This window comes from Sphingobium sp. S6 (genome assembly GCF_905120495.1).
Classification (GTDB): Bacteria; Pseudomonadota; Alphaproteobacteria; order Sphingomonadales; family Sphingomonadaceae; genus Sphingobium; species Sphingobium agri.
The window spans coordinates 397,074-508,777 of sequence record NZ_CAJHOG010000003.1 but is presented as its reverse complement, the minus strand read 5'-3'; the positions used below and the strand labels follow the sequence as shown (position 1 = coordinate 508,777).

General features: G+C 63.3%; 109 protein-coding genes and 3 tRNA genes (1 of these 112 only partly in view). 63 read left to right on the top strand and 49 right to left on the bottom strand.

From position 1 onward, the window contains the following. From SPHS8_RS13155 to rpmI, 8 genes are all read right to left on the bottom strand, one after another. Positions 1-538 carry the 5' portion of a glutathione S-transferase gene (locus tag SPHS8_RS13155; RefSeq protein WP_201515882.1) on the bottom strand. Its footprint begins 80 nt before the window's first position, so only the first 538 of its 618 coding nucleotides appear in the window; it begins with the start codon at positions 536-538; its stop codon lies beyond the left edge, outside the window. A gap of 18 nt (positions 539-556) precedes the next feature. Next, complete coding sequence (locus tag SPHS8_RS13150; RefSeq protein ID WP_201515881.1) at positions 557-2,122, bottom strand: peptide chain release factor 3; 1,566 nt, start codon at positions 2,120-2,122, stop codon at positions 557-559. Positions 2,123-2,197: 75 nt separating this feature from the next. Beyond that, on the bottom strand, positions 2,198-3,079 hold the full coding sequence (locus tag SPHS8_RS13145; RefSeq protein WP_201515880.1) for an aldose 1-epimerase family protein: 882 nt from the start codon (positions 3,077-3,079) through the stop codon (positions 2,198-2,200). A 54-nt stretch (positions 3,080-3,133) separates the two neighbouring features. Continuing rightward, positions 3,134-5,548, bottom strand: a complete 2,415-nt coding sequence (gene pheT / locus SPHS8_RS13140; RefSeq protein ID WP_201515879.1) for a phenylalanine--tRNA ligase subunit beta — start codon at positions 5,546-5,548, stop codon at positions 3,134-3,136. After that, positions 5,545-6,636, bottom strand: coding sequence for a phenylalanine--tRNA ligase subunit alpha (gene pheS / locus SPHS8_RS13135; RefSeq protein ID WP_201515878.1), 1,092 nt, complete (start codon positions 6,634-6,636; stop codon positions 5,545-5,547). The genes pheT and pheS overlap by 4 nt, the downstream gene beginning before the upstream one ends. Before the next feature lie 70 nt (positions 6,637-6,706). Then, a complete protein-coding gene (locus SPHS8_RS13130; RefSeq protein ID WP_201515877.1) occupies positions 6,707-7,327 on the bottom strand; it encodes a LysE family translocator in 621 nt (206 codons plus the stop codon). A 160-nt stretch (positions 7,328-7,487) separates the two neighbouring features. Next, a complete protein-coding gene (rplT, locus tag SPHS8_RS13125; RefSeq protein ID WP_022682430.1) occupies positions 7,488-7,850 on the bottom strand; it encodes a 50S ribosomal protein L20 in 363 nt (120 codons plus the stop codon). A 13-nt stretch (positions 7,851-7,863) separates the two neighbouring features. After that, complete coding sequence (gene rpmI / locus SPHS8_RS13120) at positions 7,864-8,067, bottom strand: 50S ribosomal protein L35 (protein ID WP_007689506.1); 204 nt, start codon at positions 8,065-8,067, stop codon at positions 7,864-7,866. A 158-nt stretch (positions 8,068-8,225) separates the two neighbouring features. Between rpmI and SPHS8_RS13115 the strand changes: the two genes are divergently transcribed. Both SPHS8_RS13115 and SPHS8_RS13110 read left to right on the top strand, forming a co-directional pair. After that, positions 8,226-10,406, top strand: a complete 2,181-nt coding sequence (locus tag SPHS8_RS13115) for an AsmA family protein (RefSeq protein ID WP_201515876.1) — start codon at positions 8,226-8,228, stop codon at positions 10,404-10,406. 39 nt (positions 10,407-10,445) lie between these two features. Next, positions 10,446-10,976, top strand: a complete 531-nt coding sequence (locus tag SPHS8_RS13110; protein WP_201515875.1) for an O-acetyl-ADP-ribose deacetylase — start codon at positions 10,446-10,448, stop codon at positions 10,974-10,976. Between the two features lie 3 nt (positions 10,977-10,979). On the opposite strand, the gene hisN is transcribed toward SPHS8_RS13110, so the two are convergent. Next, positions 10,980-11,765, bottom strand: a complete 786-nt coding sequence (gene hisN, locus SPHS8_RS13105) for a histidinol-phosphatase (protein ID WP_201515874.1) — start codon at positions 11,763-11,765, stop codon at positions 10,980-10,982. 77 nt (positions 11,766-11,842) lie between these two features. Here hisN and SPHS8_RS13100 point away from each other — a divergent pair, with 77 nt between their 5' ends. Beyond that, positions 11,843-12,271, top strand: a complete 429-nt coding sequence (locus SPHS8_RS13100; RefSeq protein ID WP_097092573.1) for a VOC family protein — start codon at positions 11,843-11,845, stop codon at positions 12,269-12,271. A 43-nt stretch (positions 12,272-12,314) separates the two neighbouring features. After that, complete coding sequence (locus tag SPHS8_RS13095) at positions 12,315-12,560, top strand: hypothetical protein (protein ID WP_443018568.1); 246 nt, start codon at positions 12,315-12,317, stop codon at positions 12,558-12,560. A gap of 25 nt (positions 12,561-12,585) precedes the next feature. Here the strand turns inward: SPHS8_RS13095 and SPHS8_RS13090 are convergent, their stop codons facing one another. After that, positions 12,586-13,521 (bottom strand): ribose-phosphate pyrophosphokinase, encoded by a 936-nt coding sequence (locus SPHS8_RS13090; protein WP_066525693.1) that lies wholly within the window; start codon positions 13,519-13,521, stop codon positions 12,586-12,588. A gap of 117 nt (positions 13,522-13,638) precedes the next feature. Between SPHS8_RS13090 and SPHS8_RS13085 the strand changes: the two genes are divergently transcribed. Next, a complete protein-coding gene (locus tag SPHS8_RS13085; RefSeq protein ID WP_201515873.1) occupies positions 13,639-15,294 on the top strand; it encodes an NAD+ synthase in 1,656 nt (551 codons plus the stop codon). Positions 15,295-15,298: 4 nt separating this feature from the next. Beyond that, the gene (gene gltX, locus SPHS8_RS13080) at positions 15,299-16,624 is read left to right on the top strand and encodes a glutamate--tRNA ligase (protein ID WP_201515872.1); all 1,326 of its coding nucleotides are present in this window, start codon (positions 15,299-15,301) and stop codon (positions 16,622-16,624) included. Positions 16,625-16,786: 162 nt separating this feature from the next. On the opposite strand, the gene SPHS8_RS13075 is transcribed toward gltX, so the two are convergent. The 4 genes from SPHS8_RS13075 to hemC all read right to left on the bottom strand — a co-directional run bounded on the left by SPHS8_RS13075 (position 16,787) and on the right by hemC (position 20,154). Beyond that, positions 16,787-17,536: an esterase/lipase family protein gene (locus tag SPHS8_RS13075; protein WP_201515871.1), complete on the bottom strand. Its 750-nt coding sequence runs from the start codon at positions 17,534-17,536 to the stop codon at positions 16,787-16,789. Positions 17,537-17,652: 116 nt separating this feature from the next. Beyond that, positions 17,653-18,522: a hypothetical protein gene (locus tag SPHS8_RS13070; RefSeq protein WP_443018569.1), complete on the bottom strand. Its 870-nt coding sequence runs from the start codon at positions 18,520-18,522 to the stop codon at positions 17,653-17,655. A gap of 28 nt (positions 18,523-18,550) precedes the next feature. Then, entirely contained in the window at positions 18,551-19,219 is a 669-nt protein-coding gene (locus SPHS8_RS13065) for a uroporphyrinogen-III synthase (protein ID WP_201515869.1), read from the bottom strand. Beyond that, positions 19,216-20,154, bottom strand: a complete 939-nt coding sequence (gene hemC, locus SPHS8_RS13060) for a hydroxymethylbilane synthase (RefSeq protein ID WP_201515868.1) — start codon at positions 20,152-20,154, stop codon at positions 19,216-19,218. Before hemC ends, SPHS8_RS13065 begins: the two co-directional genes overlap by 4 nt. Positions 20,155-20,198: 44 nt before the next feature. Between hemC and tsaD the strand changes: the two genes are divergently transcribed. Genes tsaD through SPHS8_RS13045 form a run of 3 tightly spaced genes read left to right on the top strand, consistent with a single transcriptional unit; the run spans position 20,199 to position 23,780 of the window. Beyond that, a complete protein-coding gene (gene tsaD, locus SPHS8_RS13055) occupies positions 20,199-21,233 on the top strand; it encodes a tRNA (adenosine(37)-N6)-threonylcarbamoyltransferase complex transferase subunit TsaD (protein WP_201515867.1) in 1,035 nt (344 codons plus the stop codon). Further along, positions 21,230-22,201 (top strand): NAD(P)H-dependent glycerol-3-phosphate dehydrogenase, encoded by a 972-nt coding sequence (locus tag SPHS8_RS13050; RefSeq protein WP_201515866.1) that lies wholly within the window; start codon positions 21,230-21,232, stop codon positions 22,199-22,201. The genes tsaD and SPHS8_RS13050 overlap by 4 nt, the downstream gene beginning before the upstream one ends. A gap of 49 nt (positions 22,202-22,250) precedes the next feature. Beyond that, entirely contained in the window at positions 22,251-23,780 is a 1,530-nt protein-coding gene (locus SPHS8_RS13045) for a lipopolysaccharide biosynthesis protein (protein WP_201515865.1), read from the top strand. A gap of 69 nt (positions 23,781-23,849) precedes the next feature. Here SPHS8_RS13045 and SPHS8_RS13040 read toward each other — a convergent pair whose 3' ends face one another. Beyond that, positions 23,850-24,854, bottom strand: a complete 1,005-nt coding sequence (locus SPHS8_RS13040) for an adenosine kinase (RefSeq protein ID WP_201515864.1) — start codon at positions 24,852-24,854, stop codon at positions 23,850-23,852. 109 nt (positions 24,855-24,963) lie between these two features. Here SPHS8_RS13040 and SPHS8_RS13035 point away from each other — a divergent pair, with 109 nt between their 5' ends. Then, positions 24,964-25,632, top strand: coding sequence for an EI24 domain-containing protein (locus SPHS8_RS13035; RefSeq protein WP_201515941.1), 669 nt, complete (start codon positions 24,964-24,966; stop codon positions 25,630-25,632). After that, the gene (locus SPHS8_RS13030; protein ID WP_201515863.1) at positions 25,629-25,997 is read left to right on the top strand and encodes a hypothetical protein; all 369 of its coding nucleotides are present in this window, start codon (positions 25,629-25,631) and stop codon (positions 25,995-25,997) included. Before SPHS8_RS13035 ends, SPHS8_RS13030 begins: the two co-directional genes overlap by 4 nt. Before the next feature lies 1 nt (position 25,998). Here the strand turns inward: SPHS8_RS13030 and queG are convergent, their stop codons facing one another. Then, positions 25,999-27,048 carry a tRNA epoxyqueuosine(34) reductase QueG gene (gene queG / locus SPHS8_RS13025; RefSeq protein ID WP_201515862.1) on the bottom strand — a complete coding sequence of 350 codons (1,050 nt, stop codon included), beginning with the start codon at positions 27,046-27,048 and terminating at the stop codon, positions 25,999-26,001. Between the two features lie 22 nt (positions 27,049-27,070). Between queG and SPHS8_RS13020 the strand changes: the two genes are divergently transcribed. The 3 genes from SPHS8_RS13020 to msrB are packed head-to-tail and all read left to right on the top strand — an operon-like array spanning position 27,071 to position 29,709. After that, positions 27,071-28,033, top strand: a complete 963-nt coding sequence (locus SPHS8_RS13020; protein ID WP_201515861.1) for an ABC transporter ATP-binding protein — start codon at positions 27,071-27,073, stop codon at positions 28,031-28,033. Beyond that, positions 28,030-29,226, top strand: a complete 1,197-nt coding sequence (locus SPHS8_RS13015; RefSeq protein ID WP_201515860.1) for an ABC transporter permease — start codon at positions 28,030-28,032, stop codon at positions 29,224-29,226. Before SPHS8_RS13020 ends, SPHS8_RS13015 begins: the two co-directional genes overlap by 4 nt. Positions 29,227-29,235: 9 nt before the next feature. Next, positions 29,236-29,709 carry a peptide-methionine (R)-S-oxide reductase gene (msrB, locus tag SPHS8_RS13010; RefSeq protein ID WP_443018570.1) on the top strand — a complete coding sequence of 158 codons (474 nt, stop codon included), beginning with the start codon at positions 29,236-29,238 and terminating at the stop codon, positions 29,707-29,709. On the opposite strand, the gene SPHS8_RS13005 is transcribed toward msrB, so the two are convergent. The 10 genes from SPHS8_RS13005 to htpX all read right to left on the bottom strand — a co-directional run bounded on the left by SPHS8_RS13005 (position 29,690) and on the right by htpX (position 41,213). Further along, positions 29,690-31,534 carry a hypothetical protein gene (locus tag SPHS8_RS13005; protein ID WP_236575135.1) on the bottom strand — a complete coding sequence of 615 codons (1,845 nt, stop codon included), beginning with the start codon at positions 31,532-31,534 and terminating at the stop codon, positions 29,690-29,692. The two genes, msrB and SPHS8_RS13005, sit on opposite strands and share 20 nt — an antisense overlap. Continuing rightward, on the bottom strand, positions 31,497-31,901 hold the full coding sequence (locus SPHS8_RS13000; protein WP_236575134.1) for a GtrA family protein: 405 nt from the start codon (positions 31,899-31,901) through the stop codon (positions 31,497-31,499). Before SPHS8_RS13000 ends, SPHS8_RS13005 begins: the two co-directional genes overlap by 38 nt. Positions 31,902-31,920: 19 nt before the next feature. Further along, positions 31,921-33,447: an NAD(P)/FAD-dependent oxidoreductase gene (locus SPHS8_RS12995; RefSeq protein ID WP_201515857.1), complete on the bottom strand. Its 1,527-nt coding sequence runs from the start codon at positions 33,445-33,447 to the stop codon at positions 31,921-31,923. A gap of 122 nt (positions 33,448-33,569) precedes the next feature. Next, positions 33,570-33,899: a UrcA family protein gene (locus tag SPHS8_RS12990; RefSeq protein WP_201515856.1), complete on the bottom strand. Its 330-nt coding sequence runs from the start codon at positions 33,897-33,899 to the stop codon at positions 33,570-33,572. 173 nt (positions 33,900-34,072) lie between these two features. Continuing rightward, on the bottom strand, positions 34,073-35,662 hold the full coding sequence (gene purH / locus SPHS8_RS12985; protein WP_201515855.1) for a bifunctional phosphoribosylaminoimidazolecarboxamide formyltransferase/IMP cyclohydrolase: 1,590 nt from the start codon (positions 35,660-35,662) through the stop codon (positions 34,073-34,075). 95 nt (positions 35,663-35,757) lie between these two features. Beyond that, the gene (locus tag SPHS8_RS12980; protein WP_201515854.1) at positions 35,758-37,527 is read right to left on the bottom strand and encodes a heparinase II/III family protein; all 1,770 of its coding nucleotides are present in this window, start codon (positions 37,525-37,527) and stop codon (positions 35,758-35,760) included. After that, positions 37,524-38,186: a ribulose-phosphate 3-epimerase gene (gene rpe / locus SPHS8_RS12975; protein WP_097092555.1), complete on the bottom strand. Its 663-nt coding sequence runs from the start codon at positions 38,184-38,186 to the stop codon at positions 37,524-37,526. Before rpe ends, SPHS8_RS12980 begins: the two co-directional genes overlap by 4 nt. 91 nt (positions 38,187-38,277) lie before the next feature. Next, the gene (locus tag SPHS8_RS12970; RefSeq protein WP_201515853.1) at positions 38,278-38,763 is read right to left on the bottom strand and encodes a diguanylate cyclase; all 486 of its coding nucleotides are present in this window, start codon (positions 38,761-38,763) and stop codon (positions 38,278-38,280) included. A gap of 32 nt (positions 38,764-38,795) precedes the next feature. Next, positions 38,796-40,082, bottom strand: a complete 1,287-nt coding sequence (locus SPHS8_RS12965) for an RsmB/NOP family class I SAM-dependent RNA methyltransferase (RefSeq protein ID WP_201515852.1) — start codon at positions 40,080-40,082, stop codon at positions 38,796-38,798. A 156-nt stretch (positions 40,083-40,238) separates the two neighbouring features. After that, complete coding sequence (gene htpX / locus SPHS8_RS12960; protein ID WP_443020031.1) at positions 40,239-41,213, bottom strand: zinc metalloprotease HtpX; 975 nt, start codon at positions 41,211-41,213, stop codon at positions 40,239-40,241. 47 nt (positions 41,214-41,260) lie between these two features. Here htpX and SPHS8_RS12955 point away from each other — a divergent pair, with 47 nt between their 5' ends. The 3 genes from SPHS8_RS12955 to SPHS8_RS12945 all read left to right on the top strand — a co-directional run bounded on the left by SPHS8_RS12955 (position 41,261) and on the right by SPHS8_RS12945 (position 43,044). Beyond that, positions 41,261-41,434: a DUF1674 domain-containing protein gene (locus tag SPHS8_RS12955; protein ID WP_097093834.1), complete on the top strand. Its 174-nt coding sequence runs from the start codon at positions 41,261-41,263 to the stop codon at positions 41,432-41,434. Positions 41,435-41,629: 195 nt separating this feature from the next. Next, complete coding sequence (locus SPHS8_RS12950; RefSeq protein ID WP_097093833.1) at positions 41,630-42,058, top strand: hypothetical protein; 429 nt, start codon at positions 41,630-41,632, stop codon at positions 42,056-42,058. Positions 42,059-42,144: 86 nt separating this feature from the next. After that, positions 42,145-43,044 (top strand): UTP--glucose-1-phosphate uridylyltransferase, encoded by a 900-nt coding sequence (locus SPHS8_RS12945; protein ID WP_201515850.1) that lies wholly within the window; start codon positions 42,145-42,147, stop codon positions 43,042-43,044. 267 nt (positions 43,045-43,311) lie between these two features. Here the strand turns inward: SPHS8_RS12945 and ssb are convergent, their stop codons facing one another. The 4 genes from ssb to SPHS8_RS12925 form a co-directional block, all read right to left on the bottom strand. Further along, positions 43,312-43,878 carry a single-stranded DNA-binding protein gene (ssb, locus tag SPHS8_RS12940; protein ID WP_201515849.1) on the bottom strand — a complete coding sequence of 189 codons (567 nt, stop codon included), beginning with the start codon at positions 43,876-43,878 and terminating at the stop codon, positions 43,312-43,314. A gap of 25 nt (positions 43,879-43,903) precedes the next feature. Further along, complete coding sequence (gene feoB / locus SPHS8_RS12935) at positions 43,904-45,760, bottom strand: ferrous iron transporter B (protein ID WP_097092551.1); 1,857 nt, start codon at positions 45,758-45,760, stop codon at positions 43,904-43,906. Further along, positions 45,757-46,011, bottom strand: coding sequence for a FeoA family protein (locus tag SPHS8_RS12930; RefSeq protein ID WP_201515939.1), 255 nt, complete (start codon positions 46,009-46,011; stop codon positions 45,757-45,759). The genes feoB and SPHS8_RS12930 overlap by 4 nt, the downstream gene beginning before the upstream one ends. Positions 46,012-46,098: 87 nt before the next feature. Next, positions 46,099-46,764 (bottom strand): COQ9 family protein, encoded by a 666-nt coding sequence (locus SPHS8_RS12925; RefSeq protein ID WP_201515848.1) that lies wholly within the window; start codon positions 46,762-46,764, stop codon positions 46,099-46,101. A gap of 141 nt (positions 46,765-46,905) precedes the next feature. On the opposite strand from SPHS8_RS12925, the gene SPHS8_RS12920 reads away from it, so the two are divergent. The 6 genes from SPHS8_RS12920 to ribH all read left to right on the top strand — a co-directional run bounded on the left by SPHS8_RS12920 (position 46,906) and on the right by ribH (position 51,544). Next, positions 46,906-47,598, top strand: a complete 693-nt coding sequence (locus SPHS8_RS12920) for an energy transducer TonB (RefSeq protein WP_201515847.1) — start codon at positions 46,906-46,908, stop codon at positions 47,596-47,598. Positions 47,599-47,663: 65 nt separating this feature from the next. Continuing rightward, positions 47,664-48,119: a hypothetical protein gene (locus tag SPHS8_RS12915; protein ID WP_201515938.1), complete on the top strand. Its 456-nt coding sequence runs from the start codon at positions 47,664-47,666 to the stop codon at positions 48,117-48,119. An 8-nt stretch (positions 48,120-48,127) separates the two neighbouring features. Continuing rightward, the gene (gene ribD, locus SPHS8_RS12910; protein ID WP_328805331.1) at positions 48,128-49,108 is read left to right on the top strand and encodes a bifunctional diaminohydroxyphosphoribosylaminopyrimidine deaminase/5-amino-6-(5-phosphoribosylamino)uracil reductase RibD; all 981 of its coding nucleotides are present in this window, start codon (positions 48,128-48,130) and stop codon (positions 49,106-49,108) included. A gap of 32 nt (positions 49,109-49,140) precedes the next feature. After that, positions 49,141-49,752: a riboflavin synthase gene (locus SPHS8_RS12905; protein ID WP_201515846.1), complete on the top strand. Its 612-nt coding sequence runs from the start codon at positions 49,141-49,143 to the stop codon at positions 49,750-49,752. Positions 49,753-49,823: 71 nt separating this feature from the next. Further along, complete coding sequence (gene ribB, locus SPHS8_RS12900; RefSeq protein ID WP_201515845.1) at positions 49,824-51,107, top strand: 3,4-dihydroxy-2-butanone-4-phosphate synthase; 1,284 nt, start codon at positions 49,824-49,826, stop codon at positions 51,105-51,107. A gap of 14 nt (positions 51,108-51,121) precedes the next feature. Next, positions 51,122-51,544, top strand: a complete 423-nt coding sequence (gene ribH / locus SPHS8_RS12895; RefSeq protein WP_097092547.1) for a 6,7-dimethyl-8-ribityllumazine synthase — start codon at positions 51,122-51,124, stop codon at positions 51,542-51,544. Between the two features lie 68 nt (positions 51,545-51,612). Here the strand turns inward: ribH and SPHS8_RS12890 are convergent, their stop codons facing one another. The 4 genes from SPHS8_RS12890 to SPHS8_RS12875 form a co-directional block, all read right to left on the bottom strand. Further along, positions 51,613-52,695: an alkene reductase gene (locus SPHS8_RS12890; RefSeq protein WP_201515844.1), complete on the bottom strand. Its 1,083-nt coding sequence runs from the start codon at positions 52,693-52,695 to the stop codon at positions 51,613-51,615. Between the two features lie 98 nt (positions 52,696-52,793). Then, on the bottom strand, positions 52,794-54,059 hold the full coding sequence (locus SPHS8_RS12885) for a DUF445 domain-containing protein (RefSeq protein WP_236575133.1): 1,266 nt from the start codon (positions 54,057-54,059) through the stop codon (positions 52,794-52,796). A gap of 71 nt (positions 54,060-54,130) precedes the next feature. Further along, the gene (locus SPHS8_RS12880) at positions 54,131-57,292 is read right to left on the bottom strand and encodes an efflux RND transporter permease subunit (RefSeq protein WP_097092545.1); all 3,162 of its coding nucleotides are present in this window, start codon (positions 57,290-57,292) and stop codon (positions 54,131-54,133) included. A 24-nt stretch (positions 57,293-57,316) separates the two neighbouring features. After that, positions 57,317-58,486 carry an efflux RND transporter periplasmic adaptor subunit gene (locus tag SPHS8_RS12875; protein WP_201515843.1) on the bottom strand — a complete coding sequence of 390 codons (1,170 nt, stop codon included), beginning with the start codon at positions 58,484-58,486 and terminating at the stop codon, positions 57,317-57,319. Positions 58,487-58,661: 175 nt separating this feature from the next. On the opposite strand from SPHS8_RS12875, the gene SPHS8_RS12870 reads away from it, so the two are divergent. Beyond that, on the top strand, positions 58,662-58,910 hold the full coding sequence (locus SPHS8_RS12870; protein WP_097092543.1) for a GlsB/YeaQ/YmgE family stress response membrane protein: 249 nt from the start codon (positions 58,662-58,664) through the stop codon (positions 58,908-58,910). 68 nt (positions 58,911-58,978) lie between these two features. Here the strand turns inward: SPHS8_RS12870 and SPHS8_RS12865 are convergent, their stop codons facing one another. From SPHS8_RS12865 to SPHS8_RS12855, 3 genes are all read right to left on the bottom strand, one after another. Further along, entirely contained in the window at positions 58,979-59,233 is a 255-nt protein-coding gene (locus tag SPHS8_RS12865) for a GlsB/YeaQ/YmgE family stress response membrane protein (RefSeq protein WP_022682486.1), read from the bottom strand. Between the two features lie 201 nt (positions 59,234-59,434). After that, the gene (gene sciP / locus SPHS8_RS12860; protein ID WP_097092542.1) at positions 59,435-59,734 is read right to left on the bottom strand and encodes a CtrA inhibitor SciP; all 300 of its coding nucleotides are present in this window, start codon (positions 59,732-59,734) and stop codon (positions 59,435-59,437) included. 107 nt (positions 59,735-59,841) lie between these two features. Continuing rightward, positions 59,842-60,138 carry a hypothetical protein gene (locus tag SPHS8_RS12855; protein WP_097092541.1) on the bottom strand — a complete coding sequence of 99 codons (297 nt, stop codon included), beginning with the start codon at positions 60,136-60,138 and terminating at the stop codon, positions 59,842-59,844. 124 nt (positions 60,139-60,262) lie between these two features. Here SPHS8_RS12855 and mnmA point away from each other — a divergent pair, with 124 nt between their 5' ends. The 17 genes from mnmA (at position 60,263) to SPHS8_RS12770 (ending at position 76,244) form a co-directional block, all read left to right on the top strand. Beyond that, entirely contained in the window at positions 60,263-61,369 is a 1,107-nt protein-coding gene (gene mnmA / locus SPHS8_RS12850) for a tRNA 2-thiouridine(34) synthase MnmA (RefSeq protein ID WP_201515842.1), read from the top strand. A gap of 41 nt (positions 61,370-61,410) precedes the next feature. Continuing rightward, complete coding sequence (gene hisG / locus SPHS8_RS12845; protein ID WP_097092539.1) at positions 61,411-62,073, top strand: ATP phosphoribosyltransferase; 663 nt, start codon at positions 61,411-61,413, stop codon at positions 62,071-62,073. Beyond that, the gene (hisD, locus tag SPHS8_RS12840) at positions 62,063-63,352 is read left to right on the top strand and encodes a histidinol dehydrogenase (protein WP_201515841.1); all 1,290 of its coding nucleotides are present in this window, start codon (positions 62,063-62,065) and stop codon (positions 63,350-63,352) included. The genes hisG and hisD overlap by 11 nt, the downstream gene beginning before the upstream one ends. 84 nt (positions 63,353-63,436) lie before the next feature. After that, positions 63,437-63,883 (top strand): transcription antitermination factor NusB, encoded by a 447-nt coding sequence (gene nusB, locus SPHS8_RS12835; RefSeq protein WP_097092537.1) that lies wholly within the window; start codon positions 63,437-63,439, stop codon positions 63,881-63,883. 44 nt (positions 63,884-63,927) lie between these two features. Then, on the top strand, positions 63,928-64,842 hold the full coding sequence (thiL, locus tag SPHS8_RS12830; protein ID WP_201515840.1) for a thiamine-phosphate kinase: 915 nt from the start codon (positions 63,928-63,930) through the stop codon (positions 64,840-64,842). Positions 64,843-65,093: 251 nt separating this feature from the next. Continuing rightward, positions 65,094-67,217, top strand: a complete 2,124-nt coding sequence (locus tag SPHS8_RS12825) for a sodium-translocating pyrophosphatase (RefSeq protein ID WP_201515839.1) — start codon at positions 65,094-65,096, stop codon at positions 67,215-67,217. Positions 67,218-67,411: 194 nt separating this feature from the next. Further along, positions 67,412-68,092 (top strand): DUF2490 domain-containing protein, encoded by a 681-nt coding sequence (locus SPHS8_RS12820; protein ID WP_201515838.1) that lies wholly within the window; start codon positions 67,412-67,414, stop codon positions 68,090-68,092. A gap of 106 nt (positions 68,093-68,198) precedes the next feature. Continuing rightward, positions 68,199-69,323, top strand: coding sequence for an 8-amino-7-oxononanoate synthase (locus tag SPHS8_RS12815; RefSeq protein WP_201515837.1), 1,125 nt, complete (start codon positions 68,199-68,201; stop codon positions 69,321-69,323). Continuing rightward, positions 69,320-69,934 (top strand): dethiobiotin synthase, encoded by a 615-nt coding sequence (gene bioD, locus SPHS8_RS12810; RefSeq protein ID WP_201515836.1) that lies wholly within the window; start codon positions 69,320-69,322, stop codon positions 69,932-69,934. Before SPHS8_RS12815 ends, bioD begins: the two co-directional genes overlap by 4 nt. 102 nt (positions 69,935-70,036) lie before the next feature. Next, positions 70,037-72,058: a M13 family metallopeptidase gene (locus tag SPHS8_RS12805; RefSeq protein WP_201515835.1), complete on the top strand. Its 2,022-nt coding sequence runs from the start codon at positions 70,037-70,039 to the stop codon at positions 72,056-72,058. 207 nt (positions 72,059-72,265) lie between these two features. Beyond that, on the top strand, positions 72,266-72,661 hold the full coding sequence (locus SPHS8_RS12800; protein WP_443020030.1) for a DUF4168 domain-containing protein: 396 nt from the start codon (positions 72,266-72,268) through the stop codon (positions 72,659-72,661). Positions 72,662-72,727: 66 nt separating this feature from the next. Continuing rightward, on the top strand, positions 72,728-74,017 hold the full coding sequence (locus SPHS8_RS12795; RefSeq protein ID WP_201515834.1) for an adenosylmethionine--8-amino-7-oxononanoate transaminase: 1,290 nt from the start codon (positions 72,728-72,730) through the stop codon (positions 74,015-74,017). A 59-nt stretch (positions 74,018-74,076) separates the two neighbouring features. After that, complete coding sequence (infA, locus tag SPHS8_RS12790; RefSeq protein ID WP_003049127.1) at positions 74,077-74,295, top strand: translation initiation factor IF-1; 219 nt, start codon at positions 74,077-74,079, stop codon at positions 74,293-74,295. A gap of 12 nt (positions 74,296-74,307) precedes the next feature. After that, positions 74,308-74,880 (top strand): Maf family protein, encoded by a 573-nt coding sequence (locus SPHS8_RS12785; RefSeq protein ID WP_201515833.1) that lies wholly within the window; start codon positions 74,308-74,310, stop codon positions 74,878-74,880. Between the two features lie 63 nt (positions 74,881-74,943). Then, on the top strand, positions 74,944-75,933 hold the full coding sequence (locus SPHS8_RS12780; RefSeq protein ID WP_201515832.1) for a ribonuclease: 990 nt from the start codon (positions 74,944-74,946) through the stop codon (positions 75,931-75,933). Then, a complete protein-coding gene (locus SPHS8_RS12775; protein ID WP_097092527.1) occupies positions 75,923-76,117 on the top strand; it encodes a DNA gyrase inhibitor YacG in 195 nt (64 codons plus the stop codon). The genes SPHS8_RS12780 and SPHS8_RS12775 overlap by 11 nt, the downstream gene beginning before the upstream one ends. A gap of 51 nt (positions 76,118-76,168) precedes the next feature. Continuing rightward, a tRNA-Phe gene (locus SPHS8_RS12770) sits at positions 76,169-76,244 on the top strand. A gap of 332 nt (positions 76,245-76,576) precedes the next feature. Here SPHS8_RS12770 and SPHS8_RS12765 read toward each other — a convergent pair. Continuing rightward, on the bottom strand, positions 76,577-77,203 hold the full coding sequence (locus SPHS8_RS12765; RefSeq protein WP_097092512.1) for a TetR/AcrR family transcriptional regulator: 627 nt from the start codon (positions 77,201-77,203) through the stop codon (positions 76,577-76,579). Positions 77,204-77,325: 122 nt separating this feature from the next. On the opposite strand from SPHS8_RS12765, the gene SPHS8_RS12760 reads away from it, so the two are divergent. From SPHS8_RS12760 to SPHS8_RS12740, 5 genes are all read left to right on the top strand, one after another. Then, positions 77,326-79,308: a flavin-containing monooxygenase gene (locus SPHS8_RS12760; protein WP_201515831.1), complete on the top strand. Its 1,983-nt coding sequence runs from the start codon at positions 77,326-77,328 to the stop codon at positions 79,306-79,308. A gap of 84 nt (positions 79,309-79,392) precedes the next feature. After that, entirely contained in the window at positions 79,393-80,451 is a 1,059-nt protein-coding gene (locus SPHS8_RS12755) for a hypothetical protein (protein WP_201515830.1), read from the top strand. A 225-nt stretch (positions 80,452-80,676) separates the two neighbouring features. Further along, positions 80,677-82,248, top strand: a complete 1,572-nt coding sequence (locus tag SPHS8_RS12750; RefSeq protein WP_201515829.1) for a hypothetical protein — start codon at positions 80,677-80,679, stop codon at positions 82,246-82,248. Positions 82,249-82,569: 321 nt separating this feature from the next. Beyond that, positions 82,570-83,196, top strand: coding sequence for a glutathione S-transferase family protein (locus SPHS8_RS12745; protein ID WP_201515828.1), 627 nt, complete (start codon positions 82,570-82,572; stop codon positions 83,194-83,196). An 86-nt stretch (positions 83,197-83,282) separates the two neighbouring features. Next, on the top strand, positions 83,283-83,666 hold the full coding sequence (locus SPHS8_RS12740; protein WP_201515827.1) for a hypothetical protein: 384 nt from the start codon (positions 83,283-83,285) through the stop codon (positions 83,664-83,666). A gap of 58 nt (positions 83,667-83,724) precedes the next feature. On the opposite strand, the gene SPHS8_RS12735 is transcribed toward SPHS8_RS12740, so the two are convergent. Continuing rightward, on the bottom strand, positions 83,725-84,180 hold the full coding sequence (locus SPHS8_RS12735) for a YaiI/YqxD family protein (protein ID WP_201515934.1): 456 nt from the start codon (positions 84,178-84,180) through the stop codon (positions 83,725-83,727). 161 nt (positions 84,181-84,341) lie between these two features. On the opposite strand from SPHS8_RS12735, the gene SPHS8_RS12730 reads away from it, so the two are divergent. Then, positions 84,342-85,661: an Hsp70 family protein gene (locus tag SPHS8_RS12730; protein ID WP_201515826.1), complete on the top strand. Its 1,320-nt coding sequence runs from the start codon at positions 84,342-84,344 to the stop codon at positions 85,659-85,661. Positions 85,662-85,709: 48 nt separating this feature from the next. Then, the gene (locus tag SPHS8_RS12725) at positions 85,710-85,991 is read left to right on the top strand and encodes a hypothetical protein (protein WP_201515825.1); all 282 of its coding nucleotides are present in this window, start codon (positions 85,710-85,712) and stop codon (positions 85,989-85,991) included. A gap of 90 nt (positions 85,992-86,081) precedes the next feature. On the opposite strand, the gene SPHS8_RS12720 is transcribed toward SPHS8_RS12725, so the two are convergent. Next, a tRNA-Gly gene (locus tag SPHS8_RS12720) sits at positions 86,082-86,156 on the bottom strand. Between the two features lie 249 nt (positions 86,157-86,405). On the opposite strand from SPHS8_RS12720, the gene paoA reads away from it, so the two are divergent. From paoA to SPHS8_RS12695, 5 genes are all read left to right on the top strand, one after another. Next, entirely contained in the window at positions 86,406-87,041 is a 636-nt protein-coding gene (gene paoA, locus SPHS8_RS12715) for an aldehyde dehydrogenase iron-sulfur subunit PaoA (protein WP_097092922.1), read from the top strand. Continuing rightward, entirely contained in the window at positions 87,038-87,988 is a 951-nt protein-coding gene (locus SPHS8_RS12710; protein WP_201515824.1) for an FAD binding domain-containing protein, read from the top strand. Before paoA ends, SPHS8_RS12710 begins: the two co-directional genes overlap by 4 nt. After that, positions 87,985-90,201 (top strand): aldehyde oxidoreductase molybdenum-binding subunit PaoC, encoded by a 2,217-nt coding sequence (gene paoC, locus SPHS8_RS12705; RefSeq protein WP_201515823.1) that lies wholly within the window; start codon positions 87,985-87,987, stop codon positions 90,199-90,201. Before SPHS8_RS12710 ends, paoC begins: the two co-directional genes overlap by 4 nt. A 56-nt stretch (positions 90,202-90,257) precedes the next feature. Next, positions 90,258-92,270, top strand: coding sequence for a TonB-dependent receptor plug domain-containing protein (locus SPHS8_RS12700; RefSeq protein WP_201515822.1), 2,013 nt, complete (start codon positions 90,258-90,260; stop codon positions 92,268-92,270). An 81-nt stretch (positions 92,271-92,351) separates the two neighbouring features. Continuing rightward, positions 92,352-93,113, top strand: coding sequence for a Crp/Fnr family transcriptional regulator (locus SPHS8_RS12695; protein ID WP_236575132.1), 762 nt, complete (start codon positions 92,352-92,354; stop codon positions 93,111-93,113). Between the two features lie 47 nt (positions 93,114-93,160). Here the strand turns inward: SPHS8_RS12695 and SPHS8_RS12690 are convergent, their stop codons facing one another. Both SPHS8_RS12690 and SPHS8_RS12685 read right to left on the bottom strand, forming a co-directional pair. Beyond that, on the bottom strand, positions 93,161-94,141 hold the full coding sequence (locus tag SPHS8_RS12690; protein ID WP_201515821.1) for a GGDEF domain-containing protein: 981 nt from the start codon (positions 94,139-94,141) through the stop codon (positions 93,161-93,163). A 112-nt stretch (positions 94,142-94,253) separates the two neighbouring features. Continuing rightward, positions 94,254-94,328, bottom strand: a tRNA-Thr gene (locus SPHS8_RS12685). An 86-nt stretch (positions 94,329-94,414) separates the two neighbouring features. On the opposite strand from SPHS8_RS12685, the gene SPHS8_RS12680 reads away from it, so the two are divergent. After that, positions 94,415-94,588 (top strand): hypothetical protein, encoded by a 174-nt coding sequence (locus SPHS8_RS12680; RefSeq protein ID WP_201515820.1) that lies wholly within the window; start codon positions 94,415-94,417, stop codon positions 94,586-94,588. Positions 94,589-94,596: 8 nt separating this feature from the next. On the opposite strand, the gene SPHS8_RS12675 is transcribed toward SPHS8_RS12680, so the two are convergent. After that, a complete protein-coding gene (locus tag SPHS8_RS12675) occupies positions 94,597-96,378 on the bottom strand; it encodes an aminopeptidase P family protein (protein WP_201515819.1) in 1,782 nt (593 codons plus the stop codon). A 106-nt stretch (positions 96,379-96,484) separates the two neighbouring features. Here SPHS8_RS12675 and SPHS8_RS12670 point away from each other — a divergent pair, with 106 nt between their 5' ends. The 3 genes from SPHS8_RS12670 to SPHS8_RS12660 all read left to right on the top strand — a co-directional run bounded on the left by SPHS8_RS12670 (position 96,485) and on the right by SPHS8_RS12660 (position 99,729). Beyond that, a complete protein-coding gene (locus SPHS8_RS12670; RefSeq protein ID WP_201515818.1) occupies positions 96,485-98,545 on the top strand; it encodes a S9 family peptidase in 2,061 nt (686 codons plus the stop codon). A 78-nt stretch (positions 98,546-98,623) separates the two neighbouring features. Beyond that, the gene (locus SPHS8_RS12665) at positions 98,624-99,022 is read left to right on the top strand and encodes an acyl-CoA thioesterase (protein ID WP_201515817.1); all 399 of its coding nucleotides are present in this window, start codon (positions 98,624-98,626) and stop codon (positions 99,020-99,022) included. A gap of 89 nt (positions 99,023-99,111) precedes the next feature. Next, entirely contained in the window at positions 99,112-99,729 is a 618-nt protein-coding gene (locus SPHS8_RS12660) for a hypothetical protein (protein ID WP_201515816.1), read from the top strand. A 52-nt stretch (positions 99,730-99,781) separates the two neighbouring features. On the opposite strand, the gene SPHS8_RS12655 is transcribed toward SPHS8_RS12660, so the two are convergent. From SPHS8_RS12655 to SPHS8_RS12630, 6 genes are all read right to left on the bottom strand, one after another. After that, positions 99,782-100,060 carry a hypothetical protein gene (locus SPHS8_RS12655; protein WP_097092497.1) on the bottom strand — a complete coding sequence of 93 codons (279 nt, stop codon included), beginning with the start codon at positions 100,058-100,060 and terminating at the stop codon, positions 99,782-99,784. Positions 100,061-100,071: 11 nt separating this feature from the next. Further along, entirely contained in the window at positions 100,072-101,931 is a 1,860-nt protein-coding gene (locus tag SPHS8_RS12650) for an ABCB family ABC transporter ATP-binding protein/permease (RefSeq protein ID WP_201515933.1), read from the bottom strand. Positions 101,932-102,072: 141 nt separating this feature from the next. After that, complete coding sequence (gene dapD, locus SPHS8_RS12645) at positions 102,073-102,924, bottom strand: 2,3,4,5-tetrahydropyridine-2,6-dicarboxylate N-succinyltransferase (RefSeq protein ID WP_201515815.1); 852 nt, start codon at positions 102,922-102,924, stop codon at positions 102,073-102,075. After that, on the bottom strand, positions 102,921-103,592 hold the full coding sequence (locus SPHS8_RS12640) for a pyrimidine 5'-nucleotidase (protein ID WP_201515814.1): 672 nt from the start codon (positions 103,590-103,592) through the stop codon (positions 102,921-102,923). The genes dapD and SPHS8_RS12640 overlap by 4 nt, the downstream gene beginning before the upstream one ends. A 212-nt stretch (positions 103,593-103,804) precedes the next feature. Next, positions 103,805-104,680 (bottom strand): LOG family protein, encoded by an 876-nt coding sequence (locus SPHS8_RS12635; protein WP_201515813.1) that lies wholly within the window; start codon positions 104,678-104,680, stop codon positions 103,805-103,807. Positions 104,681-104,699: 19 nt separating this feature from the next. After that, entirely contained in the window at positions 104,700-105,407 is a 708-nt protein-coding gene (locus tag SPHS8_RS12630) for an extensin family protein (RefSeq protein WP_097092919.1), read from the bottom strand. Between the two features lie 175 nt (positions 105,408-105,582). On the opposite strand from SPHS8_RS12630, the gene SPHS8_RS12625 reads away from it, so the two are divergent. From SPHS8_RS12625 to SPHS8_RS12600, 6 genes are all read left to right on the top strand, one after another. Beyond that, positions 105,583-106,743 (top strand): phosphoserine transaminase, encoded by a 1,161-nt coding sequence (locus SPHS8_RS12625; protein ID WP_201515812.1) that lies wholly within the window; start codon positions 105,583-105,585, stop codon positions 106,741-106,743. Positions 106,744-106,861: 118 nt separating this feature from the next. Further along, a complete protein-coding gene (gene serA / locus SPHS8_RS12620; RefSeq protein WP_201515811.1) occupies positions 106,862-108,442 on the top strand; it encodes a phosphoglycerate dehydrogenase in 1,581 nt (526 codons plus the stop codon). A gap of 52 nt (positions 108,443-108,494) precedes the next feature. Then, entirely contained in the window at positions 108,495-108,881 is a 387-nt protein-coding gene (locus tag SPHS8_RS12615; RefSeq protein WP_201515810.1) for an endonuclease domain-containing protein, read from the top strand. Then, on the top strand, positions 108,878-110,005 hold the full coding sequence (locus SPHS8_RS12610) for an ATP phosphoribosyltransferase regulatory subunit (protein WP_201515809.1): 1,128 nt from the start codon (positions 108,878-108,880) through the stop codon (positions 110,003-110,005). Before SPHS8_RS12615 ends, SPHS8_RS12610 begins: the two co-directional genes overlap by 4 nt. A gap of 131 nt (positions 110,006-110,136) precedes the next feature. Further along, on the top strand, positions 110,137-111,426 hold the full coding sequence (locus tag SPHS8_RS12605) for an adenylosuccinate synthase (protein WP_201515808.1): 1,290 nt from the start codon (positions 110,137-110,139) through the stop codon (positions 111,424-111,426). Between the two features lie 5 nt (positions 111,427-111,431). Further along, positions 111,432-111,614, top strand: a complete 183-nt coding sequence (locus tag SPHS8_RS12600) for a hypothetical protein (RefSeq protein WP_021245469.1) — start codon at positions 111,432-111,434, stop codon at positions 111,612-111,614. The last annotated feature ends 90 nt before the right edge of the window (positions 111,615-111,704 follow it).

Sequence of the window (111,704 nt, the reverse complement as noted above, 5' to 3'; positions counted from 1 at the left end):
GCAGGTCCAGCCAGTTTCTCACCAGCGGAATGGGCTGCGCAGCAAACCATTGCGGCTCCACGGCGGCGAACTGCCGCACAAAGGGAAAGATGGCGATATCCGCCAGCCTCCGCCGCTCACCGGTAAGGTAATTGCTCCGCTCCAGCCGCGCCTCAAGCCCAGCCAATATTTCCATGGCCGCGCACCGATGTTCCAGCGGATCGGACCTGTAGCGGCTCACATATTTGTATCGGTCGAGATGATGCTTGAACGCCCCGTCATTGCGCGCGATCAGGGCTGCGTCATCCCCTTCCAGCCAGCCTTCGGGATCATGCCGCGACAGCGCCCAGCGCATGATGTCCAGACTCTCGTCGATCACGCCGCCACACGGCAGGACCAGCACCGGCACCGTGCCTTTAGGCGAGGCTGCGACCAGTTCCGCCGGTTTGTCGCGCAACGCCACCTCGCGCAGCACCACCTCCTGCCCGCTGGCGATCAGCGCCATCCGCGCCCGCATCGCATAGGGGCATCGCCGGAAGCTGTAGAGGATGGCGGTCATTCGGCTTCCGCCAATGCCTCAACGCTCCTTGGTCGCGCTGAACTTCACCTTGGGATGCCGCTCCTGCTGGTAGCCGATGTCCCACGCGCTCTTGGCCATGAACACCAGATTGCCGTCCCGGTCCTTCGCCATATTGGCCCCGTTGAACGACACCAAATCCTTGATCGCCGCATCGTCACCGGAAATCCAGCGCGCCGTGTCGAAAGGCGAAGCTTCCAGCCCGGCCGCCACCTTATACTCCGCCTCCAGCCGCGAAATCAGCACGTCCAGCTGCAACTGCCCGACCACGCCCACGATCCAGTTCGACCCGATCTCAGGATAGAAAACCTGGATGACGCCTTCTTCCGACAGGTCGTCCAGCGCCTTGCGCAACTGCTTCGTCTTGGTCGGGTCCTTGAGCGCCACGCGCCGCAGGATTTCCGGCGCGAAGTTGGGCAGGCCGGTAAAGCGCACGCCTGCCTTCTCCGACAGCGTATCGCCCACCCGCAAAGTCCCATGGTTGGGAATGCCGATGATGTCGCCGGGAAAAGCCTCGTCCGCAATCTCGCGGTCCTGCGCGAAAAAGAGGATCGGCGAATGCACCGCGATCGGCTTGCCGCTGCCAGATGGCGTCAGCTTCATCCCCCGCCGGAACTTGCCCGAACAGAGCCGCATGAAGGCGATCCGGTCCCGGTGCTGCGGGTCCATATTGGCCTGCACCTTGAAGATGAAACCGGTCACTTCGCTATTTTCCGGCTCGACCGGCGCGGGCTCAGCGGGCTGCGCACGCGGCGGCGGCGCATGGGCGGCAAGCGCATCGATCAGCTCGGTCACGCCGAACAGCTTGAGCGCCGACCCGAAATAAACCGGCGTCAAATCACCATGGCGATAGGCGGCCAGATCGAAATCGGCGTAGCCGCCGACCGCCAGCTCTGCTTCCTCGCGTAGCTTCTCCAGCCCTTGCGCGGAAATATGCTCCGCCAGAGCATCGTCATCGATGCCTTCGACAAACACTTCCTTGCCCTCGAACTCCTTGGAAGGGCCGCTAGGCTGACGAAGCCGGTTCTTGGCGAAATCGTAAATCCCCTCGAACTCGCCGCCCATGCCGACCGGCCAGCTCATCGGGCACACATCCAGCGCCAGCGCGTCGGCCACCTCGTCCAGCAGCGCGAACGTATCACGACCCTCGCGGTCCACCTTGTTGACGAAGGTGATGATCGGCACGTTGCGCAGACGGCAGACCTCGAACAGCTTGCGCGTCTGCGGCTCGATGCCCTTGGCCGCATCGATCACCATGACGGCGGAATCGACGGCGGTCAGCGTGCGATAGGTGTCTTCCGAGAAATCCTCGTGCCCTGGCGTGTCGAGCAGGTTGAACGTGATGCCGTCGCGTTCAAACGTCATGACCGAACTGGTCACGGAAATGCCGCGCTGCTGCTCGATCTTCATCCAGTCAGACCGCGCGCGCCGGTTCGCTCCTCGCGCCTTGACCTCACCGGCAAGATGAATCGCTCCGCCTTCCAGCAGCAGCTTTTCGGTCAGCGTGGTCTTACCCGCGTCAGGGTGAGAAATGATCGCAAAGGTGCGGCGCGATGGGATGGTCATGGCGCGCCATATAGCGATTCGACAAGGAATCGCCAGCGGCGCCTCAAGCGATGGAGCGCTCCGACGTGTCGGCGCCTAATCCACCAACGTCACGTCCATGCGAAATCGCCTTTCGTCGCCCGGCACCAACCGCATGATTCCCTGCTTGGCCCAAACATCGCCTTCAAAGCCGACCACATCCGCCATCCCCGCCCACGGCTCCACGCATAGATAATGCGCGCCTGGCTTCTGCCACAGGCCCAGCCATGGGGTGTCCGGGAATTCGATCTTCAGGCGCCTTTGCCCGGGCACGCCCCACAGCAAGCTGCCACTTTCCAGCTTATCCCAAATCAGGGCGTCGCCCTCGAACATTGCGGCGGTAGGAGACAGTATGTTGCCCACTACCGGCGACGGCACGCTTTCCTCGGCTATCAAGCCGGGCTCAGCTCCCACCTTGCGGATGGGCGCAGGCTCCGCTTTCTCAAATTCCACGATATGCGCTTCTGCTGGCCCGCCATAGGGTAACGGCCAGGCAAAGGCCGGATGGTAACCAAAGGAAAAGGGCATGTCGGCCTCCCCCCGGTTCATCACCGCCGCCGTCATCATCAACCTACTGCCGGCAACGGCAAATTGCATGTCCAACCGGAACTGAAACGGATAGATAGCCCGCGTGCCTTCGTCCGGCTCCAGTCGGAAGGTGACGCTTTCGGGCAAATGCTCCACCTGTGTGAAGACCATGCGCCGGGCAAAGCCATGTTGTGGCATGGGATAGTCTCGCCCGTGAAGCCGATAGCTGTCGCCTCGCGACCGCCCGACGAAGGGAAAGAGCAAAGGGGCATGTCCCGTCCACCAGCGCGGATCGGCATCGGTCATCAATTCCCGGCCCTGCGTATCCGTGAGCGACCAAAGCTCAGCGCCGAGGGGATTTATGGCGGCTGTCAGACCATCTGAAACGATCGTCACAAGCTGGTCCGACATGTTTACGCCCTCCGCCAAACAGAGTCTCATTTCCGAACCAAGCGAGCCGTGGGGCTACCCACGCAATACTCCGCCCAGCTTCTCCGCAGCCTTCACCACAGCCGCGCTGATCGCGTCCAGTTCTTCCTGTGAAAAGCTCTTCTCACCAGGCTGCAACGTCACTTCGATGGCCAGACTCTTGCGCCCGTCGTCGACGCCCGGCCCGACGAACACATCGAATAATCGTGCATCGACGATCGCTTTTTTGTCCGCGCCCTTGACGGCGCGCACCAGCGCATCCGCTTCGACCGCTTCATCCACGACAAAGGCAAAGTCTCGCTTTACCGCCTGCAGCGCTGGCGGCGCGTACGGGGAACGCATGAAGCCGCTCTTCCGCTTGGGCGGGACATTGTCCAGGAATATCTCCCCGGCCACTACGATGCCGCTCATACCAAATTGCTTGGCGATCGAAGGATGAACCACTCCAAATTCAGCGAGAATGACCTTCGGCCCCAGCCGCAACGTGCCCGACTGCCCTGGATGATAGGCTGCTGAAGCCTCTCCAAAGCTTTGCAGGTTCGCCACCGGCGCACCAGCTGCCGCCAATAGGGCAATGACTTCGGCTTTCGCGTCCAAGGCAGAGAAAGCCTGTGCCTTCCCTGACTGCCAGCTGCGCGCAGTCTTTTCGCCCGCCAACAGGAAGCCAGCCGTCGCGCGCTCCTTGCCGGCGAAGTAGCGCCGCCCAAGCTCAAACAACCGAACCGAAGCTGCGGCTCTGTCTATGTTGCGGCGTGCTGCCGACAGCAAGCCGGGCAGCAGCGAAGGCCGCATCACTTTCAGGTCTTCGGAAATCGGATTGGCAAGCATCCAGTCGCCACCGCCCACGGAAGCGGCTTCCTTTTCTGAAATGAAGGACCAGTTGATCGCTTCTGCCAGCCCGCGCGCCGCGGCCGTCCGGCGCACCCGCCGTTCGACCAATTGCTCTGCTGTCGCAGTCGGTTTGGCTACGCCAGGCATGCGGGGCAGGGGCGTGGATGCTACCTGATCGAGCCCCACGATCCGCACAACTTCCTCAACCAGATCCGGCCAGCCATCCACATCCCGGCGCCAGCTTGGAACGCTCACGTCCCAATAGGCCGGTGTGGTCACTGGAACGCCGTCCTCATAATCGTAGGTAGCGTCATGCATGTCGACGCTAAAGCCCAAGCTTTCCAATATGCACTTCTGCTCGTCGTCGCCGACATAGACGCCAGCCAGCGTCAGGCATCGTGTGGGTTCATAGCGGATAACCTTGTCGGCGATCGGAGGTTGGCCGGCCCGTGTCGCTTCACTTGCCGTTCCGCCGCAAAGCTTGACGACGAGGTCAGTGGCGATCGACAGCCCGTCATCCAGGAAGGCCGGGTCCACGCCGCGCTCAAACCGTCCGCGCGCATCGCTGGTCAGGCCCAGCTTCTGCCCGGTGACCGCAATCCGCTCCGGCGTGAAATAGGCGCATTCGATCAGCACGTCTGTAGTGGCGTCGGTCGCGCCCGAATGCTCGCCGCCCATGATGCCGCCGATGTCGTGCACCGCTTCATTGTCGGCGATGACGGTCATCGTCTCGTCAACCGTGTAGGTCTTGCCGTTGAGCGCCAGCACCTCTTCGCCCGACTTGCCCTTTCGCGCCGTCAGCGGACCCTTCAGCGTCGCCATGTCATAGACATGCAGCGGACGGCCAAGGTCGATCATCAGATAATTGGTGATATCGACCAGCGTGCTGATCGGCTTCTGCCCAATGGCTTTCAGCCGTCGCGCCATCCATTCGGGCGACTGGCCGTTGGTGACGCCCTGCACCGTGCGCGCGAAGAAGGCCGGGCAGCCATCTTCATCCTCGACCCGGACGTCCGGTCCCGGACGCACGCCCTCCACCGTCGGCACGATGATCGGGTTGAGCGTGCCCAAGCCCGCTGCCGCCAGATCGCGCGCAATCCCCCGCACGCCCATGCAGTCCTGGCGATTAGGTGTTATACTCACATCAATCACCGGGTCATCGAGCCCCGCCCACCGGGCATAGACCTCTCCAACCGGAGAATCCGCGTTTAATTCGATGATTCCTTCATGGTCTTCGCCCAGTTCCAGCTCCCGGAACGAACACATCATACCGTTGGACTCGACCCCGCGAATGGCGGTCTTCTTCAAAACCATGCCGTTCACCGGCACCACCGCGCCCTCGGTTCCGAACACGCCGACAAGGCCCGCTCGCGCATTGGGCGCGCCGCACACGACCTGCAAGGGGCCATCGCCCGCATCCACGGTCAGCACCTGCAACTTGTCCGCCTGCGGATGCGGCTCCGCCGTCAGCACCCTGGCGATGCGAAAGGGCGCGAGCTTGTCCGCCGGGTTCTCCACGCCTTCGACCTCCAGGCCGATGTTGGTCAGCCCTTTCAGGATCGTTGGAAGGTCGGCATCGGTGGCGAGATGCGTCTTGAGCCAGCTCAGCGTGAACTTCATGCGCCCACTCCTCCGCTCAGCGTCGGCACGTCCAGCGCCGAAAAGCCATAATGTTTCAGCCAGCGCAGATCGCCGTCGAAGAAAGCGCGCAAGTCGTTCATCCCATATTTCAGCATGGCAAGTCGGTCGACGCCCGTACCGAACGCAAAGCCCTGCCACTCGTCCGGATCCAGCCCGCAAGCCTCGATCACGCGGCGGTTTACCATGCCGCTGCCCAGCACTTCCAGCCAGCCGCCGCCGGGCGCATCGCCGTCGCCGCCGATCACCCGCTGGCCGTTGGTCAGCGTGTAGCCCACGTCCACTTCGACCGAAGGCTCGGTGAAGGGGAAGTAGCTTGGCCGCAGCCGCAGAACGATGTCGTCCCGCTCGAAAAACGCCTTGAGGAAGGTCTCCAGCGTCCACTTGAGGTGCCCAAGGGTAATGCCCTTGTCGATCACCAGTCCTTCGATCTGGTGGAACATCGGCGTATGAGTCGCGTCGCTGTCCGACCGATAGACCCGGCCCGGCGCGATGATGCGGATCGGCGGCTCGCCGTTCATCATCGTGCGGATTTGCACCGGCGAAGTATGGGTGCGCAGCAGCATCTTCTTGCCCGATTCAGCGTCGGGGAAATAGAAGGTGTCATGCATCGCCCGCGCCGGATGCGTCTCGGGAATGTTGAGAGCGGTGAAATTATGCCAGTCGTCCTCGATCTCCGGCCCTGTCGCCACCGAGAAGCCCAGGTCCGCGAAAATCTCCGCCAGTTCGTCCATCACCTGGCTCACCGGATGCACCGATCCCTGCGGCCCGATGTCGGCGGGCAAGGTCATGTCGATCTTCTCGGCCGCAAGCTTCGCGTCGAGCGCCGCCTGCTCCAGCGCCGCCTTCCTGTTGGCAAGCGCTGCCGTCACGTTTTCGCGCAGGTCCTGAATCGGCGGCCCTTTCTCCAGCCGCTCCTCGGGGCTCATCGGCCCCAATGTCTTGAGCAGTCCCGTCACCACCCCATTCTTGCCCATGGCGCCGACGCGCAGCGCTTCCAGCGCATCGAGCGTATCGGCGGCGGCGATGTCGGCGATCAGGCCGGCTTTCAGATTGGAAATCTCACTCATGATTCTTCGTCATTCCCGCGAAGGCGAAAGTTGTGCGGGCCTTAGCCGGGCGCGAGCGCCAAGAAAAGGGTCAGGCCCGCGCGCCCAGCAGCGCCCCGCCAAATCCAATGAAGAGCAGGCCCGTTCCTCGATTGAACAGCCGCTGCCGGTTGGCCGGCTCCAGCCAGCGCTTCAGCTTCGTGCCGCCGAGCGCATAGACGCTGTACCAGAAGCTTTCGATCACCACGAAACTTGCCACCAGTATCGCCAGCTGCACCGCGAAGGGGCGGGTGGTGTCGATGAACTGCGGAAACAGCGCGGCGGCAAAGATGATGAGCTTGGGGTTGGACAGGCCCGTCAGCAACGCCGTGCCATAGAGCTTGCTGGCGCGCTGAGCCTGCCGCGCGTCAGCATCGCCGCCGCCAGTTGCCGGAGCGCGCCATGCCTTGATCCCCAGCCAGATCAAATAGGCCACGCCCGCATAGCGCAGCACATCGAACAGGCGCGGCGACGCCTTCAGCAGCGCGCCCAGACCCAGCGCGGAGGCGATGAGGCACGGCAGCACCGCGCTCATCAGCCCCGCCATGGTGACCATCGCCTTGCGCGGACCATGGGCGATGCTCTGCGTCATCACATGCAGCATGTTCGGCCCCGGCGTGGCCGAGATCAGGAAAACCGCCGTGACATAGAGCCACCAGACATGTAGGGACATGGGATCAGCCTCCTTTGCTCACCCTCGTTTGGGCTGAGCCTTTCAAAGCCGCGCGCCCTTCTACAGGCTCAGGGCGAACGGAGATTGGACTGAAAAACAAAAAGGGCGCCGGAAGCTTCTGCCCCGGCGCCCCTTGGACGATCTTTCGACCGTTCTATGCTCAGGCCGCGGGCAGCGCAGCCTTCGCCTGGGCGATGATGGCGCTGAACGCCTCGCCTTCGTGCATGGCGATATCGGCCAGGACCTTGCGGTCCAGATCGACGCCGGCCAGCTTCAGGCCGTGCATGAACTGAGAATAGGTCAGCCCTTCAGCGCGGACGCCAGCGTTGATGCGCTGGATCCACAAGCCACGGAAGGTACGCTTCTTGACCTTGCGGTCGCGATAAGCGTACTGGCCGGCCTTTTCGACAGCCTGGCGGGCGATGCGGATCGTATTCTTGCGACGGCCATAATAGCCCTTCGCCTGATCCAGAATCCTCTTATGTTTCGCCTTGGTGGTCGTACCACGTTTTACGCGTGCCATGTGCCTCTACTCCTTACTTCAGGCCGTAGGGCGCCCAGAGGCGCACGTGAGCCACGTCGGCGTCGGACATGACCGACGTGCCGCGGTTCTGGCGGATATATTTTGCGTTGTGGCTGATCAGGCGGTGACGCTTGCCAGCGACGCCGTGCTTGACCTTGCCGGAAGCGGTGAACTTGAAGCGCTTCTTCACACCGCTCTTGGTCTTGAGCTTGGGCATTTTCGTCTCCTTCTTCAGCGCGACGATTACGGACAGCCACGGCAGCCCTAGTTAGCCGGGCGGTCCTTCCAAATATCGCGAAGGGGCGCGCATAGTCGGAAGCACCTTCAAAGGCAAGGTGATTCGGACCCAAAGACGGGGATGGGCGTTCTTGCGCCATGGCCGATGCCGATCCCTTGCGGCCGGACACTCCGGCAAAAGAGGCTCCTGCGCCCGGCGGCGCGGCAGGAGGCATAGGCCATTATTGGTCCACCACACGCCAGAAATGGCGCAAGGTTCCGCTGCCCCTTCGCATCATCGCCTACATCATCGGCCTGATATTTCTGCTGTGGCTGATCCTGTTCATCACCAAGGGCCGGTTCCTCAAACATCCGTTCGAACGCTTCCTCACCAGCCGCCTGGAACGTCCGGTCAACGTTGCTGGCGACTTCCAACTTTATTTCGCGCCTATCACCATCAAGTTCCGCGCCGAGGGGATGTCGATCGCCAACACGCCTTGGGCGAGCCGCCCGCATTTCTTCTATTCCGATCTTATCGATACGCGGATCGCACCGCTCAGCCTGATCTTCGGCGACAAATATCGCGTGCGTTGGCTTGAGCTTCGCAACGCCGCCGCTGACCTTGAATGGTCGCGGGATGGCAAGAGCAATACATGGACCTTCGGTGATCCGAACAAGAAGGGAGAGCCGCTCGACCTGCCCCTCATCCGCCGAGCGCTGCTCGCGGGGACGACCTTGCGGTATCGCGACCCCCGGATGCAGTTGTCGACCGACATACGCTTCGAAACCGTGAAGGCGCAGGATACGCGCTTTGCAAGCGACATTCGCTTCTCCGGCGACGGCACGATGCGAAGCCGCCCCTTCACGCTGCGCGGAGGGCTGCTTTCACCCAACCAGACGATAACGGGCGGCAAGAACAGCCTCGCGCTCTACGCGCAGTCGGGGCCGACGATATTGGAGGTCAGCGGCACCTTGCCGGGTGCGACCGAGATTGAAGGAGCGGACCTGCGGCTGGTGACGCGCGGTCCCAATCTTGCGCTGCTGTTCGATTTCCTCGGCGTCGCCATTCCCGAAACCCGCACCTACCGCTTCACCTCCGCCCTTACGAAGCAGGACGGAGAATGGCGCTTCACTCATCTTAAGGGCCGGTTCGGAGACAGCGACCTTTCCGGCCGCATGACCGTTTCGCTGCCCAACGATCGCCTGCGCCTGAATGCGGACCTAGCTACCCGCACGCTCGACATAGTCGATGTAGGACCCTTCATCGGCTACAATCCCCAGAAGCTGGAAGCGCAGGGCGCAAGTGGCGCGATCGAGAATGTCGGCGGCAGACCCCGCATCCTCCCGGATGCGCCGCTCCGGGTAGAGGCGCTGCGCAATTTCGACGCCAATGTCCGCTATGACGTGCGTCAGGTCCGGGCGCCCAACGTGCCGATCTCCAATATCGGCCTTACGCTCGCGCTGGAGCGCAGCCTGCTGACGCTGTCGCCGCTCACCTTCGACATGTCCGGCGGGCATGTCAGTTCGGACATAGAGATAAATGCGCGGGGGAAGCCGGTGCGCACCCGCTATGATGTCCGCCTCTCGCCCACGCCCATGGGCAAGCTGCTTGGCCGCTGGGGGGTCGAGGAATCGGGCACCACCGGGATCATCAAGGCACGGGCGCAGATGACCGGCCTTGGCGATACGGTGCATGACTCGCTCAGCACCGCGAATGGCAGGATTGCCGTCATCCTGCCTGCGGGCACCATGTGGGCGCGCAATGTGCAGCTTGCCGAACTCGATGTGGGCACCTTCATCACGAAGATGTTCGAAAAGAAGCTGAAGGAGCCTGTCCAGATCAACTGCGGGCTCATCGCCTTCACCGTCCGCAACGGCATCGCTGCGGCTGATCCGATCATCATCGATACCAAGAAGAATGTCATGCTGGGGCGGGGCGGCTTCTCCTTCCGTAACGAGAGCCTTGATCTTGTTTTCCGCGCCGATGGCAAGAAGTTCAGCCTGTTTTCGGGCCAGTCGCCGGTCGGCATCAACGGCTATTTCGCAAAGCCCGGCATCGACGTCATCAGTCCTGAACTGGTGGCGCGCGGCGGCGCGGCGGCAGCGCTCGGAATCGCGGCGAGCCCGCTCGCCGCCGTGTTGGCCTTTGTCGATGTAGGTGACGCCAAGAGCGCGGCTTGCGGCCCCGTTCTGGCGGGCGCGACGGCCGCTGCTCAGCGCACTAAGGACGGCAAGCCACGAGATGATGTGGGCCGAGGCACCACGTCCAAGGAAGAGTCCGGCAAGGCCAATGCCAGGCAGGAAAAGAAGCAGAAGAAGAAGTTTCTCGGGATATTCTAGGGCAATGCGGCGAATGCGACCTACAGCGAGGGCTGCGTCATGATCTCCGGCACGTGCCGCTGGGATATCCAGACTGGCGACATCACCCGTTGTGCGACGGATGCGATCGTCAACGCCGCCAACAGCTCTCTACTTGGTGGAGGCGGGGTGGATGGCGCGATCCATCGGGCGGCAGGACCCGAACTGCTCGCAGAATGCCGCATGCTCGGCGGCTGTCCGGTAGGGGAGGCACGGATCACCCGCGGCTACAATCTGCCCGCTGCGCATGTCATCCATACTGTCGGCCCGGTGTGGCGGGGCGGGGGTGCAAGCGAAGGGGAGTTGCTCGCGAGCTGCTACAAATCATCGCTCGGACTGGCGCGCGAAAACAGCCTCCGCAGCATCGCTTTCCCCGCCATTTCCACAGGCATTTATGGCTATCCGAAAGATGAGGCGTCCAAGGTCGCGGCCCGGACGGTGCGGGAAGAACTGGCTGCCTTTCCCTTGGCCTTCGACCTCATCCTCTTCATCTGCTTCGATGATGAAAGCAGGCGCATCTATGCTGAAGCGGTAGCCGGGCTCACAGCCTGAGCGTCAATGAGCGTGATGCCCCTCCGCCAGCGCTTCCAGCACATCATCCAGCCTCGCCGCATCACCCAAGGCGATCACGCGTCCGTCGCTTTCAGCCGTGATGGGGTCGCCCGCCCAATTACACATGCGCCCGCCCGCGCCCTCCACGACAGGCACCAGCGCGGCGATGTCGTGCAGCTTCAACCCGGCCTCCACGACGATATCGACATGCCCCGAGGCGATCAGGCCGTAATTATAGCAGTCCCCACCCCACACCGTATCGCGGCACTGCCCCGCCAGCCGTGAGAAATGCTCGCCGGTGCAGCCGGGGAAATATTGCGGGCCGGTGCTGGCCAGGATGGCCTCTTCCAATGAGCGGCAGCGGCGGGTGGTGACGGCCGCGCCGTTGAAGGTCGTCGGCTGGCCCATCATGCCTGCCCAACGTTCCTTCGCGATCGGCTGGTCGATGATGCCGATGGTTGGCCAGCCTGCCTGGGTCAGCGCGATCAGCGTGCCGAATATCGGCCGTCCCGCGATAAAGCTGCGCGTGCCGTCGATCGGGTCGAGGATCCAGACGCGCTCGGCATCTTCGCGGGTTGCGCCATATTCCTCGCCGATAATGCCATCCTGCGGGCGCTCCTTTTCCAATATGGCCCGGATCGCCGCTTCGGCCGCCCGGTCGGCCTCTGTCACCGGCGACTTGTCCGACTTGAACTCCGTGTCGTATCGCGCGCGGAAGAAAGGCCGGATCGCCGCTGCGGCAGCGTCGGCCAGGCGGTGGGCAAGGGTCAGGTCGTCGCGGGTTGTCATCGCTCCCGCCTAGCCGGAAAGCGCCCGTTGCGCTAGGCTTAGCCAGCCCGCTTGACGATCGATGAAGGAGGGAAAAGATGCCCGGTTCCCCAGTGATCCCCGGCCTGCGCTATGCCGATGCCCCGGCGGCCATAAGCTTCCTGCAAGACGCCTTCGGCTTTGAACTGCACGCCTGTCATGAGGATGAGACCGATCCGCACATCATCCATCATGCGCAGCTAGTCCTGGGCGATGGCATGGTGATGCTCGGCAGCGCACGCGATGGTGAGGCGGAGTCGCTCTACAGCTGGACCACGCCGCGCGATCTGGGCGGCGTCACGACCTGCATCTATGTCGTGGTCGCGGACGCCGATGTGCACTGTCTTCATGCCCGCAATCAGGGCGCGGTGGTGGTGAACGAGCCGCATGACAATCAGGGCTATCCCGGTCGCGGCTATGAAGCGCTCGATCCGGAAGGCAATCTGTGGAGCTTCGGCACCTATGATCCTTGGAGGTCCGCCGTTTAAGCTTCGGCAACCCGCGCCGTTTATGCGTTCGTATCGGAAGGGAATGGCTGTGGCGCTGATCGGCTGGATGTTGAGTTTCGCTGCCTTGCTGGGCGCGCTAGCCTTACGGCAGGACGCGCCCATTGGGGGATCGGCCGCCCTGTCCAACATGCTCCTGCTGCTGGCGCTGCTTGCCTGCCCGATGCTTTGGCAGGGCGCGCCACTGGGCATTTCCCGCGCGCAGAGGGTCGTCGGCGGCCTGATCCTGCTATTCTGCCTGCCCATATTGTTGCTGCCGGGCGCTTCATAGAAGTCGCGCGGCGCAACTTCGCCGGTCAGTCGAACAGACTGGAGACCGAGCTTTCATCCGCGATCCGCTTGATCGCTTCGCCCAACAGCGGCGCGATCGGCAGGTGGCGAATGCTCTTGGCATTGCACACAGCGTCCGTGCCTTGGATCGAATCGGTGATCACCAGCTCCTTGAGCTCGGAAGCCTCGACGCGGGCAACCGCGCCGCCCGACAGCACGCCATGGCTGACATAGGCAACCACATCTTCCGCGCCCGCAGCCTTCAGCGCTCCGGCTGCGTTGCAAAGCGTCCCAGCCGAATCGACTATATCGTCGATCAGGACGCAGAAGCGGCCCTTCACGTCGCCGATGATGTTCATCACTTCCGATTCGCCCGCGCGCTCACGCCGCTTATCGACGATGGCCAGCGGCGCGTTGTCCAGCCGCTTGGCAAGCGCACGGGCACGTACCACGCCGCCCACGTCCGGCGACACGACCATCAGGTTCCGGTCGCCAAAACGCGCCTGGATGTCAGCCGACATGACCGGCGCGCCGAACAGGTTGTCGGTCGGAATGTCGAAAAAGCCCTGGATCTGTCCCGCATGCAGATCGACCGAAAGCACGCGGTTCGCGCCCGCCGTGGTGATGAGGTTCGCCACCAGCTTGGCTGAGATCGGGGTGCGCGGCCCGGGTTTCCGGTCCTGCCGGGCATAGCCGAAATAAGGGACGACCGCCGTGATTCGCTTGGCCGACGCGCGCTTCAGCGCATCGATCATGATTAGCAATTCCATCAGATTGTCGTTGGTCGGATAGGCCGTCGACTGAATGACGAACACATCCTCGCCCCGGACATTCTCGTGAATTTCCACGAAAACTTCCTCATCCGCGAAGCGGCGGACGCTCGCATCGGTCAGGGGGATCTCGATATAATCCGCAATGGCGGCCGCAAGCGGCTTGTTGGAATTGCCGGTCATGAGTTTCATGGCCAAACCCCTGTGACGATTGGATGACGATGCGCGAAACGCGGCCCCTTTAGCGGCGCTTGCCTTCAGTGGAAAGGCGCTTTTGCGCAGGCGGGCAAAATGGACTAGGGCGCGGCCATGACCGACAAACTCGTGATCGCCCTTGCCCAGATGACACAGAGCGTGGGCGACCTGAAGGCCAATGCGGACGCGATGCTCGAATGGCGGGCCCGCGCGGCCGGCGCCGACCTCATCGTCTTTCCCGAACTTCAGCTGATCGGCTACCCGCCCGAAGACCTGGTGCTGAAGCCCGCGTTGGTCGACCGCGCGAACCATGAGCTGGATCGCCTGGCGCAGGCGACGGCGGACGGCGGCCCAGCGATGCTGGTCGGCACGGTGGTCGCGTCGCAGGGCGTGTTGTTCAACGTCGTCGCCCTGCTGGAAGACGGCGCGGTCACCGCCATCCGGCAAAAGCGCGAGCTGCCCAATTATGGCACCTTCGATGAAAAGCGCCTCTTCGCGCCCGGCCCGCTGCCCGCGCCCATCGATTTCCGCGGCGTGAAGATCGGCGTGCCGATTTGCGAGGATATCTGGTTCCCCTTCGTCACTGCCCACCTGCGGGCGGAAGGAGCGGAAATCCTCATCAGCCCCAATGGTAGCCCGTTCGAAGTCGACAAGGACGATCGCCGCATCAACGCTGTCGCTGGCACGCGGGTGCGGGAAACCAGCCTGCCGCTCGTCTATCTCAATCGCGTGGGCGGCCAGGATGAACTGGTGTTCGATGGCGCGTCCTTCGTCATGGGCGCCGACCGCAGCATCGCTCACCAACTGCCCGATTGGGAAGAAGCGCTCGTCCTCACCCATTGGGAAAAGTGGGAAGGCCAGTGGGTCTGCATCCCCGGCGATCGGCATGAACTCGATAGCCGCCCGGCCGACATCTATAATGCGATGGTGCTCGGCCTGCGCGACTATGTGAACCGCAACGGCTTTCCCGGCGTCGTCCTGGGCCTGTCAGGCGGCATCGATTCGGCGTTATCGGCTGCCGTGGCGGTGGACGCCCTGGGACCCGATCGCGTCTGGAGCGTCATGCTGCCGTCGCGCTTCACCAGCCAGGACAGCCTGGACGATGCCGTCGAATGCGCTCGCCTGCTCGGCATCCGCTACGATACGATCCCGATCCAACCGGCCGTCGCAGCCTTCGATTCGATGTTGGCAGATTCGTTCGAAGGGCGGCAGCGCGACCTTACTGAAGAAAATCTCCAGTCCCGCATCCGTGGCGTCACGCTCATGGGCCTGTCCAACAAGTTCGGCCACATGCTGCTGACCACAGGCAACAAGAGCGAGATGTCGGTCGGTTACGCCACCATCTATGGCGACATGGCGGGCGGCTATTCGGTGTTGAAGGATGCCTACAAAACCACCGTCTTCGACCTCAGCCGCTGGCGGAACGAGAATGTCTCCTCGCTCGGCCTCGGGCCCTCTGGTCCGGTCATGCCGGAGCGCGTGATCACCAAGCCGCCAAGCGCGGAACTGCGCGAGGACCAGAAGGATGAGGACAGCCTGCCGCCCTATGAAGTGCTGGACCCGATCCTCTATGGCCTGGTCGAAGAGGAACTGTCCGTCGAACAGCTTGTTGCACGCGGCTTCGACAAGGATGTCGTCGCCCGGATCGAACGCCTCCTCTATGTCGCGGAATATAAGCGCCGCCAGTCGCCCCCGGGCGTAAAGCTCGGCATTCGCAATTTCGGGCGTGATCGCCGCTATCCGATCACCAACGCTTTCCGGACGCTTTAAGCTCATGACCGTCATCACCCGCTTCGCTCCCTCGCCTACCGGCAACCTTCATGTCGGCAATATCCGCGCCGCGCTGCACAACTGGCTTTGGGCGCGCAAAAGCGGCGGCAAGTTCCTTCTGCGCCTCGACGATACCGACCTTGAGCGGTCGCGCGCCGAATATGCCGACGCGATCAAGGCGGACCTGTCCTGGCTCGGCCTCCATTGGGACGCGGAAGAAAAGCAATCGGATCGCTTCGCCCTCTACGAAAGCCGCTTCGAGCAGTTGAAGGCGTCGGGCCATGTCTATCCGGCCTATGAAACGAGCCAGGAACTGGAACTGCGGCGCAAGGTGCTGCTCGGCCGCGGCCTTCCCCCGGTCTATGACCGCGCCGCCCTGTCGCTGACCAGCGATCAGATCGCCGCCCATGAAGCCGAAGGCCGCAAGCCCCATTGGCGCTTCAGGCTTGATCATGATCAGCCGATCCTCTGGACCGACCTCATCCGTGGCGAGCAGCGCTTCGACCCCAAGCTGCTGTCCGACCCCGTGATCCGCCGCGCCGATGGCAGTTGGCTCTACATGCTCCCGTCCGTGATCGACGATGTCGACATGGGCATAACCCATGTGCTGCGCGGTGAAGACCATGTGTCCAACACGGCGACGCAAATCCAGATGTTCACCGCTCTGGGCGCGCAACTCCCATCCTTCGCGCACGAGGCTCTGCTGACCGGCAGCGAAGGCAAGCTTTCCAAGCGGCTGGGCTCCCTCGGCGTTGCGCATTTCCGCGAAATCGGACTGGAACCAATGGCTGTCCTGTCCCTGCTCGCCCGCCTTGGCACTTCCATGCCGATCGAGCCCTTCGCCAATGTCGATCCGTTGATCGAAAGCTTCGACTTCGCGCATTTCGGCCGGGCGCCCGCGCGTTTCGATGAAGCGGAACTGGCCACGCTCAACCAGAAGATCGTCCATCTTCTACCCTATGATGCCGTGTCCGCCCGCCTGCCTGCCGGGATGGATGAAGCCGGATGGAGCGCCATCCGGCCCAATCTGGAGAATATGTCGCAAGCCGCCGATTGGTGGCGCATCGTGACTGGCCCTGTCGAAGCGCCTGCGCCTGATGAGGATGATCGCGCCTTCCTCGCCACCGCGCGCGAAATCCTGCTCGGCCTGGATTTCGGGCCTGACATCTGGCCCGCGCTCACTGGCGCGCTCAAGGAACGGACCGGTCGAAAGGGCAAGATGCTGTTCCTGCCGCTCCGCCGTGCGCTCACAGGCCTCGATCATGGCCCCGACATGGCGCAGCTCCTGCCGCTGATGGCTAAGGAGGAAGCGCTTCGGCGCTTAGGCTGACCCTGGAAAGTTGTGCTTAGATCGGCACCACCTCTCACACCGTTCGCCCTGAGCCCGTCGAAGGGCTCTAATTTTCTCAAGGAGGAGAGGGCTTCGACAAGCTCAATCTGAACGGATCAAGTGGTTCAGATTGAACATGTTTCCAAAACACAGCTGGCCAGATCAGTTGCCCAACGCCTCCAGCGCCTTGCCCACGGCCAATATGCCTTCCGGCGCAACGGCAAAGCCCATATGGGTGCAGTCCACCTCGATGGCTCTGTCGCGCTCATGGGCACGGCCCTTCGCGCATTCCGGCAGGATGACGCCATCCCGCCGCGACCATAGCGCGATGGTCGGAACCGGTGGCTTCACGTCCCGGCTGCAGGCAAAGGGCAGGCGATCGACCGGATGGCCTGCCACCACCTGATAGAGCCGCCATGCATGATTGGCGCGTGGATCGCCGGAAAAGGGCGATCCGAGGGTAATCACCCCGGCAACCTTCTCCTGTGCACATTTCGCATATTCCCGCGCAAACAGGCCGCCGAGGCTCCACCCCACCAGGGTTACGGGCGCGCCGCTCCGGCTGCGGATGGCGTCCACCCTCCGGCCGATCTGCTCCAGCGTGTCAGGACGCGGGCCAAGATTGCGCCCCATGCCCCAGCCATGGGCATGGAATCCTGCCGCCTCCAATATGGTGCGCATCGGCTCCATCCTCTGTTCGGACGCTAGCAGGCCGGGAATCAGCAGGACATGCCGCCCGTCACCCTTTATCGCGCGCGACAAGGCGGCCTTCTGCGCCCGCGTGCGGGCGAGATCGAAGGGCATGGATGCGTTGGCGATCAGATGCTGCCAGGACGGCCGACCAATCTGCCGCGCGGGCTGCGCCTCGCGCCCCTTCCACAAACCACTGATCGATCGAACATAAGGCGGCACGAGAAAATAGTCTCCATGGCCCGAAGGGCGAAAGATGACATTCTCATGACAAATGCCCAGCGCGTCCAATGGTTTCGTGCAGCCGGGGCAACGGCTCGCCGATTATGACAGTGGGTTCAGGGGGCGAGGGGAGAGGTTTGCGCGACTGGTCCGCCGTCGACGCCGCGCAACTGCCGGGGTTCCAGGATCGCTGCCGTCTCGATCAGGTCGAGCGCGCGCCGGGCCTCGATATAGCGGCGGGCGAACTGCATCCACCGGTCGGCGGCGGCTCTACCCGGCATGGCTTCGACTTCCGTCAACGCCGCGCTCACCCGCCCTGCGTCGATATAGCGCAGCGCACGCTCCATCGCGGCCTCGGGGCGGGGAGAGGGCGTGGATGACCGCCTGATGGTCAACAAAGCACGCGCCTCATGCTCGACCGAATCCCACCAGCTGCTCTGCGGCCCCGGGGTCGTCAGCTGATCCGACACGGTGGCAAGGCCAGCCCGCAGGTCGGCGAGCGTCACCGGCTCGCGCGCAGCATTGATGATGGTCGCCACCGCGCGGGGCTGGGCCTGGCCGAAGCGCAGCCTCAACTGCCCCTCGACATAGCCGAGCGGCGTCCCGCTATCGAGCGCGCGCCGCGCGGCAAAAGCGACCAGCAGCCCCTCGGCGCGGGCTGCGTTGCCTGAGGCTGCCTGAGCCTCGACCGTAATGCGGTTGAGCCGCTCTTCCAATTGTACGACCCGCCCGTCCAGCATTTGCCCGGCATCGGCCGACAGCGGACGCAGCGCGACGCCGGATCTTGGATAAGGATCAGCGGCTACGGCAGGGCGGGAGGGCGATCCAGCCCAGCGCCCCTGGAAATAGAACATCGCCGCTATCGCGATCGCCACGCCGATCACGAAAGCGAGGACCACGGCGAGGAAAGTCGTCCAGGAACCCCGCGTGCGCGCAGGAACCGGCGGGATCGCTGTCGCGCTCGCTGCGCCGCCTTCTTCGCTCATCGAGGACCTCTCTTCCATCTTGGCGGGATCATTCGCACAATCGCGCCGCGAGGGCCAGCATCCTCTCATCATCGGGCAATTCAGGCGCCTGACCGCTCGACCAGCCCAGCCCGCAAGCGGTAAGCGCCGCTGGACTGATGGCGATCACATGCAGGCTGGCGCGCCGCTCCGGCCCGATCAGTTCCGCGAGCCTACTCCCGGCGCGAGGCGAATGAACCAGCAGTATGGCGCCGGGCTCCAAATGGGGATCGATCTCTGCGTCCGGCCGCCCTCCGATCGTGTAAACCGCCACCCGATCGATCGTCAGCGGCCCGGAATCGATCCGGGCAAGGGTCGTTCCGCCAAGGTGCAGGACGTGGGCGTGCCCGTCAGCCGCGATGCGCGCGGCAATCGCGCTGCCATCCCGGTCGCCCTCCGTAACATGCTCGAATCCCTGTTCTTCCATGGCGCGGGCCGTGGCGTGCCCGACCGCATAGGCGGGCAGCCGTCTGTATCGGGAAAGCAGCGGCCCGCCGAGCCGCGCTGCCTGCGCGCTGGTCATGAGCAGCGCGTCGAACCGCTCGGCTGGCGGTGCGTCCCAGCTGATCGGCCGCGCTTCGAACAGGGGGCACAGGCGGGGGATAAGGCCGAACTTCATCGCCCGCGCAGCCGTCTCCCTCGCCCCCGGCTCCGGCCGCAGGATGATGACGGGCTTCACGCTTCGAACAGCGCGCGCAGTTCTGCGCTTGCTCGCTCCAGCAGCGATCGTCCCAGCGCTTCGGCGGCGGCGCTGTCGCCTCGGCTGATGATCCTCACATCCTCGACCCGCTCGCGGCCATCGGGACTCAATATCTCCGCTGCAAGACGAATGCCGCCATCCTCCAAACGGCCCAAGGCTGCGATCGGCGAATGGCATGTGCCGCCAAGACCCTTGAGAACCGCGCGCTCCGCCGTCACGCAATCGAACGTATCGACGTCGTTTATCCCGGCGAGCAAGGCTCGCATCTCCGCATTGCCGCTCAGCGTCTCGATCCCCACCGCCCCCTGCGATGGCGCTGGCAACATGACGTCAAGCGGAATGCATGCTCCAACGTCCGGCTGCCCCAGCCGGTCGAGCCCGGCCGCTGCAAGCAGGGTCGCGTGCACCTCTCCGGCAGCAAGCTTCGCCAGCCGCGTGGCGACATTGCCCCTGAACAGCACGACCTGCGCGTCCGGGCGCAGCCGCTTCACCTGCGCCGCCCGCCGTGGGGAACTCGACCCCACCACCGGATTGTCCGGCAAGGCCTCGAAACTCTCCGCCCCGACCAGCCGATCCCGCACATCCGCCCGCGGCAGCATCGCCGCGATCGTGATTTCCGCAGGCCGTATAGTCTCCACATCCTTCATGGAATGAACGGCGAAATCGATTTGCCCTTCGATCAGCGCGCGGTCCAGTTCCTTGGTCCACAGCGCCTTTCCGCCGATTTCGGCTAGCGCTCTGTCCTGAATCCGGTCGCCGCTTGTCTGCACGACGACAGTCGCGATCACGTCCGCATCCCACCCATGTCGCGCGCGCAGCGCCTCGGCCGTCATGCGTGCCTGCGCCAGCGCCAATGGCGAACCTCGCGTACCAAGGCGCAGCGGACGATCAGGCGTGTAGGATGGCGATGTCATATGCCGCTTGCTCTAATATCCGTGGGCATTAGATGGAAGCGGCAATGACGATCATCCTTGGCCTGGAATCAAGCTGCGACGAAACTGCGGCAGCGCTGGTGACGGCCGAGGGCAAAATCCTCGCGCACCGGCTGGCGACGCAGGAAGAGGCGCATCGCCCCTATGGCGGCGTGGTGCCGGAAATCGCCGCCCGCGCGCATGTCGAGGCGCTTGCTCCCTTGATCGAAGCCGCGCTCGCTGACGCCGGACTGACGCTGGAGCAGGTGGACGTGATCGCCGCCACGGCGGGACCGGGTTTGATCGGCGGCGTGATGGTCGGATTGGTGACGGGCAAGGCGCTCGCCCATGCGGTGAACAAGCCGCTGGTCGCCGTCAATCATCTGGAGGGCCACGCCCTGTCGCCCCGCCTCGCTGATCCGGCGCTGCAATTCCCATATCTGCTGCTGCTGGTATCTGGCGGGCATTGCCAACTGCTCCATGTTCGCGGACCAGGAGAATATTCCAGGCTGGCGACGACGATCGATGACGCCAGCGGAGAGGCCTTCGACAAGACTGCGAAACTGCTTGGCCTCGGCTATCCGGGTGGACCGGCGGTCGAACGCGCGGCATCCAGCGGCAACCCGCAAGCCGTACCTCTTCCGCGCCCCCTGGTCGGAACGGCCGAGCCGCATTTCTCCTTCGCTGGCCTGAAGAGCGCCGTAATGCGCGCGGCTCAATCGGGCCAATATGCAACCGAGGACATCGCAGCGAGCTTTCAGCAGGCGGTAATAGATTGCCTAGTCGATCGGACGGAAAAGCAGCTCGCTACGCTTAAAGGGATAACCGCCCTCGTCGTCGCGGGAGGGGTCGCTGCCAACCAGTCGATCCGCGCAGCGCTCCAAGCGCTCGCCGCTCGGCATGATCTTCCCTTTGTCGCGCCGCCGCTCTGGCTTTGCACGGACAATGCGGCGATGATCGCCTGGGCGGGGGCGGAGCGCCATGCAGCGGGGCTAGTCGATGATCTTACCGTTCCAGCCCGGCCGCGCTGGCCGCTGGATCCGGATGCGGAGAAAGCGCGCGGGGCAGGAGTGAAGGCATGAAGGCGGGCGTTATCGGAGCGGGCGCTTGGGGCACGGCGCTGGCGCAGACCCTTGCTTCCCAGGGGGAGCATGTTCGCTTGTGGGCGCTTGAGCCGGACGTGGTCAGCGCGGTCAATGAAGACCATCTCAATCCGCTTTATCTGCCGAACATTCCTCTCAGCCCGACCGTGGACGCCACCGGTGATATGGCGGATATGGCGGATCGCGACCTGCTGCTCATCGTCTGCCCAGCTCAGCACCTGCGTACCATCGTAACCGGACTGCCTGCCGGTCTTCCGCTCGTCCTCTGCTCCAAGGGTATCGAAGCGGGCAGCGGCCTGCTGATGTCGGAGGTCGCCAGGCAGGCCCAGCCTCGCTCGCCGATCGGCGTCTTGTCCGGCCCGACCTTCGCGCATGAAGTCGCGCGGGGACTGCCTACCGCCATCACCCTCGCGTGCGAAGATGCAGAACTGGCCGATCGCATTGCGGCGCGTGTCGCGCGCCCCGCCTTCCGCCCCTATGTGTCGGACGACGTCGTAGGCGCGGAAATCGGCGGAGCTGTCAAGAATGTGCTCGCCATCGCGTGCGGCGTCGCGGAAGGCGCTGGCCTTGGGCTCAACGCCCGCGCCTCGCTGATCAGCCGTGGGTTTGCCGAAATGACCCGGTTCGGGCTTGCTCGGGGGGCGCGGGTTGAAACTCTTTCGGGCTTGTCGGGCCTGGGCGACCTGGTTCTCACCTGCTCGTCGACTAATTCGCGCAATTTCTCCCTGGGGAAGGGGCTGGGCGAAGGGAAGCCGGCAGGGGAGCTTCTTGCCAATCGCCGCACAGTCGCCGAAGGCGCTTTCACCGCGCCGGTGCTGCGCGAAGCGGCCCGTGCGGCATCCGTCGAAATGCCGGTGGTGGAAGCTGTCTGTGCCCTGCTCGAAGATGTGGCCCCCTTGGGCGCAGTCATCGACGCGCTCCTCGCCCGTCCGTTGCGGCCGGAATAAATCCGTCGCTCTCCGATCATTTATTGTTTACCATCCGGCACCAGAAAATATGACGCGACAGGGGGACCCTCTTTCTTTGCCGGCTGAGCAAAATCCCTCCGCGCAACAGGATGATATCGCGGCGCTTGCCAAAGGCGGCCGGACAAATGTGCTCGGCTTTCTCCTGCGGCTGGCTGCGCGCCTTCCCTTTCTGTTCATCGCAGGCCGCTGGTACGGTGCGGATGCGCTTGGCCGCTTCGCCTATGCCGTGCTGGTCGTCGAATTCGTCGCCCAGCTTGCAACGCTTGGGCTGAAGCGCGGCCTGGCTGGCGCATTGGCGCAGACCGAGCGCCCGCATAGCCATGTGGTGACCGACGCGATGCTCGTCACGCTGATTGCCGCCGCGATCGGCAGCGGCATATTGGTCGCATTTCCCCAAGCCATGTTCCCCAACAGCGGCATCAATGGCCTGGACCGTCTGCTGGCACTCATCGTCATCGCGGTCGCCGGATCGGATGTCGCGCTGGCCGCTTGTGCCTATCGGTTCGATATTGGGGCGACGGTTCGGGCCAGGTCCATCATAGAACCCTGGGCGATCAGCATCGGTGCCTTCGCTTTCGCCTTCTACTCGACGCGCGACGGCCTGATCCTGTCCTACGTCGTCTCCATGGTCGCCGCGCTGGTCGCGTCCATCATCCCCATGACCCGCCACTATGGCATTCCCTTCGGCTGGCGTCCGGACTTCGGCAGGTTGTGGAGGCTGGCGCGGCGCAACCTGCCGCTCGCTGCTGCCGATGGCGTGGAGTGGGGGTCGCGCCGCCTTGACCTTGCGATCCTGGGCCTGTTCGTCAGCCCAGCCATCGTCGGCGTCTATTATGTCGCGCAGCAGGTCGCATCCTTGCCGCAAAAGCTGAAGACCAGCTTCGATCCCATCCTGGGGCCCGTCATCACGCGGAATCTTGCCGAAGGCAATCTGACCGCCATTGCGCGGCAGGTCAGCCAGGTAGGCTTCTGGATCATTGCGGCGCAGGCGGGCATTGCCCTCGCGCTTGGTATTCCGGGCGAGGCCGTGATGGGCCTGGTCGGCCCGCATTTCGTCGGCGGCACCGGGGCGCTCGCCTTTCTCCTGCTCGCCGAAGTCGTCGCGGCGACCGCGGTGGTCAGCGAGTCCGCGCTCGTCTACATCGCTCGCCATCGCAATCTGATGATTTCGTTGGTCATGATCGGATTGCAGGCTGCGCTCAGTTTCGGCCTGATAGCCTTGGCGCGGCGCTTTGAACTCCCGGTCATGGCGATAGCAGCTGCACCCGCCTTGGCGCTGACCATCGCGCTCGGGGTGGGGGCGCTCGTAAAAGCGCGCTTGCTATCGCACCTTTTGAAGGCGCGGGTGAATGCATGGCGCTGGCCGCTGCTCAGCGCGTGCGGCGTCGCCTGCATCGTCGGCGCCGCTTTCGTCGCCTTGCCACCGGCGCTGGAATGGGTGGAGCTTGTCTTTGGCGTGGCGACGATCCTGGTCGTCTACAGCCTGGTCATATGGCGGTGGGGCTTCGGCCCGGACGATCGTGCCCTGTTCCGGCGGCAGAAAGCCGTTCAAGCCTAGCCAAGGCTGGGCCGTCATTGTCTCTGCAATCAGGAACGGCCGCACGCGCTCAGTGTCGGTCCGGCCTTCTTACCTTGCAAGTGCCGCCCGGATCAGTTTCAGGTCCTGCTCCGGCCGCGCGCCCCAATGGGAAATGACCTCGGCCGCGGCAGCAGCGCCCAACTCCAGGCAATGATGCACGTCCAACCCCTCGACATGCCCGGCCAGGAAGCCCGCAGCGAACAGGTCGCCCGCGCCCGTCGTATCGATGATCTGTGCAACGGGCGCTGCCGGAACTTCATAACGGACACCGTCTACGACAGCGACTGCGCCATTTTCGCTCCGGGTGGAAACCAGCACTGGAACCCGGCCAGAGACAGCGGCGACCGCCTTGTCGAAATCGTCAATCTGCGCCAGCGACTGGATTTCGCTTTCGTTGGAAAACAGGATGTCGACCAAGCCCTGATCGATAAGCTGCACGAAATCATCCCGATGCCGTTCGATGACGAAGCCGTCCGACAGCGTGAAGGCGACCTTGCGTCCGGCGTCCTTGGCGGCATCGATGGCGGCGCGCATGGCAGCCCGCGGCTGCTCGGGGTCCCACAGATAGCCTTCCAGATAGAGGATCGATGCGGATCGGATCAGATCAAGGTCAAGGGCGGATTCCGGCAGGAACTGTGACGCACCGAGGAAAGTGTTCATCGTGCGCTGCGCGTCTGGCGTGACCAGGATCAGGCAGCGAGCCGTGGGCACGTCCCCCTTCACCGCTGGCGTGTCGTAGCGAATGCCGAGCGCTCGCACATCATGGGTGAAAACCGCGCCCAGCTGGTCGTCGCAGACCTGCCCGATAAAGGCGCAGCGCTTGCCAAGGGCTGCAAGCCCGGCAAGCGTGTTCGCGGCCGATCCCCCGCTGATTTCCTTAGCCGCCCCCATATTGGCGTAAAGCGTTTCGGCAGTCGCCGCATCGATCAACTGCATGCCGCCCTTCGCCAGCGCATGTTCGGCCAGGAATGCGTCGTCGCTAGGAGCAAGCACGTCGACGATGGCATTGCCGATCGCGACAACATCTAGCGAGGGAGCAGCAGCAGTGGTCACGCGAAATCCTTATCAGAAGGCTGTGAAATCGCGCCGTGTCTATCCGGCCCGGCTGCCGCGCGCAATGTTGCAGATTGACCGGACAGGCGCGGCGGGGAATAGCGTCATCATGGTGATCGCCGCTGCCTTTCGCGCCTTCCCCGCGATCTTTCATCCAGCAGCCTTGCGCCTCCTTGCAAAGACGCTGGCCTTGACGCTGATCATTTTCGCCGTGGCCGCTCTGGCGCTCTGGGCGCTGATACATGCCGCGCGGCAATATCTCGGATGGGGCGGGGGCGGCTTTGCCGAAGCTGCGGCAACCGCATTGGTCGTCATTGCCCTTGCCTGGTTGCTCTTCCGGACGATCGCCATGGCGATCATGAACCTGTTCGCCGATGATATCGTCATTGCGGTGGAGCAGGACAGCTATCCCGCCGCCGCAGCTTCGGCTCGTCCCTTGGGCTTTGCGCGCAGCGTCCGGCTGGCTCTTCGCTCGGCCGGGCGGTCGGCGGGCTGGAACCTGCTCGCGCTCCCTCTTTATCTGATCCTTCTGATAACCGGTATCGGGACGATCCTGCTTTTCCTCATACTCAATGCCTATCTCTTGGGTCGCGACCTCAGCGAGATGGTGGAGCAGCGGCATGCCGGGCTTGTCACAATGTCTGGCGGCAGCCGATGGCTTCTAGGCCTCGTTTCGGCGCTTCTGTTCCTCATCCCCTTCATCAACCTGCTTGCACCGGTTTGGAGCGCGGCTATGGCGGTACACATGCTGCACGGTGTCCGGAGCAAGTCTTCATGAAAGCCCCTCATCCTGTCTTCTGCGCCTTGCTGGCCCTGTCTCTGTCGGCCTGTGGTGGCTCTATCGTGCCGCCTTCACCGGCTGGACGGTCACCTTCGGGTCCGCCCGCCAGCGCCTTCATGAAATCAGGTCCGCTCATGGGCATGGACGCGCGCCACCTCGTCCAGCAATTCGGCACGCCCCGTCTGGACATCAGGGAAAGCAGCATGCGCAAACTTCAGTTCGCGAATGGCCGCTGCGTGCTTGACGCCTATCTCTACATCCCTGCTCGCGGCAAGGAGCCGGTCGTCACCCATGTCGATGCACGGACGCCGGCTGGGGCCGATATGGATGCTGGCGCCTGTGCTTCAGCTCTCCACCGTTAGGTCACAGCGCCGATAACCGCTCCACGGCCCAGGCGGCCGCTTCCGCCACGACGGGATCGTCGTCGGTCAGCAAAGGACGCAAAGGTGTCAACAGCTTCGGATCACCACTATTTCCTGCTGCTATCGCGGCGTTGCGCACCATCCGGTTGCGTCCGATTCGCTTGATGGGCGATCCCGAGAAGACTTCCCTGAACCCCGCATCGTCCAACGCCAGCAGGTCGCCAAGTTCAGGCGCGGCCAGTTCTGCCCGGCCGATGAACGCCCGATTGGCGGCGGCCGCGTCGGCGAACTTGTTCCACGGGCATACTGCCAGACAATCGTCGCAGCCATAGATGCGATTGCCGATCTTGTCGCGAAACTCCCGTGGGATTGGCCCCTTGTGCTCGATGGTGAGGTAAGAGATGCAGCGGCGCGCGTCGACGACATAGGGCGCAGGAAACGCATCGGTAGGGCAGGCCGACTGGCAAGCGGTACAACTGCCGCAATGGTCCGTTTCCGGCAGGTCGGGCTCCAAGGCAATCTCGCTGTAGATCGCGCCCAGGAACAGCCAGCTGCCATGGTCGCGGCTGACAAGATTGCTGTGCTTTCCCTGCCAACCCAGCCCCGCCGCCGCCGCGAGCGGCTTTTCCATCACCGGCGCGGTATCGACGAAGACCTTCAGCGCGCTTGCCTGCTCTTCGACCAGCCAGCGGGCAAGGCTCTTCAGCCCCTTCTTCACCACATCATGATAGTCGCGCCCCTGCGCATAGACCGAAATCCGTCCACGGTCGCCCTCATCGGCCAGCGCCAGCGGATCGCGCGCGGGGGCATAGCTCATCCCCAGCATGATGACGCTGCGCACGTCGGGCCACAGCGCTTGCGGCGAGCTTCGCTGCTCGGCGCGCTCCTCCATCCACAGCATCTCGCCATGGCACCCATCGTCCAGCCATTGCCGCAGCCGCCGTCCCGCCTCGGGTGCAGCGTCCGCGCGCGCGATGGCGCATGCGGCAAAGCCCAGCCGCCGCGCCTGCGCCTTCAGGCGCTGTTCCAAGGATTCGGTTTGCGTTGGCATGCTGTGCGACTATCAGGAGGGAATGATCCGTAACAATCCGGCTCCTTCTTCGGCCTATGCCGTCGAAGGCCATGCTCTTGTCAAGACTTTCGGCAAATTCCGGGCAGTCGATGGCATCGACATCGCCGTTCCAGCCGGGTCGATCTATGGCATCCTGGGGCCGAACGGGGCGGGCAAGACGACCTTGCTGCGCACCCTGCTCGGCATCATCGATCCTGATGAAGGCCATCGTAGATTGCTGGGCGACGACGTCCCGCTGCGCCAGGCACGCGCTATTGGCTATTTGCCCGAGGAGCGCGGCCTTTACCCGTCCATGAAGGCAGCGGAGGCGATCGCCTTCATGGGTGCCTTGCGCGGGCTGCCGATCAAGGTTGGGCGGGAACGCGCCCGGGCGATGCTCACCGAGCATGGCATGGGCACGTCTGTCGACAAGCCGATCCGCCAATTGTCGAAAGGCATGGCCCAAACCGTTCAGCTTTTCGGGACGATTGTTCATGAGCCCAAGCTGATCGTTCTGGACGAACCATTTTCCGGCCTGGACGCGATCAACCAGGGCAAGCTGGAAACGCTGATCCGTGATCAGGCACGGCGCGGCGTCACCATCCTCTTCTCCACCCATGTCATCGCGCATGCCGAACGGCTTTGCGAACGCATCGCGATCGTGGCTGGTGGGCAGATCCGGTTCGAGGGATCGGTGAGCGAGGCGCGCGACAAGCTTCGTCCGCAAGTCCGCCTGCGAACGCGCGCGAGCGATGGCAGTTGGCGCCGCGCACTCCCGGCCGAGACATTGGCGGCCGATGGCGCCTGGCATTTCGATCTGCCGGACGAGGGGATCGAACCGCTGCTGCGCGCCCTGCTCGACGGACAGGCAGGCATTGAGAGCCTTTCGATCGAGCGGCCGGGACTGCATGACGCATTCGTTTCCATTGCGGGCGCAGCCGCGGCCCGGCAGATGCAGGATGCGGAAGAGGAGCTGGCTGGATGAGCCAGATCCTGCGCGCCGCCCTGGTGATTGCCCGCCGCGATTTTTCCGCCGTGATCTTTTCCAAAACCTTCATCCTTTTCCTGCTCGGTCCCCTATTCCCGGTGGTGATCGGCATGGCGTTCGGTGGGCTGGGTGAAAAGATCACGACGGAAAGCCTGCGTCCGACCGTCGGCCTGGCCATGGCGGCCGATGACGCCGCGCGGATGGAACATGCGCACGACATGCTGGCCGTGCGCGTTGGGGCGGCCAACATCCCCCGCCTGCAACGCGCTCCCCCAAGTGACCCTCGCTCTTTGCTCACGCGGCCGGACACGCGCTTCATCGCCATTGTTTCAGGTACGATCGACAAACCCGTGCTGACAGGAAAGGCCGGCGACCTGGCCATGCTGGAGGGTGATATAAACCTGCTTGCCAGCGCCGCCGTCGCCGGCGAGCAATTGCCTCATGTGCGGGTCGAAAAGCAGCTGGTGACGGCGAGCGCTGGCGCGGAAGCGCAGTCCCGCCTGCTGACCGGCCGTGCTGCCCAAGTGCTCATTTTCCTGCTGACCATGTTGCTGGCCGGCATGGTCCTGTCGAATCTTGTCGAGGAAAAGACCAACAAGGTGATCGAGATCCTGGCCGCCGCCGTTCCGATCGACTCTGTGTTCCTCGGCAAGCTCATCGCGATGCTTGGGATGAGCTTCGTCGGCATCGCTTTCTGGGGAGCAGGTGTCGTGTTCGGCGTCAGGATCTTTGCAGGCCCGGATATCGCGCCGCCCACTCCCGCAGTTGGATGGCCTATTTTCCTGTTGCTTGGCGGTATCTACTTCACCATGGCCTATGCGCTTCTTGGCTCCCTGTTCCTGGGGATTGGCGCGCAGGCCGCCACAGTGCGCGAAGTGCAGACTCTCAACATGCCGGTCACCATGGCGCAGATGGGCGTGTTCTTCTTCGCCACCTATGCCGTCGATCATATGGGATCAGCGCCTGAAATCGCCGCGATCCTCTTTCCCTTTTCCTCACCCTTCGCGATGATCGCGCGGGCGGCGCAGGATGCAGCCCTTTGGCCCCATGTCGTTGCGATCATCTGGCAGGCGATCTGGGTGGCTGCTATCATTCGGCTGGGCGTCTGGTTGTTCCGGCGGCATGTCCTGAAATCGGGGCAGGGTAGCAGCAGGAAATTGTTCAGGCGCCGCTCAGCCCCGGCAAGTTAGGACAGAATGATGGATCGCCGTCACCTTCTCAAGAGTAGCTTGGGCGGAGCCGCCGCACTTACCGTCTGGGCTCTTGGAGCAGGCGAGGCTGCCGCTTATCCCTTCTCGCTGACGGACGCGCAGTGGCGCAAACGCTTGAGCCCCCTAGCGTACAATGTGCTGCGCAAACATGCGACCGAGCATCCCTTCACCAGCCCGCTCAACAAGGAACATCGTCCTGGCATCTTCAAATGCGCGGGCTGCGGACAGGGGTTGTTTGATGCGAAGACGAAGTTTGACAGCGGCACCGGCTGGCCAAGCTTCTGGGCGCCGCTGCCACGCGCCGTGGGCACGTCGCGGGATTTCTCGCTGGTATATCCCCGTATCGAAGTCCATTGCGCGCGGTGCGGCGGCCATCTCGGCCATGTGTTCGATGACGGGCCGCGACCTACCGGCAAGCGCTATTGCATGAACGGCGTTGCCCTCAGCTTTTCGGCGGCATGATCCTGTAGACCCGCAGGGCTGCGGTGCTTTGAACCTTTACCGGCTTCAGCCATGCGGGAGTCGCGCCCTTGTCCAGCACAGACGCCAGACTGCCGGGATGTTCGTCGGCATAATGCCTGAATTCATTAAGGCCTCCGCATGTCACCAGATAGTCCGGCCCCTTGCCACTATTCAGCGCGCTCAGAATGTCCCTGGCTCTTGATGGCGGAGCGGTGAAGGCTTCGACGACTGCGGTGATCCCGGCCGCATTGCGGTGGTGGGCCGTGCCGATGACATTATGATGGGTCCTGATCAGAATGTCGGGGCCCATATCCAGCGGGGCGAACAGCGTTGATCGGGGCAGTTGCCGCAATGGTGCCAGGGCGTCGGCGCTGCGGCATTCTCCGGCGGGCGTAGCCGCTTTTTCTGCCTTGTCGTCCGCGCTCGCCGTCACCGCGATCCAGAGCGCGCACAAGGCCGCTGGCGTGAGCAGGGCGACCGCGGAAGAGGCAAACACCCTCGGCAGGGTTGCGGATTGCTGTTGCGCGCGGCGGAAGAGCCGCAACATGAGCCAGGCAAGACCCGGCAAGGCCAGAACATGGGCCACGGACATAGCCCGCATCACCAGCATGGCGATCAGCGTCGATCCGGTCAGAAGCAGCACCACGGCCAGCCACCGGTCGCGGGCCTTCGCCGACTGGCTGGCACGCACGGCCAGAAGCGAACCAGTCAGCCCTGCCAGCGGCGGCAGCAGGATAAGGCCCATCATCGAGCGGCCCTGTTCCCAAATCGGACGGCCTTCCATGACGTGCAGATACCAAAGCTTATAGGCGATCGGCCCAAGGGCCTGGAACGGATCTCCCGTCAGGCAGGGGCGACCGGTAATGACGAACAGCGCAGCCGCTGCCAGGGCACCCGACCCCGCGGCAAGGAAGCGCCCCAGTGCCGAGGCAGGAGCGAGGTGAAAGGAAAGGGATGTGACAACCGCAAAGGCAAGCAGTGGCCAGACATAGGCCGCTGACAGCGCGTCGCACTGCGCCTGCACCAGTGGCGGCATGCCCCGCAGGATTGCCAACAAGAACAGCGCGGCGCCGCCCAAGGTCAGGGCATAGGCCACAAAGCGGGCCACTTCATCGCGATCGCGCCACTGGCGCAACGCCAATATGGCCGCGAACAAGGCGGCATAGGGCAACCCCTCGCTCGAAATCTGCAGCCAGACCGCCATTGCCGTGCCAGCGACAACCCCGCCGCGTCGGGCGTGCGGGTCCATCGCACCTGCGAGCGCGATCGCCGCCATAAGGATCTGCCATCCATGATGATCGATCCGCAGTGGCCCGAACTGAACGAGGATTGTCGGCGTGATGAGCACCAGGACAGGCGCCAGCATGGCCGCCGGCTGCCCGGCGACATGCGCGGACGCGCAATGGACGGCCCACACCAAAGCCCCCAGCAGGATTAACGGAACCGCCGAACAGGCCACTATCTCGGCCAGGTTGCTGCCCACCATCGGCCGCAGGATCAGGATCATGGCCGCGATTGGCGCATCCACGATCCGCGACCAATGCATCGGGCCGCCGAAAGGCGGGTTCACGCGGTGCTGACTGACGTCCAGGAAGGGCTGGCCGGAAAGCCAGTCTCGCACCTGCTGAAGGCGCATCGCGTCATCCGGATCACGAAACCCCAAGGCGCCAAGCTCGTTGCGGAAGAGCCACAGCAGGACAGCGGCACAGCATAGCCAGGCCAGGACGAGCCAGCGGGCGCGCGGAACGCCGTGCACCCCCAGGTCGCGGGTGAACCCTGTACGGGCCTTAGCGAGCGGCGAAGACGCCATATTTCCGGATCGCATATACCGCCAGGAAACTTACCGGGATGGCAAAGAGCTTCGCCGTCGCCGGAGCCATGCCTGCCGCTCCCAATGCGCTGATAAGGCCCGAGGTCACGCCGATGCCAACCGCTGCGCTGACGACAAAGCCCAGCCGTTGCTTGGTTGTAGGACCAACGGCCGACGGGAAGACAAAGCGAACGCTGATCAGCCAGTGCAGCAGCAGCCCGCCTGTATAGCCAATGGCGCCCGCCAGGGTCGGCGGCACATCAATCCGCAACAGCGCCAGGAACAACAGCATGTCGGCGCAGAGCGCGCACAGGCTCGCCAGCACATAGCGGACGAGCGTGAAACGAACGGCAACAGCGCTGGTCAGGTGGCTCAGGTTCATCAATGCCATGACTGCCGGTTCAAGCGGCCCTCAAGCGACCGGGCACCCGCCGCAGGCTGGTCAGCGCTGCCTTCTGCCCGACCGTCTCTTCGCCTTCCGCGCCAGCCTCATGATATTCGGCATCCTCATTGACTGCCCAGGTGTCGAACTGGCGTTCACCCGCTTCGATGTTCCGCACGGTCAGCATGGCGGTCATCATCGCATGATCCTGATTATTATAACGATGCATGCCGTTGCGGCCGACCAGATGCAGCGTCGGGTAGAGCTGCTCCAGTTCCGTGCGCATCTTCAGCACATTGGCGGCATAGTCGTCGTCATAGACCGGATAGGCCTTCTCTTGGCGAACGACCGCTCCGCCCACCACGTCGGCGGGGTCGCAGAGCCCCAGGATCGCCATTTCGCGCCTGGCCAGTTCGATCAAGGCGTCGTCGCTCGATGACCAGAGGCCGTCGCCCTCGAAGCAGAAATATTCCAGGCCGACGCAAGCGAGCGACGGATCGGGCACCATCTCCGGAGACCAGCTGCGGAAATTCTGGATGCGGCCGACCTGGACCTTTGAATCATGAATGTAGATCCAATTGTCGGGAAACAGGTCTTCCGACTTGATCATCAGGGCGACGGTCAGGAAGTCGCGATATTTCAGCTCCATCGCATTGCCGAGCGTTGCGGGCAGGGGGTGGATGCGGCCTGCAAGCTCACGCATCGGCGCGGAACTGATCACATGACGGGCCTTCAGCAGCACATCGCCGCCCGGGCCCTGGGCAACCATCTGCCATTGGCCGGAGCCCTGGTCATGTGACAGTTGCTTCAGACCATGCGCCATCAACACCCGGTTTCCGCGAGCGATCACGAAATCCCGTGCCGCTTCCCACATCATGCCGGGCCCAAGGCGCGGATAGCGAAAGCTTTCAAGCAAGGTCTTGGCCGCCATGCCGTCATTGGGCCGTTTGTTGAGCCCCAGCGACCGCTTCAGCCCGTCTTTTACCGCGCCCCAGAGCGACAAGCCCTTGATCCGCTGCGCCGCCCAATCGGCCGACATTTCGTTGCAGGGCATGCCCCAGACCTTTTCGGTATAGGTCTTGAAGAAAATCGAGAAGAGCTTGTGCCCGAAGGCATTCACCGTCCAATCCTGGAAGGAGCGGACGTTGCGGTTCGGCAGCAGCCTGGCCTTCGCGAAACTCGCCATGCATAGCGTCGATCGCCACAGGCCAAGGTTCCACAACGCTTCGAAAGCGCGCAGCGGATAGCTGTAGAATTTGCCCTCATAATAGATGCGGCTCATCCGGGGGCGCTGGATGAAATCATTGGGCAGGATCTCGTTCCAGAGATCGACAACCTCTCTCGACTTCGAAAAGAAGCGGTGGCCGCCAATATCGAAGCGGAAACCGTTCAGTTCGACAGTGCGGCTGATCCCGCCGACATAGCGGGGGTCCTTCTCGATGACGGTGACTGTGTAGCCCTTCTTCGTCAGCAGATAGGCCGCAGTTAGGCCTGCCGGACCCGCGCCGATGATGGCGACATCCACATTCTGGTCGATTTCCGGCATGCAATGCCCCCCGATAGGCTAACTTCTATCATCGGGAGTGGCGGAAATCATCTAAGGAATGGTTAACGGGTGGGTAAGCATGACAGGGCCGCATGTACGGCCCTGTCGCTATTCGTGACGGATCAGCCCTGATGCTGTCCCTGTGCCAAACCGTCCAGACTGCCCCGCGCGCTTTCCAAGGCGCTGCTGTAGCAGTCGCGGAATTCACGCGTAGGCTGCTGGATCGAGCCGCTGAGCCAGCCGCAGGCCTGCTTGGCTGCGCGATCGATACGGGAATTTGCCAGGCGGGCGCCGTGCGCGCTCGCCAGATTCAGGTCGGCCACGGAAACCATGATGCTGCGCATCTCTGTGCCAGCGCGGGCATCCACGACCAGCGTGCTTGAGGCGAGTGCCGAAACAGGTAAGGCGAGGGTCATCGTGGCAGCCAACGCCGCCAGCGTCTTCATGGTCATCCTATGTCTCCTGCGAACAATGGTTGCCCGCAGCCTGCATGGGCGTGGGGTCGGCTCGAAAATAGGATGTGCGCAAGGCATTGGGAAGAGGCCACTTGGCTGAAAGTGGCAGAAATCAGCTATTTTTGCGGATGCGAAAGGAATGTGCCCCCTCTCGCATCCGCATGACAGGATCAGTGGCGGAAGTGCCGCATGCCGGTGAATAGCATGGCCAGCCCCGCCTCATCCGCCGCCGCGATGACTTCCTCGTCCCGGATGGATCCGCCCGGCTGGATCACGGCTGTAGCGCCAGCCTCGACTGCGGCGAGGAGGCCGTCGGCGAAGGGGAAGAAGGCGTCGGACGCGACTGCCGAGCCGATGGTGCGGGCTTCGCTCCACCCTGCCTTTTCAGCGGCATCCTTGGCCTTCCACGCCGCGATGCGAGCGGACTCCAGGCGATTCATCTGCCCCGCACCGATGCCTGCGGTGCTGTTGCCCTTGGCATAGACGATGGCGTTGGATTTCACATGCTTTGCGACGGTCCAGGCGAACAGGCAGTCATTCAATTCCTGATCAGTGGGCGCGCGCTTGGTAACGACCTTCAGCTGGTCGCGCGTGATACGGCCATTGTCGCGGCTCTGCACGAGCAGCCCGCCAGCGATGCTCTTCATCATCAGGCCAGTGCGGACGGGGTCGGGCAACTCGCCGGTCAGCAGCAGGCGAAGGTTCTTCTTCTTCGCAAAGATCGCCTTCGCATCGTCATCGGCATCGGGTGCCGCGACCACTTCGGTGAAGATGCCGCTGATCGCCTCGGCCGTGGGCCCGTCGAGCGGACGGTTGACGGCGATGATGCCGCCAAAGGCCGATACGCTGTCGCAGGCAAGCGCCGCTTCATAGGCTTCGATCAAAGTGTTGCCGGTCGCCACGCCACAGGGATTGGCGTGCTTCACGATCACTACCGTCGGCGGGCCATCACGGAACTCGCTGACCAGCTCCAGCGCCGCGTCGGCGTCATTATAATTATTGTAGCTCAGCTCCTTGCCCTGGATCTGCCTCGCCTGAGCAATGCCGTTGGCTGACGGGCCGACCGGCAGATAGAGCGCCGCGGACTGGTGCGGATTCTCGCCATAGCGCAGGCTCGATCCGAGCTTGCTCGACACCGCCAAGGTCTCGGGGAAATCGACGCCCTGATCGGCAAAGGCGAACCAGCTCGCGATCATCGAGTCATAGGCAGCAGTGGCGGCATAGGCCTTGGCCGCCAGCATACGGCGGAAATCATAGCTGGTCGCGCCGCCCTTTTCCGCCATCTCCGCGATCAGGCGGGCATAGTCGGCCGGATCGGTGACGATGGCGACGCTTTCATGATTCTTCGCGGCGGAGCGAACCATGGAGGGGCCGCCGATATCGATATTCTCGATAATCTCTTCGCGCTCTGCCCCCTTGGCGACCGTGGCGGCGAACGGATAGAGGTTGACGACGACGAGGTCGATCGCGCCAATCTCATGCTCCTGCATCGAGGCGACATGGTCGGGATTGTTGCGCACGGCGAGCAGGCCGCCATGAACCTTCGGGTGCAGCGTCTTGACGCGCCCATCCATCATTTCGGGAAAGCCGGTGAGGTCCGAAATATCCTTCACGTCCAACCCGGCATCGCGCAGAGCCTTGGCCGTGCCGCCGGTGGACACCAGCTCGACGCCATGTTTGCCCAGCGCCTGGCCCAATTCGACCAGGCCGGACTTGTCCGACACGGAAAGGAGGGCGCGTTTGATGGTGACGTCTGACATGATGCTTCCTGCTGTTCGGGTGCCGCTCAGGCTTGCCGCAGCCCTCTAGTCCTGCCGGGCCAATGCGGCAAGGAAAGGATTGGATGTTAAGAGCCTTAGCTCATCCGCTTGAAGAGCCAGCCGATGGTCGATCCGCCCGGCAGCGCTTCGGCAGTGATGACCAACTGGCGGGTTTCGTGCGGGCGGCCCTCTCCATCGACCCACAGGCTTTCCTCGATCGCGAGCTTCCCCGCATTGGCGCGGAACTGCCAGATCGGCCCCATTTCGATCCGCAACAGCGCACCCATGCCGTCGGCGGTCGCGGTGGGCTCGACCAGCGGCGCAAGATGGAAGCGCAACTGCGCGGGCAGCTTCACTGGCCTGCGGCGGCGGGCGGCGGGGGTCAGCAAATCCTCGCCCCGGATTTCCCGGCCATCGATGCTGACGAGCAGCAGGCGGCGATGGACATAGCCCATGCGGCGGACATAGCCATCATGGCTGATCTCTATGCGACTGCCGCTTTCCTGCTCCTGCCGGTGAAGTTCGACCTCAGTAACGCCGCGGCCCAATGTGCCATCCGGCATCAGAGCGGTGGAATTGGTATCGTTCAGCACCAGCGTGCTGTGCGCAGCTGTAGTTCTAAGCCCTTGCGCCAGCCCATCGGGCATCCACGCGCCCTCCAGCGCCGCGCCGCCGCAATTGACGATCAGCCGCTGCGGCCCATCGCTGATCTCGATCGCGGTGGTGGAGGCGCATCCCGCCGCTGCCAAACGCGCCACGGGCGGCGGCGCGGCGTCGATCTGAACGATGGTAGGGCCCGCGACCAGCCGCTGATACCCCCAATCATTCGCCTGCCGCAGCGGTCGCGCGCGCACCCGACTCGCGCGGATCACCGCTTCGACCGTGGAGGGATCGATAGCACCCGCACCCTGCCAGCTGCCCAGCCCGCCATCGCCATGGGCGAGGCCAAGCAGGGCGGGCACCATCCGCCCCAGCGCTTCGGTCAAGAAAGGCGGCACCTGTTCCCGGCGCACGTCATAGACGGCGCGCACCATGGAAAGCAGCATGATGGCGCCCTGCTGATCCAGCGGCGATCGCGACACGATACCGCCATCGCCATGCACCGCATTGTCGATCGCGCGCTTGAGGCCTGCTTCCCCGAAAATCTTCCGTGCCGCGCCACCGGGCAGCAGCATGGAGGCGGCGACGATGCCGCCCCAGGCGACCAGGCGAGGCAGACCGAGCGGTGCCTTGTCCGCGCCGCGATCCAGATGCCGCGCCGTCCGCGCGATACAGTTCAGCACCAGCGATCGATAGACCAGGTCGCTGGATGACAGGATGAGCGGCGCATGGGCCGACCAGAAGAGCAGCCGCCAGCCCGCATTGTCCGCGCGCCAGGTCGGTTCGCTCGGCGTTTCGGCATGCGCCTCCAGCCATTTGCGCAGCACGCCTTCCGCGACGGGCGCACCCTGTTCGCGCGTGGCGGCCGACGACAGGTCGCGCAGCCAGGCGAAGCTGTGCAGATAATCGGCAAATGCTGGCACGACGCTCAGCCGGTCGAAATCCAGCGTGTTGAGCGGCTGCTTCAGTCCACGGAACAGGAAATAACCGGCGCGGATGGCCTGCCCCGCCTTCGCATCGCCCGGAATTTCATCATCGGGCACAGCGAGCAGCTTGAGCGGATATTTTCCCTTCAGCCGCCGACCGTGGATCGGCGTCTTCCAGCTCATTAGGTAAAAGCGGTTGGCGATCCGCTGGGCCAGCGACAGGCCTTTGTCATCCGCCACGCGGATGAGCCGCTTGCCCTGTTCGATCCCGTTTTCGGCTGGTTCTGATTCCGCCGTATCCGCAAGCGAAGGGCTGGGGATGCGCCGCCTGTCGCTCACCCGCCCTTGAGCTTCCGGATATTGTCGGCATAGGCGGAAGGCCCGCCACGGAATGTGGCGGTGCCCGCGACCAGCACATCCGCGCCCGCCTCAATCGCGCGCGGCGCCGTGGTGAAGTCGATGCCGCCGTCGACCTGCAGGCGGATGTCGCGCCCGCTCTTGTCGATCATCTTGCGGATCGCCTCGATCTTGCGCAGCTGATTCTCGATGAAGCTCTGCCCGCCGAAGCCGGGATTGACGCTCATCACCAGGATCAGATCGACATCATCGATCAGATAGTCGAGCATCTTGGCCGGGGTGCCGGGATTGAGCACCACGCCAGCCTGTACGCCCAATGACTTGATGTGCTGGATGGAGCGGTGGATATGCGGCCCAGCTTCCGGATGGACGGTCAGGATGTCGGCACCTGCCTGCGCGAAGGCATCCAGATACTGATCCACCGGAGAGATCATCAGATGCACGTCGAACGGCTTCTTGCTGTGGGGGCGCAGCGCCTTCACCACGGCCGGGCCGATGGTGATGTTGGGCACGAAATGGCCGTCCATCACATCGATATGAATCCAGTCGCAACCCGCTTCGTCGATCGCGCGGACCTCCTCGCCCAGGCGGGCGAAGTCGGCGGACAGGATGGAGGGCGAGATAAGGATCGGGCTGGTCATCAACAGTCGGCTCTAGCCGCGCCACGGATCAAGGGCAACGCTGCAGTTCGACCTTATCCACAGGCTTTTGCGGCGGGTATGGCCAAGGATTTCAGGGCAGGATGAAAATGGTGGGGTCAAGGCCGCAGGAACCCGCCGAGCCGCGCGGGAGAAACTGTTTGACGCCGTGCAGGCCGATGACGCGCGTGCCTTCCAGGATTGGCGCGGCGATAAGGCGCACCGTGCATTCGCTGCCATCCAACGGGCGAATATCCACGTCCAGGGTGAAGCCGCGCCGATGACGGATGGCGTAGGCGCGCAGCTGCTCCATCGCCTCGCGCGAATCCGGCTGGTAAAGCGAAGTGGCAAGCGGGCGCGGAACGGCGACGCCCCTTTCTATGCCGAACAGGTCATAGACGCCGCTGGTCCACGACAGGCTGTTGTCGCTGAGATCGCAATGCCACAGCCCGATCCCGCGCTCTGCCAGCGCCTGATCGTCGCGTGCGGTGCGATCATCCAGGGACACTGACGCAAGATGCTGGCGCAGATCGTAGAGCGGCCAACTATGGTGCAGGGGGAGGGGCTCGGTCGGGCGCAAGCGTGGCCTTTCTGACGTTCCCTGATCTTAGTTCATTGTGCCGCGCGAGCAAGGCGGGCAACGAAAAAGCCATCCGTGCCACCCTTGTCGGCCAATGTGTCGGGCAAAGTGCGCAGCCAACCCTCCGGATCGGGACAAATGCCCTGCGGCAATTCGCCTTGTTGTGCTGGCTGAAGGCTGAAGCCGGGGTTTTGACGCAGAAATGCCTCCAGCTGCTCCTCGCCCTCCGCCTTTTCGAGCGAGCAGGTGGCGTAGATCAGGGTCCCGCCAGGCTTCAGCCATTGGGCAGCGCGGCTCAGCAGTTCGGCCTGCAGCTCTGCCAACTCGGCGATCTGGCGCGGACCGATGCGGTGCAGCACGTCGGGATGGCGGCGATAGATGCCGGTGGCGGTGCAGGGGGCGTCGAGCAGGATGGCGTCGACTTGGCGTTTAGGTTCCCATTGGCGCAGGTCGGCTTGCACGATCGTAGCGGCCAGCGCCGTGCGTGCCAGATTCTCGCTCAGCCGTTCCAGGCGCTTCTTCGATTGATCCAGCGCCGTCACTTGCCACCCCGCGGCGGCCAGCTGCATCGTCTTGCCACCGGGCGCGGCGCAAAGGTCCAGCACGATGCGGCCTTCGCCTGTTCCGAGCAGGCGGGCGGGGCAGGACGCCGCGAGATCCTGAACCCACCATGCGCCTTCTGCAAAGCCGGGCAACTCCGTCACCGATGCATGATCGGGCAGGCGGACATGACCAAGAGCGAAGCTTTCGCCGCCCAGCTTTTCGGCCCAGTCCGCCGTCTCTGCCGGGTGGCGCAGGCTGACGTCCACGGGCGGACGCACGCCATAGGCGCTTGCCGCAGCGGCGGGCATGTCGCCTCCCCACTGCGCTTCCCACCGCGCGGCGACCTCTTCAGGCAGGGTAGGCGGGTCCGGCAGAGCGGACGCGGCGCGAGTCACTGTGCCGAATACGCCATGCACCAGCTTGCGCGGCCCGCCATCCACCAGCGGCAGGGCAGTCGCGATGGCGGCATGCGGCGCCGTGCCAAGCGCGAGCACCTGGATAAGTGCGATCCGTAGCACCATGCGCGCTTTCGCGTCATCCGGCAGCGGCTGACGAGTCGCGCCGTCGATCAGCGCGTCTAGGTCGGGCAGATGGCGCAGCGTTTCTGCGGCGATGGCATGGACAAGCGCGCGATCGGCTGCGGGGAGCCCCTGCGCCGCGCCATGCAACGCCAACTCCAGCGGGTCGCCCCGGCGCAGGACGGCGTCGAGCAGCCGCAAAGCGGCGCGGCGTGCAGGAAGGCCGGGAATATCTGCGGGGCGGGAAGGGCGAGCCATGGCGAGCGCCTTACGCTAATTGCCATGGGAAAGTCATGGCCCTTCAATATTCGCCCCCGCCACATTCATCATCCCAGCGGAAGCTGGGATCTCAGGCCTTTGTGCGCAGCTGCATGAGATGCCAGCATTCGCTGGCATGACGGCAAAATTAAGACCTCAACTCCGCCCCAGTGGATCAAGCGCGCTCGACCGTCGACGCTCGGGCGTCGCCACGGGGCTCAATGCCGACGCGCGCGGGGCTGAAGGAGCGGGAATAACCATGCCTCCCGCCATCTCCTCCAGCGCGGCGATGCGCTTTTCCGTGGCGGGGTGGGTGGAGAACAGCTCGCTGACATGTACGGGAACGATATAGAGCTGGGCTGCGGCCGGATTGCGTTCAGCCACATGGTTGGGGATCATCTCCGCCTTGCCGGAAATCTTTGCAAGCGCCGACGCCAACGCGCGCGGGTTGCCGCTGATTTCCGCTCCGGCGGCGTCAGCGCCATATTCACGCGTGCGGCTGATCGCCATCTGCACGATCATAGCGGCAAAGGGCGCGACGATCACCGCCATCAGTGTCGCCAGCATGTTGCCATGCCCATTCTCCTCATTCCCGCCCCGGAAGAACAGGCCGAAATTGGCGAGCATCGACACCGCGCCCGCGATCGTCGCGACCATGGTCATGATCAGCGTGTCGCGATTCTTCACATGGGCAAGCTCATGCGCCATCACGCCCGCAACCTCATCGCGGCTCAGCATCGACAGCAGGCCCGTCGTCGCTGCCACGGCGGCATGTTCGGGATTGCGGCCGGTGGCAAAGGCGTTCGGGTGCGGTTCGTCGATCAGGTAGACGCGCGGCATGGGCAGCTTCGCCCGCTGCGCCAGATCGCGCACCAGCCCGTAAAATTCCGGAGCGCTCTCAGCATCCACCTCCCGCGCATTGTGCATCGACAGGACGATCTTGTCGGCATTCCAGAAGGTGAACAGGTTCATGCCCGCCGCCACCAGCAGCGCGATCATCGCCCCGCCGCTGCCGCCCAGCGTATAGCCAAGAGCCATGAACAGCGCCGTCAGCACCGACAACAGCATCACCGTCTTGAAACCGCTCACTTGTCTTCCACTCCTTTGCGGCCCAGATAGCAGGCCATGCATGAATATGGGGTTGCCGACACGGCGCCACAATCGAAAGGCTTTTGGACATGGGAACCTATAACGGCAAGCGCCCCGCGCATGTGAAGCCGCCTGAGCACCTGTCGAAGAGTCCACCGGTGCCTCAGCCCGATCCCCTGGATCGACCCTCGCGCCATGACGAGGAACTGAGCCCGGTCCGCTATGGCGACTGGGAGCGCAAGGGGATCGCGATCGATTTTTGAACCCGGCTGATCGCGTTTGATCGGTTCATCGCTGATTCTGCACGTCTTCCGCTGGCCTGTGCCCTCCTTGCGGGCGATGTGCACCTCCGCCTCTAGCCTTTACCGCCTGTTTTTGTGCAGGATTCATGCGGGCAAAGGAAGAAAACAAGCCGGGGGCGGGTCGTGAATCATATAGCTGAGATAAAAGTGAGGGCGGTGTCTGAATATGCGCCGGAGGACGCAGCGCTGCTCTGTGCCGTTGGTCGTCTGGTCTGTGCCTGGACGATGCTGGAGCAGAGTCTGGAGGCGAAAATCGCCATGATGCGGGAAGCCATGGGTGACGTGCGAACCGTCGGCACCCGGACGCGCCCTGGAATGGCGAAACTGATGACGGAACTCCGCACGATGGTGGCGATGCGTGACAAGCGCAACGCCAGCGCCTTGACGGAAATTTCGGATATCGAGCGGCACATGCAAAGGATCGATCGCTTCCGGTCGCTCATCATTGGCGGCTTTCAGCAGCCAGCGCCCGGCGGCTTTACCTGCCGCGACGCGCGGAACAATCACACGCATGTCTCGCTTGATCACCTCGATGCGGAGATATCTTCGCTCGAAACGGTGGCGCAGCGCCTGCTGGCCGTCTGACCGGGCGAGGTAATCCTCCCGCTATGCTTGACCTTTGACGCGTGGAGGGCGAAGCCTGTCCGCGCGTCTAGCGAGAATGGAGTACCATGCCCTACAAGCCGATACGCAAAGCCGTGTTTCCTGTTGCAGGCCTCGGCACGCGCTTCCTGCCTGCCACCAAGTCGGTGCCCAAGGAATTGCTGCCGGTCGTCGACCGCCCGCTGATCCAATATGCCGTCGACGAAGCGCGCGAGGCGGGGATCGAGCAGATGATCTTCATCACCGGGCGCGGCAAGGGCGCGATCGAGGATTATTTCGACATGGCCTTCGAAGCCGAAGCGACCCAGCGGGAGCGCGGCAAGGACCTGTCCGCCCTTGACGGCACGCGCCTGGCACCGGGCAACGCGGTCTTCCTGCGCCAGCAGGAACCGCTCGGCCTCGGCCACGCCATCTGGTGCGCGCGCGACATCGTCGGCGATGAACCCTTCGCCATCCTGTTGCCCGACGAATTCATGAAGGGCGCTCCCGGCCGTGGCTGCCTCAAGCAGATGGTCGAAGCCTATGATCAGGTGGGCGGCAACCTCGTCTGCGCGCTCGAAGTGCCGATGGCCGACACCCCAAGCTATGGCGTGATCGATCCGGGCGAGCGCAATGGCCCGCTCACCGAAGTCAGGGGCCTCGTTGAAAAGCCCGCGCCCGGCACCGCGCCGTCCAACCTCATCCTGCCGGGCCGCTATATCCTGCAGCCAGAGGTCATGAAGATCCTCGCCACACAGGAAAAGGGCGCGGGCGGCGAGATCCAGCTGACCGACGCCATGGCTTCGATGATCGGGCAACAGCCCTTCCACGGCGTGACCTTCGACGGCCGTCGCTTCGACTGCGGGTCAAAGGCGGGCTATATCGAAGCCAACCTGGCACTCGCGCTGGAACGCGAGGACCTTGGCGAACATATCCGTGAATTCGCCCTAGCCGAACTGGGCGCGACGACGATCGCCGCAGCTGCCTAAGGGCATGGGCTGAAAAAGCTGGCCCCGCTCCTCATCTCCCCTCCCGCAAGCGGGAGGGGCCGGGGGTGGGCCAGCGCAACATCAGCCACGCTTAGCAATGGCCAGCACAGAAGCTCGCTCCGCTCGCGCCCACCCATAGCCCTTCAAACGAGTCACATGCCCAGTTTGAAGGGCTATGGGAGCCGCATGTTCTGACGTTCCCCAACACGCATAAAAAAGGCGGCTCCCCAATGGAGCCGCCCTCTACCTCGTGCCAAAACAAAACCCTCAGAACGGCACTTCATCATCCAGATCATTGTCGAAATTCGGCCCGCCAGCGCCGCCGCGCCCGCCGCCCGATGAGCGGCCGCCGCTGCCGCCGCCAAAGCCGCCGCCGCTGCTGCCACCGCCGAAATCATCATAATCGCCGCCGAAGCCGCCAGAGCTGGCGCCCCAGTCACTGCCGCCGCCTTGCGAGCGCCCGCCACCTTGGCCACCGCCCGGCGCGCCGTCCAGCATGGTCAGCACCGCGCCTGGCCCCTGAAGCACGACTTCGGTGGTGTAGCGGTCATTACCCGACTGGTCCTGCCACTTTCGCGTGCGCAGCTGACCCTCGACATAGACCTTCGAACCCTTGCGCAGGAACCGCTCGGCGACGCCCGCCAGTCCTTCGGAAAAGATCGAGACGCTGTGCCATTCGGTGCGCTCCTTGCGCTCGCCCGACATGCGGTCCTTCCAGCTTTCGGACGTGGCAATGCGAAGGTTGCACACCTTGCCGCCATTCTGGAAGCTCTTCACCTCCGGGTCGGCGCCCAGATTGCCGACCAGAATGACCTTGTTGACCGAACCCGCCATATTTCCTCCGATACTTTGGAGGTTCTTATAGCCCCGCTGCCGTCGCGGTCCAGTAGGTCAGGCCCGCAGCGGCATAGGCAAGCGCGAAAAGATAGCCGATCATGAAGAGTGGCCATCTCCAGCCATTGGTTTCGCGCTTCGTAACGGCGATGGTCGAAATGCACTGCGGCGCGAAGACGAACCAGGCGAGAAACGCAAGCGCAGTGGGCAGCGGCCAATTGTCCTTCAGCCTGTCGCCAAGGCTGCGCTCCAGCTTTGCCTCATCCTCGTCGGCATCGAGCGAATAGACGGTGGCGAGCGCCGATACCGCCACTTCGCGCGCCGCCATCGCCGGGATCAGCGCCAGGGAAATGTCGCGGTTGAAGCCGATCGGCTCCAGCACGACGTTGAGCCCGTTGGCGATCCGCCCGGCGACCGAATAATTTACCTGGCTGACGGCACTGTCTTCGGGCGCCTTGGGAAAGCTCAGCAGCAACCAGAGGATCACCGTGGACGCGAAGATGATCGTGCCCGCGCGCTTGAGGAAGATGATCGCGCGCTGCCACAGTCCCAGCACGATGTCCTGGGGGCGCGGCCATTGATATTTCGGCATTTCCATCAGGAATCCGCCGCTTGCGCCCTTTGTTACCGTAAGGCGCAGCACCAGCGCCACCAGCATCGCACCGATAATTCCGGCAATATACAGGCAGAAGAGGACGAGGCCCTGAAGGCCGATGCCCAGACCCACATTCCGCGCGGGAATGAAAGCGCCGATGATGACCGCATAGACCGGCAGCCGGGCCGAGCAGGTCATGAGCGGCGCAATCAATATGGTCGTCAGACGATCCTTGGGATCGGAAATGGTGCGCGTCGCCATGATCCCGGGCACGGCGCAGGCGAAGGACGAAAGCAGTGGAATGAAGGCGCGCCCCGACAGGCCGACGCGCGCCATCAGGCCATCCATCAGGAATGCGGCGCGAACCATATAGCCGGTCGCTTCCAGCATCAGGATGAAGAAGAAGAGGATCAGGATCTGCGGCAGGAAGACGACGACCGATCCCACGCCATTGATGACGCCATCCACCAGGAAGGACCGTAGCAGTCCGTCCGGCAGCGCGTCGCTTGCTGCCGAGCTGGCCGCTTCCGCCAGCCCTTCGATCATGGCGATGGGCGCTTCCGACCAGGCATAGACCGCCTGGAACATGATGAAGAGCAGCGCCAGCAGCAGCAGCAGCCCGGCGACGGGATGCAGAGCGACCCGATCGACCGCAGCCGTCAACCGGCGGGAAGGTGTTTCGCGCACCACCGCCGCGCGGGCGATCCTGCGGGCCTCGCTCCGCAACGCGTCGAAGCCAAGCGGCGCGGCGGAGGGCCGCGCCTTGACGCTGCCATCGAACAGCGCGTCCAGTTCAGTCCGCAGATGGTCGAGGCCACGCTTGCGCACCGCGACGGTCGAGATCACCGGCACGCCCAGTTCGCGCGAGAGGATATTCGCATCCAACTCCAGCCCATCGCGGGTGGCGAGGTCGACCATATTGAGCGCTACCACGGTCGGCAGGCCAAGCGCGATCAGTTCAAGGGCGAAGCGCAGGTGATTGTCGAGATTGGAGGCATCCACGACCACAACCAGCGCATCCGGCAGGCGTTCGCCATGCTGTTTGCCAAGCACGACGTCACGGGTCACCTGCTCATCGGGGCTGGTGGGGTTGAGGCTGTAAGTGCCGGGCAGGTCGACCAGTTCGAGCGGGCGGCCATCGGACAGCGACAGCCTGCCTGCCTTGCGCTCTACGGTCACGCCCGGATAATTGCCGAGTTTCTGCCGCGCGCCGGTCAAGGCGTTGAACAGGGCGCTCTTGCCGGCATTGGGGTTGCCGACCAGCGCAACCAGCGGCAGGCTGCTCATGCGGCGTCCGCCGGGCCCGTGCGGACTGTGATCGCAGCGGCGTGATTGCGCCGCATGGCAATGGTCATGCGCCCGACCTTGCAGGCGATCGGACCTCGGCCAAGCAGGCCGCCATGGTGAAGCGCTTCGACGCTCGCGCCTTCGCACAGGCCGAATTCACGCAAGCGCTGGCCGTCCGAAGCGGTCAGCGCGTCCCAGTCGATCAGGTCCACATAGGCTGGCTGGCGCAACGGCAGTTCGGTCAGGCGCAAGGGAGAAGAGCTCGCTGAAGTCACCTGCGAGTGACTATCAATATAGATAGGAAAAGGCCAGCCGGAATCGCGGCCTCCTCGTTGGGGTCAGATGGCGGGATAACGGAGCCTGCCGATGAAGCGGGCAAGGCTCAGCCTCTCCCCGCCGCCGATGCCCTTCCACTTGGCCTTCGCTCGTTCGAAGCGCATTACGCCTTCGATGCGGCGATCGAGGAAGGCGCGGCTGTCCGCCCAATTGTCGCTCTCGTCATCGACGAACACCAGCAGCGTCGCGGCATAGACGCCCGCCAGCGTCAGGCGCTTGCTATAATGATTGAGGTCGGTGGCGTGATCGCCAGCGGCGCGCCACATGACATCGGCCGCCCGCCAGCCCAGCCGCGCCGCCCGAACGCTGTTCTGCGGCAGCGCCATGATGGCGAGCGCGCGGCGCAACGCTTCCCTGTCGCGGGCGAGCAGTGTCAGCCGCGCCGTTATCAACGCGACGATGCGCTGGCGGATCGACATGGTGACCAGCTTTTCCGGCGGGAGCGCCTCCAGCATGCCTGCGTCGATGCTCGCGAACCAGGCGTCGATCATGTCCATCGCTCCGCCGGGAAAGGCGAGCTGCGCGATCTCGGCATCCACGCGTCCTTCCGAAGCGGCCATGGTGACGGCTTCCGCCCGCCATCCGTCGAAGGCGGCGTGGCGCGGCACGATTGGCGCGAGATACGCCCGCACTTCGTCCAGGGTCGGGTCTTCGGGTAACGTCTTCATGGATCCTATGGTAAGGCGCCGCATGCCAGCGCACAAGTTCCCTCCTGACACGAACATAATGTTGCAACATATCACTAGATATGATGTAACATTATGTTTCAGCGGCGGCTCAAGCCGCGCAAGTTGAGGATGGAGGATGCAATGGCAGTATCGGCAATGCATGCGGCAAATGGCCACCAGCGTGGCTACAGCGGTGGCGGGGGATCACCCGCCGCAATCGGGGCGACCATCGCGGTGCATGCGCTGGTGGTCGGCGCTTTCATCCTGATGCCCAAGGAGGTGATCGCGCCTTATGTGCCGCAGATCCTGATCGGCAATCAGATCCCCCTCGATCCGCCGCCGCCGCCCGAAGCCCAGCCGCAGCCCGCCGAGACCAAGCTTCCGGCCCAACCGACCATAGACCCGATCCCCTCCAATCCCGATGATCTGGTGAAGCTACCCAATAGCGGGGAGGGGCCGGTAGTGCCCACAGGCGGAACAACCGCTGGCACCGGCGCGAGCGGCAGTGTCATCGATCCGCCCATCGAGCCGGCGCGCGAACCCGTTGTCACAGAAGTCGGCATCGACCCGCGCGCCATGGCGGCTTTCCAGCCCGATTATCCCGGCTCGATGATCCGGCAAAGCGTGGAAGGATCGGTCACCGTCCGCGTCAGCATAGGCGCGGACGGCAGGGTGACGGGCATCGAGCGGCTGTCTGCGACCGATGAGGCCTTCTGGATCGCCACCCAGCGGCATGCGATGCGCAAATGGCGCTTTCGCCCCGCGACTCGCGATGGCGTGCCGGTGCCAGGAACAAAGGTTCTCACCGTCCATTTCAAGGTGACCGACAGGTGAGCATGGCGCCGCCGGATGCAAGGCGCGGCTTTGCATCTGGCGCTGCCCTATCCTATATAGCGGCGATGGCGATCTTCCCCCGTCCGGTCTCTCCCAAAAGCGCGCTTGGCGACCTGTGGACCTATTTCCGCGAGAATCGGCCGCATAAATGGCCGCTGCTCGGGCTGTCGATGGCGATCACCTGGGTCATCATCTGGGTGTTCATGGTCGACGCCAACACCAACACCATGCCGACCCGCAACAAGATCATCTATGTGCAGAGCTGGGACGCGAGCCGGTCGGACGCCGCCATCATCCTGCAGCAGAAGATCGACCTCGCGAAAAGCGAAGCGGCGCTGCAAAAACGGCAGAAGCAGATGCAAGGATGGGCCGACGCATTCGGCATCGACTGGCGCACCGAGGAAGCCCGCAACAGCGCCAGGCGCAAGGAAGCGTTGAAGCAGATCAACGCGCAGCTCGATTCGCGGCTGGCCAAGGCGGAAGCGGCGGAAAAGGCCGCGCCCAAGACCAGCCAGAATTGAGTTTCCCGATGGCCGACCCCGCCGACGACTGCCGTTTCATGGCAGCGGCCATTGCCCTGTCGGAACGTGGCCGGGGCCTGTCCACGCCCAATCCCAATGTCGGCTGCCTGATCGTTCGCGATGGAGCCGTCGTCGGCCGTGGCTGGACCCAGAAGGGCGGTCGCCCCCATGCCGAAGCGCAGGCGCTGGAAGAGGCGCAGGATCAGGCGCGCGGCGCGACCGCTTATGTGACGCTGGAACCCTGTTTTCACCTGTCCGCCCGTGGGCCGCGCTGTGCCGACCTGATGGCACGAGCGGGCGTCGCCCGCGTGGTGATCGCGCTTCGCGACCCCGACCCGCGTACCGATGGGCAAGGCGCAGGGCATCTGCGCTCGCGCGGCATCCAGGTTGAAATGGGCGTGATGGCGAAGGAGGCTGCTGCGGCCATGCGTGGTTTCGTCCTGCGCCAAACGCTGGGCCGCCCCGCCGTCACCCTGAAGCTTGGCCTGTCGCTCGACGGCTGCATCGCGCTCAGGGACGGGGCCAGCCGCTGGATCACAGGAGAGGCCGCGCGCGCGCATGCGCATCTGGAGCGGGCGCGCCATGACGCCATCCTTGTCGGCGGCGGCACACTGCGCGCCGACGCCCCGCGCCTCGATGTGCGCCTGCCGGGGCTGGAGGATCGCTCTCCCCGCCGCCTGCTGCTGACGCGCGATGCGCCCGAAGGTTGGGAAGCCGTCGCGCAGCCCGAAGAGATCGCCGCGCTCAATCATGTCGATCATCTGATGGTGGAGGGTGGCGCTTCAACCGCAGCGGCGTTTCTGCGAGCCGATTTGGTCGACCGTCTGCTCCTTTACCGCGCACCGATTATCATCGGCGGGGGCCTTGCTGGCATCGGCGACATCGGCCTGTCGGACCTCGCCCAGGCGCATCATCGCTGGACCCTGACCGACGCACGGCAACTGGGCGATGACCGGCTGGAGGTTTACGAAAGGCGGCGCGGCGCTTAGGAGCGTCACCGAACCAGCAGGATCACGCACCCATGTTCACCGGCATCATCACCGACATCGGCACCATCCGCTCCGCCGAACAGCGGGGAGACCTTCGCCTCGTCATCGGCACCGCTTATGACATGGACAGCGTTGCGATCGGCGCCTCGATCGCCTGCTCCGGCGCTTGCCTTACAGTGGTGGAGAAGGGCGCCGATTGGTTCGCCGTCGATCTGTCCGCCGAAACCGTGGATCGCACCGCGCCCGGTCTCTGGCGGCAGGGCGCCAGGCTCAATCTGGAACGCGCGCTCAAGGTGGGTGACGAGCTTGGCGGCCATATCGTGACCGGCCATGTCGATGGCGTCGGTACATTGGTATCGGCCGCCCCTGAGGGGGATTCGACCCGGCTGGTGATCGCCGCGCCTCCCGCACTCGCTTCCGCTCTCGCGGCCAAGGGATCGATCACCCTCGATGGCATTTCGCTGACCGTCAACAGCGTCGAAGATCAGCCGGACGGTTCCGTCCACTTCGGCCTCAACATCATTCCGCACACCGCCGCTGCGACGACGTTGGACGCTCTGGCCGAAGGGCGATCGTTCAATCTGGAGATCGACGTGCTCGCCCGCTACCTTGATCGGATGCAAAGCCTGCGCCAAGCAATGTGATTGCAGCTTGATAAAATCACATCATGATGTGATAACCGCACTCCAAGACCCTGTTGGTCAAGGAGTCGCTCATGTCTTCAGCTCTTATCGATACCGTCCGCACCCTGGTGAATGAAGGGGGCATGTCCCGTTCGGGGCTGGCACGCGCTGCGGGCCTTCATGCCAATTCTCTCCGCAGACTGGGCGAAACCGACTGGAATCCCACTGCCGAAACGCTTGGCAAGCTGGAAACCTATCTGGCCCGGCGCGAAGGCGGCACCGCCCTCGCCTCGCCGGAAGAGATCATCAACGAAGCCCGCAATGGCCGCATGTTCATCCTGGTCGATGATGAGGACCGGGAAAATGAAGGCGACCTGGTGATCCCGGCGCAAATGGCGACGCCGGACGCGATCAACTTCATGGCGACCCATGGCCGTGGCCTCATCTGCCTGGCCTTGACCAAGGATCGGGTCGATCATCTCGGCATCGACCTCATGAGCCGCAACAACGGCACGCGGCATGAAACCGCCTTCACGGTGTCGATCGAAGCGCGGGAAGGCGTCACCACCGGGATCAGCGCCGCCGACCGCGCGCGCACCATCTCCGTCGCGATCGACGGGTCAAAGGGGCGTGACGACATCGTGACGCCCGGCCATGTCTTCCCTCTCGTCGCCAAGGATGGCGGCGTGCTGGTGCGCACCGGCCATACCGAGGCGGCCGTCGACGTGGCGCGTCTCGCCGGACTCAATCCGTCGGGCGTGATCTGCGAAGTGATGAAGGACGACGGCACCATGGCGCGCCTCGATGATCTCATCCCCTTCGCCCAGAAGCACAAGATGAAGATCGGCACGATCCGCGATCTCATCGCCTATCGCCGCCGTCATGACCATATGGTCGAGCGGCGGGCCGAAACCGTCTTCAACAGCAAGTGGGGCGGCGACTGGAAGGCGATCAGCTTCTACAACAAGGCAACGCAGAGCGAGCAGCTGGTGCTGCAAAAAGGTCATGTCTCGCCTGATGAGCCGACGCTGGTGCGCGTCCATCAACTCTCGCTGCTGGACGATGTCTACGGCGCCAGCGGTCCGCGCTGCGAGATATTGGGCAAGTCGATGGAGATCATCGCGAAGGAAGGCGCTGGCCTGATCGTCGTGCTGACCAGCAATTCGCCGACCGATTTCCTGACGCGTATCCTGCGCCACCATGCGGGCCAGCCGGTCAGCGGCATGGACGAACTGCGCGATTATGGCGTGGGCGCGCAAATCCTTGCGGAACTTGGCGTGCACGACATGGTGCTGCTCACCAATAGCAGCCATAGCCTCATCGCGCTTGACGGCTATGACCTTGCCGTGGTTGGGCACCGGCCCATCGAGCTATAGGAAGGATAACGGCCGTGGCGAAATTCCTGATCGTTGAAGCCCGCTTCTACGACCATCTCAATGATCTGCTGATCGAAGGCGCGGTGGCCGCGTTGGAGGCGGAAGGGCATAAATATGACGTCGTGACGGTGCCGGGCGCGCTGGAAATCCCCGGCGCGGTCGCGCTGGCGGCGGAGTCCGGCCGTTATGACGGCTTCGTGGCGATCGGCGTGGTGATTCGCGGCGAAACCTATCATTTCGAAGTGGTGTCGAACGAAAGCGCGCGGGGCCTCATGGCGCTCAGCATGGATGGCATCGCCATTGGCAACGGCATCCTCACCGTCGAGAACGAGGCGCAGGCGCTCACCCGCGCCAAGCCGGATGAAAAGGACAAGGGCGGCGAAGCTGCAAAGGCCGCCATTGCCATGCTGGCGTTGCGCGAGAAATTCGGCGCCTGATCCCTGCGCCACTGCTCACAAGAAAAAGGGCCGCCCTTGATCGGAGCGGCCCTTTTTCCATCAAGGGTTCAGCCTGCCTTGGCGAGAACCGGATAATCGACATAGCCCTCGCGGCCCTGCGTGTAGAGCGTGTCGGTGCTCAAGGGATTGAGCGGAGCGCCTAGCGACAGGCGATCCGGCAGGTCCGGATTGGCGATGAACGGGCGTCCGAAGCTGATCGCCTGGGCAAGGCCGCTGTCCAGATCCTCCTGCGCCCGCGCCGCGTCATAATCGCTGTTCAGAACGAGCGGCCCGTTGAAATGACGGCGGATCAGGGGGGACTGGCGCGGAACGTCGCTCGCTCCCCGTGTGCCCTCCGGACGCAGTTCGCGCATCTCGAGGAAGGCGATCCCGATCGGGTCCAGCGCCTTGGCGATGGCGATGGCAAGGCTGGCGGGATCGCTATCGTCCGTGCCTTGCGACGCGCCGTTGATGGAGATGCGCACCGCCGTTCTGTCAGCACCGATGGCATCCGCGACGGCCTGGGTGATTTCGCGCAGCAGCCGGACGCGCTTCTCCGGGCTGCCGCCATACTCGTCCTGCCGCTGGTTGACGCCGTCGCGCAGGAATTCGTCTAGCAGATAGCCGTTCGCGGCGTGGATCTGGACGCCATCGAACCCGGCTTCACGCGCGTTGCGCGCAGCGGTGACATAGCTAGCGATCAGGCCTGGGATTTCGTCCGCTTCCAGCGCGCGCGGCTGCTCATAGGGCTTGTTGCCGTCATAGCTATGGGCGTGGCCGGGCGCGGTGATCGGGCTTGACGATACGGGCTGCTGCCCGCTGACGCTGGAATGGACCAGGCGGCCCATGTGCCAGAGCTGCGCAAAGATGCGGCCGCCCGCATCATGCACGGCCTGGGTGATCGGCTTCCAGGCTTCCACCTGTTCTGCAGACCAGATGCCGGGCGCGAATGGCCAACCTAAGCCTTGCTGAGACACGCCGATGCCTTCGCTGATGATCAGGCCCGCCGTGGCGCGCTGGCGATAATAATCGGCCATGATCGGCGTTGGCACATGGTCGCGGGTCGCGCGGGCGCGGGTCAGCGGCGCCATCAATATCCGATTGCGCGCCTTGACGGCGCCTAGCTGAACGGGATCGAAGAGGCTGGTCACGAAAATCCCCTATCAAGGTTGCTATTTGCAACTGAAATGCTCGTTGACGCCAATTAGGGAGCCAAATTCAGGCTTTCAAGGCCGCGCGCCGCAAAATGTCAAAACAGCGTGTCGACCGTGTGAATGGCCAGGCCGACGAGTCCACCGACCAAGGTCCCATTGATGCGGATATATTGCAGGTCGCGCCCGACGGCGCTCTCCAGTCGGCCGGTCACCGTGCCCGCATCCCAGCCGCGCACGGTCTCGCTGACCAGCGTCACGATGGAATCGCCATAGGCGGCGGTCGCGCCGACCGCAGCCCGGCGCACGAAGCGGTTGATCAGCAGGCGCAGGCGCGAATCCTCCTGCAATGTCGTTCCCAGTTGCTGCAATGCTTCGCCGAGCCGCCCGGCCATCGCCTTGCCGGGGTCACGCACCGCGCGCAACAATCCGGAACGGGCTTGCTCCCACAGGCCGTCTATCCAACGCTGCATCGCCGGATTGTCCACGATCTCGTCACGGATGCGCGCGACGCGCTCCTGCATCGCGGGATCGAATTGCAGGTCGCTTGCCAGCTTTGCCATGCCTTCTTCGGCCTTGAGGCGCAGGCTATGTTGCGGGTCAGCGGCCATTTCCGCCAGCAGCCGCCGCAGCCCGTCGATGATCGCGTTGGACAGGTTTTCGTCCAATCCTGTCCATCGCAATATCTTGCCCGCCCGGTCATGCACCATCTGGCGGATAAGATGGTCATTGGCCTCCAATGTGCGGTCGGCCCAATGGATGATGCCGTCCATCACCGGCGCATGGCGGCCGTCGCGCATCGCCGCCTCGATGGCCTGCCCGATCAGCGGGGCGACGTTCATGCCGCGCAGCCGTTGGGCAATGGCGCCCTTCACCATGCCGCCAAGCCTCTCCTGATCTAGCGCCTCCAGCATGTCCGCCGCCAGCCGCGATGCGCCTTCGCGCAAGCGGCCGTCCCCGCCTGCGGGGCTGGCGAGGAAGCGCCCGGCGGCCGCTGCGACATCCAGCCGCTGCATCCGGCGCGCGACAACGGCGGGGGTCAGGAAATTGTCTCTCAGGAACAGCGCAAGCGTGTCGCCAATCCGGTCCTTGTTGCGCGGGATGATCGCCGTATGCGGGATCGGCAGTCCCAGCGGATGCCGGAACAGCGCCGTCACCGCGAACCAGTCCGCCAGACCGCCCACCATGGCAGCTTCCGCAAAAGCCTGAACGAAGCCGATCGCGGGGTGCAGGTGGACCGTGGATCGCGCGGCGAGGAACAGCAGCGCCATCGCGATCAACATGCCCGTCGCCACCAGCCGCATGTCGCGCGGGGTCCGGGCAGGGGCATGCGCGGCGGGCAGGGACACAGGAAGCTGCTTCATCGTCCGTCCAACGGTTACGCCGCCGTTTCGTTCAGCCGCACGCGTCTTTCACGCTGATCAGCCAATTGGCTTCACTCCGCCGGTTGTGCAGTTCCTTCATGCTTTGCGTCGTCTCCCGCCTTATAAGTAAGCAGGCGTCGGCCAAGGCGCGGTCCCGCCCATCCTTCCAGCTGCAACGCCAAACTGAATGTCGCCGGCACGATGACGAGCGTGAGGAGCGTGGACAGAAGCAGCCCGCCGATCACCGTAATACCCATCGGCGCGCGCCACGCGCTGTCCCCGCCAAGCGAAACCGCGGTCGGCACCATGCCCGCTACCATTGCGACCGTGGTCATGACGATCGGCTGCGCGCGCTTGTGCCCGGCATCGATGATCGCGTCGAAACGAGGAACACCCTTCTGGATTTCCTCGAGCGCGAAGTCGATCACCAGGATCGAGTTTTTCGCCACGATGCCCAACAGCATCAAGACGCCGATCATGACCGGCATCGAAATGGGATTGCCGGTAAGATGCAGTGCCAGGGCGCCGCCGAGCGGGGCCAGCAGCAGCGAGCCGAGATTGACGAAGGGCGGCATCAACCGCTTGTACAGCAGCGTCAGCACCGCGAGCACCAGCAGTATCCCGGAAATCACCGCGACGGCGAAGTTCTTCAGCATTTCCGCCTGCCATTTGGACTCCCCGGTATTGATCTTCTGAATGCCGGTGATGCGGCCTTCGTTGATCTCCTTCATCGTGGGCAGGGCGTTGATCTTCTTCATCGCCTGACTGCTGACGATGCCTGGGGCAAAGTCGGCATCGACGACGATCCGGCGTATCTGATTATATCGGCGGATTTGCGTCGGCCCAGCGCCGAATTCGACGTCGGCAACGACTTTCAGCGGAACCGAACCGCCGTTGACCGTCGGTACGGGCATGTTCTCGATGGTCGTGATATCGCTTCGGCTATTCTCCTCCACCGCGACGCGGATCGGGATCTGCCGGTCCGAGAGCGAGAATTTCGCGGTATTCTGATCAATGTCGCCGATCGTCGCCACCCGGATCGTCTGGCTGAGCGCGGCCGTCGTGACGCCAAGGCTGGCGGCCAGGTCGAAGCGCGGCTTGATGATGATCTCGGGCCTGTTCATATCGCCCTGTACCCGAGGCGCCCTGATTTCCTTCACGCTCAGCATCTCGCCGACCAGCTTGTTTGCAGTTTGGTCAAGCAGTTCGGCATTGTCGCTGCCCAGCATGATGGTAACGTCACGGCCCATGCCGCCGCCTGCCTGCGACTGGAAGTTCACGCGCGCATCTGCGATTTGCTGGAATTTGGGCGCCATGCTGCGTTCCCATTCCACGGAGGACGCAGGCCGGTCCTTCTTGAGCGTCAGATAGATGTTGGCGCTGGTCGGTTGGATGTCCGCGAAAGCCGCGTCGACAAATTGCTTGTCCGCCGTCAGCATGTCCGCCACGCGGCGCGCAACCTGAGTAGTCTGCGCAAGCGTGCTGCCTGGCACGGTTTCGATCTTCACCTGGCTGTAATCGGTGTTCATCGACGGCTGAAACGCCATCGGCAGGGTGCCGAAGGCAAGCAGCGTCGCCAGGAATGCGAGGCCCCCTATGCCCACCGTCCAGATCCGGTGATCGCGCAGCCATGCGGCAAAGCGCGGCCTTGCGCCCCGCGTGCGATGCGCATTGGCCCGGCTTTCATCCAGCGACCAGTGGAGCACCCGCATATAGACGTCCATCAGCCAGCCTTCGCCATGGCTTTCCTGCCCATGCGCCTTCAGGAAATAGGCGGCGATCATCGGCGTGATCAGGCGAGCGACGGCCAGGCTGAGCAGCACCGCCACCACGACGGTCATGCCGAACTGGATAAAGAACTGGCCTGAAATGCCCGGCATCAATCCGACCGGCAGGAACACGGCAACGATCGCCATGGTCGTAGCCAGCACGGCCAGCCCAATTTCGTCAGCCGCGTCGATCGAGGCCTGGTAGGCTGTCTTCCCCATGCGCATATGGCGGACGATATTCTCGATTTCCACGATGGCATCGTCGACCAGCACGCCCGCAACCAGACTCAAGGCCAGGAGCGAGGTTACGTTGAGCGTGAACCCCATCATATCCATGAACCAGAAGGTCGGAATGGCCGACAGCGGAATGGCCAGCGCGGCGATGATCGTCGCGCGCCAGTCGCGCAGGAACAGGAACACCACGACGACCGCCAGCACCGCGCCTTCGATCATCGACTGCATCGCCGCGTGGTACTGGCTCTTGGTGTAATCGACGCTGTTGAACAGCTCCCTGTAACGGACCTTCGGATTTTCCTTCTTCAGCTGCTCCATCACCTTCATAGCATCGTCGAATACGGTGACGTCGGATGATCCCTTCGCCTTTTCCAGGCTGAAGCTCGTCACCTGCATGCCGTTCATCAGCGAAAGCGATCGCTGTTCGGCAAACATGTCGCGAACATCGGCTAGGTCGGACAGCTTTACGGTGCGGCCCCCTGGGATGGCTATCTGGGTCTGGCCAAGCGCATAGGCATCCTGTGCGTTGCCGAGCACGCGGATGGCCTGTTCGGCTCCGGCGATTTCGGTGCGTCCGCCCGCAGCGTTCAGGTTGACCTGCTGCAACTGTTGATTGACCTGCGCGGCGGTGACCCCATGGGACTGCAACTTTGCCGGGTCGAGAATGACGCGTATCTCGCGGGTGACGCCGCCACCGCGCCGGACTGCAGCCATACCCGGCACCGCGAGCAGCCGCTTGGCGACGGTATTGTCGACATACCATGACAATTGTTCGAGGGTCATGTCGGTGGCTTCGGCGCTGAAATAGGCGATCGGGCGATCGGCATCCAGGCGCGTCACCTGCGGTTCCAATATGCCTTCCGGCAGGTCGCTGCGGATTTGGTCGACCGCATTCTTGACGTCATTGACGCCCCGGTCGATCGGAGTTCCGATCTGGAACTGGACGATCGTCGTCGACTGACCTTCAGAGACTGTCGAGGTGATCTCGTCCACGCCGCTGATGCCACGCACCGCCGCTTCGACGCGCTGGGTTACCTGGGTTTCCAGTTCAGGCGGTGCGGCGCCCGGCTGTAAAACCATCACTTGAGCAACGGGAAAGGTGACATCCGGCTGCTGGTTGACGTCCATGCGGCCGAAGCTGACCATGCCGGCCAGCAGCAGGGCTACGAACAGCACGAGCGGGGACACCGGGTTGCGGATGGCCCAGGCAGAGATATTGCGAAAACTCATGACGGCTTCCTCGCCTGCGCGGGCTTACCCGGCCTTTTGAACTTGCGGCCGCACCTTCTGCCCCGGCCGCAGGAATGCGCCTGCGGATGCGACAATACGTTCGCCGCCATTGAGGCCGCGCGTCACTGGAACACCCTTGGGAGAGACCTGCCCGACCTCGACGCCGCGCCGTTCAGCCTCATTCCTTCCGTTGATGACATAGACGAAGTGCCCCTTGGCATCCGTCTGAATGGCGGACTCCGGCAGCAGCGGTGCCGTGGCGGTGCCGCTCACGATCCTGGCGGCAGCAAAGCCGCCTGGCCTGATTTCCTTGTTGTAGGGAATCGCGATGCGGGCAATGCCCTGCCGCGTCTGCGGATCGACGACCGGCGATACCTGCCAGACGCGGCCTGAAAATTCGGTCTGACTGCCCACAGGCGTGACCGTTGCGCTGTTGCCCGGCCGCAGCGTCGCAAGATCGCCTTCGCTCAGCTGGGTCAGAAGCTCCATCTCGCCACCCTTGGCCATGCGGAACAGCACGCCGCTGCCCGAACCCACAATCTGTCCCGGCTCCACCTCTCGCGTCAGGACGAGGCCCGCGGCAGGCGCGCGAATATCAAGCCGCCCGGTCCGTGCGCGTTGTTCGGCAAGCTGCGCTACGGCGACATTGACCCGAGCGTTGGCGGCGTCGCGCGTGGCGGTACGCTGATCGATGTCGGCTCGGCTGATGAAACCGCGCTTCACAAGAGCCTGGGCCCGGTCGAGCTGCGCCTGCGCCAGCTTCGCATCGGCCCGATTGACCTCCAGCTGTGCGGCGAGCGAACGAATCTGCTCGGTCTGGACCGATCGCTCGATCACCGCCAGCACCTGTCCGGCGCGCACCCAGTCGCCCGGTTGCACCAGCACGCGCGTGACCTGTCCGCCTTCGCCCACCACGCCGACCGGCATGTCGACCCGCGCGGCAAGCGATCCGGTGCCGCTCACGGTGCGGGGCACGATGGATTGCCCGGGAACCAGCACGGTGACGACCGGCGCCTCTTCCACCGTGGCGGCCGCATCCTCGCCCTTGCCATGCATGCTGATCCAGGCAGCGGCGGCAATCAGGATTATGGCGATCACGGCGCCAATCGTCAGCGCCCGCCGCTTGGAAGAGCGCGGTTCTTCGCCAAAGATGCGCGCCGGAGCGTCGCCGGCAACCTGAGTTTCGTAGTTCATCCTGGTTCCATCAACGGGCGGCGGGGCAGGCAGGTACTGTGTTATATAAATACATCACCCTGCTCAACCCTAAATACACTGTGCGCACCAGCGGGGCAACGGCGGCCCTGGCCCGCGCGCTTGCCAAATCGGCGTACCTGTGGCGCTATGGGGGATGTGGCCGGAGGAGGCTAGGATGGAATTACTGGGGTGGATCATCGTGGGCCTGCTCGCTGGAGCGATCGCCCGTCTGGTGATGCCTGGCCGCGATCCAAGTGGATGCGTCGTGACTATATTGCTGGGGATAGCGGGCGCGCTGTTCGCCGCTTATGTCGGGCGGCTGCTCGGCATCTATGAACCCGGGCAGCAGGCGAGCTTCCTTGCTGCGGTTCTGGGGTCGATCGCAGTTCTGGCAATCTACCGGTGGTTCGCGCGGCGCGGTTGACCGCATGACGAAAAGGGCTGCGCCGAAACGCAGCCCTTCATACCCGCCAGCGATGCTTTGGGTGGTTTTTAACGCACCGATCCGCGACGGACCAGGTTAACGATGGCAAGCAGCACGATGGCGCCTACCAGGGAAACGAGGAAGCTATAGAGCGTCAGGCCATCATTGATCGAACCGCCGCTAAAGATCAGGCCACCAATGAACGCGCCGACGATGCCGACGACGATGTTCAGCAAAATGCCCTGCTGCGCATCGGTGCGCATGACCATGCTGGCAAGCCAGCCAATGATACCACCGACAACAAGCCACAAAATGATACCCATTTCACACTCTCCTTGGACCAGCGCCCCCAGCGGGTTGGCTGATCTATTCAACGGCGAACTCGGCTTCGCGTTCCCTGAGAAATGTTTCTGGGTTGACAATGGCTGGTGAATCGGATGGCCCACCAACAGAAAGCGCCGCCGAATCTGCATTCGGCGGCACTTGCCCGAAGCGCGTCCAGCATGTGCCGGACTGGCGGATCGTCAGTATTTCTGCTGCCGCTCGTAGAGCGACTTATAATATTGAATCCGCGTCACGCGCAGGCCATGCATACCTGAGCGGTCCACGGCGCGCTGCCATCCTGCAAATTCCTCCAGCGTCAACGAGTAACGCGCGCAGGCTTCATCGACCGTAAGCAGGCCTCCATTGACAGCGGCTACGACCTCAGCCTTGCGGCGGACGACCCAGCGCGTCGTGTTGGCAGGCGGCAGGCTCTCCAGAGTCAAGGGTTCCCCGAGCGGCCCGACGACCTGAGCAGGTCGGATTTTTTGATTTTCTATCATTCTCACCCTCAAAAAGCGGCACTGGCGTTGCCGAATTCAGCAGCGGCAACCGGTATGCGCGTCAGCCCTGAAGATCAGCTAAAGCGCCACGGTAAACGCCCCCTTCATCATCCTTGTCCCACTCTTAAATGCTGTGCGATCAACGGGTTGAAGCTTCCCGTCGGACGCGCGGCTTCGATCATGCCGCTTGGACGTGGCGCGAACACTTCGGCCAAATCCTGGATCCAGTCTCCTGGTTCATCCTGCCCCCGCAGGACCCCGGCAACCGCCTGAGCGGTCGGGCTGGCCGCCTGCTCCGCCGCCGAAGCGGCGCGCAGCAGCGGCCAGACCGGCGCGTGCGGCCGGCTGACAGGTCTGGCATTGGCGGGTTTAAGCCCGCCTGCCCGAAGGAAACCGAAATCCATGGGAAGGATAAGTAGGGGAGAAAGGATAAAGTCCGGTAAACTCGCGCAACCGAAACGATGCTTTGGAGGCGAAAGGGCCGAATCCGGCTGGAATGCATCGCAGCGGGCGATTATATGGCCGCCTATGCAGCCCGAATTTCAGTTGCCGGAACCGCTCGCGAAGCGGCGAATCGTCGTTGCCATGTCAGGCGGCGTGGATTCCAGTGTCGTTGCCGCTCTTGCTGCACGCACGGGCGCCGAAACCATTGGCGTGACGCTCCAGCTTTATGATCATGGCGCGGCGGTCGGCCGCACCGGCAGCTGCTGCGCCGGGCAGGACATACGCGACGCGCGCGCTGTCGCTGACCGGATCGGCATTGGCCATTATGTCTTTGATTATGAAAGCCGCTTTCGCGATTCGGTGATCGCGGACTTCGCCGATGAATATATGTCGGGACGGACGCCTATCCCCTGCGTCAAATGCAATATGGGGGTGAAGTTCACCGACCTGTTTCAGATCGCGCGAGACCTAGGCGCCGACTGTCTGGCGACCGGCCATTATGTTCGCCGCGTCGAAGGCGCGCAAGGTGCTGAACTGCACCGGGCTGCGGACCCGGCGCGCGACCAGAGCTATTTCCTTTTCGCCACGACGCAGGCCCAGCTCGATTATCTGCGCTTTCCGCTGGGTGGCCTACCCAAGCCGCAGGTGCGCGAAATCGCGGCGGAACTCGGCCTCTCCGTGGCGCTGAAGCCCGACAGCCAGGACATCTGCTTCGTGCCCGATGGCGATTATGCAGGGGTGGTGCGCAAGCTGCGCCCCGATGCCGACGAGGGCGGCGACATCGTCCATGTCGATGGTCGCGTCCTCGGCACGCATAAGGGGCTGATCCACTACACCGTTGGCCAGCGCAAGGGGCTGGAGATTGGTGGACAGGCCGAGCCGCTTTATGTCGTCCGCCTCGATGCTGACGGGCGGCGGGTAATTGTCGGACCCAAGGCCGCGCTGGCGGTGTCTGCGGCGCGGCTGAGCGACATCAACTGGCTTGGCGGCACCTTCAGTGGGTCCCTGACGGCCAAGGTGCGCTCCATGGCCAAGCCCGTACCGGCCCGGCTGGAGGGTGATCGCCTGGCTTTCGACGCGCCCGAATATGGCGTCGCGCCGGGGCAGGCGGCGGTGCTCTATGCGGGCGACCGGGTGCTGGGGGGCGGCTGGATCGAGGCCACCGAAGCGGCGCTGGCGCACGCTGCATGAATATTGTCCTTTATGGCGCGCGCCGCTAAGGCCCGCCGGTCATGACTCGTCCGCTCACCCTTGCTATCCCGAAAGGCCGCATCCTCGATGAGGCGCTGCCGATGCTCGCGCGCGTCGGCATAGAGCCGGAGGCGGAGTTTCATGACAAGAAGAGCCGGGCGCTGCGCTTCGCCACCAATCGCCCTGACATTTCGATCATCCGCGTGCGCGCCTTCGACGTGGCGACCTTCGTCGCCCATGGGGCGGCGCAGATCGGGATAGTAGGGTCCGACGTGGTGGATGAGTTCGACTATTCCGAGCTTTATGCGCCGGTCGACCTCGACATCGGTCATTGCCGCTTGTCGGTCGCCGAACCGGTCGATCTTGCTGGGGAGGATGAGGCCGCGATGAGCCATGTGCGGGTCGCCACCAAATATCCCTATCTGACCCGCCGCTACTATGAGGCGCGTGGGATTCAGGCAGAGTGCGTGAAGCTGAACGGAGCGATGGAACTCGCGCCCTCGCTCGGCCTGTCGCGGCGGATCGTCGATCTCGTGTCATCGGGCGCGACGCTCAAGGCGAACGGGCTGGTCGAAACCCATGTCATCATGCAGGTCTCGGCGCGGCTGGTCGTCAATCGCGCCGCCTACAAGATGCGTTCGGCCGAACTGGCGCCATTGGTGGAAGGTTTCCGCAAGGCCGTAGGAGGCAGGGATGCCGCTTAGGCTCGACAGCCGTGACGCCGACTTCGCCGCCGCCTTCACGGCGCTGGTCGATGCCCGGCGCGAGGCGGATGAAGATGTGTCCCGCGATGTCGCGGCGATTCTGAAGCGCGTCCGTGCGGAGGGCGATGCAGCGCTCGCCGATTATACCAGCCGGTTCGACCGGCACGATCTGGAAGCAAGCGGCTGGGCGGTCACCCGCGCCGAGTGCCGCGCGGCGCTCGACGGCATATCGTCCGAATTGCGCGACGCCCTCGAACTCGCGGCGGCACGTATCACCGCCTATCATGAAAAGCAGAAGCCGCAGGACAGCGATGGCACCGACAACGCTGGCGTGCGGCTGGGCGCACGCTGGCGGCCGGTCGATGCGGCCGGGCTTTATGTACCGGGCGGCCGGGCGGCCTATCCCAGCTCACTGCTGATGAACGTCATTCCCGCCAAGGTGGCTGGCGTGTCGCGCATCGCCATGGTGACCCCGACGCCCAATGGCGTGATCAACCCGCTCGTCCTCGCCGCTGCCAGCATCGTCGGTATCGAGGAAATCTGGCGCATCGGCGGCGCTCAGGCCGTGGCAGCGCTTGCCTATGGCACGGATCGGATCAAGCCTGTGGATGTCGTCACCGGGCCCGGCAATGCCTGGGTCGCTGAAGCCAAGCGGCAATTATATGGCGTGGTCGGCATCGACATGGTCGCTGGCCCATCGGAGATCGTTGTCGTCGCCGACGGGAAAAACGATCCGGACTGGATCGCCGCCGATCTGCTGAGCCAATCGGAGCATGATCCGACCAGTCAGTCGATCCTGTTCACGGACGATGCGGTTTTCGCCGACGCGGTTGCAGCGGCGGTGGAAAGGCGCTTGCCGCTCTTGTCGACGCAGGCGGTCGCCACGACCAGTTGGGCTGCAAATGGCGCCATCATCCTCGTGCGCGATCTTGAAGAGGCCATGCCGCTCGTCAACCGCCTGGCGGCTGAGCATCTGGAACTGGCTGTGGAAGATCCCGAAATCCTGTTTGAGCAGGTTCGTCATGCCGGATCGGTGTTCCTGGGCCGTATGACCCCCGAAGCGGTGGGCGATTATGTCGCGGGGCCGAACCACGTCCTGCCCACCGGGCGGCGCGCGCGTTTCTCCTCGGGGCTGTCCGTGCTCGACTTCATGAAACGCACCAGCTTCCTCAGCCTTGATCAGGCCGCGATCGATGCGATCGGCCCCGCGGCGGTTGCGCTGGCGGAGGCGGAAGGACTGCCCGCGCACGCCGCCTCCGTGGCGGTGCGGCTGAGCTGATCATTTTCGTTCGGTTCGAGCCTGTCGAGAACCGGATGCGCAGGGTTCTCGACAGGCTCCAATTGATCGGAATAGAAGACCTTTATGAACGAACGCTCCAAATCCCGCTCCGCCGCCCGCCTTGCCGCGGTGCAGGCGCTGTACCAGCTGGAAATGGAAAGCACGCCGCTTAGCGTCCTGCTGCATGAATTCCATCAGCACCGGCTCGGCGCGACGATCGAGGATGTGACCTATGCCGAAGCGGAGGAAATCTTCTTCGACGATATCGTGACTGGCGTTGACAAGCGGCGCGGCGAAATTGACGGACTGATCACCGCCCGCCTTTCGAAGGGCTGGAGCCTCGAACGTCTGGACAGGCCCATGCGGCAGATCCTGCGTGCGGGCGCCTATGAGCTCATCGCGCGCCGCGACGTGCCGACCGGAACCGTGATCAGCGAATATGTCGACGTGGCTCATGCCTTTTACGACAAGCGCGAGGCGGGTTTCGTGAACGGCCTGCTGGACGGCGTCGCAAAGGATGTGCGGAAGTAACGAACCACTTCTGTTAGGGCCAAGGGCGAACGGAGGTCATTTTCATGTCCGCTGAATCCCGCTTCCTGACCCTCCTCCGCCTGCTGGCCAATGATCCCGCCGCGCGCGGACTGCAGGACGATGCCGCCGTTCTGGACGTGGGCGGCTCGCGGCTGATCCTCACCAGCGACACGATGGTGGAAGGGGTGCATCATCTTGCCAGCGATCCTCCCGCCGACATCGGCTGGAAGCTGGCGGCGGTCAATCTGTCCGACCTCGCCGCCAAAGGCGCACGGCCGGTCGGCTGTTTGCTAAACTATGCGCTGTCAGGCGATGACGCCTGGGACGCCGCCTTTCTCGAAGGATTGGGGGAGGCACTCGGCCGTCATGCCATGACACTTCTGGGTGGAGACACGGTGAAGATGCCGCAAGGCAGCGCGCGCAGCTACAGCCTGACCGCGATTGGCGAGGCAAGCGGGCCTGTCCCTGCCAGGAGCGGCGCGCAGGCGGGTGATCGCCTTTATCTCACCGGGCCAGTGGGCGACGCAGGAGCGGGTCTGGACTTGCTCCGATCGAACCCGGCCGCGTCAGGGCCGCTGGTCGAGGCCTATCGGCGTCCCAGGCCCCGTCTTGCGGAAGGCGCGCTACTCGCGGGCCAGGTGCATGCGATGATGGACGTGTCGGACGGGCTCCTGATTGACGCTATGCGCATGGCGCAGGCCAGCGGGCTCGCCGTCACCATCGACCATGTGCCGCTGTCCCCCGCGCTGGAACTGGTGAGCGGCGGCGGCACGGCCGCTCAGATCGCCGCCGCGCGCGCAGGCGATGATTATGAACTGCTGTTCGCCATGCCGTCCTCCGCCAAGCCGCCGGTGAGGGCCATTCCTGTGGGCAGCTTCTCTCCCGGGTCAGGCCTCACGCTGATGATCGACGGGACGTCAGTGCCGCTGCCGGACCGGCTCGGCTGGGAACATGGCTGAAACCCAAGCGGGCAACAGCTTGATTCAGGTACGTTTCGTAACGGCTTGACGCCGCTCATCCTGCCTGTAGCTTCGCGCCATCCTTTTCTCAGCCCGGTTGGACGCCATCATGTCCTTGACCTTGACGCTGATTGATGCGGTGCCTGATGCCGGATGCGTGAATTCCGGCCGCCCGCTTTCATGCCTTTCGTCCGCCCGTCTTTCCCTGCGGAGCGGCCGATGACAGGAAAACAAGGGGGAGAGGAACATCCATGCAGATTGTCTATATCGCCATAGGGTGCGGCCTGCTGGCCGTGCTCTACGGCTTGTTCACCAGTCGTCAGGTGCTGGCAGCGTCTGCCGGCAATGAAACCATGCAATCCATAGCGGGCGCGATTCAGGAGGGGGCAAAGGCCTATCTCAGCCGCCAATATATGACGATCGGCATGGTCGGAGTCGTGGTAGCGGCTCTCGTCTTCTTCTTTCTGGGCGGGACCTCCGCCATCGGATTTCTGATCGGCGCGATCCTGTCAGGGGCGGCAGGCTTCATCGGCATGAACATTTCCGTGCGCGCCAATGTCCGTACCGCCGAAGCGGCACGCACGACATTGCAGAGCGGGCTTACGGTGGCTTTCCGCGCGGGTGCGATCACGGGCATGCTCGTGGCAGGGCTGGCGCTGCTCGCGATCAGCGTCTTCTTCTGGTATCTGACTGGGTCAGCGGGCCATGCTCCCGATGACCGGCTGGTGATCGACTCCCTGGTAGCGCTTGCATTCGGCGCCAGCCTCATCTCGATCTTCGCGCGGCTGGGTGGCGGCATCTTCACCAAGGCGGCAGACGTCGGCGCGGATCTTGTGGGCAAGGTGGAAGCGGGCATTCCGGAGGACGACCCACGCAACCCCGCCGTGATTGCGGACAATGTCGGCGACAATGTCGGTGACTGCGCGGGTATGGCGGCCGATTTGTTCGAAACCTATGTCGTAACGGTCGGCGCGACCATGGTCCTGACCGCCCTGCTGGTGAGCGGTGTCGACAACGCCTTTCTGCAACGGCTGATGTCCCTGCCGCTGATCGTTGGCGGCGTGTGCATCATCACCTCGATCATCGGCACCTATATGGTGCGTCTCGGCTCCAGCCAGTCGATCATGGGCGCGCTCTACAAGGGCTTCTGGACCACCGCGATCCTTTCGATCCCGGCGCTCTATTTTGCAACCAGCTTCACGCTGGGAGACTTGAATGCACGCTTCGGCACTGACCTGGATGGCGCAGGCGGCTATACCGGCATGGCCTTGTTCTGGGCGATGATGGTCGGGCTTGCTGTCACTGGCCTCATCGTCTGGATCACCGAATATTATACCGGCACCAATTATCGCCCGGTGCGCAGCATCGCCCGTGCGTCTGAAACCGGCCACGGCACCAACGTGATCCAGGGCCTGGCCGTTAGCCTGGAAGCGACCGCGCTTCCGACGCTTGTGATCGTCGCGGGGATCATCGTCGCGCATCAGTTGGCGGGGCTGATCGGCATCGCCTTTGCAGCAACCGCGATGCTGGCGCTCGCGGGCATGGTCGTGGCACTGGACGCCTATGGCCCTGTGACGGACAATGCGGGTGGCATCGCGGAGATGTCGCATCTCGACGACAGCGTGCGGGCCAAGACCGACGCGCTTGATGCCGTGGGCAACACCACCAAGGCAGTGACGAAGGGCTATGCCATCGGCTCGGCAGGGCTCGCAGCGCTTGTGCTGTTCGGCGCCTACACGGAAGACCTCAAATTCTACAACTCGGCCCTCGGCCTGACTGAGCCGGTCGATTTCAGCCTGTCCAATCCTTACGTCATCGTCGGTCTGCTGCTGGGCGCATTGCTGCCCTATCTGTTTGGCGCGATGGGCATGACGGCTGTCGGCCGCGCCGCGGGCGACGTTGTGAAGGACGTTCGCGATCAGTTCGCCACCAACAGCGGCATCATGGAAGGCACCTCGCGCCCTGATTATGCCCGCACGGTCGATCTCGTCACCCGCGCGGCGATCAAGGAGATGATCATACCCAGCCTGCTGCCGGTGCTGGCGCCGATCATCGTCTATTTCGCCATTTCCGCCGTAGCCGGGACGCCGAACGGCTTTGCGGCGCTTGGCGCTTTGCTGCTGGGCGTCATCGTGTCGGGCCTGTTCGTCGCGCTCTCGATGACCTCGGGCGGGGGTGCCTGGGACAATGCCAAAAAATATATCGAGGACGGCCACCATGGCGGCAAGGGATCGGACGCGCACAAGGCGGCGGTGACCGGCGATACGGTGGGCGATCCTTATAAGGACACCGCCGGACCCGCCGTCAATCCGATGATCAAGATCACGAACATCGTTGCCCTGCTCCTGCTCGCAGCTCTCGCACACGGCGTCTGACGGCGTAAATTTTCGAAGACGAAGATGGCCCTGTCCGGCGTCGGACGGGGCCATTTTATCTGGTGCGATCTGGATCGGCCACGGCGCACGATAACTTCAGAAACAATTGTCACAAAAACTACATAAAATGGAAATGACATGGTCACATAAAGGTCATAGTCGGCCCCCGCGCCACAAGGCGATGGGAGATCATAATGCGACCGACTTTGAAGCTGTTGACGGCCTCGCTGGCCTTGGCTGTGCCATCTCTGGCACATGCGACTGAGGATGATCAGCTTTGGACGGGCGTCAGCGCCACGGTGAAGCTGAGCGACAAATGGCGCTTCTCTCAGGAAGTCATCGCCCGGTTCAGCGAAGACCGCGACGGCCTTTACGAGGTCGAGATGAATTCGCTCCTCGGCTACAAGGTGACGAAGAATGTGACGGTCTGGGCGGGCTACACCCACGATCCCAACTATAATGCGGGAGAGTTCGCGGTGATGGAGCATCGCGGCCGCCAGCAGGTAACGTTCGACAATATCGTGAAGATCGGTCCTGGCCAGTTGAGCGCGCGCCTTCGCCTGGAAGAGCGCTGGCGCGAAGGTGTCGATGGCACCGCGTGGCGCTTCCGCCCCTATGTCAAATATGTGCTGCCTTTCAAGGAAGGCGGCAAGACCGCCCTGGTGCTGAGCCATGAAAGCTTCATCGACCTCAACACCACCAATTTCCAGCGGGTCGAGGGGGAGGAGCGGATGCGCAACCTGATCGCCATCACCACCCCAATCACGAAGAATGTGAATGCGGAAATCGGCTATCTGCATCAGCATGGCTTCCGGCCCAATGCGGAAGATGCCAATGACAATGTGGCGTCCTTCGCGTTGAGCTTCTCCTTCTGATTATTCGAACTTAGGCGGGGGAGGAGGGTGCCTCTCCTTGCTCGACGGATGAACGCCAGGCCCTCCAGCTTGCCCCTGTGCCTGTCGCGGGCCTATAGGGCCCGCCATGACAAGCGAACCCTTCCGCTCGCAACTGGCGGCTCTTGAAAGTCGCGGCCGCCTGCGCCGCCTGGTGCCGCGCGCCGGGCGCGATTTCGCCTCCAACGACTATTTGGGCTTGGCGTCCGATCCGATGATCGGCCAGGCGGTGGCGGATGCTGTGGCGCGGGGCGTGCCCGTGGGATCGGGTGGCTCCCGTCTGCTGCGCGGCAACGCGCCCGAGCATGAGGGGCTGGAGGCGAAGGCTGCGGCCTTCTTCCGCACGCAGGCAGCCTTGTTCCTCGCCAATGGCTTCGCAGCCAATAGCGCGCTGTTTTCAACATTGCCGCAGCGTGGCGACCTGATCGTTGCGGATGAACTGATCCATGCCAGCGTTCATGACGGCATTCGCCTGTCCAAGGCCGCCACCGTCTTTGCCCGGCATAATGATGTGCAGAGTTTTGCCGACCTTATCAGCGCCTGGCGGGGGGAAGGCGGCAAGGGCCGCATCTGGATCGCGGTCGAAACGCTTTATTCAATGGATGGCGATACGGCTCCGCTCGCTGATCTTGCCAAACTGGCGGCGCAGCATGATGCGATGCTGATCCTCGACGAAGCCCATGGCACGGGCGTGTCCGGCCCGAGCGGCCGGGGCTTGTCCGCCGGCTTCGACGGGCTGCACAATGTCGTGACGCTCCACACCTGCGGCAAAGCCATGGGTGTGGAAGGCGCACTGATTTGCGGGCCGCAGATCATCATCGACTATTTGATCAACCGCGCACGAGCCTTCATTTTCTCCACCGCGCCCTCGCCCCTGATGGCGGTGGCGGCTTCGGCCGCACTCGATCGGATCGAGCAGGCGGACGATCTGCGCGCGCGGCTGAAGACGCTGTGCATCGATGCCGCCGAAGTGATCTGCGCGCCGTTGGGCCTGCCTGCGCCGCGTAGCCAGATCGTGCCGATCCTGCTCGGTGAGGACCGGCGCGCCATGGCTGCCGCCGCCGCACTTCAGGAGGCAGGCTTCGACGTGCGCGGCATCCGCCCGCCTACCGTCCCGCCGGGCACCAGCCGCCTGCGCATTTCCCTGACATTGAATGTCGGCCGAGCCGATGTGGCCGCGCTTGGTGAAGAATTGCAGAGGGTCTTGGGATGACGCGCTTCCTGGTCACCGGAACGGACACGGATATCGGCAAGACGGTCTTCGCCGCAGGCTTGGCGGGCGCACTTGGCGCATATTATTGGAAGCCGGTTCAGGCCGGGGTCGATCCAGAAGGCGACAAGGAAACGGTGGCGCGGCTTGGCGGCATTCCCAAGACCCATATCCTTCCCGAGGCCTACCGCCTCAGGACGCCTGCTTCGCCTCATCTGGCGGCGCGTATCGACGGGGTGGAGGTGTGTCTCGACAAGCTCACCCTGCCACAAGTGGACGGGCCGCTGGTTGTGGAAGGTGCGGGCGGCGTGCTGGTGCCGGTCAGCGAAACGCTGCTGATGGCCGATCTCTTTGCATATTGGCAGCTGCCGGTGATTCTTTGCGCGCGCACCGCGCTTGGCACCATCAATCACAGCCTGCTCAGCATCGAGGCGCTGCGCAGCCGGGGCGTGCCGCTGGCAGGCATTGCCTTCATCGGCGATCCACATGAGGAGAATGAGCGGATCATCCCGCAGCTTGCCAAGGTGCCCAGCCTCGGCCGTCTCCCCCGCCTGGACCCGCTGAATGCCACCAGCTTGAAGGCTGCTTTTGCCGAGAATATCCGCCTGCCCTGAACCGGGCGGCAGCCGCTTTTGCGTGATTTTCGATAATTGACATGGACTTGTCACGCTGCGCCGGGCCAATTGCCATGATCGGATCAAGCAAGGGATGCTTCGATGAAAAATCTTCTGATGAGCGCCGCTGTTGGCGTTCTCCTGCTCGCCGCCAACGCCGCGCAGGCGGATCAGGCGCCACCGGCCAAGCCGACCTATGGCAGCTACGGCTTCGACAGCAAGGGCATGGACCTGTCCGTCAAGCCGGGCGATGATTTCTACCTTCACGCCAATGGCGGCTGGGCCAAGGCCACGCCGATCCCCGCGGACAAATCCAATTATGGCGCGTTCAACGTGCTTGATGACCTGTCGCGAGAGCGCACCCGGGGCATATTGGAGGAGGCGAGGAAAGACCCCGCCAGCAGCATCGGCATCGCCTATGCCAGCTACCTCGACGCGCCCACCGTGGAAGCGAAGGGGCTGACGCCTATCAAGCCCTGGCTCGCGAAGATCGAGGCGGTAAAAGACAAAGCGGGTTACGCCCGCTTGGCGGCGGAGGCTGCCCGGGCCGGCATAGCAGGGCCCTTCACCTTTTATGTCGGACAGGATGACAAGGCGCCTGACACTTACATCCTGAACCTGCGCCAGTCGGGTCTGGGCCTCCCCGACCGTGACTTTTATCTCCAGCCCGACCAGAAGATGGCAGCCATCCGGACCGCCTATGCCGCGCATGTGGAACAGATGCTGACGCTGGCGGGCGCGAGCAACGCAAAGGCCCGCGCTGCCGCCCTGATGGCGTTCGAAACGGAAGTCGCCAAGCTGCACTGGACCCAGGTCGACAGCAGGGACGCGGACAAGACCTATAACCGGATGACCCTTGCCGAATTGCAGGAGGCCGCGCCCGGTTTCGACTTTGCCGCCTATTTCGCCGCCAACGGCCTGAAACCAGAGGCGCTGATCGTCGCGCAGCCCACGGCGATCACCGGCGAAGCAGCACTGATCGCGCGAACCCCGGTCGAAGTGCTCAAGGACGCCCTTCTGCTGCGTAGCCTCCATAGCTATGCCACTTACCTGCCCGATCGCATTGCCGACGCGGACTTCGCTTTCTACGGCACCACCTTGTCGGGCACGCCTCAGCGCGAAGAACGGTGGAAGCGCGCAGTTGGCTTCGTCAAGGATGCGATGGGCGAGGAAGTCGGCAAAATCTATGTCGCCCGCTATTTTCCGCCGGAAACCAAGGCGGCGATGGATCAACTCGTCAAAAATGTGATCGCCGCCATGGGCCGCCGCATCGACGGCCTCAGCTGGATGAGCGATGGTGCGAAGGCGAGGGCGCACAAGAAGCTGGCGGCCTTCACGCCAAAGATCGGCTACCCCGACAAATGGCGGGATTATGGCGGGCTCGACATGGCGGCGGGCGATCTGTTCGGCAATGCGCTGCGGTCGAACCAATATGAATTCGATTATCAGATGGGCAAGCTAGGGAAGCCCATTTATCGTTGGGAATGGCAGATGACGCCGATGGAGATCAACGCTTATGCGGACTTCTCCATGGTGGAAATCGTCTTCCCGGCCGCAATCCTCCAGCCGCCCTTCTTCGATCCCCATGCCGATCCGGCAGTGAATTATGGCGGCATCGGCGCGGTGATCGGCCATGAACTCAGCCATCATTTCGACGACCAAGGCGCCAAATATGATGAAAGCGGCAAGCTCAACCAGTGGTGGAGCGATGCCGATGTCGCGGCCTTCAAACAGCTGACCGGCAAGCTGGTGAAGCAATATGACGCCTATGAACCCTTTCCCGGAGCGCATGTGAAGGGGGATTTCACGCTGGGTGAGAATATCGGTGATCTGGCAGGCGTTGCTGTGGCGCTCGACGCCTATCATGCCTCGCTCGGCGGCAAGCCCGCGCCGGTGATCGATGGCACCACCGGGGATCAACGCTTCTTCCTCGGCTGGGCACAGGTGTGGCGGCGCAATTATCGCGAACCGAACTTGCGCCAGCGGCTCGTCACCGACCCGCATTCGCCCTCGCAATATCGGGCAGACACGGTGCGGAACTTCGATCAATGGTACGCCGCCTTCAAGCCTGCGCGCGGCAGCAAGCTCTATCTTGCTCCACAGGAGCGCGTGAGAATCTGGTGAAAGATATGGACGGGTAACGTTCCGGCTGCGTCGAGTCGTGACGATGCGGGGGATGAGTTGAACGGCGCCCGGCCGTCACCCCTCGAATCTCACGTTTCGCCGGAACACTCTTTAAACCTTGTGCGCTCTTCCACAGCTTTAAGCCATCAAATCGCAAGGAGAAGCATGTTGACGGGTTTTCGTTCATCACTGGTTTTGAAGACGGCTATGGCATCGGTGGCTCTGTTGGCAGCGGCACCCGTTCTGGCTCAGGGCGCGGCCGCTCCGGCGACGCCCGCGACCCCAGCCACTCCGGCAGCACCTTCGGCTGCAGCAGGCAAATATAGCGATGCCGACATCAAGCTGTTTGCTGCAGCAGCGGTCGAAGTGACCAAGATTCAGTCCGACACCAGCATTGCTGACGCGGAAAAGCAGCCCAAGATGCTCGCCGCGCTGCAGGCATCGGGCATTGCGCCTGAAAAGTTCAATGAAATCGGCCAGGCCGCAGCTGCCGACCCGGCATTGCAGCAGCGTATCCAGGCGGCCGCTCCAGCAGCACCGGCTGCTCCGGCCAGCCCCCCTACGCCAGCTTCGCCCGCTACTCCGGCTAATCCAGCCAAGTAAGCGGTAACGGCATGTTTCAGGGGAGGGAGCTTGGCCTGACGCTTTGGCTATTCTAAGCGTCTCGCCATGACCTCCCCTATATGGCACCCCTTTACCCAGCACGGCCTCAACGAAACCATCCCGCATGTCGTGCGCGCCGACGGCGCGTCATTGCATCTGGCAGATGGAGGCACGTTGATCGACGCCATTTCCAGCTGGTGGGTGACGACGCACGGCCACTGTCATCCCCGCATCGCTCAGGCGATTGCGCATCAGGCCGGGCAGCTCGACCAGCTCATCTTTGCCAGTTACACGCATGAACCCGCTGAAGAGGTAGCGCGCGGCCTGATAGAACTGGCGCCGCGCGCGGAAGGGCGCGATCCGCTCGCCTATGTCTTCTTTTCCGACAGCGGGTCGACCTCCGTTGAGGTCGCGCTGAAGATGGCGCTCGGCTACTGGCACAATCGCGCGCTGGACGGACTGTCCACGCCCCGGCATCGCATCCTCGTCCTCGAACATGGCTATCATGGCGACACGATCGGCACGATGTCGGTCGGCGAGCGCGGCGTGTATAATGCGGCATGGACGCCTTTGCTGTTCGATGTTGGCACCATAGCGTTTCCCGCACCAGGGGCCGAGCAGCAGACGCTCGACGCGCTGGAAGCCGCCTGCAAGGAGCATCCGGCGGCGTTCATCGTCGAACCGCTGGTGCTGGGCGCTGGCGGGATGCTGATCTACTCGCCGGAGATATTGCGGCAGATGGCGGAAATCTGCGCACGGCACGATGTCCTTTTCATCGCTGACGAAGTGATGACCGGATGGGGCCGCACCGGAACAATCTTTGCTTGCGAACAGGCAGGCGTCGTGCCCGACATCATGGCCGTCGCAAAGGGAATCACTGGGGGCTCCGTTCCGCTCGCGGCGACGCTCGCCACGGCGCGCATTTTTGACGCGCACAAGTCGCAGGATCGGGCGCGGCTCTTCTACCATTCGTCCAGCTATACGGCCAACGCCATCTCCTGCGCCGCCGCGGCCGCCAACCTCGCCATCTGGCGGGAGGAGGATGTGCTCGGCCGCATCGCCGCGCTCGAACAGAATATGGCGCAGCGACTCGGAAGGCTAGCGCTTCATCCTGCCTTCACGAACGCCCGGCAGCTTGGCACGATCGTCGCGATCGACCTGATCGCGCAGGATGCAGGCTATCTGTCCGACCTTGCCCCACGCCTGCGCGCCTTCTTCCTTGATCGGGGCATTTTGCTTCGTCCGTTGGGCAACAGCATCTATCTGATGCCGCCCTATTGCACTGATGTGGATCAGCTGGATCACATCTTTGCGGCCCTCTCCGCAGCGGGTGATGCGTTCGGCGCGTCAGCCTGACTTCCATTTTCCGCATTTTGTCGTTATGGCGGCGCGATTTTCGGTTTCCCCAGGATATTATGGCAAAAGAAGAACTGCTTGAAATGCGCGGACAGGTTGTGGAGCTTCTCCCCAACGCCATGTTTCGCGTCCGGCTTGAAAATGATCACGAGATCCTTGGCCACACGGCTGGCAAGATGCGGAAAAACCGCATCCGCGTGCTGGTGGGCGACGAAGTGCTGGTCGAACTGACCCCCTACGACCTGACCAAGGGTCGGATCACTTACCGCTTCAAATAAGCCGCTTTTTCGATGCGGCTCATCCTTGCTTCGGCTTCGCCTAGACGGTGTGAACTTCTGGGTCAGATCGGCGTGCGTCCTGATATGGTGGACCCCGCCGATGTCGATGAAACCCCGTTGAAAGGCGAACTTCCCGGCCCGTACGCTACGCGCGTGGCGGCTGAAAAGGCGGCGCTTGTCGCTGCCCGCCATCCCGGCGCGCTCGTGCTTTCGGGCGATACGGTGGTCGCAGCAGGCCGCCGCATTTTGCCCAAGGCAGAGGCGGAGGATGAGGCGCGCGCCTGTCTTTCGTTGCTCTCCGGCCGCCGCCACCGTGTGCTGAGCGCCATCACGCTCATCGATGGCGAGGGAAGGGCAAGGCATCGCCTCTCGACCAATATCGTCACCTTCAAACGTCTGGAGCAGGCCGAAATCGACGCCTATATCGTCAGCGAAGAATGGCAGGGCAAGGCAGGCGGCTACGCTATCCAGGGTCGTGCTGCCGGACTTATCCGCGCGATACAGGGCAGCCATAGCGCGATCATGGGTCTGCCCCTTTACGAAACCCGCGCGCTGCTGAAAGCCGCGGGCTATCCATTGGACTAAAGGGATGGCGAGGGAAATGGCACATGTCCCGGCTCAGCAATCCCGACCAGCAGGAATATAGTGATGGCCGAATGGCTCTATGAAGAAGGGATTGGCGAGGCCCGCGCCGCGCTGATCGAAAAGGGCCGTCTGGTCGAAGCGGAGATCGAGCGTGAGGGCGATGGCGCCCGCGCCGGCGCGGTGATGCAGGGCAAGCTCGTCCGGACGATCATTCCCAAGAAGCGCGGCATCGCCCGCCTGATCTCGGGCGAGGAAGTGCTGGTCGAGCCCATCCCGCCAAAAACTGCGGAGGGAGCGACTGTTCTCCTCGAAATTCTGCGCGAAGCCATTCCCGAGGACGGCCGCTCCAAGCTCGCCAAGGCGCGCATCGCGCAGCCGGGCTCCAAGGTGCATCCCGCCCCCAGCCTGCTCCAGCGTCTGCGTGCAACCGGCATTCCGGTCATCCCGTGCCCCGCGCATGAGGAGGACCGCTTCGAAGCCCATGGCTGGAGCGAGCTCATGGAAGAGGCGATGTCCGGCGAGATCGGCACCGAGGAATCGGCGCTCCGCATCTTCCCGACGCCTGCCATGATCCTGATCGACGTGGACGGATCGCTGCCCCCCGCCAAGCTCGGTCCAAAAGGTGCGAAGCTCGCCGCACAGGCGATCCGCCGCATGGGCCTGACCGGATCGATCGGCATCGATTTGCCCACCATGAACAACAAGGATGAGCGCGCTGTCGCCTCAGCGCAGATCGACAAATATCTGCCCCTTCCTTTCGAACGCACTGCGGTGAACGGCTTCGGGTTCGTCCAGATCATCCGACGCCGGGAGCGGATGAACCTCATGGAGTTGCTGCGGGCTGATCCGATCGAAACCGCCTCCCTCGCATTGCTCCGCCGTGCCGAGCGAGAGGGCAATGGCGGACCGGTGACGATCACCGCCGCGCCCGCCATCATCGACCGCCTTTACAAAGCCACCGACTGGCTGGAGCAACTCGCTCGCCGCCGTGGCGGGGCCGTCAGCTTGAAGGCGGACCCCGCGCTTGCCATATCGGCCGGCCATGTCGCCTAAATCATCCTCCTGCCCGATCTGCGGCCAAGCTTCACATCCGGACACGCGGCCTTTCTGCGGAAAGCCATGTCGCGATCGTGACCTTTTGCAATGGCTGGGCGAAGGCTATCGGGTCCCCGGAACCCCCGCCGCCGACGAGATGAAAAAAAGCGACGATGATGGGGTGGACAACCCCCTGGATTGATGCCTATAGGCACGCCTCTCAACGTCGCCGGTGGTTCTCCCCGGCGCCCGTGCCCGGGTAGCTCAGTTGGTAGAGCATGCGACTGAAAATCGCAGTGTCGGCGGTTCGACTCCGTCCCCGGGCACCATTTGTTCCTAATGCCCTGAAACGCCAGCAAACCGTCTAAAAGGCGGTCTTGAGTTTCTTTATGGCAAGGAGCGTTAGATTGCGGCGCTTCAAAATGCAAATCTCGCTCTGTTGAAGCCGCTATCGGCGCTGCGCCAGTGCCTTGAATGTGTCCGCCATTACCAGCTTGGGGAGATGCAACCGACCAAGAACAAGGAAGTGGAAGACCGCGGCGATATCAACAAGTCGGGACGCTCTATAATCATTTTACAGATAAGCTTGGCTTGTTCAGCGCCTGCATAGAAGCGGAAGCAGTCAATTTTCCCAAGCCTGCCTAGGCCGGACGCCAGCCAATTACGAGATGCGACTTGTGATACCGTTTAAGAATATGTTGGTTACGAGCTTTGCGTGCCCAGCCATTTCTTCATCCGTCATCAACTCTCCCCCGAACAGCAATCGCCTCTGCCACTCGCCAAGAGCCATGACGACGAATTGCTTGGCCAAAGGGTGGCTCTCTGCCGGATCGACGCCTTCCGCCTCCAGGAGTCGAGCGACAGGGCTGACCTGATGCCGTTCAAACTGCAGGCGAGCGATCTTGCGCAGTTCGTCGAATTCGCTGCTCTCCCGGTAAATCAGCCGTGCCATTTGAGTGCTTTGCGTCGAAAATAGCTGCCGCTGCATTTCGGTGGCGTAGGTGATGAGCTGCGTGTGGAGGTCGCCCTTCAGATCGGGGAGTTCCGGCCGGATCTGCGCACCAGAATGTTCGAGGCAGGCTTCGAACAGGGCGAGCTTGTCAGGGAAGTGATTGTAGAGCGTGCGGCTCGACACCTGAGCCTTTTCGGCAATGTCGCGCAGCGACGCAGCATGAAATCCAGTCCGTGCAAATTCATTGAGCGCAACCAGGATCAGGTTGTTGCGCTTCTGTTCGGCCACCTCTGGCGTTGGGCGGCCTGCCCGCCTCTTGATGCTCTGTCCGTCCATATCCAGCCTCGTTGCGCAGCAAAGGCGCAAATAGCAAGCCTGCCACCATTGACGATTTACACATGGAAGTGTAATTCAATTTAAATTGAGTTCTGCGAACGAGGACATTCAGGAGAGACAGGATGCACGCCCCGGCCACTAATAATGATTCTCGGATACATGCCGCGATCGACGCGCTTGACCCCACCATGGCGCTGATGGCGCTGATCCAGATCACCGGCGACCGTACGTTGCTGCATCATTATTGGGATGCGATCGACGGACGACAGGAAGAGCTGATCGAGACGTTCGTGGATATCCACGCGCATGAAGAGCGGCCGACCATTGATCCGGCGATCGCCGCCGAAATTCGCGATCGCCTGCGCCTCGCGGTGAAGTCGGGCAAGCCGCCGGTCATGCCGCAGCTGGACCGGCCGATGTTCAAGCGGATGAGCCGTCTGCTGCTGGGTCAGGACCTGCCGGAAATGTCCGTGGATGTTGCTTTCCAGCATGCCGGCTTCACCACCGACACGCGCGTGCGCAAGGCGGCGGACGTGCCGCCTGCCGATTTCAAGGTGATCGTGGTCGGCGCGGGAATGATGGGTATCAACGCCGCGATCAAGCTGCAGCAGGCAGGTTTCGACTTCACGGTGCTGGAAGCGATGGACACGGTTGGCGGCAACTGGTTGACCAACACCTATCCGGGCGCTGCGGTCGATACACCGAGCCGCATCTATTCCTTTTCCTTCGAACCCAATGCGTCCTGGACCCAATTCTATCCGCGCGGCCCCGAATTCCTATCTTACCTCGACCGCGTCACCGACAAATATAATCTGCGTGATCGTATCCAGTTCGGAACCTGGGTCGAAGGCGCGGAGTGGGACGAGGCACGCAAGATCTGGACCGTGAAGGCGGTACGGAACGGCAAGCCCGAAACTTATGAGTGCAACGTCCTCATCATGGCGGTGGGGCCGAACAACAATCCCAACTATCCCAAGGTCAAGAATCTGGACTCGTTCAAAGGTCCCGTGATCCATTCGGCCGCCTGGGATCATAGCGTCGACCTTGCCGGCAAGAAGGTCGTGCTGGTCGGCACCGGCTGTTCCGGCGTGCAGGTGGCGACCGCGATCGCCGACAAGGTCGGCGAGCTGATCATCGTCCAGCGCCAGCCCGAACACATCATCCCTAATCCGCAGGCGCATGCGCCGGTGGCGGAACTGGAGCGCTGGGCCATGGAGCATGTGCCCTTCCTGGCGCAGTGGAAGCGGTTGCAGAGCCTGCACAGCCAGATGCGCGACATGCATGGCATGATCATGAAGGACGAGGACTATGCCGCGAAGACCGGCGGCTTCGGTCCGATCAACGATGGCATGCGGATGATGTGCGAAGGCTATCTGAAGAGCCATTTCCCCGACGATCCGGAAATGGTAGAACTGCTGACGCCCAACTTCCCGGTCTTCGCCAAGCGTCCGATCCTGGATTGCGGATTTTACGATACGCTGAAGAAGCCCAATGTGTCGATCGTGCGCGGCGAATTGGCGGAGGCCGATGCGAACGCGGTCATCCTGGCGGATGGTACGCGGATCGAATGCGACGTGCTGCTGCTCTCGACCGGCTACAATCTGCATTTCGGACGGCAGTTCGACATTCGCGGCACTGGCGGGAAAACGCTGAAGGACGCGTTCGATCCGCATCCCTTCTCCTATGAAGGCATGTTGATCACCGGCTTCCCCAATTTCGTCTTCATGGGCGCTCCCTACAGCTATCTGGTCGCCAACCATGCGGTCGTCAGTGAGCAGCAGGTCCATTACATCGTCGAACTGCTGCAATGGATGGTGGACGATCATCTGTCGTCCTTTGACGTTTCTCAGCAGGCAACGGACGCCTTCATAGACGATGTCGATACGAACTTGGCGAAAACCGCTTGGGTGCAATGTGGCAGCGCCCATGGCTATTATCGGGACAAGGGCGGTGACGGGCAAAAGAAGGTCATCCTCGCGGTCCCACGCCATAACTCGCGCATCTGGCACGATCTGCGTAGCCCACGTGAAGAGGATTTCAACGTGACGCGCAAGGACGGCGACGCTCCGGCCACACAGCGTGAAATGGAAACGCTGACGATTTGATCCGCTTAGGGTGGCTTTGGTGCCTACAGGCCGGCCACCCTCATTCCTATGCGATGACAGTTGCAAGAAATTGGAGACACAGTTATGCTTCGCGATCTCGCCGAAAACTTCCGTCCGGTCGCTCCGCCCCATCTGATCGACGACGCCTATAGCAACGATCAGCACGCAAGACTTTTGCAGGTCGTGCGGGATAATGGTCCTTGGCCGTTGATCATGGCCGAAAATTTCAAAACGCCAGAAGAGGTGATCGCGACGACATCCGGCACCATTCCCGAAGGTGTCAAGCTGACCTGGGACATGATCGGCCTCAATCCGGTATTTCGCGGCTATCTGGCCAAGGGGGGCACCTGTTTCTACCCGGAGATCGAGGATTGCTACTATAATTCCCGCTTCCTTGAGCTGGTCCGCAACTATTGGGACTGCCAGTATGCGGAGCCGGAAACTTTCCTCTTCAATATTCAGGGTCCGACCCCAATCGGCGGCCCTCCGCATCTGGACGGCACGGTTTTCCGTGGCCTGACGATGGAGAATACCCCGCTGTGGCTACTGCTGACCATGGCGAAGTCCTGCCTGTTCGATCGCTGGCGTTCGAAGAAGGGCCAGGTCATCGCCTGGTATTATAATGGCAAGATTGGCGGCGGCTTCAACTGCTGGCCCAATGGTCCGAGCGGCGAGCCGTTCCAGATCAACGCGCCGATGTGGGGCCGCGCGGTGGTCGTGGAGAACGAAATGATGTTCCATCACGGTCAGGCTACGGGCCCCGTCGCACTGCGCAAGCCGCAGGGCATGGACATCAGCTCGACCTTTGGCGCCGACCCGCAGGACCCGACCGGCTGGCAGATCGAAACCTTTGGAGAGGTCAACCAGAAGGTGCCTGAGCAGGAAATGCGCTTCCTGGTCCATTGGGGCGCACGCCTGTTCAAGGACATGGATGATTTCCGGCTGACCTATGATCATCGTGACGACATCACGCATGAACTGGCGATCAACATGCTGATCGACGACATGAAGAAGCGTGGCGTCCAGTTCGAAGTGCCGACCGATCCGATGAACGACAACAGCTTCGTAGGCCTGCTCGCCCGCGTCTATGACATTGGCGGCCCCACCAACATCCCAGCTGACGCCATGGACGAAGCCGCCTGAGGGCGGCTTCCCCGGTTCGCCTGGCTCAACAAGGAAGCGGCCGCGGACGGCTTCAGGGGTTTTGTCAGGTCGTGATTGTCGAATTTCTCGCTACCAAAGGTGAGCGCCTCGGCGGTGGCAATTGATCTGCCTTATTGGCTACTTTGCTTAAATGCACGGTTTACTGTAATATGGCGGCGTGTGTGAGCATCGCATGGTGGCTGCGGACGAAGCTTGGAGAGAAGTGTGCCGACTGTTGACGAGATTGCAGTGTCGCTTGGCGCGCGATGCCCGATTGTGGCTAATGACGGCGCAGTGGTCACAGCACATGCAGCGCATGACAGCGCCCAGCTTCATCATCTGCCTCTTGGCACGATGGTTGTCTGCGCGGAGAAGGCGAGAGATGATAGCGGACGGGAGCGGGTCCGCATCGCCAGCCCCAATGGTTGGGTGGATGCCGAGGCGCTTGGTGCCGCCGTGCCTTTCTCGAAGACAGCCTTAAGTTATGATGACTTTCTTGAACGGCATCTGTGCATCACGCCGGGTGACCATTATGGCTTGGAATTCCCCATCGATCTAGCGGGACTGCGCAAGGCTGGCCCCGCCTTCCTGACTGCCGCGTTCCACGTTGCCGAAGTCTTGTCGCGGGACAATCAGGTCACCGCTATCGTCGCTCTCGACAAGTTGGATATTCGTGGCGCCTCGGAAAACGGCCTCCTGACCGTGTCCTATGCGCGTGACGAGCCGGGCTTGCAGACCGAACTATTCGTGAAATTTCCCCCAAGTGACGTGCATCATAAATATGGATTGCTTCGGCTGTCCAATGGCGAAATCGAATTAGGACGCCTTTCCCGGGAACGGCAGCTCCCCGTTACTGTTACCCGTTATTATTTCGGCGACTACAGCTCCTACACCGGCAACTATATTCTGATAACCGAGCGGGTTCCCTTCGGGATCGATCCTGTGGAGCCCGCCTATCGCAAGGGGTATGACCATGAGGTGCCCAGCGTGGAGGAACATTATGAAGTTCTGACGCGCAACCTCGCCCGTCTGGTCGCCGCACATAAACGAGGCGGCCTGGGATATGATATCGAGGCCATCTTTCCCTTCGGCAAGGCTGCGCCGGATTTCCAGCGCATCGAGAATCCCGAACCGCGGCTTGATCGACTGATCGACTTTATCGGACGCGTTGCCCCCCAGATCTTTTCACCGGCGGTGACAAAGCCGGAATTCCTTAAGAAGTGGCGCGAAGACGTGCTGTTTGGACTGGAGCATAAGGACAAGCTGCTCGCCTATATGCTGTCCAATCCCGACTATACCGGTCTGTGTCACATCAACCTGAACATCGATAACGCTTGGTTTTGGCGCGATGAGAACGGCCTGCTCCAAGCAGGAATACTCGATTGGGGCGGGGCAGGGCAGGCGAGCATCGCTCAAGCGCTGAGCGGTATGCTCATGATGCCAGAGCCTGACAAGCATCTCGGCTTGGTCCAGCGCGTGATCGCCATTTTCATCGAGGAATGCGCTGCCCAAGGGTGCCCGCCGATCGACAAAGAAGAACTATATTTTCAATATAAGGCGTCGATTTTTTCGACGGCTATTTTCATGTTCGTCACCATCCTTTCGGATGCACTGGACTATTTTCCCGAGGAATATTTGGTATCACTTGAATGCCGAACTGATCCTCGCCTGCTGGAAAGCGGCTTTTATAGCGCGGTGGTCTGGATCGAGAACATGCTGCGGGAATGGCTTGAAGAGGTTACCCCAGGGGATGTGTGCCGTCAGATCGTCGCTCGTACGCGATGCAGCAGTAGCTAAACTAAAACTGACGAAGAAGATCTTGGTGCTGGCGCGCCGCGCGAGTTGAACAATCGATCGCGCGGCGTACCTTCCGGAACAGACACAGTCTGCAACCGACATCCGCTGACATATGTTGGAACAGACGCCCACAGCCGTTCGGCCCGCGGCATACAGGCCCGGAATTTTCTTGCCTTGTTCATTCACGACCGCTCCGTTGCCTTCGGCCACCTTCAGCGCGCCTCCGCCTTGGCCTAGCGGAAACTGATCGCGGTCTGAATACCATGGCTAAGCCGTAGACATGAGTTTAATCCAATAGTCAGCTGCGATTGAGGTTTGTCTATGATCACGCTCCATCATTTGGCTTATTCCCGTTCAACCCGCATTCTCTGGGCTCTCGAAGAGCTAGGCATCCCCTACGAAATGATCATGTACCAGAGGGATGAAAGCTTTCGTGCACCGCCGGAGCTGGCCGCGGTGCATCCGCTTGGCAAAGCACCGGTCTTGATGGACGATGGTCTGACGATTGCTGAATCCGGAGCGATACTGACTTATCTCAACGACCGCCATGGAGGAGGGCGCCTGGCGCCGGTGCCAGGCACCGACGCGCGCGCGTTGCACGACGAGTGGCTGCATTATGTCGAAGGATCCGCGGCCTTCCCGATCATGCTCACGCTGATTGGCGGGATGGTGGGAGGGCTGCAGGCGGGCCTATCGAGGTTTGTCATTCCTGAACGTGCCAAGACACTGGCCTACATCGCGGAAGGGATTGGGGATGGTCCCTGGCTGCTCGGTGCAGAGTTCACCATCGCCGATATTCATCTCGCATATCTCATCGAACTGGCGGACTCGGCCGGCCTGCTTGCCGAATATCCGCAGCTGCGCGATTATGTGGCCCGGTTCAAGGCGAGGCCTGCCTATCAGAAGGCGATCGTCCTGGGTGGCCCGGTGGTTCCTCCAGGTGCGTAGCCGCCGGAGATGGCCTGACGAGCATAGGGATCAGGGCGATCTGCCGGCCGCGAGATGAGAGATGTGATAATAAGGAGGGGAGCATCATGAACGAGCCCGCACTGACGGCCGTGAAGTTGCAGACGTCAAACCTTTCAGCGTGCGAGTCTTTCTTCGGCACCGTCTTCGGCTTCGAGGTGATACATCGTTATGGTGGCAAGCCGGGTGATGCGTTCGAGGAAATTGTCATGACCTTGGGAGGTCGGAAAGGACCGATGCTGAAATTCATTCAGCTTTGCGATCGGTCAAATGTTGCTACGGGAGCGACCATCCAGATCGCGGGAATCAATGTTGATGAGGCCGTCGTGGCAGCAACAGCAGCGCATGCGACGGTCATTATGGAGGCGAAAGATTATGTCGATGCCGGAGTCCGCATGGCGGTGATAAGCACAGATCAGGGCGTCCCTGTAGAGCTTGTTCAAACTCTGTGAACCAGCGCGATGGATGTGCGCGGCTCGCGTTCGATAAGTTGTTGGTCAGCGCCCAGGTTCACCGCTTGAGCCGGACCACCGTCTGATCCAGGATGGAGAGAAAGCGAGACCGATCCGCCTTGGCGAACGGCGCTGGTCCACCAAGACTATCACCCACCGCTCCCGCGCGTAAATCCGCCATGATGGCCCGCGTCGCAACGGCATTGCCGATGGAAGCGCTGGTGAATGGCCTTCCTGTTGGCGCGATCACCGCCCCGCATCCGGCCTTCAGACATCGGTCGGCCAGCAATATGTCTGCGGTTATCACGACAGAGCCTGCATCCACATGCTCCACGATCCAATCGTCCGCTGCATCAAATCCGTCACTCACCACCACGCGCGAGATGAGCGGATGTGCCGGTATGCGAATGGGACTGTTGCTGACGACGATGACAGGCACGTCGTATCGCCACGCGACTTTGTAGGTCTCATCCTTTACCGGACAAGCATCAGCATCAATGAGGATCTGGGGCATCCAGCGGATGTAGAGGCGATCGCCTGAAAAAGGGAGAGCCTTCGACAATGTCTGAGACGTTGCCGATGAAGGCACCTGTGCAGACGGCTGGTTGCGCCGCGCGCCCATGCCTGCAATAGCCGCCCGCCCGCTTCATCCCTACTATCGCATGGACAGCAATCATGACTTCGCTCGCTCGGTCGGCCGGCATCGATTTCGGCACCACTAATTCGGTCGTTGCACTCGGCGGCGTGGATGGCGAGGCGACCATGGTGGGCTATCCGGCGCCTGGCAACAGCGGCTCCATCTTCCGCTCCGCGCTGTGCTTCTGGGAGGATGATGCCGCGGCCGGTGGCGTCGCAAAGGAAGCCGGGCCGTGGGCCATCGCCGAATTCCTGGAATTTCCCCAAGGCAGCCGCTTCCTGCAATCCTTCAAATCCGTCGCGGCGAGCAAGGCGTTCGAACATGCCACCATCTTTGAAAAGCGGCTGCGTTTCGAGGAACTGGGTCATGTGTTTCTTGATCGCTTACGGGCGCACGCCGCCGACGCATTGAAGGATCTGCCGTCGCGCGTCGTCGTGGGCCGCCCGGTGCGCTATGCGGGGCAGCGCCCGGACAGCGCGCTTGCCCGCCAGCGATACGACCTCATGTTCGCCGCCCTCGAACGGGAAGTCCATTATGTCTATGAGCCGCTGGGTGCCGCCTTCAGTTTCGCCGCGCGGTTGGACGAGCCCGCCACCCTGCTGGTCGCCGATTTTGGCGGCGGCACCAGCGATTTTTCCGTCGTGCGGATCGAAGCGCCGGGGGCCGCGCGACGCTGCACGCCGCTTGGTTCCGCAGGTATCGGCATAGCGGGTGATCGCTTCGATTATCGCATCATGGATAAGCTGGTCCTGCCGATGCTGGGCAAGGGCGGCACCTATACGTCCATGGGCAAGGTGCTGGAGATACCGGCGGGCCATTTCGCCGATTTCGGCGACTGGGCCCGGCTGGCGCTGATGCACAACCGGCGCACCCTGGCCGAGCTGGAGAAGCTGAAGCGGGCGGCGAGCGATCCTGCGGCAATTGGCCGGATGATCGCCGTGGTGGAAAATGAGCTTGGCTATCCGCTCTATGACGCGGTCGGCCGGTTGAAGCGGGCGCTTTCGACCGACGAGCACGCGCATTTCCATTTCGACAGCGCCGGGGTGCAAGTCGAGGCGGATGTCAGTCGCGCCGATTTCGAAAGCTGGATCGCCCCCGACCTCGCACGCATCGCGACGACGGTGGACGTGGCGCTGGATCGGGCTGGGATCAGGGCGAACGCGATAGATCATGTCTTTCTGACCGGCGGCTCTTCGTTGATCCCTGCCGTGCGTCGCTTGTTCGAGGCGCGCTTCCCCACCAGCCATATTGCGAGCGGCGATGAGTTGACCTCCATCGCCCATGGCTTGGCGCTTATCGGCCAGCAGGACAGTATCGCCGAATGGACGGCGAGTAACGATGAAGCAGAACAGGTCTGATTGGGAAAACGGACCTGAGAGGCCGAACGTCATCAAGGATCGTGGTCAGTGCCTAAGCTGCTCAGAGCCCAGGTGGACATGGCGAACCTTCAGCACGTCCTGCCGACTCAGAATGCCGATGATCTGAGAGGCGGAAGGATCGACGATGATGATGCGGCCGACCAGATCGGCGGCCCGTCTCCCGACATCGTCGCGGCGCTGGACGCGATCGAAGAGGCAATTGTGGAGACGCTCGCGACGACCCCAGCCTGTCGCTTGTGGCGAGTACGCCAGCTAGCGGACGTCGCCCAACGGGTGCGGAGACGGCGGAGGGCAAATCATCAATCCTGAAGTCTGCACCCCAATTCGGCCTCAGAAAGCCGAAAACGAAAAGTCCGCCCAAGGCGGTCCGTCGTAAACGCCTTAATTATCTGAGAAAACTGGAGCGGGCGAAGGGATTCGAACCCTCGACCCCAACCTTGGCAAGGTTGTGCTCTACCCCTGAGCTACGCCCGCTCTGGCGGCCGGAGGAAGTCCCTCTCGGCGGGTGAGGCGGGCAACTAGCAGCGGTTGGTGAGGTCGGCAAGGGAGAATTTGCCCTTGGCTGAAATTTATCCCGCCAGCGACCGCACGCGGCCCTGCCGCCGGAATGCGGCTTGGCTGGGGCAAGCTCTCGCCCTATCTCTGCTGCTGCACCTTTTCTGGTCCGCAGCGGGATCGTCCATGATCCTGCTTCGTATTGGGCATGGCAGGAGGAACAACCTTATGGCGCCAGATCATGTGACTCGCCGTGCGGTTTTGCAGGGCGGGGGAGCGGCCATGGCGTTGCCGGGCGTAGCGGGCGCTGAAACGGGGGCGATGCTGTCCCCGGAATCGAACAGGGGAAGAGACATGTCCACCGTCGAGTTCACCGTGAACGGCGATCGCGTTCAGCTTCAGCTGGATCCGCGCACCACATTGCTGGACGCCCTGCGCGAGCATCTGCAACTCACAGGTACGAAGAAGGGGTGCGATCACGGCCAATGCGGCGCTTGCACGGTCCTTGTCGAGGGCCAGCGGATCAACAGCTGCCTGACGCTGGCCGTCATGCATGAAGGGGACTCCGTTACCACGATAGAAGGGCTGGGAACGCCGAAAAACCTGCATCCGATGCAGCGCGCCTTCGTCACGCATGATGGCTATCAATGCGGTTATTGCACGCCCGGCCAGATCTGTTCGGCTGTCGCTGTCCTGGGGGAGATCGAGGCAGGCATTCCCAGCCATGCGACGGAGGATCTGGAGCATGTCGTCCTGTCCGATGCGGAATTGCGCGAAAGGATGAGCGGGAATATCTGCCGCTGCGCCGCCTATCCCAATATCATCGCGGCGATCCGCGAAGTCGCAGCGGGGGACGAGGCATGAAGCCCTTCACCTACAGCCGCGCCGCCAGCGTCGAGGATGCCGTGGCTGCCGCTTCTTCCGGCGGGCGCTTCATCGCGGGCGGGACCAATTTGCTGGACCTTATGAAGCTCCAGATCGAAACGCCTTCGCACCTTATCGATGTCAACCATCTGGAGCTGGACCGGATCGAGCGCACACCCGAAGGCGGCTTGCGGATCGGCGCCATGGTCCGCAACACCGCGCTGGCCGCGCACCCGGATGTCCGGCGCGACTATGCGGTGCTCAGCCGGGCGCTGCTTGCCGGAGCATCGGGCCAGCTGCGCAACAAGGCGACGACCGCGGGAAATCTGCTTCAGCGCACCCGTTGCCCCTATTTCTACGACACGCGCATGCCCTGCAACAAGAGGAAGCCCGGCAGCGGGTGCGGAGCGCTGAAGGGGGTCAGTCGAAGCCTGGCGATCGTCGGCACGAGCGATGCCTGTATCGCGCAGCATCCATCTGACATGGCCGTGGCGATGCGGGTGCTGGATGCCACGGTGGACACCGTGGCAGCGGACGGTATGCGTCGTTCCATACCCATTGCCGACTTCCACCTGTTGCCGGGTGATACGCCGCACATCGAAAATAGGCTGAAGCCGGGCGAGCTCATCACGTCGGTCACCTTGCCCCAGCCCCTTCGCGGGACCCATATCTATCGCAAGGTTCGGGATCGCAGCTCCTATGCCTTCGCCCTCGTCTCGGTTGCGGCAGTGTTTGACGGGCAGGGCGGCTCCCGCTTCGCCTTCGGCGGCATCGCGCCCAAGCCATGGCGGGTTGCGGCGGCTGATGCAGCTGCCGCGGCAGGGCCGGGAGAGGTCGCGCAGGCGGCGCTGGCCGATGCTCGGCCGACGGCGCAAAACGCCTTCAAGCAACAGCTTGTTGCCCGCACCCTTACATCTCTCTTCCGGCAAAAGGAGGCGCGGCCATGAAGTTCGACACGCCTGCCACCACCAACCCCATCGATCGCGGCCGGGTTGTCGGCGTGGCGCACGACCGGATCGACGGGCCTGCCAAGGTCACCGGAACTGCGCCCTACGCCTATGAGCGCCATGACGCCGCGCCTCAGGCCGCCTATGGCTGGATCGTCGGATCGGCGATCGCCAAGGGTAAGATCGACGCCATGGACCTGCGAGCGGCGCAATCCGCGCCGGGCGTGCTTGCCATCGTCACGCACCAGAATGCGGGACCGCTGGGCAAGGGCGCCAGGAACACCGCCCATCTGCTGGGCGGCCCGATCATCGAACATTATGATCAGGCGGTCGCGCTGGTGATCGCGGACAGTTTCGAAAATGCGCGGGACGCCGCGCGCCTTTTGCGGATCGATTACAGTCCGGAGAAGGGCCGCTACGACCTTGCCGCCGAACGCGGCCATGCCACCGTTCCAAAGGAAGGCTTTGGCGGCCCTGCCGACACAGCCGCCGGAAACTTCGAAGCGGGCTTCGCAAGGGCCGCGGTGAAGGTGGACCAAAGCTACACGACGCCAGACCAGAGCCATGCGATGATGGAGCCGCATGCCACGACGGCGGCCTGGGATGGTGACAGCCTGACCTTGTGGACATCCAATCAGATGGTGGCCTGGGCAGTCGAGGACATGGCGGCCACGCTAAAGATCCCCAAGGACAAGATCCGCGTCGTTACCCCCTATATCGGCGGCGGCTTTGGTGGAAAGCTGTTCCTGCGGGCAGATGCCCTGCTCGCCGCCCTGGGCGCGCGCGCGGCGGAACGACCCGTCAAGGTGGCGCTTGCCCGCCCGCAAATCCCGAACAACACGACCCATCGCGCCGCGACCATCCAGCGTATCCGCATCGGCGCCGACCGCGACGGCATCATCGGCGCGATTGGCCATGAAGTCTGGTCGGGTGATCTGCCCGGGGGCGGGCCGGAGGTGGCGGCACAGCAGACGCGGCTGCTCTATCGCGGGACCGATCGGCTCACCGCCCATCGTCTGGCAGAACTCGACTTGCCGGAAGCCAATGCCATGCGCGCGCCGGGGGAAGCGGTGGGCCTGCTGGCGCTGGAAATCGCGATGGATGAACTGGCGGAGGCAACTGGCGTCGATCCGGTCGAGCTGCGCATCCGCAACGATGTGCAATATGATCCCGAAGCTGGACCGCAGCGCCCCTTTTCAAGCCGCAAATTCGTGGAATGCCTGCGTCAGGGTGCAGACCGCTTCGGTTGGGAAAGGCGCGTGGCGCAGCCCGGCCAGGTCAGGGACGGCCGCTGGCTGGTCGGCATGGGCATGGCCGCGGCCTTCCGCAACAATCTCGTTGCGAAGTCGGGCGCGCGGGTCGGCATCGACGGGCGTGGCCATGTCGTGGTCGAAACCGACATGACCGATATCGGCACGGGCAGCTACACCATCCTGGCGCAGACCGCTGCGGAAATGCTGGGGGTGCCGATTGAGGCAGTCACGGTGCGCCTGGGCGACAGCCTCTTCCCCAAATCGGCAGGGTCCGGCGGTCAATTCGGCGCGAACAGCGCGACGGCGGGCCTTTATGCCGCGTGCGTCGCCCTGCGTGAGAAGCTTGCCGTCAAGGCAGGCTTCCCCGCGAACGAGGCGGTGTTCGAAGACGGGCTTGTGCGGCTCGGCAATCAATCGCAAGCGATCGGCGCGCTGGCGGGCGAAGAGGGCATGTGGGCCGAGGATCGGATCGAATTCGGCAAGTTGACGCAGGATTATGCGCAAGCAACCTTCGGCGCTCATTTTTGCGAGGTCGGGGTGGATATCGATACCGCCGAAGTCCGGGTGCGGCGCATGGGCGGCGCCTTCGCTGCGGGGCGCATCCTCAACCCGAAATCAGCGCGCAGCCAGGTCATCGGGGCGATGACCATGGGTGTCGGCGCGGCGCTGATGGAGGAACTGCATGTCGACAAGCGCTTCGGTTTCTTCGTCAATCACGACATGGCGGAATATCTCGTCCCCGTGCATGCCGACATTCCCGAACAGGATGTGTTCTTCCTTGACGAACTGGATGACAAAAGTTCGCCGATGAAGGCCAAGGGCGTAGGGGAACTCGGTATTTGCGGCGCAGGCGCGGCGGTTGCGAATGCGATCTACAACGCCACCGGCATCCGCCTGCGCGACTATCCGCTCACCATCGACAAGCTTCTGGCGCAACGCGAAAGATCGGCCCTGGCCTGAGTTCGCAAATTGTCCCCTCATTGTCAGGGTGAGGGGGCATGGCTATGGGCGGGGTCATGAAAGCTGGCTCTCTTTGGCTGTTGCCCGTCCTGCTGCCATCCGCCGCATTGGCCCAGCCCGACGACCGCGGCAGCGCCCAGGCGCGCATCGTCATCACCGGCGCCGGTTTGCCCTTGCCGCCGGGCACTCCCGCCTATGGATCGGTACAGATCGAACGGGATCGCCTCCTCGATAGTGCCTCCGGTCGGATCGAGACCATTCTGACAGACGTGGCGGGGTTCCAGCAGTTCCGGCGATCCGACAGCCGGTCGGCGAACCCGTCCGCGCAGGGCGCGAGCTTGCGAGCCTTGGGCGGCAACGCGTCCAGCCGTACGCTGGTGCTTCTGGACGGCGTGCCCATGGCTGACCCCTTTTTCGGCTATATCCCCTTCAGCGCGCTGGTTCCGGAGCGGCTTTCCGCCGCGCGGGTCACCCGTGGCGGGGGCGTCGGCGCATTCGGCGCGGGTGCGGTGGCCGGGACCATCGAACTGGCAAGCGCCACGCGTGATCAGTTGCCGATGTTTTCCGCCACGGCGCTTTACGGCAGCCGGGACGCGACCGAATTGTCCGCCAGCCTCACCCCGAACCTTGGCGGAGGCTTCCTGTCCCTCTCTGGCCGCTGGGACAGGGGCGACGGCTTTCAAACGACACCTCGCGACCAGCGCGTGCCAGCGACGGTTCCTGCTGCCTATGATGGCTGGTCGGCTAATCTGCGGGCTGTTGTTCCGATTTCCGCGAGCGAAGAGCTGCAATTCCGCACGACCCTGTTCCATGATGAGCGAACGCTGCGCTTTCGCGGCGCCGACAGCCTGAGCGAAGGGCAGGATGCCAGCATCCGCTATGTGTCGCGCGGCCGGTGGCAGGTGGATGCCCTGGCCTATGTTCAGGCCCGCAACTTCTCGAACATCGTTATCTCGTCCAACCCGCCCTTCCGCAAGACGCTCGATCAGCGCAGCACCCCCTCGACCGGCATCGGCGGCAAGATCGAACTGCGGCCGCCGGTGGGGCAGGATCATCTGTTGCGTGTTGGCATCGATAGCCGCTTCGCCATGGGCGACATGTTCGAGGATGCCTATAGCGCCGCGACCGGATTGGTGACCGCACGCCGCCACGCCGGGGGACGGCAGCGGACGATCGGCATGTTCGCCGAAGACGATTGGACCCTTGGCAGTCTTGTTCTGACGGGCGGTGTGCGGGCGGACCGCTGGACGATCAGCGACGGCTTTTTCCGCGTGGCGGGCTCTCCTGCAAACAGTGCCGATTTCAAAAACCGTTCCGGGTGGGAGACTTCAGCACGCGTAGGCGCTTTGCTCCATGTCGACAAGCATATCGCCCTGCGCGCGGCGGCCTATACCGGCTTCCGCCTGCCGACTCTGAACGAGCTGTACCGGCCTTTCGTCATTTTCCCCGTCACGACGCAGGCGAACCCCGCGCTGGCGCCGGAAAAACTGAAAGGGGTGGAGGCCGGTGCCGATCTCAATCCCTTGAAAGGGCTCTCGCTCTCGGCCACCGCCTTCTACAACAGGCTGGACAACGCCATCGCCAATGTCACCATTGGCACCAACCTCCGCAGGCGAGACAATGTGGACGCGATCGTTGCAAAGGGGGTCGAACTGACCGCCAGCGGCCGTTTGGGCGCGATGTCCCTGTCCGCATCCTATGCTTATAGCCACAGCACGGTTCGCGCGCCGGGCAATCTGTTCGACGGCTTGTCCCCGGCGCAAACGCCGCGCCATGCCGCCAGCGCCACCGTGGCCTGGCAGCTGCGGCAGGGGCCACGCCTGTCCGCAACCCTACATTATGTCTCGGCCCAATATGAAGATGATCTGCATGCCGATCGCTTGGCGGGCGCGCTCACCGTCGATGCTATCGCGCGCCTGCCGGTCGGGCGCGGCCTGGAGTTGATCGCGCGGGGTGAGAACCTCTTCGACCAGGAGGTGCTGACCCGCCGTGTCACCGGCAGCACGGGCGTCTCGGAGGATCTCGGCACGCCCCGAACCTTGTGGATCGGCCTCACCGTTTCGCGCTGAATCTTGCGCTTCTTGCTCCATTTTAAAGAGGGGGGGGCTGCGCTTTGCTAGAGCGGCCGGATTGATCCGTTCCGAGGTTCCGTGCGCGCAGTTCCAGACGACTCTTCTCCGCTAGTTTTCTCGCAGGCCCGACTGGCTGAATTCCGCTCGCCAAGCCCGGCAGAGCTCGAAATCTTTTCCAGCCTGGCTGGCCCGGTTCAGCAGATCGCGCGCAATCGGACGATCCGGCGCGAAGGAGACGCTCCCCAGTCGGTATATCTGCTACTGGATGGCTGGGCGCTCAGCAGCATGACGCTGGCCGATGGCGGCAGGCAGATATTGAAGGTGCATTTGCCCGGCGATATCCTGGGCACGCCCAGCATGGCGCTAGACAAGGCCGCGGAAACCTTGACGGCGCTCACGCCCGTCAAGCTGCGCTCGGTTAGCTTGTCGGCATTCGGCAGCCTTTTCACGCGCGCGCCACACATGGCGGCTCTCATGTTCCTTAGCGTGCAGCAGGAGCGCGTGATGCTGATGGACCGGCTCTGCTCCATCGGCCGGACCTCTGCCGAATGCCGTCTTGCCGGTTTTCTGGTTCACCTGCACAGCCGTTTGAACGTGATACAGCCGGGCATCGGCCCACGTTTCGAACATCCTTTGACGCAGGAGCAGATCGGCGACGTCATCGGCCTGACCGCCGTTCACGTGAACCGCGTTTTCCGGACGCTCGAGGACAAGAAACTGATCCTGCGGGACGGCCACATGATCGAACTGCTCGATATGCCGGCCTTGCGTAAGCTCAGCGGCGTGCCGTCCCGTAGGCTGGCGCAGGATTTAAGCTGGTTGCCAAAGCCGCTCCCCTGAGGGGCGGAGCTTTGCTGGAAAGGAGATAGGCCGGACAGCAGCAGCGCTTATCCCCTCAGAACCATGTTCCGTCCTTGAGCCTTGGCCCGGTACAGAGCCGCATCGGCTGAATTGAGCGCGTTGCTCCACTCTGCGCCTTCATTGACGAGCGCAACCCCGGCCGAGAAGGTGATCGCCCCCATCGGCTCGTCGGTCTCGCGCAGTTTGAAGGCGCGTTGCCCGAGCGCGCGGCGGGCGTCATCCAACAGTTCGACCGTGTCGTCGAGCGCATGTCCCTGTACGACCACCAGAAATTCCTCGCCGCCCCAGCGGCCCACCAGTTGCCCGCCGCAGCTTTCCACCAGGGAAGTGGCGACCATCTTGAGCACCCGGTCACCGACCGCATGGCCATATCGATCGTTCACACGCTTGAAATGGTCAACGTCGCAAATCGCCACGGCATGGGGCAGCTTTCCCTTCTGCAGCCGGTCCATCGCTGCTTCCAGCGCCCGGCGGTTGGGCAGGCCGGTCAAGGCATCGAGGTTGGCGTCATGGCGTGCGGTGTCCAGTTCCTGCCGAAGAACCTCAACCTCCCTCGCGGCAGCTGCAAGGTCCTGCTCGGCCCGCAATGAACGTTCGATCATGTCGGAGATTATCAGTCCGATCCCGGCCGCATCCTTGTCGGCCAGCTTCTCATAGCCTGTGCTGAGGTCGCGGTTGAAATCCCCGGTCCGCTCGGCAGCGCTGCTTGCCACCTCTGCCAAGCGAAGCAGTTGGTGGCGCGTCTGGTTCCGCAATGCGTCGGTCGCATGCGCGCCCCCAGCGCCGCCCAGGCTGCCGACACAGCGCATGAAGATATCGTCCGCCTGCTGCTGGCTCATCCGAATGCCGCCGTCAGTCGCGTCATTGACGGCTTTGGACAGCGCTTCATTGGAGCCGCTTTTCAGCACATAGCCCATCGCATAATTTTGCGGTGTGGGCGCAAGACTTTGACACTGAAGAAAAGTCAAAACCTCATGCGCAACGGACTGTTGCTCACGCACCTTCATCCCCCGAATCCCCCGATTCCAAGGTAAATCAAATAATATAGATTAGTTGCCGCAACAACGATCAATAAAGGGAAAATATAGCTTGGCTGATCTACTTTAGCCTGCTGGGAAATGGTGCTGCCGGCGAGGATTGAACTCGCGACCTCAGCCTTACCAAGGATGCGCTCTACCACTGAGCTACGGCAGCACTTTCACCATCGCGCAATGCCTTTCGGCTTGCGGAGCCGGGCCTATGGCCGCGCGCGTCCCGCTTGTCAAGGCGGGTTGCGGTGGATGCGGCAATTTGCTTATGGCCCGGTGATGAGCAGTGGACAGGATGATCGCAAGGCAAGGCTAGCCCAGGCGCTGCGGGACAATCTGCGCCGCCGCAAGGCGCAGGCGAGAGAAGAGGCGGGCAGCCGTGAAGCGCCGCCCTCTTCAGGCGAGGTGGGTCGGCGCGACGACTAAAGCGGCGATCACAAAGGCGCGCAAGCCTGCTCCAACCATAAGAGCGCGTCACTATCCAGTTGCGGCCCGACAATCTCGATGACGTTGGCATGATAGGCGTCGACCCACGCCCGCTCTTCTGCCGTCAATATGTCGACAGCGATGGCATTGCGGTCGATCGGCGCGAAGGTGAGAGTCTCGAAACCCAGCATCTCCCGCTCGGCTCCGGGCACATCGCGCCGTTCGACCAGCACCAGATTTTCGATGCGGATGCCATATTCGCCGGTCTTGTAATAGCCGGGCTCGTTCGAAAGGATCATGCCCGGTTGCAGCGGCTCGTCATTGCCTCCAGCCGTCGCAATGCGCTGCGGTCCTTCATGCACCGACAGGAAGCTACCGACGCCATGGCCTGTGCCATGCGCATAATCCAATCCCTCGGCCCACAGGAACTGGCGCGCGAGGACATCAAGCTGGCTACCCCGCGTGCCTATGGGAAACTGCGCCCGGGCAAGCGCGATATGGCCCTTCAGCACCAGGGTGAAGCGCCGTTTCATCTCCTCGCTTGGCGTGCCGATGGCGATCGTCCGGGTCACATCGGTCGTGCCGTCGCGATATTGGCCGCCTGAATCGACCAGATAGAAGGAACCCGGTTCGATCGGCCGGTTGGTCTTTTCCTCGACCCGGTAATGCACCACCGCGCCATTGGGCCCGGCCCCGCTGATCGTGTCGAAGGACAGGTCCTCCAGCAGCCCTGTCTCCTTGCGGAGCGCCTCCAGCCGAGCGGCGGCGGAAAGCTCATCGACACCGCCCTTGGGCGTTTCGACCGCGATCCAGTGGAGAAAGCGTGACAAGGCAGCCCCGTCACGCGCCTGCGCTGCCTTGTGCCCGGCTATTTCGACCGGGTTCTTGATCGCCTTGGGCAGCACGGCCGGATCGCGAACCGGCAAAATCGTCGCGCCGCCTGCGTCCAGAGCCTCGAAGATCGCCGCCACCGCGCGTTCGGGATCGGCTGCCACCGTCTTGCCGGCCATATCCCGCAGCGCTCCGGCGAAGTCCGCGCGCGAACGCACCCGCACCGCATTGCCCAGATGCTGCACGACCGCCTCATCGATCTTCTCGGGCGCGACAAAGAGATCCGCCGTCGCGTCATCATGCACGATCGCATAGGCCAGCGCGACCGGCGTGCGCGAGACGTCCTTGCCCCGGATGTTGAAGGCCCAGGCGATGGAATCAAGCGCCGACAGCACGACGGCATCCACCTTCTTCTCCGTCAGCCAATCGGCCATCGCCTGCCGCTTTTCCGCAGCGCTCTGGCCGGCATAGCGGTCCTCATGCACCACTAGCCGGGCGTCGCTGGGGGCGGGGCGGTCGGGCCACACGGCGTCCACCGGATTGGTTTCCACCGCCACCAGTTCCGCCCCGCGTTCCGCCAGCGCCTCGCTGGCCGCCTTCACCCATGCGCGGGTGTGCAGCCAGGGATCATAGCCGATCCGCCCGCCCTGCGGCGCGTGAACGCCAAGCCAGGCCGCGACGGAGGTCTGCGGCACGCTTTCGAACTGCCAGTGGGCGGCATCCACCTGCTCGCGCACTTGCAGCGTATAGCGCCCATCGACGAAGATCGCGGCTTCCTCCGGCAGCACCACCGCGCTTCCCGCCGATCCCTGAAAGCCGGTCAGCCAGGCAAGGCGCTGCGCATATTCGCCGACATATTCGCTCATATGCTCATCGGTCAGCGGCACGACAAAGCCGTCCAGCCGCTCGCGCACCAGTTGTTCACGCAGGGCTTTCAGACGGTCTTCATAAGCGGACATCGCATTTCCTTGATCGAGAACCCTTGCGCAGGGCATGCCGCCGCCAACATAAGCAGGCAAAGCCGCTTATGCCAGCGTGCCTCCGGCACAAGAATCAGGACCCTGAATGACCGTAAACAGCATGCCTCCTTCGGCCGCCCGCCGCCCGCACAGCTTCACGCGCCATGGGATCAAGGTGGAAGACCCGTGGGCGTGGCTGCGCGATCCGGGTTATCCGGACGTGAAGGACAAGGATGTCCTCACCTATCTGGAAGCGGAAAATGCCTTCTTCGAAAGCGCCATGCAGCCCCGCAAGCCGCTGACTGACGCGCTTTTTGCGGAGATGAAGGACCGCATCAAGGAAGATGACAGCTCCGTGCCGCAAAAGGATGGAGATTACGTCTACTGGCGGGCGTTCGAAACCGGCGCGCAATATCGCAAATGGTATCGCCGTCCCGTGGCGGGCGGCGAAGATCAATTGATCCTTGACGAGCCGTCGCTGGCGGAGGGGCATGAATATTTTCGCCTCGGCGCGCTGTCGGTCAGCCCGGACGGCCGCTATCTCGCCTATGCGATCGACAATAATGGGTCCGAACGGTTCGAAGCGCGGATCAAGGACCTGTTCACGGGCGAAATCCTGCCCGAAGTCATTCCCGATACGCTGTCCTCGCTCGTCTGGACCAGTGACAGCAAGGGGCTGCTCTACGGCATCGCCAACGATCAATGGCGCACCGACAATGCGCGGCTGCACTGGCTGGGCCAACCGGTCGAAAGCGATGTCGAACTGTTCCATGAGGATGACGACGGCTTTCGCGTGTCCGTTGGCCTCACCTCATCGGAAAAATGGATTGTCATCGCGACGGGGGACCATGTCACCACCGAAAGCTGGCTGCTTCCCGCTGACAATCCCTTGGCCCAGCCGCTGCTCGTCTCCGCGCGCAAGGCCGGGCGTGAATATGATGTCGATGAGCATGAAGGCACGCTCTACATTCGCACCAACGACACGCACCCCAATTTCCGGCTGGTGAAGGCGTCGCTGGAGGCTCCGGGCGAATGGTCGGAGGTGATCCCTGCCGATCCGCATTTCTACCTCACCGACTTCACCCTGTTCAAAACCTTCTACGTCACCGAAGGACGGCAGGACGGCCTCGACCAGATCGAACTGCGCGATTATGCCGCCCATTCGGCGAAGCGGCTTCCGTTCCCGGAGGCCAGCTATTCGGCCAGTCTTGACGACAATCCCGAATATGACGTGACGAAGCTGCGCATCGGCTATGAATCCATGGTCACGCCCGATACCATCTACGACTATCATCTCGCTACCGGCGAGCTTGAGGTTCTGAAGGTTCAGGAAATTCCTTCAGGCTATGACGCGACCCGCTACGCGACCGAGCGGCTGACCATCCCGGCGCGGGACGGCACGCCGATCCCAGTGTCGATCGTCTATCCCAAGGACCTGCCCCGCGACGGCAGCGCGCCACTCCACCTCTACGGCTATGGCGCCTATGGCATCGCCATGGAGCCTGGCTTTTCAACGAGCCGCCTGTCGCTGCTCGACCGGGGTTTCGCCTTTGCCCTCGCGCACATCCGGGGCGGCGATGATCTGGGCCAGCAATGGTATCTCGACGGCAAGCTCGACAAGCGCACCAACACGTTCAACGACTTTGTCGATGTGGCGAAAGGCCTGATCGAGCACGGCTATACGTCAAAGGGCCGGATCAGCATTTCCGGCGGCTCGGCTGGCGGTGAACTGATGGGGGCGGTGATCAATTCCGATCCTGACCTCTGGGGCGCAGTCGTCGCGCATGTCCCCTTCGTCGATGTGCTCAACACCATGCTCGACGAAAGCCTGCCGCTAACGCCCGGCGAATGGCCAGAATGGGGCAACCCGATCGAAGACAAGGCGGCGTTCGAAACCATTTTCGCCTATGATCCCTACAACAATGTGAAGCCGCAATCCTATCCGCCGCTGCTCGTCACCGCCGGTCTCAACGACCCGCGCGTCACCTATTGGGAACCGGCGAAATGGGTGGCGAAGCTGCGCGCAACCAAGACCGACCAGAATATCCTGCTGCTCAAGACCAATATGGGCGCGGGCCATGGCGGAAAATCGGGTCGCTTCGAAAGCCTGCAGGAAACCGCAGAGGAATTCGCCTTCATCCTCTGGCAGCTGGGCGTGTCCCAATAAGCCAATCTCCCCTCCCTCTTACGGGAGGGGCTGGGGGAGGGTGCGAGCGCAGTGAGCCATCAACGGAGCATCGGTAAAATGTCCTCCACCTACACCACCCAGATCACGGCAGGCTCCGAGCATATCGACATGCTCGGCCATGTGAACAACGCGGTCTGGGTGCAGTGGATGGAGCAGGTCGCGACCGAACATTGGACCCGCGACGCCGCGCCGGAGCATCTCGATGCCTATGTGTGGGTCGTGACCCGGCACGAGATCGACTATCGCGGCAATGTGCGGGAGGGAGAGACCGTAACCGCCCGCACCTGGATTCCGGAAGGGCCAAGGGGGGCACGGTTCGACCGCCACATGGAGTTCATCGGCCCCGACGGCAAGGTCAAGGTCAGCGCGAGATCGACCTGGGCTATCATCGACCGGACAAGCGGCCGCATCTTGCGCGTCCCCGCCGAAGTCGCCGCGCGCTTTCTGCCGGACTGACGGCGGCTCACCCCTCTCCAGCAACGGCGCATCTGGAACCCGGTTCGTTTCGGTACGTTACCCGGCTCTCAACATTGACAGGAGAGAATATGCGTAAATTCGGCTATTCCCTGCGCGCTCTTGCCGCGGCTTCGGCGCTTTTCCTCGCGAGCGGCCCCGCGCTCGCTGGTGACGAGGAACAGGCGCTCAAGGCGATCGCGCAGGCCCAGGGCAAGATCGACGCTGCCTCCAAATTGCAGGCTGGCCAGTTCGACCCGGCGGTACTCGCCCGCGCCCAGGCGTCGCTGCGCCTCGCCCAGGAACGGCTGAAGAGCGGCAAGGAACAGGACGCCATCAAGGCCGCCGTGGAGGCGCAAGGCTTCGCTGACACAGCCATCGGCCAGAGCCAGGCAAGCGTGAAGACGGATGCTCAGGTCCAGGCTTCGACCGCAGCGGCCGCGCAGCAGGATGCCGCCGCCGCGAACGCGCGTGCCGATGCAGCCGAGCGCGCTGCCGCATCCGCTGCTGCCGACGCGCAAGCCGCTCGCGCCGCTGCCGCGACGGTTCCCGCCGCCACCACCATCACGACCGAAACCGTGAAAACCGCGCCTGCGGCCACGGTGCGCAAGGCAGCGCCGGTGAAGCGCAAGGTCGTACGCAAGACCACTGCTGCTCCGGCTCGGGCAACGGTCGTCGAAAAAACCACGACCACCGTCACCAACCGCTGATCATTTCAGGAAAGCGGCCTCCGGCCTCGCGCCGGGGCCGCTTCCCTCACCGTCAGGAAAAGATGCCGACCGCCCCCGCCGCCCACAGCAATGCGACCGCCAAGACAAGCGCGCCCGCTGCCGCGATCCGCTGCCAGCGCCCAGTAATCCGCCGAACGCCCCGTTCATAGACGAGCGCAGCGCCGCCCAGCAGCGCGCCTGCCGCAAGGAAGTCCCAACCGGTCCAGCGCACCTCGTCGGTGAATTGCATCGCCACCAGTGGCACGGCCAACATAATGGCGATCACCACCCAGGGCGCAATCCGCCAGTTGTTCCGGATCGTCTGCGTCATCCCCAAGCTCCTTACCGGACCGACAATGCAGGCTGCGACCCTGCAAAATCATCTTCGATCACAGGCTCAACGGGCATGTCCTCCCGCTCCGTCGCCTGCCGCGCCCACATGGTAGCATAGAGACCATTGGACCGCACCAGATCCGCATGGCGGCCGCGCTCCACGATCCTTCCCTGGTCCAGCACGATGATCTCGTCCGCGTCCACCACCGTCGAAAGCCGATGCGCGACCACCAGCGTGGTGCGCTTGCGCGAAATGCTGCGCAACACATCCTGTATTTCCGTTTCCGTCCTGCTGTCGAGCGCGCTCGTCGCTTCGTCCAGCACCAGCACCGGCGGGTCTTTCAACAAGGTGCGGGCGATCGCCACTCGCTGCTTCTCGCCACCGGACAGCTTGAGGCCTCGCTCGCCAACGCGCGTGTCATAGCCCTGCGGCATCCGCATGATGAAGTCATGTATCGACGCCGCCTTGGCCGCCGCCTCGATCTCCTGCTGGCTCGCGCCTGCCCGGCCATAGCCGATATTATAGCCGACCGTGTCGTTGAACAGCACCATGTCCTGCGGCACGATGCCGATCGCCGCGCGCAGCGACGATTGCGTCACCTCGGCAATATCCTGCCCGTCGATCAGGATGCGACCGCTTTGAATGTCATAGAAGCGGAACAGCGTCCGCGCGATCGTGGATTTGCCCGCGCCTGAAGGTCCCACGATCGCCAGCGTTTTGCCCGCCGGCACGGTGAAACTGACATCGTGCAGGATTTCGCGGTCTGGATCATAGCCGAAGCGGACATGGTCAAACCGCACTTCGCCAGCCTTTACCTTGAGGGCTGGAGCCCCCGGTGCATCGGCAATCTCCGCCTCCGTATCGATCAGCTTGTACATCGCCTCCATGTCGATCAGGCCCTGCCGGATCGTACGATAGACCATGCCGAGCAGATCCAGCGGCCTGAATAGTTGGCTAAGCAATGTATTGACGAGAACCACGTCGCCGGTGGTGAAGCTGCCCTTGCTCCACCCCCACACCGTGTAGCCCATCGCACCTGCCATCATCAGGTTGGTGATGAGCGACTGCCCGATGTTGAGCCAGGCGAGGCTGTTCTCGGACTTCACCGCCGCCTCGGCATAGCGGCGCATCGCCGTGCCGTAACGCGCAGCCTCACGCTCTTCGGCGCCAAAATATTTGACGGTCTCGAAATTGAGCAGGCTGTCGACGGCATGGGCGACAGCGTTGGTGTCCATGTCCACCATGTCGCGGCGAAGCTGGTTGCGCCACTCCGTGATCATGCGGGTGAACCAGATGTAGAGCCCGACCATCACCAATGTCGCGGCGACCAGCCCCGGCCCGAACTTCACGAAGAATATGACGCAGACCGCCGCCAGTTCCAGTACCGTCGGCGCGATGTTGAACAGGAGGAAATAGAGCATCGTGTCGATGCTCTTGGTGCCGCGCTCGACGATCTTGGTGACTGCGCCCGTGCGGCGATCAAGGTGAAAGCGCAGCGACAGGCGGTGCAGATGGACGAACACATCGTCGGACAGCCGCCGTCCGGCCTCCTGTCCCACCCGTTCGAACACCGCATTGCGCAAATTGTCGAACAGCACGCTGCCAAACCGCGCGCCTGCATAGGCTACGACCAGCGCGATGGCGAGCGCCACGCCCGGCTCCAGCCCCGGCGCCATGCGATCGATCGCGGCCTTGTAGGCAAAGGGCATCACCAGGCTGATGACCTTGGCCAGCACCACCAGCAGCATGGCAATGGCCACCCGCCGCCGCAGCGCAGGCGCATCCGATGGCCAGAGATAGGGAAGAAACCGCCGCAGCGTCGCCCAGACAGGCGGAAGAGGCGTGTTGTCAGGTGTCGATGGCGGCATAGGCGCTATGTAGGCCATCCGGTCCTCCCCTAAAAGGGGACGGGGACCGCGGAGCGGTGGAGGGGTATTAGCGCAACTCTGGCGCCGCTACCCCTCCGTCAGCCCCATGGGCTGCCACCTCCCCTTCTAGGGGAGGATTTTTTAGTCCCGCAGCAACTCGTTGATCCCGGTCTTCGACCGCGTCTGCGCATCCACCCGCTTCACGATCACCGCGCAATAGAGGCTCGGCCCCGGCGTGCCGTCAGGCAGCGGCTTGCCCGGCAGCGATCCAGGCACGACCACCGAATAGGGCGGCACTTCGCCCATGAAGACTTCGCCCGTGGTGCGATCCACGATCTTGGTCGACTGGCCGATGAACACGCCCATCGACAGCACCGATCCCTTGCCGATGCGGACGCCTTCCACGACTTCCGACCGTGCGCCGATGAAGCAGTCATCCTCGATGATCACGGGATCGGCCTGCAACGGCTCCAACACGCCGCCGATGCCGACGCCGCCCGACAGGTGGACGTTTTTGCCGATCTGCGCGCAGCTGCCTACCGTCACCCAGGTGTCGACCATCGTGCCTTCATCGACGAAAGCGCCGATATTGACGAAGCTCGGCATCAGGATGACGTTCTTGGCAATGTGCGAACCCGCCCGCGCGAAGCTGCCCGGCACCGCGCGGAAACCGGCGGCGCGGAAAGCCGCTTCGTCCCAGCCTGCGAACTTGCTCGGCACCTTGTCCCACCAATGGCCAGCGCCCGGACCATTGTCGATCATGGCATTGTCGTTGAGGCGGAACGACAGCAACACCGCCTTCTTCGCCCACTGATTGACCTGCCAGCCCCCCGATCCTTCAGCGCCGGTGGGCTCAGCAACGCGCAACTCACCCTTGTCCAGCATCGCCAGCGCCTTGTCGACCGCCTGGCGGACCTCGCCCTGCGTCGTCAGGCTCACATTGGCCCGGTCTTCCCAGGCGGCGTCGATGGTGGCGATCAGGTCTTGGCTCATGGTCTTTCCCCAATGATGTCGGCCAAAAATGGCGTCAGATGGTCGGTCTCGAAATCGATAAAGTCGGGATGATGCTCGTGATTGCCCGCTTCAGAGCCATTGTTCACCCAGATGGTGCTCATGCCGATCGCCTTGGCGGGCTTCAGGTTGCGTGCCATATCCTCGAAAAAGGCGGCGCGCGCCGGATCGACGCCATGCACGCGGCACAGCTCCGCATAGCCCGATGGATCGGGCTTGGGCACATATTGGCAGGCATGGATGTCGTGGATCAGCTCGAACGCGCCGGAAAGCCCCAGCTTGTCGAGCACCCGCCCGGCATAGGTCGCGTCGCCATTGGTGAAGATCAGCCGCCTCCCCGGCAGCGCGGCGATATGGGCGTTGAGCGCCTCATCCACTTCCAGCCGATCCATGGAAATGTCGTGCACATAGTCCAGAAATGCGCGCGGCTCGATGCCATGATGGTGCATCAGCCCCGACAACGTCGTGCCATGCTCCATGAAGTAGCGCTTCTGCGTCGCCTTCGCGACGTCTGCGTCGCACCCCAGCAGCCCCTGGATGAACTCGCCCATCTTCACGTCGATCAGCGCGAACAGGTCCGCCTTCGCCGGGTACAGCGTATTGTCCAGATCGAAGATCCAGCAATCGACATGATCAAGCGCCGCAAGCATGGCCGCGCCCTAGTCTTCACAGCCCCACGAAGCAAGCGCCTAACCCTTCTCCCCTCGGGGGAGAAGGATACGCAGCCTTGGCCCAAATGGGCCTAGGCGAAGTTGGATGAGGGGAAGGGGCCAGACGCGTGCCTCGCCCCTCTCCAGCTCCGATTAGGCGTCACAGCGGCCAAGTCTCCACATCCTCTCCCCTGAAGGAGAGAGGATAGGCATCAACAACCCGGCGCTTCGCTATCCTGATAAAAAGTCTGCACCGCTTTCCACGCATCCTCGGCCGTCTCGACCCAGGTCAGCAGGTTCAAGTCCGAAGGCGAAATCACGCCCTCATCGGCCAGCGCCTCGAAATCCACGACCCGCGTCCAGAACTCCTTCCCGAATAGCAGCACCGGAATGGGCTTCATCTTCCCCGTCTGGATCAGGGTCAGCAATTCGAACATCTCGTCGAACGTGCCGAATCCGCCCGGAAACACCGCCAACGCCCGCGCGCGCAGCAGGAAGTGCATCTTCCTCAGCGCGAAATAGTGAAACTGGAAGCTCAGCTCCGGTGTCACAAACCGGTTGGGCGCCTGCTCATGCGGCAGCACGATATTCATGCCGATCGTCTGCGCGCCGACATCGTCCGCGCCGCGATTGGCTGCCTCCATGATCGAAGGGCCACCGCCCGAACACACCACGAAGTGACGGCACCCCGCTTCGTTCACCGGATATTGCGCCGCGATCCGCGCCAGCTTGCGCGCTTCCTCATAATAGCGCGCCTTCTTCCCCAAATTCTCGGCGATCCGCCGCTGGTCCGGCGTCACGGCAGCGTCGATCCGCGCCTGCACTTGGCTTGGCTCCGGGATACGCGCCGACCCGTAGAAGACGAACGTCGATTCAATCTTCGCCTCGTCCATCAATAATTGCGGCTTCAGTAGCTCCAGCTGGAACCGCACCGGCCGCAAATCCTCCCGCAGCAGGAATTCGGTGTCCTGGAACGCCAGGCGATAGGCGGCGCTGCTGGTCTGGGGGGTGCCCACCGCCTTCTGGGCATCGACGGCTTCCTGACGGGCGGGGCGGAATTTACGTTCTTCGATTTCTTTTCTTGTCATTCAACCCAACTTAAGAAGGTCAGCGGCAAAAGCCACCCCGTCCCCCCATATCGAAATGAAAATGATCGCGATGCGCGACATTATAATCGGGGCTCAGCACCGTGCGGAACCGCTTGCAGGCGCTCGCCCTGACCACTTCCAGAAACTGGCGCGTCTGCCGGTCGCCATTCCATCCCTGCTCGATGGTGATCCGCCGTCCATCCGACAGGACAAAGGCCGACACATCGACGGCATTGCTGTGCGCATGTTCGGACAGTTTGCCGCTGCCAGCGATCGGGCGGCAATTATAGGTGCCGAACGTCTCGATCTTCTCGATCTCCGCGCCCAGGATCAGCCGCGCGGCAGGCTGCACCCCATAGCGGGCCCAAGCCGCGAAGTTTGCGGCGAGGCCGCATGTCATCGCGCCCAAATTGGTGGCAGGCACGCCGATGTCGAGCAGCTTGACGCTGCCCATCGCCGAACATCCGCCGCCAAAATTCTGGTCGGGCAGGGGCTGGAACAGCACGGATTGCGATTGCAGCTTCACCAGGCACTGGCGCAACTCCATCGGCGGCGGCGCGGCTGGACGAGCGCTCTTCACTGGTTTGGACGGACGCTCCACCCGCCCGCGCGGCACGATGTCGCCGCCGCATGATGCCAATGCCACGCAAAGCGCCAGCAAGGCCGCCTGACCCGCGCGACGCCTCACCGCTTCTCTGGCCGCTGTCCCCCAAACCCGCTCGTTCATGCCCATCCATTTACCACGATCTGCGGCTTTGTGGGTTAACGAGTGCATCAGTTCATCGCATCCAGCCCTTCGTCTGGACTCATTGGCCGCTTGACTCTTTGTCCGCGATCTTTAGGGCGGCCAGCGGGCCACGCGGTCCCAACGCCGCGCGAGCTCTCTGCAAGGAGAAGCGTACATGACTGAAGTGACTGCCGCCGACGCCACCATTGCGCCCGCGGCCAAGCCCGCTACGAAGCCGGCTCGCCCCTATTTTTCTTCCGGTCCCTGCGCCAAGCCTCCGGTCTGGAGCGCCGAAAAGCTGAGCGCTGAATCCCTCGGCCGCTCGCACCGTGCCAAGATCGGCAAGACCCGCCTTGCTTACTGCATCGACCTCATGCGCGAACTGCTGAACCTGCCCGACACGCACCGCATCGGCATCGTGCCCGGTTCGGACACCGGTGCCTTTGAAATGGCGATGTGGACCATGCTGGGCGCCCGCCCGGTGACGACGCTCGCCTGGGAAAGCTTCGGCGAAGGCTGGGTGACGGACGCCGCCAAGCAGCTGAAGCTCGACCCGACGGTTATCCGCGCCGACTATGGTCAGCTGCCCGACCTGAACGGTGTGAACTTCGCTCACGACGTGCTGTTCACCTGGAACGGCACTACCTCGGGCGTGCGCGTGCCGAACGCCGACTGGATTCCGGCAGACCGTGAAGGCCTGACCTTCGCCGACGCCACTAGCGCGGTCTTCGCCTACGAGATCGACTGGGCCAAGATCGACGTCGCCACCTTCTCCTGGCAGAAGGTGCTGGGCGGCGAGGGCGGCCATGGCGTGCTGATCCTCGGTCCCCGCGCGGTCGAGCGCCTTGAAACCCACACCCCCGCATGGCCGCTGCCCAAGGTCTTCCGCCTGATGGCGAAGGGCAAGCTCGCCGAAGGCATCTTCAAGGGTGAGACGATCAACACGCCGTCCATGCTGGCGGTCGAAGACGCGATCTTCGCGCTGGAATGGGGCAAGTCGCTGGGCGGCCTTCAGGGCCTGATCGCGCGCAGCAACGCCAATGCGGCGGCGCTGGGCAAGATCGTCGAGGAACGCGATTGGCTCGGCCATCTCGCCACCGATCCCGCCACCCGCTCGACCACCAGCGTCTGCCTGACGGTCGAGGGCGCGGACGAAGCCTTCATCAAGAGCATGGCTGGCCTGCTCGAAAAGGAAGGCGCAGCCTACGACGTCGCGGGCTACCGCGACGCCCCGGCGGGCCTGCGCATCTGGTGCGGCGCTACCGTCGAAACAGCCGATATCGAGGCGCTCGGCCCGTGGCTCGACTGGGCCTATGCCACCGCCAAGGCTGCTTAACTAATCTTCCCCATTCCCCGTCATCCTGACGAAAGTCAGGATCTCGGGCGGCTAGGCAGACCCTAGAGGCCCGAGATCCCAGCCTTCGCTGGGATGACGAATTGAAAGGCAATTCGTCATGCCCAAGGTACTTATTTCCGACAAGATGGACCCCCGCGCCGCCGCGATCTTCCGTGAGCGTGGCGTCGAGGTCGACGAAATCACCGGCAAGACCCCCGACGAACTGAAGGCGATCATCGGCCAATATGACGGCCTCGCCATCCGCAGCTCGACCAAGGTCACCAAGGACATTCTCGACCACGCGACCAACCTCAAGGTCATCGGCCGCGCAGGCATCGGCGTCGACAATGTCGACATCCCGGCCGCCTCGGCCAAGGGCGTGATCGTCATGAACACACCGTTCGGCAACTCCATCACCACCGCCGAACATGCCATCGCGCTGATGTTCGCGCTGGCCCGCCAGCTGCCCGAAGCCAATGCCCAGACCCAGCAGGGCTTGTGGCCCAAGAACGGCTTCATGGGCGTGGAAGTCACCGGCAAGACGCTGGGCCTGATCGGCGCGGGCAATATCGGTTCGATCGTCGCCAGCCGCGCACTCGGCCTCAAGATGAAGGTCGTCGCCTTCGATCCCTTCCTCACCCCTGAACGCGCCGTCGAAATGGGCGTGGAGAAGGCCGATCTCGACACGCTGCTGGCAAAGGCCGACTTCATCACGCTGCACACGCCGCTGACCGACCAGACCCGCAACATCCTGAGCAAGGAAAATCTCGCCAAGACCAAGAAGGGCGTGCGCATCATCAACTGCGCCCGAGGCGGTCTGGTCGACGAGGCCGCACTCAAGGAAGTGATGGATTCGGGCCATGTTGCTGGCGCCGCGCTCGACGTGTTCGTGACCGAACCTGCGAAGGAATCGCCGCTGTTCGGCACCCCCAACTTCATCTGCACCCCGCACCTTGGCGCGTCCACCGACGAAGCGCAGGTCAATGTCGCGCTTCAGGTTGCTGAGCAACTCAGCGACTATCTGCTCGATGGCGGCATCACCAACGCGCTGAACGTACCGAGCCTGTCCGCTGAGGAAGCGCCCAAGCTCAAGCCCTATATGGCTTTGGCCGAAGAACTGGGCAGCCTCGTCGGCCAGCTGGAAGGCGACCGCATCCAGGGCGTTTCGGTCGAGGTCGAAGGCCATGCCGCCGAACTCAACCAGAAGCCGATCACGGCAGCGGTGCTCGCTGGCCTGATGCGCGTCTATTCGGACACGGTGAACATGGTCAACGCTCCCTTCCTCGCTAAGGAACGCGGCCTCGATGTCCGCGAAGTGCGTCATGACCGCGAGGGTGACTACCAGACCCTGGTCCGCGTCACGGTGAAGACCGAGGGCGGCGACAAGTCGGTTGCAGGCACCCTGTTCGGTCACGGCAGCCCGCGTCTGGTCGAATTGTTCGGCATCAAGGTCGAAGCCGACCTCGAAGGCCATATGCTCTACATCGTCAATCAGGACGCGCCCGGCTTCATCGGCCGCCTCGGCTCGACGCTGGGCGAAGCAGGCGTCAACATCGGCACCTTCCACCTTGGCCGTCGCAGCCAGGGTGGCGAAGCCGTGCTGCTGCTGTCGGTCGACGGCGCGGTCAGTGAAGAAGTGCTGAACGACATCTGCAAGCTTGCAGGCGTCAAGACGGTGAAGCTGCTGCGCTTCGCGTGATGCTTAAAAGCCCTCCCCCCTCGGGGGGAGGGTTGGGAGAGGGGGAGGAGCGGTGCGTCTCGACCCAAAGCTCAAGGAACGCGCGAGACAAATGCGCGCTAATCCAACTCCCGCCGAACAGAGACTGTGGCTTGCCCTTCGCGCGAACCGCTTAGAAAATCAGCAATTCACCCGGCAAACGATCATCGCGCCCTACATTGTAGATTTTGCGTCCAAGGCGTCGAAACTCATCGTCGAGATCGACGGGGATACACATTCCGCCAAAGATCGCTATGACGCACGGCGAACGGAATTTCTGGAATCGCTAGGATATCACGTGCTTCGTTTTGGCAACCCGGATGTGATGGGGAATATTGAGGGCGTGCTTCGCGTGATCGCTCAAGCGTTGCGCGGATTCCCCTCTCCCAGACCCTCCCCCAAGGGGGGAGGGCTTAAATGAGCATCCCTCCCGGCCTCCTCCCAGAAGGACTGTCCGACCGCCTGCCGCCGCAGGCCGAAGCCTCCGCGCGCCTCGCGCGCCGCGTGCTCGATACGGTCGCATCGCACGGCTATGAGCGCGTCATGCCTCCTCTCGCCGAATTTGAAGAAACGCTGGTCAGCCGCTTGAAATCCATGCGCGCGCAGGACCTCGTCCGCGCGATCGATCCGGTCTCGCAGCGCAGCCTGGCGCTTCGCCCCGACATGACCGCACAGGTCGGCCGCATCGCCGCCACTCGCCTTGCCAGCGCGCCCCGGCCGCTCCGCCTGTCCTACGGCGGTCCCGTGATCCGCCTCAAAGCGAACCAGCTCCGCCCGGAACGCGAAAGGCTGCAAGTCGGCGCCGAACTCATCGGCAGCGACAGCGTCGCCGCAGCGGTCGAGATCGTGAATGTCGCGATCGAAGCACTCCAGGCGGCAGGCGTGACCGGCATCACCATCGATTTTACCCTGCCGGACCTGATCGATAGCCTGGCGACAGGTCCGCTCCCGCTCGGAGCGCATGAGATCGAAGCCGTCCGTGCGGAACTCGACGCCAAGGATGCAGGCGCGCTCGCCGCGATCAGCCCCGCCGCCGCCGCCTATCTCTCCCTGATGGAAGCGACCGGGCCCTTCCACCCGGCGATGGAAAAGCTCGAAGCGCTCAACGCCCAGCTAGGCGGCGCGATCAGCAGCCGCATCGCGGGGCTGCGCGCCATCGCCAAGCCGATCGGCTGGGACATCACGCTGACGCTTGACCCAACCGAGCGCCATGGTTTCGAATATCAGAATTGGTTCGGCTTCTCCATCTTCGCGGAAGGCTTCATTGGAGAGATCGGCCGGGGTGGCAGCTACGCCATCACCCGCGCGGACGGATCGGAAGAACCGGCCATGGGCTTCTCGCTCTACCCTGATCCACTGATCGATGCCGGTTTCGGCGCGGGTAGTCCGAGGCGCCTGTTCCTCCCCCTTCATCACGACCAAAGTCGCGCCGCGCAACTTCGTGCAGATGGCTGGCAGACCGTTGCCGCCCTCACGGCGCAAGAAAATGGCGAAGCGCTGCGCTGCAGCCATTGGCTGGATGGCGACGAGCCGCGCACCTACTGACTTGACCCCGGGGTGGCGCGGGGCTAACGCGCGCCCCGCATAGGGCGTGAAGCGCCCATCTTATCCCACCGGCATGCCGAGTCCCGTCGAAGGGCATGGCCGGTCCGCGCGGCGGGCGGAGGACTGTATCTGTGGCAAATGTGACCGTGATCGGCGCTCAATGGGGCGACGAAGGCAAGGGCAAGATCGTCGACTGGCTGTCGGAGCGCGCTGACGTCGTTGCCCGCTTCCAGGGCGGCCATAATGCCGGCCACACGCTGGTCGTAGGCGAGAAGGTCTACAAGCTCTCGCTGCTCCCCTCGGGCATCGTGCGCGGCACGCTGTCGGTCATCGGCAATGGCGTCGTCCTCGACCCTTGGCACTTCCGCGATGAAGTCGCGAAGCTGAAGGGGCAGGGCGTCGAAATCACCCCCGAAAGCCTCCAGATCGCCGAAACCTGCCCGCTGATCCTGCCCTTCCACCGCGATCTCGACGGCCTGCGCGAAGACGCATCGGGCGCGGGCAAGATCGGCACCACCCGCCGCGGCATCGGCCCCGCTTATGAGGACAAGGTCGGCCGCCGCGCCATCCGCGTCTGCGATCTTGCCCATCTTGACGACCTTGGTCCTCAGCTTGACCGCCTGACCGCACACCACGACGCCCTGCGCGCCGGTTTCAACGAAGCCCCGATCGACCGCGACGCGCTGATGGCGGACCTCCGCGACATCGCCCAGTTCATCCTGCCCTTCGTCAAGCCCGTCTGGCTGACCCTCAACAAGGCAAAGGCAGCGGGCCAGCGCATCCTGTTCGAAGGCGCGCAGGGCACCTTGCTCGACATCGACCACGGCACCTATCCCTTCGTCACCTCGTCCAACACGGTCGCGGGCACGGCGGCGAGCGGCACCGGCCTTGGCCCGAACGGCGCGGGCTTCGTGCTCGGCATCGTCAAGGCCTACACCACCCGGGTCGGCTCCGGTCCCTTCCCGACCGAGCAGGAAAATGACGTCGGCCAGCGCCTTGGCGAACGCGGCCATGAATTCGGCACCGTGACGGGGCGCAAGCGCCGCTGCGGCTGGTTCGACGCCGTGCTGGTACGTCAGTCGGTTGCCGTCTCGGGCGTCACCGGCATTGCGCTCACCAAGCTCGACGTCCTCGATGGCTTCGACACGCTCAAGATCTGCGTCGGCTACAAGATCGGCGACCAGACCTTCGACTATCTCCCCGCCCATGCGCAGGACCAGGCGAAGGCGGAGCCGATCTACGAGGATATCGAAGGTTGGCAGGACACAACGGCGGGCGCGCGCAGCTGGGCCGACCTCCCGGCCCAGGCGATCAAATATATCCGCCGAATCGAGGAACTGATCGGTTGCCCTGTCACGCTCGTCTCCACCAGTCCCGAGCGTGAGGACACCATCCTCGTGCGTGATCCTTTCGCGGACTGAGTAGCATGGCAGGCGATCGCTTCGAACGGCACAAGCAGCCCTGGACGGCCGACGAGCTGCAAAAGCTCCATACGCTGGCGAAGAAGGGCATGGCGCTGAAGGCGATCGCCAAGGCCCTGACGCGCAGCGAGGAGTCGGTAAAAGCTCGCGCCAAGCAGGACGGCCTCTCCATCGCCAAGCTGCGCTAGGGTCGCCAACGGAACAAGACGCGCCTGCTCCTTCTCCCGCTGGCGGGAGAAGGATACGCAGCCTTGCCAGCGTGCGGGCTGGGCGAAGTT

What these genes read in the sequence shown, in the direction of transcription:
- SPHS8_RS13150 (WP_201515881.1), bottom strand. Translation starts at nt 2,122, where the DNA reads ATGACCATCCCATCGCGCCGCACCTTTGCGATCATTTCTCACCCTGAC.
- SPHS8_RS13145 (WP_201515880.1), bottom strand. Translation starts at nt 3,079, where the DNA reads ATGTCGGACCAGCTTGTGACGATCGTTTCAGATGGTCTGACAGCCGCC.
- pheT (WP_201515879.1), bottom strand. Translation starts at nt 5,548, where the DNA reads ATGAAGTTCACGCTGAGCTGGCTCAAGACGCATCTCGCCACCGATGCC.
- pheS (WP_201515878.1), bottom strand. Translation starts at nt 6,636, where the DNA reads ATGAGTGAGATTTCCAATCTGAAAGCCGGCCTGATCGCCGACATCGCC.
- SPHS8_RS13130 (WP_201515877.1), bottom strand. Translation starts at nt 7,327, where the DNA reads ATGTCCCTACATGTCTGGTGGCTCTATGTCACGGCGGTTTTCCTGATC.
- rplT (WP_022682430.1), bottom strand. Translation starts at nt 7,850, where the DNA reads ATGGCACGCGTAAAACGTGGTACGACCACCAAGGCGAAACATAAGAGG.
- rpmI (WP_007689506.1), bottom strand. Translation starts at nt 8,067, where the DNA reads ATGCCCAAGCTCAAGACCAAGAGCGGTGTGAAGAAGCGCTTCAAGTTC.
- SPHS8_RS13115 (WP_201515876.1), top strand. Translation starts at nt 8,226, where the DNA reads ATGGCCGATGCCGATCCCTTGCGGCCGGACACTCCGGCAAAAGAGGCT.
- SPHS8_RS13110 (WP_201515875.1), top strand. Translation starts at nt 10,446, where the DNA reads ATGATCTCCGGCACGTGCCGCTGGGATATCCAGACTGGCGACATCACC.
- hisN (WP_201515874.1), bottom strand. Translation starts at nt 11,765, where the DNA reads ATGACAACCCGCGACGACCTGACCCTTGCCCACCGCCTGGCCGACGCT.
- SPHS8_RS13100 (WP_097092573.1), top strand. Translation starts at nt 11,843, where the DNA reads ATGCCCGGTTCCCCAGTGATCCCCGGCCTGCGCTATGCCGATGCCCCG.
- SPHS8_RS13095 (WP_443018568.1), top strand. Translation starts at nt 12,315, where the DNA reads ATGGCTGTGGCGCTGATCGGCTGGATGTTGAGTTTCGCTGCCTTGCTG.
- SPHS8_RS13090 (WP_066525693.1), bottom strand. Translation starts at nt 13,521, where the DNA reads ATGAAACTCATGACCGGCAATTCCAACAAGCCGCTTGCGGCCGCCATT.
- SPHS8_RS13085 (WP_201515873.1), top strand. Translation starts at nt 13,639, where the DNA reads ATGACCGACAAACTCGTGATCGCCCTTGCCCAGATGACACAGAGCGTG.
- gltX (WP_201515872.1), top strand. Translation starts at nt 15,299, where the DNA reads ATGACCGTCATCACCCGCTTCGCTCCCTCGCCTACCGGCAACCTTCAT.
- SPHS8_RS13070 (WP_443018569.1), bottom strand. Translation starts at nt 18,522, where the DNA reads ATGAGCGAAGAAGGCGGCGCAGCGAGCGCGACAGCGATCCCGCCGGTT.
- hemC (WP_201515868.1), bottom strand. Translation starts at nt 20,154, where the DNA reads ATGACATCGCCATCCTACACGCCTGATCGTCCGCTGCGCCTTGGTACG.
- tsaD (WP_201515867.1), top strand. Translation starts at nt 20,199, where the DNA reads ATGACGATCATCCTTGGCCTGGAATCAAGCTGCGACGAAACTGCGGCA.
- SPHS8_RS13050 (WP_201515866.1), top strand. Translation starts at nt 21,230, where the DNA reads ATGAAGGCGGGCGTTATCGGAGCGGGCGCTTGGGGCACGGCGCTGGCG.
- SPHS8_RS13045 (WP_201515865.1), top strand. Translation starts at nt 22,251, where the DNA reads ATGACGCGACAGGGGGACCCTCTTTCTTTGCCGGCTGAGCAAAATCCC.
- SPHS8_RS13035 (WP_201515941.1), top strand. Translation starts at nt 24,964, where the DNA reads ATGGTGATCGCCGCTGCCTTTCGCGCCTTCCCCGCGATCTTTCATCCA.
- SPHS8_RS13030 (WP_201515863.1), top strand. Translation starts at nt 25,629, where the DNA reads ATGAAAGCCCCTCATCCTGTCTTCTGCGCCTTGCTGGCCCTGTCTCTG.
- queG (WP_201515862.1), bottom strand. Translation starts at nt 27,048, where the DNA reads ATGCCAACGCAAACCGAATCCTTGGAACAGCGCCTGAAGGCGCAGGCG.
- SPHS8_RS13020 (WP_201515861.1), top strand. Translation starts at nt 27,071, where the DNA reads ATGATCCGTAACAATCCGGCTCCTTCTTCGGCCTATGCCGTCGAAGGC.
- SPHS8_RS13015 (WP_201515860.1), top strand. Translation starts at nt 28,030, where the DNA reads ATGAGCCAGATCCTGCGCGCCGCCCTGGTGATTGCCCGCCGCGATTTT.
- msrB (WP_443018570.1), top strand. Translation starts at nt 29,236, where the DNA reads ATGGATCGCCGTCACCTTCTCAAGAGTAGCTTGGGCGGAGCCGCCGCA.
- SPHS8_RS13005 (WP_236575135.1), bottom strand. Translation starts at nt 31,534, where the DNA reads ATGCGATCCGGAAATATGGCGTCTTCGCCGCTCGCTAAGGCCCGTACA.
- SPHS8_RS13000 (WP_236575134.1), bottom strand. Translation starts at nt 31,901, where the DNA reads ATGAACCTGAGCCACCTGACCAGCGCTGTTGCCGTTCGTTTCACGCTC.
- SPHS8_RS12995 (WP_201515857.1), bottom strand. Translation starts at nt 33,447, where the DNA reads ATGCCGGAAATCGACCAGAATGTGGATGTCGCCATCATCGGCGCGGGT.
- SPHS8_RS12990 (WP_201515856.1), bottom strand. Translation starts at nt 33,899, where the DNA reads ATGACCATGAAGACGCTGGCGGCGTTGGCTGCCACGATGACCCTCGCC.
- purH (WP_201515855.1), bottom strand. Translation starts at nt 35,662, where the DNA reads ATGTCAGACGTCACCATCAAACGCGCCCTCCTTTCCGTGTCGGACAAG.
- rpe (WP_097092555.1), bottom strand. Translation starts at nt 38,186, where the DNA reads ATGACCAGCCCGATCCTTATCTCGCCCTCCATCCTGTCCGCCGACTTC.
- SPHS8_RS12965 (WP_201515852.1), bottom strand. Translation starts at nt 40,082, where the DNA reads ATGGCTCGCCCTTCCCGCCCCGCAGATATTCCCGGCCTTCCTGCACGC.
- htpX (WP_443020031.1), bottom strand. Translation starts at nt 41,213, where the DNA reads ATGCATGGCCTGCTATCTGGGCCGCAAAGGAGTGGAAGACAAGTGAGC.
- SPHS8_RS12955 (WP_097093834.1), top strand. Translation starts at nt 41,261, where the DNA reads ATGGGAACCTATAACGGCAAGCGCCCCGCGCATGTGAAGCCGCCTGAG.
- SPHS8_RS12945 (WP_201515850.1), top strand. Translation starts at nt 42,145, where the DNA reads ATGCCCTACAAGCCGATACGCAAAGCCGTGTTTCCTGTTGCAGGCCTC.
- ssb (WP_201515849.1), bottom strand. Translation starts at nt 43,878, where the DNA reads ATGGCGGGTTCGGTCAACAAGGTCATTCTGGTCGGCAATCTGGGCGCC.
- feoB (WP_097092551.1), bottom strand. Translation starts at nt 45,760, where the DNA reads ATGAGCAGCCTGCCGCTGGTTGCGCTGGTCGGCAACCCCAATGCCGGC.
- SPHS8_RS12925 (WP_201515848.1), bottom strand. Translation starts at nt 46,764, where the DNA reads ATGAAGACGTTACCCGAAGACCCGACCCTGGACGAAGTGCGGGCGTAT.
- SPHS8_RS12920 (WP_201515847.1), top strand. Translation starts at nt 46,906, where the DNA reads ATGGCAGTATCGGCAATGCATGCGGCAAATGGCCACCAGCGTGGCTAC.
- SPHS8_RS12915 (WP_201515938.1), top strand. Translation starts at nt 47,664, where the DNA reads ATGGCGATCTTCCCCCGTCCGGTCTCTCCCAAAAGCGCGCTTGGCGAC.
- ribD (WP_328805331.1), top strand. Translation starts at nt 48,128, where the DNA reads ATGGCCGACCCCGCCGACGACTGCCGTTTCATGGCAGCGGCCATTGCC.
- SPHS8_RS12905 (WP_201515846.1), top strand. Translation starts at nt 49,141, where the DNA reads ATGTTCACCGGCATCATCACCGACATCGGCACCATCCGCTCCGCCGAA.
- ribB (WP_201515845.1), top strand. Translation starts at nt 49,824, where the DNA reads ATGTCTTCAGCTCTTATCGATACCGTCCGCACCCTGGTGAATGAAGGG.
- SPHS8_RS12885 (WP_236575133.1), bottom strand. Translation starts at nt 54,059, where the DNA reads ATGAAGCAGCTTCCTGTGTCCCTGCCCGCCGCGCATGCCCCTGCCCGG.
- SPHS8_RS12880 (WP_097092545.1), bottom strand. Translation starts at nt 57,292, where the DNA reads ATGAGTTTTCGCAATATCTCTGCCTGGGCCATCCGCAACCCGGTGTCC.
- SPHS8_RS12875 (WP_201515843.1), bottom strand. Translation starts at nt 58,486, where the DNA reads ATGAACTACGAAACTCAGGTTGCCGGCGACGCTCCGGCGCGCATCTTT.
- SPHS8_RS12870 (WP_097092543.1), top strand. Translation starts at nt 58,662, where the DNA reads ATGGAATTACTGGGGTGGATCATCGTGGGCCTGCTCGCTGGAGCGATC.
- SPHS8_RS12865 (WP_022682486.1), bottom strand. Translation starts at nt 59,233, where the DNA reads ATGGGTATCATTTTGTGGCTTGTTGTCGGTGGTATCATTGGCTGGCTT.
- sciP (WP_097092542.1), bottom strand. Translation starts at nt 59,734, where the DNA reads ATGATAGAAAATCAAAAAATCCGACCTGCTCAGGTCGTCGGGCCGCTC.
- SPHS8_RS12855 (WP_097092541.1), bottom strand. Translation starts at nt 60,138, where the DNA reads ATGGATTTCGGTTTCCTTCGGGCAGGCGGGCTTAAACCCGCCAATGCC.
- mnmA (WP_201515842.1), top strand. Translation starts at nt 60,263, where the DNA reads ATGCAGCCCGAATTTCAGTTGCCGGAACCGCTCGCGAAGCGGCGAATC.
- hisG (WP_097092539.1), top strand. Translation starts at nt 61,411, where the DNA reads ATGACTCGTCCGCTCACCCTTGCTATCCCGAAAGGCCGCATCCTCGAT.
- hisD (WP_201515841.1), top strand. Translation starts at nt 62,063, where the DNA reads ATGCCGCTTAGGCTCGACAGCCGTGACGCCGACTTCGCCGCCGCCTTC.
- nusB (WP_097092537.1), top strand. Translation starts at nt 63,437, where the DNA reads ATGAACGAACGCTCCAAATCCCGCTCCGCCGCCCGCCTTGCCGCGGTG.
- thiL (WP_201515840.1), top strand. Translation starts at nt 63,928, where the DNA reads ATGTCCGCTGAATCCCGCTTCCTGACCCTCCTCCGCCTGCTGGCCAAT.
- SPHS8_RS12825 (WP_201515839.1), top strand. Translation starts at nt 65,094, where the DNA reads ATGCAGATTGTCTATATCGCCATAGGGTGCGGCCTGCTGGCCGTGCTC.
- SPHS8_RS12820 (WP_201515838.1), top strand. Translation starts at nt 67,412, where the DNA reads ATGCGACCGACTTTGAAGCTGTTGACGGCCTCGCTGGCCTTGGCTGTG.
- SPHS8_RS12815 (WP_201515837.1), top strand. Translation starts at nt 68,199, where the DNA reads ATGACAAGCGAACCCTTCCGCTCGCAACTGGCGGCTCTTGAAAGTCGC.
- bioD (WP_201515836.1), top strand. Translation starts at nt 69,320, where the DNA reads ATGACGCGCTTCCTGGTCACCGGAACGGACACGGATATCGGCAAGACG.
- SPHS8_RS12805 (WP_201515835.1), top strand. Translation starts at nt 70,037, where the DNA reads ATGAAAAATCTTCTGATGAGCGCCGCTGTTGGCGTTCTCCTGCTCGCC.
- SPHS8_RS12800 (WP_443020030.1), top strand. Translation starts at nt 72,266, where the DNA reads ATGGCATCGGTGGCTCTGTTGGCAGCGGCACCCGTTCTGGCTCAGGGC.
- SPHS8_RS12795 (WP_201515834.1), top strand. Translation starts at nt 72,728, where the DNA reads ATGACCTCCCCTATATGGCACCCCTTTACCCAGCACGGCCTCAACGAA.
- infA (WP_003049127.1), top strand. Translation starts at nt 74,077, where the DNA reads ATGGCAAAAGAAGAACTGCTTGAAATGCGCGGACAGGTTGTGGAGCTT.
- SPHS8_RS12785 (WP_201515833.1), top strand. Translation starts at nt 74,308, where the DNA reads ATGCGGCTCATCCTTGCTTCGGCTTCGCCTAGACGGTGTGAACTTCTG.
- SPHS8_RS12780 (WP_201515832.1), top strand. Translation starts at nt 74,944, where the DNA reads ATGGCCGAATGGCTCTATGAAGAAGGGATTGGCGAGGCCCGCGCCGCG.
- SPHS8_RS12775 (WP_097092527.1), top strand. Translation starts at nt 75,923, where the DNA reads ATGTCGCCTAAATCATCCTCCTGCCCGATCTGCGGCCAAGCTTCACAT.
- SPHS8_RS12765 (WP_097092512.1), bottom strand. Translation starts at nt 77,203, where the DNA reads ATGGACGGACAGAGCATCAAGAGGCGGGCAGGCCGCCCAACGCCAGAG.
- SPHS8_RS12760 (WP_201515831.1), top strand. Translation starts at nt 77,326, where the DNA reads ATGCACGCCCCGGCCACTAATAATGATTCTCGGATACATGCCGCGATC.
- SPHS8_RS12755 (WP_201515830.1), top strand. Translation starts at nt 79,393, where the DNA reads ATGCTTCGCGATCTCGCCGAAAACTTCCGTCCGGTCGCTCCGCCCCAT.
- SPHS8_RS12745 (WP_201515828.1), top strand. Translation starts at nt 82,570, where the DNA reads ATGATCACGCTCCATCATTTGGCTTATTCCCGTTCAACCCGCATTCTC.
- SPHS8_RS12740 (WP_201515827.1), top strand. Translation starts at nt 83,283, where the DNA reads ATGAACGAGCCCGCACTGACGGCCGTGAAGTTGCAGACGTCAAACCTT.
- SPHS8_RS12735 (WP_201515934.1), bottom strand. Translation starts at nt 84,180, where the DNA reads ATGCCCCAGATCCTCATTGATGCTGATGCTTGTCCGGTAAAGGATGAG.
- SPHS8_RS12730 (WP_201515826.1), top strand. Translation starts at nt 84,342, where the DNA reads ATGACTTCGCTCGCTCGGTCGGCCGGCATCGATTTCGGCACCACTAAT.
- paoA (WP_097092922.1), top strand. Translation starts at nt 86,406, where the DNA reads ATGGCGCCAGATCATGTGACTCGCCGTGCGGTTTTGCAGGGCGGGGGA.
- SPHS8_RS12710 (WP_201515824.1), top strand. Translation starts at nt 87,038, where the DNA reads ATGAAGCCCTTCACCTACAGCCGCGCCGCCAGCGTCGAGGATGCCGTG.
- paoC (WP_201515823.1), top strand. Translation starts at nt 87,985, where the DNA reads ATGAAGTTCGACACGCCTGCCACCACCAACCCCATCGATCGCGGCCGG.
- SPHS8_RS12700 (WP_201515822.1), top strand. Translation starts at nt 90,258, where the DNA reads ATGAAAGCTGGCTCTCTTTGGCTGTTGCCCGTCCTGCTGCCATCCGCC.
- SPHS8_RS12690 (WP_201515821.1), bottom strand. Translation starts at nt 94,141, where the DNA reads ATGAAGGTGCGTGAGCAACAGTCCGTTGCGCATGAGGTTTTGACTTTT.
- SPHS8_RS12680 (WP_201515820.1), top strand. Translation starts at nt 94,415, where the DNA reads ATGCGGCAATTTGCTTATGGCCCGGTGATGAGCAGTGGACAGGATGAT.
- SPHS8_RS12675 (WP_201515819.1), bottom strand. Translation starts at nt 96,378, where the DNA reads ATGTCCGCTTATGAAGACCGTCTGAAAGCCCTGCGTGAACAACTGGTG.
- SPHS8_RS12670 (WP_201515818.1), top strand. Translation starts at nt 96,485, where the DNA reads ATGACCGTAAACAGCATGCCTCCTTCGGCCGCCCGCCGCCCGCACAGC.
- SPHS8_RS12665 (WP_201515817.1), top strand. Translation starts at nt 98,624, where the DNA reads ATGTCCTCCACCTACACCACCCAGATCACGGCAGGCTCCGAGCATATC.
- SPHS8_RS12660 (WP_201515816.1), top strand. Translation starts at nt 99,112, where the DNA reads ATGCGTAAATTCGGCTATTCCCTGCGCGCTCTTGCCGCGGCTTCGGCG.
- SPHS8_RS12655 (WP_097092497.1), bottom strand. Translation starts at nt 100,060, where the DNA reads ATGACGCAGACGATCCGGAACAACTGGCGGATTGCGCCCTGGGTGGTG.
- SPHS8_RS12650 (WP_201515933.1), bottom strand. Translation starts at nt 101,931, where the DNA reads ATGCCGCCATCGACACCTGACAACACGCCTCTTCCGCCTGTCTGGGCG.
- dapD (WP_201515815.1), bottom strand. Translation starts at nt 102,924, where the DNA reads ATGAGCCAAGACCTGATCGCCACCATCGACGCCGCCTGGGAAGACCGG.
- SPHS8_RS12640 (WP_201515814.1), bottom strand. Translation starts at nt 103,592, where the DNA reads ATGCTTGCGGCGCTTGATCATGTCGATTGCTGGATCTTCGATCTGGAC.
- SPHS8_RS12635 (WP_201515813.1), bottom strand. Translation starts at nt 104,680, where the DNA reads ATGACAAGAAAAGAAATCGAAGAACGTAAATTCCGCCCCGCCCGTCAG.
- SPHS8_RS12630 (WP_097092919.1), bottom strand. Translation starts at nt 105,407, where the DNA reads ATGAACGAGCGGGTTTGGGGGACAGCGGCCAGAGAAGCGGTGAGGCGT.
- SPHS8_RS12625 (WP_201515812.1), top strand. Translation starts at nt 105,583, where the DNA reads ATGACTGAAGTGACTGCCGCCGACGCCACCATTGCGCCCGCGGCCAAG.
- serA (WP_201515811.1), top strand. Translation starts at nt 106,862, where the DNA reads ATGCCCAAGGTACTTATTTCCGACAAGATGGACCCCCGCGCCGCCGCG.
- SPHS8_RS12610 (WP_201515809.1), top strand. Translation starts at nt 108,878, where the DNA reads ATGAGCATCCCTCCCGGCCTCCTCCCAGAAGGACTGTCCGACCGCCTG.
- SPHS8_RS12600 (WP_021245469.1), top strand. Translation starts at nt 111,432, where the DNA reads ATGGCAGGCGATCGCTTCGAACGGCACAAGCAGCCCTGGACGGCCGAC.